This window comes from Microbacterium sp. P5_E9 (assembly GCF_054049175.1).
The window spans coordinates 1-114,377 of the sequence record NZ_JBFUMV010000008.1 but is presented as its reverse complement, the minus strand read 5'-3'; the positions used below and the strand labels follow the sequence as shown (position 1 = coordinate 114,377).

The window sequence follows — 114,377 nt, the reverse complement described above, 5'->3', positions numbered from 1 at the left end:
CGAGATGGTCGCGGAGGGCGGGAGGCCATCGGGCGCCCGGGGTGTGGCGCGAAGCATCGACCGGATCTTCGTCGCCCCCGCGCCCGCCCAGTACGCGGCCCTGCGGGAGGCGATCGAGGCGGAGCGGACCGACGCCGTCCTCACCGAGTTCACCGTGGTCGGCGCTGCCGCGCTGGTGTTCTCGAAGCAGCCGCGCCCGCCGGTGGTGGCCTGCGGCATCCTTCCCCTCGGTCTCTCCAGCGTCGACACCGCGCCGTGGGGACTGGGCATCCTGCCGCGCTCGGATGCGCTGGGCAGGGCTCGCAACCGTCTCCTGGCCTGGGCGGCGAAGAACTTCATCCTCCGCGCCCCGCAGCACCAGGTCGAGCAGATCGTCGAGCAGCTCACCGGGGCTCAGCTGGACGTGTTCTTCATGGATTGGGCCGTCCGCGCCGACCACTACGCGCAGTTCACCGTGCCCGGATTCGAGTACCCACGGCGGGACCTCCCCGCGAATGTGAGCTTCATCGGACCGGTGATCCGGGCCTCGTCGCGCGCCGCCGAGCTGCCGTCGTGGTGGCACGAGCTCGACCGCGACCTGCCGGTGGTGCACGTCTCGCAGGGCACTGTCGCCAACGAGGATTTCGAGGACCTTGTCCTCCCCACCATGCGCGCCCTCGAGTACCACCACGTGCTCGTGGTGGTATCCACCGGCGGAGCCCCGGTGGACGTGCTCGGGCCGCTGCCGCCGAACGTGCGGGCGGCCGAGTTCCTGCCATACGACCTGCTCATGCCGAAGGTCAGGGTCTTCGTCACGAACGGCGGCTACGGCGGTCTGCACTTCGCGCTCGGGCACGGGGTTCCGATCGTGGTCGCCGGTGACACCGAGGACAAGATGGAGACCACGCGTCGCGTGGAGTGGTCCGGCGTCGGCATCAATCTGCGTACGGGCACCCCCACCCAGGCCCAGATCGCCACCGCCGTTGAGAAGGTGCTCGCCGAGCGGCACTACCGCGAGCGCGCCCTGGCGCTGCAGGCGGAGATCGCGTCCGCGCCCGGTGTGGCGGACCTCGAGCGCATCGTCACCGAGCTGGTCGCGTCGGATCGATACGGTTCGGCGATCACCGGCCCGGTTCGCGCTGTGGATGTCCCGGCAGCGACAGGAGCTCCCCGGACGCCTCGGCGAGCCCGTCGGCGATGAGCGAGTCGATCGCCCGATCCCGCTGCAGCGGATCCGGCCAGTCCGCGACGACCTCGTCGAGGGCGACCGGCTCGGGTGCGGCATCCCGCAGCGCCTTGAGCACCGCGCCGCGTGCCTGCCGGTCGCTGCCCTCGTATCGCGCCTGACGGCGGCGTTCGTCGCCGGTGTCGGGGTAGCCTGCCGCGCGCCAGGCGCACAGGTCGGCCACCGGGCAGGCGAGGCACCTCGGGGCGCGGGCGGTGCAGGTCGTCGCGCCGAGCTCCATGGTGGCCGCGTTCATGATCCGCGCGGCCTCAGGGTCGGCGGGCAGCACCCCCGCCATCGCCGCCAGATCGCGTCGGGACGGCGGTCCCGGCTGCGAGCGGCCGTCGATCGCGCGGGCGAGCACGCGGCGGGTGTTCGTGTCGACGACCGGATGCCGGTCGCCGTAGGCGAACACCGCCACCGCTCGCGCTGTGTAATCGCCGACGCCGGACAGGGCGAGGAGCGCCTCCACATCCCGCGGCACAACCCCGTCGTGCCGGTCGCGGATCTCCACGGCCGCCCGGTGCAGCCACAGCGCCCGCCGCGGGTAGCCGAGATTCGCCCACTGCCTGACCGCCTCCGCCGGGGCGTCTGCCGCGAGCGCGGCCGGGGTCGGCCAGCGGTGCAGCCAGGCTTCCAGGTGGGGGATCACGCGGTTCACCGGCGTCTGCTGGAGCATGAACTCGCTCACCAGCACACCCCACGCATCGAAGCCCGGGCGGCGCCAGGGCAGATCGCGTGCGCTGCCGCGGTACCAGGCGACCAGCGGGGTCGCGAGATCGGGCATGCGGTTCAGCCTAGGCGGCCGCAGGCGGGGCCCCTCTGCTCCTGAGGAGATTCGCACTTCCGAGGATGCCGCGGCCATCAAGCGTCCTCAGCACTGCGAATCTCCTCGGGTGCCGAGCGAGCCACGCGTGCGCCGACCGTAGGCTGGAGGCATGCGCCTGCCGATCACGCCCGCCACGACCCTGTGGCGCAGCCTGCGCGACGAGGTGCGCCACGACTACCGGGCGGGCCGCGTCATCGTCGCGGTCGACGGCATCGACGGAGCGGGCAAGACGACCTTCGCCGAGGGCCTGGCGTCAGTGTTCGCCGAGGACGGCTCGGCGGTCTTCCGCGCGAGCATCGACGGATTCCACCGGCCGCGCGTCGAGCGGTACGCCCGCGGCCGCACGTCGCCGGAGGGCTTCTACCGCGACTCGTACGACTACGCCACGTTCCGCCGGGTCCTCATCGACCCGTTCCGCGATGGCGGGCAGACCGGCGCGTCGACGGGGTTCCAGCTCGAGGCGTTCGACGTGCACCGCGATGCGCCGGTCGGCTCCGAGTGGGTGACGGCGCCGCGCGACGCCGTGCTCGTCGTCGACGGGATCTTCCTGCACCGACCTGAGCTGCGCGGCATCTGGCACTGGTCGGTGTGGCTGGATGTGCCGCTCGATGTCGCCGCCCGCCGCGTCGCCGATCGTGATGGCACCGACCCCGACTTCCTGGCGCCCTCGAACACCCGCTATCGCGAAGGGCAGGAGCTCTACCTGCGCGAAGCCGGGCCGAGGACCGCGGCATCCGCCATCGTCGACAACACCGACCACGCGCACCCCTACCGCGTCTTCCAGGACTTCTGCTGATGGCCGCGCCGGGCATCCTCCTCGTCGACAAGCCGGGTGGGATCACGAGCCACGACGTCGTCGCCCGCGCGCGGAAGGCGCTCGGCACCCGCAAGATCGGGCACGCCGGCACCCTCGACCCGATGGCCACCGGCCTGCTCGTGCTGGGCGTCGAGGCCGCCACGCGCCTGCTCACCTTCATCGTGGGCCTCGACAAGACCTACGAGGCGACGATCCGCCTCGGCGCCGCGACCGACACCGATGATGCCGACGGCCAGATCATCGAGGCGACGGATGCCTCGGCCATCACCTCCGCACAGATCGAGCTGGGCATCGCCCCGCTGCGCGGCCCGATCTCGCAGGTGCCCAGCCGGGTCTCGGCCATCAAGGTGGACGGCCGGCGCGCCTACGATCTCGCCCGCGCGGGGGAGGAGGTCGTCCTCGCCGCGCGCGCCGTCACGGTGTCGCGTTTCGACGTCCTCGCCGAGCGCCGCGAGGAGGGGTTCATCGATCTCGATGTCGTCGTGGACTGCACCAGCGGCACGTACATCCGAGCGCTGGCCCGCGACCTCGGCGCGAGCCTCGGCGTGGGCGGGCACCTCACGGCGCTGCGGCGCACGCGCATCGGCCCCTTCGACGTTCGGGATGCGGCATCCGTCGATGACCTGGCGACCGCCGTGCTCCTCGAGCCGGCGCAGGCCGCCGAGGTCGTGCTCGGCAGACTGGATGTGACGGATGACGAGGCCCGGGACCTCCGCCATGGCAAGCGGCTCCCCGGCTCGGCGTCACGGATCGGCACGACGCCCACGGCGGCGATCGACCCGGCAGGCGTCCTGGTGGGGATCGTCGAACGCCGCGGCGACGACGTGAAGAGCGTCATGAATCTGCCGGAGGCCGCCCGTTGATCCTGTGGTTCACGCTTGCCCAGGTGGCCGTCGCGGTCGTCGCCGGCCTCCTGTGCGTCGTGCTCGGCCTCGCCGGCCGGCGACCGAGCGACCTGACCGTCGGCGCGCTCGCCTTGCTCGAACTGCTGCTGATCGCCCAAGTCGTGATCGCGATCGTCGCGCCGTTCCTGGGCAACCCCCCGACCGGATCGCTGCTCGAGTTCTGGGTGTACCTGGTGTCCGCGGTGATCCTGCCACCCGCGGCCGTCGTATGGGCGCTGCTCGAGCGCAGCCGCTGGAGCACGGTGATCATGGGCATCACCGCGCTGGCGGTGGCCGTGATGGTGTGGCGCATGCACGTCATCTGGACCGTCCAGCTCGCCTGAGCAATCCGGCATCACACCGCGTGACGCCCGCCGGGACCCTCGCCGAGCGCGCCGTAGGATGGATGACGATGACTTCCCCCACCCGTTCACGCCGGATCTCCGGCATCGGCCGCGTGCTCGTGATCGTGTACGCGATCATGGCCCTCGGGGCGACCGGTCGTTCGTTCGTGCAGATCGTCGAGAAGTTCGACGCCGCTCCGGTGGCCTACACACTGTCTGCGCTCTCCGCCGTCGTCTACATCGTCGCGACCCTCGCGCTCGTGTTCGCGGGCAGCAGACGGTGGTACATCGTCGCCTGGGTCGCGATCAGCTTCGAACTGGTCGGCGTGCTGGTGATCGGCACGCTGAGCGTCGTCCTGCCGGAGCTTTTCCAGCACCCGACCGTGTGGTCGCAATACGGGATCGGCTATCTGTTCATCCCCCTCGTGCTGCCCTTCTTCGGGATCTGGTGGCTTGTGAAGCACCCTCCGCTCACCGACGAAGAGGCGCGAGCGGAGGCCGCGACCGCCTCGGTGACGCCGTGATCGTCTTCCGCGATCCCGCTGAGGTGCCCGCAGGTTTCGGCCCCTCCGTGGTGGCCATCGGCAAGTTCGACGGCGTACACGCCGGCCATCGGGCCGTGCTCGAGCGTGCGCGGGTGGATGCCGCGATCGGCGACGCCCGCGTCGTCGCCGTCACCTTCGACCGCAACCCGCTGAGCGTGCTGCGCCCCGAGCTGTGCCCCGAGGATCTCATCGGGGTGACCCAGAAGGTGCAGCTGCTCGCCGAGACCGGCATCGACGCGGCCCTCGTGCTGCGTTTCGACGAGCAGCTCGCGAGCCTGCCTGCGCGCGACTTCGTGGAGCGGATCCTGGTGGACGCGCTCGGCGCGCGCACCGTGATGGTCGGCCTCGACTTCCGGTTCGGCAAGGGCGGCACCGGCAACCCGGACGTCCTGCGCGAACTGGGGGAGGAGCTGGGCTTCCGCGTCGACGTGGTCGACGATGTGCGTTCGATCGATACGGACCGCCGCGTCTCCTCGACGTGGATCCGGGAACTCCTCGCCGAGGGCGAGGTGGAGTCCGCCGCCAAGCTGCTCGGCCGTCCCGCCTCGGTGTGGGGCGAGGTCGTGCACGGACACAAGCGCGGACGCGAACTCGGATTCCCCACCGCCAACCTCTCTCCCGAACTCGAGGGATTCATCCCMGCGGACGGCATCTATGCCGGCTGGCTCGTCGACGAGGGGTCGCCGAGCCGGCTGCGGCCCGGCATCCGATTCCCCGCCGCGATCAGCGTGGGATCGAACCCGACGTTCGACGACGTGACGGAGCGCCTGGTCGAGGCGCACGTCCTCGATGAGACGGACATCGATCTGTACGGCCACCGTGTCGAGGTGCAGTTCGTGGCACGCGTGCGCGGGATGGTCGCCTTCGAGGGGGTGCCGGCTCTCGTCGAGCAGATCGCGGACGACGTCGTCACCGTGCGGCGCCTGCTGTCCTGACCGCCGCAATGCCCCGGCGCCGGTAGACCCTGCCGGGGCGCGGCTCTACGATCAAGGACGTGGATGCCGCACAGCTCGTGCTCGCCGCCGCGGATGCCGGGGCCGCTCCGTCGGTCAACCTCTGGGGCGCACTCGGCTGCGCGGTCGCGTACTCGGCGTCGCTGCTGGCGACCCTCGACGCCTTCGCCGATTTCATCCTGGCCAGGGCGGATTCCCCGGCCGGGCGGCTGACCCCGGCGGTAGGGTTGAAGTTCGGATCGAAGATCGCCGCGGCGGTGATCACCGTGGTGGCCGCGGCTATTGTGCTCGCGTTGGATGAGAACTGGTTCGCGTTCACCGCGCTGAGCATCGCGTTCGTCGTGGTCGTCGCGATCGGATTGGTCGTGCTGCTGAGGCACGCGAGCACGGTCGCCCGATCCGCCACCGAATGAGCCGGGCACGGATGCGGCTCGAAGCGATGCGACAGATCCCAGTCGATGGAGGAGTGCGATGAGCCGGACGGACCTGCAGACCCTGCCACAGCGAGCGGCCGAGCTGCTGGGCGGCGAGCCTGACGACACCACCCTGCGCCGCTATCTGCACGGGCTCCCCGGTGTGGAGGCGGTCGGTCTCGAGCAGCGCGCGGCCGACCTCGGCAGCCGCTCGATCAAGACGACCTCGAAGGCCTGGGCACTCGACAAGATCATCGAGCTCATCGACCTCACCACCCTCGAGGGCGCTGACACCCCCGGCAAGGTGCGCTCCCTCGTCGCGAAGGCGCTGAATCCGGATGCCTCAGACCCGACCTGCCCGCGGGTCGCCGCGGTCTGCGTCTACGGCGACATGGTGCCGTACGCCGTCGAGGCGCTCGGCGCCGCCCACGGTGATCCGGACGACGGGCTCGTCAGCGTCGCCGCCGTCGCGACCGCCTTCCCGAGCGGACGCGCCTCCCTCGCGATCAAGCTGGCCGACACCGCCGCCGCGGTCGCCGATGGCGCCGACGAGATCGACATGGTGATCGATCGGGGTGCGTTCCTCACCGGCCGTTATGGGCTGGTGTTCGATCAGATCGCCCAGGTCAAGCAGGCCTGCCGCCGTGCCGACGGCACCTCCGCGTCGCTGAAGGTCATCCTCGAGACCGGCGAGCTGAACACCTACGACAACATCAAGCGGGCGTCCTGGCTGGCGATCCTCGCCGGCGGCGACTTCATCAAGACCTCGACGGGCAAAGTGGCGCCTGCGGCGACCCTGCCGGTGACCCTCCTCATGCTGGAGGTCGTGCGCGACTGGCACCGCGCGACCGGCGAGAAGATCGGCGTGAAGCCGGCCGGCGGCATCCGCACGTCCAAAGACGCGATCAAGTACCTCGTCACGGTGGCCGAGACGACCGGCGAGGAGTGGCTGCAGCCGCACCTGTTCCGCTACGGCGCATCGAGCCTGCTCAACGACGTGCTGCTGCAGCGGCAGAAGCTGCGCACCGGACACTACTCCGGCGCCGACTACGTGACGATCGATTGATGCCCCGGAACGGATGGATGCAATGAGCTTCCTGGATTACGCCCCCGCCCCCGAGTCCCGGGCGGTGCTGCGACTGCGCGACGAGTATGGACTGTTCATCGACGGCGAGTTCCGCCCCGGCACGGGAGCGACCTTCGCGACGATCTCCCCTGCCGACGAGACGCACATCGCGACGATCGCGTCGGCGAGCGAGGCGGATGTCGATGCCGCCGTCGCCGCCGCGCGCCGCGCCTACGAGAAGACGTGGTCGAAGCTGAGCGGCCGGGAGCGCGGCAAGTACCTCTTCCGGATCGCCCGGCTCGTCCAGGAGCGGGCGCGCGAGCTCGCGGTCGCCGAGAGCCTCGACAACGGAAAGCCGATCAAGGAGAGCCGGGACGTCGACATCCCACTCGTGGCCGCGTGGTTCTTCTACTACGCCGGCTGGGCCGACAAGCTCGACCACGCCGGCCTCGGCGCGGACCCGAGGGCGCTCGGGGTCGCCGGTCAGATCATTCCGTGGAACTTCCCGCTGCTCATGCTCGCCTGGAAGATCGCCCCGGCGCTGGCGGCGGGCAACACGGTGGTGCTCAAGCCGGCCGAGACGACGCCTCTCTCCGCGCTCATCTTCGCCGAGATCCTGCAGCAGGCCGATCTGCCTCCGGGCGTCGTCAACATCGTGACGGGTGCCGGAGCGACCGGTGCGGCGCTCGTGCGGCATCCGGATGTCGACAAGGTGGCCTTCACCGGCTCGACCGCCGTCGGCCGTGAGATCGCCAAGGCGGTCGCGGGCACCGACAAGAAGGTGACGCTCGAACTCGGCGGCAAGGCCGCGAACATCATCTTCGAGGACGCCCCGATCGATCAGGCGATCGACGGCATCGTCACGGGCATCTTCTTCAACCAGGGCCAGGTGTGCTGCGCCGGCAGTCGCCTGATCGTGCAGGAGTCGATCCACGATGAKGTCGTCGAGCGGCTCAAGGTGCGCCTGTCCACGCTGCGCCTCGGCGACCCGCTCGACAAGAACACCGACATCGGCGCGATCAATTCGCTGGAGCAGCTGAACCGCGTCCGCGAGCTCAGCCGCATCGGCGAGGAGGAGGGCGCCGAGCGCTGGACGTCGGACTGCGTCATCCCCGACCGCGGCTTCTGGTTCGCCCCGACGATCTTCACGAATGTGCAGTCGAGCCACCGCATCGCCCGCGACGAGATCTTCGGACCGGTGCTGTCGGTGCTCACCTTCCGCACGCCCGCCGAGGCGATCGAGAAGGCGAACAACACGCCGTACGGACTCTCCGCCGGCATCTGGACCGAGAAGGGCTCGCGAATTCTCGCCGTCGCGGACAAGCTGCGCGCGGGCGTCATCTGGGCCAACACGTTCAACCGGTTCGACCCGTCGAGTCCGTTCGGCGGCTACAAGGAGTCCGGCTACGGCCGTGAGGGCGGCCGCCATGGCCTCCTCGCGTACCTGAAGGGCCCTTCGACAAGCTCAGGAACCGCGAAATGAATAAGAGACTGAGCGTGCCCAAGACCTACAAGCTCTTCATCGGCGGCGCGTTCCCGCGCAGCGAATCGGGGCGCACGTACGAAGTGCGCTCGGCCAAGGGGGACTTCCTCGCGAACGCCGCCATGGCCTCGCGCAAGGACGCCCGTGACGCGGTCGTCGCGGCACGCGGCGCGATCAAGGGCTGGTCGGGCGCCACAGCGTACAACCGCGGTCAGGTGCTCTATCGCGTCGCCGAGATCCTCGAGGGCCGGCGCTCCCAGTTCGTCGACGAAATCGTCGCGCAGACCGGGCTGTCGTCGGCTGCGGCCACCGCCGAGGTCGATGAGGCGATCGACCGCTGGGTCTGGTACGCCGGCTGGACCGACAAGTACAGCCAAGTCACCGGCAACGGCAACCCGGTCGCCGGCCCGTACTTCAACATCTCCGTCCCTGAGCCGACCGGCGTGGTCGGGATCATCGCCCCGCAGGACACATCGCTCCTCGGACTCGTGTCCGTGGTCGCCCCGGCGCTCGTCGCGGGCAACACCGTCGTGGTGGTGGCCGCCGAGCGCCTGCCGCTCTCGGCGATCAGCCTCGCCGAGGTGCTCGCGACCTCGGATGTGCCCGCCGGTGTGGTCAACGTGCTCACCGGATCGCCCGCCGAGATCGCGCCGTGGCTCGCCTCCCATCCGGAGGTGCATGGCCTCGATCTCGCCGGTGCCGGCGACCTCGAGTGGGTGGATCTGCAGATCGCGGCGGCCGATACCCTCACGCGCGTGCTTCCGCCGCAGGGCGGGACGGATGCCGTGATCCCGAGTCTGCATCGGATCACCGCATTCACCGAGATCAAGACCGTCTGGCACCCCAAGAGCCTGGTCTGAAGACTCGGTGAATTTCGTGTAACGAAAGGGTAACGGCGCATGTAGAGTGGGCTCTCACGTCGACGACGACGTGAGTTGAGAAGGACATGCCCGATGCCCGACCACCGGTATTTCGCGCGCTTCGGCGCGGGGAATCAAGCCCTGCTGATCGCCGTCGCCCTCATCAGCGCGGTCGTGACCGCCTGCGTCGGCGGAGCACGGGACACATCGATCGACCTGACCACGACCGCCCGCACGCCAGGCGAGCGGGCTGTCGTGGTCAGCCATCGCGGCGGGGGGATCTCGGCCCCCGAGAACACCCTGCCGGCGGTCACGGCGGCGCTGGCGGCTGGTTTCGACTACGTCGAGGTGGATGTCGCGCTCACCGCCGATCGGCAGCCCGTCCTCATGCACGATCCCGAAGTGGACCGCACGACCGACGGTCGCGGGGCGCTCGCCGACCTCACCCTCGCCGAGGTGCGCAAGCTCGACGCGGGCTCGTGGTTCGACCCGCACTTCGCCGGAACGCGCGTCCCCACTCTCGACGAGTTCCTCGATGTGCTCGAGGTGTCGGGGCAGCGCGCGCTGGTGGAGCTGAAGGGACCGTGGGACGAGGCATCCGTCGTGTCCTTCGCCGCCGAGGTGATGGCGCGCGGGCTCGACCGGAGACTCGCCGTGTCGAGCTTCGACGCGGCGACGCTGATGTTCGCCAAAGACGCGGCCGCCTCGATCCAGCGGTTCGCGATCATGAAGGCCTTCCCCGGCCATGTCGTACGCGTGGCCAAGGAGGTGGGAGCGCGCGGCATCATCGTCGGGCGCCGCGCCGTCATCAAGCACCCCGAGATCGTCGACAAACTGCAGGCCGCGGGCGTGCGGGTCGTCGTCTACACGCTGAACACCGACGCGCAGTGGGATGCGGTCACCGCGCTCGGCGTCGACGGGATCGTCACCGATGATCCCGGCACGCTGTCGCTGTGGCAGGCGGGCGCCCGCGGGTAGGATCGAGGCCAGACTCCGGGAGGAAATGTGCGTGCAAGAGCCCTCGTGGTCGCGGCAGGCGCGGTGCTCGTCGCCCTGAGTCTCGCGGGATGCGCGCCGGAGCCGTCGACGCCCTCGGCCACGGCATCCGCGTCTCCGTCCATGACGCACACCCCGTCGCCGAGCGCAGCAGAGCCCTCGCCCAGTGCGACAGCGGATTCCGAGAACATCGCCCTTCCCGCGACATGCGAGCAGATCTACTCACCCGAGATGCTCGCGGCGCTCACCGCGCAGGCGCCACCCCTCAACCACCCGGGGGTGACGATGCTGTCGACGCAGAACGCGGAGCTGCTGGAGATTCTGCACTCCGGCGTGCCGACGATCCGCTGCTCCTGGGGTTCGCCGAGCGAATTCGGGCTCGCGACGAATGTGTCGATCGTGGACGCAGCTCAGTCCGCCGCGATCGCGGCAGCCTTGCGCGACGCCGGCTTCGGCTGCGAGCAGCACGCGGAGGGCACGATCTGCCGCACCGACCAGACCGTCATCAGCCAGGACGACACGCAAGTGCACCTCGGCGAGACGCACTTCATCCGGGGCAACGGCTGGGTCTCCACCGCCTGGATCAATTTCGCCCCCACCGGCTACACCGAAGACATCGTGGCGACGCTCTGGGGCTGAATCGGCCCGGAACCGCTAGACTGAGCCCCAGGATGTCCTGAATTCGATGCCGCGGCTCGCCGAAGCGAGTGCCAGCGGCCGGAATCAGCCCACATCCTGTCCCGCGTCCGTGACGGCCCCGCCGCCCGCGGGAGCTGTGCACACCTCGCCCGGTCGCCCGACCGGGCACCGCCGGATCTCCGGCGTCCACTCTCAGGAGGAGCATGCCGACTACGGCATCCGCCGCGCGCAATGCGTCGCAGCGACGCAGAAAGCCGTCGCCTGCGCGACGCGACGACGAAGCGCCCATCATCCCGATCCTCGCCCGTAAGGTGCGCGAGGTCGAGGCGAAGGCGCAGCGCGGAAAGCTCGGACCCACGAACCGGGTCAAGTTCCAGGTCATCGCCTTCCTGGTGCGCGAAGAGCGCGCCAGGGTGAAGGGCGACGCCACGATCCCCGACGCCACGCGCGCCGAACTGCTCAAGCGCCTCGACKGCGTGGCCACGATCCTCGCCAAGACCGCGGCGCGGGACACCTCGCTCATCCAGCTGCTCGAGGTCGACCAGGCCGCATCGCCGGTTGCGCGCCGCATGCGCCGGGACTGGCTGCTCGAGTCGGGCGCCGACCTCGCCCCGGACGAGCTCATCATCACCGACGCCGCCCCTGTGGCGCCCACCGTCGTGCCCGCGGCTCTCGCCGAGCGGCAGGTCGTGCCGATGGCGATCGAGTCCCGCCAGCTCGCGAACCCGTTCCTCGCCCCCGACCTCGCCGTACGCGCGCCGACGTCGAACCCGCGCCGCCGGCTCGACGGCTGGGAGCTCATGGGGCCTCTGTACAAGGCGTTCGAGACGGGCGCCGGCGGCGGCGCCGCGTCGATGGACCTCCCCCCGGTGCCGGAGTTCGACCGGCTCTCGCCCAAGGGCCTGGAGATCATGCCCCACCAGTCCCGCTTCCTCGAGGCGGTGCGCGACGGTCACCGGACCTTCCTGCTCGCCGATGAGCCGGGCCTGGGCAAGACCGCGGAGTCGGTGCTCGCGGCATCCGTCGCGGGTGCGTACCCGCTCCTGGCCGTGGTGCCCAACGTCGTCAAGATGAACTGGGCCCGCGAGGTCGACCGCTGGACCCCGCAGCGGCGCGCGACGGTCATCACCGGCGACGGCGAGGATATCGACGCGTTCGCCGACATCTTCATCGTCAACTACGAGATCCTCGACCGGCACCTCTCCTGGCTGAGCTCGCTCGGCCTCAAGGGCATGGTCGTCGACGAGGCCCACTTCATCAAGAACCTCACGTCGCAGCGCTCGCAGAACGTGCTCGCGCTCGCCGCGCGCATCCGCGAGCAGGTGCGCGACCCGCTGCTGCTCGCGCTCACCGGCACCCCGCTGATCAACGACGTCGAGGACTTCGACGCGATTTGGCGGTTCCTGGGCTGGACCAAGGGCGACAAGCCCGGCCCCGAGCTCATGGCGCGGCTGGACGAGACCGGCCTCACGCCGGCCGACAAGGCGTTCTACCCCGAGGCGCGCGACGCCGTGATCTCGATGGGGATCGTCCGGCGCAAGAAGAAGGATGTCGCGGCCGACCTGCCCGACAAGCTCATCGCCGACCTGCCCGTGCAGCTCGACGACGAGTTCGGCCGCTCGATCCGGGCCGCCGAGCGAGAGCTGGGAGCACGGCTCGCGGCGCGGTACCGGCGCATCATCGAAGCCCGCAACCGCCTGGTCACCCCGGGCGAGGTGGACGAGGACATCGTACGACTGGTCGCGCAGGGCGAGCTCGACGAGGCGAAGAACGCCGGCGCCGGGGGAGACAACGTCTTCACGATGGTCCGCAAGATCGGCCAGGCCAAGGCCCTGCTCGCCGCGGACTATGCGGTGCAGCTGCAGCGCTCCGTCGGCAAGGTCGTGTTCTTCGCCAAGCACATCGACGTCATGGATGCCGCTGAGCGCCACTTCGCGGCATCCGGTCTGCGCACCGTATCGATCCGCGGCGACCAGACCACCCCGGCCCGCCAGATCGCGATCGACGCGTTCAACACCGACCCCACGGTCGGGATCGCGGTGTGCTCGCTGACGGCGGCCGGTGTCGGGCTGAACATGCAGGCGGCGTCGAACGTCGTGCTGGCCGAACTGTCGTGGACCGCGGCGGAGCAGACCCAGGCGATCGACCGCGTCCACCGCATCGGCCAGGACGAGCCGGTTACCGCGTGGCGCATCATCGCGGCGCACACGCTCGACACCAAGATCGCCGAGCTGATCGACTCGAAGCAGGGGCTCGCGCTGCGCGCCCTGGACGGCCAGGCCGTCGATCCGCAGTCCAGCGACTCGGTGCAGCTGTCGGCGCTCATGCATCTGCTGCGGCAGGCGCTCGGGGCCGAGTAGGCCCGCGTCCAGAACCTTGCGCCCGGGTGACCGGGCGGGTGTGGCAGGCCGCCGCGTCCGGGCGATAGTGTCAACTGAGGCAGCGTCGCCGCTTCGTCCACACCGAGCGCAAGGACCCACAGCATGAAGATCGGCATCCTCACCAGCGGCGGCGATTGCCCGGGGCTGAACGCGGTGATCCGCGGCGCCGTGCTCAAGGGCACGACGACCTACGACATCGAGTTCGTCGGCATCCGCGACGGGTGGCGTGGCGCTGTCGACGGCGACTTCTTCCCGTTGACGAGGCACGAGGTGAAGGGGCTGTCGAAGGTCGGCGGCACGATCCTCGGCACGAGCCGCACCAACCCGTACGAGGGGCCGCGCGGTGGCGCCGAGAACATCGCGAAGACCCTCTACGGGCACCACATCGACGGGATCATCGCGATCGGCGGTGAGGGCACACTCGCGGCCGCCAACCGCCTCGCCAACGACGGCATCAACGTCATCGGCGTCCCCAAGACGATCGACAACGACCTGGCTGCCACGGACTATTCATTCGGGTTCGACACCGCAGTCAACATCGCCACCGACGCGATGGATCGCCTGCGCACGACCGGAGACTCGCACCAGCGCTGCATGGTCGCCGAGGTCATGGGTCGGCACGTCGGCTGGATCGCGCTGCACGCGGGCATGGCGGCCGGCGCGCACGCCATCTGCATTCCCGAGGTGCCCCAGTCGATCACCGACATCACGAACCTGGTCTCGCGTGCGCACGACCGCGGCCGGGCGCCGCTCATCGTCGTGTCCGAGGGCTTCACGCTGACCGGCATGGACGAGGCTTTCAGCGACAAGGGGCTCGACGCGTTCAACCGTCCGCGCCTCGGTGGCATCAGCGAGGTCCTTGCGCCCGAGATCGAGCGCATCACGGGCATCGAGACCCGTGCCACCGTCCTCGGACACATCCAGCGCGGCGGGTCGCCGTCGGCCTTCGACCGCGTGCTCGCCACGCGCCTCGGACTCGCGGCAGCGGATGCCGTGATGAGCGAGGCCTGGGGTCAGATGGTCGCGCTGCGCGGCATCGACATCGTGCGGGTGCCCTTCGCCGATGCGCTCGGCGAGCTGAACACCGTGCCCCTCCACCGGTACGAAGAGGCCGCAGCCCTCTTCGGCTGATCCTGCGGGCCGCCGCCTGCCGTCAGGCGGCGCCGAGGATGTCGAGCAGCCAGGCGAGCTCGAACGCACGCTCGTGCCACGCGTTGTAGCGGCCGCTCACACCGCCATGGCCGGCGACCATCTCGCAGCGCAGCAGCGCGTCCGCGCCGACCTCGCGCAGTCGTGCGACCCATTTCGCCGGCTCCACGTACAGCACCCTCGTGTCGTTGAGCGAGGTGACGGCGAGGATCCGCGGGTACGCGACATCCGCCCGCACATTCTCGTAGGGCGAATACGCCTTCATGTAGGCGTACACGGCGGGATCATGCAGCGGATTGCCCCACTCGTCCCACTCGATCACCGTGAGGGGCAGCGACGGGTCGAGGATCGAGGTCAGCGCATCCACGAACGGCACGTCGGCGAGGATCCCCGCGAACAGCTCGGGCGCGAGGTTCGCGATGGCCCCCATCAGCAGGCCACCGGCCGAGCCGCCCTCGGCGACCATCCGGTCCGGCGCCGTGTAGCCGGCCTCGACGAGATGCCGCGCGCAGTCGACGAAGTCGGTGAACGTGTTCGTCTTGTGCAGGAGCTTGCCGTCCTCGTACCACTGGCGCCCCATCTCGCCGCCGCCACGCACGTGGGCGACGGCGAAGATCACGCCACGGTCGAGCTCCGACAGGCGGGCGACCGAGAATCCGGGTTCGATGGAGTGCTCGTAGGACCCATAGCCGTACAGGTGCAGAGGCCGCACCGAGGTTCCGGCCTCGCCGAAAGATCGCTTCCAGACGAGTGAGATCGGCACCTGCGTGCCGTCCTGCGCGGTCGCCCACACCCGGGCCTGCGCGTAGTCGGCGGGCTCATAGCCGCCCAGCACCGGGTGGCGCTTGCGCAGGAGCCGCTCGCCGGTGGCGATGACGTAGTCGTAGACCGTGCCCGGGGTCGTGAACGACCCGTAGCCGATGCGGAGGACCGGCGGCGCCCACTCCGGGTTGCCGCCGCCGCCGACGGCGTAGAGCGGCTCGTCGAACTCGAGCTCGTTCACGGAGCCCGACGCGTAGTCGAGCAGCCCCAGCCGGGCGAGGCCGCCGCGGCGGTAGGCGAGCACGGCCCAGTCGCGGAAAGTCGAGACTCCCAGCAGGCGGTGTCCCGGCTGGTGGGCGACGACGACCTCGCGTGCGCCTGCGGGATCGGATGCCGCGACCCGCACGAGCTCGAAGTCCAATGCCCCGTCGTTGTGGAGGATGTACAGCACATCCTCCCCGTCGATCACGGCGTGGCTGGATTCGTACTCGACGCCCTCCTGGCGCGGCCACACCACGCGCGGCTCGGCGCGCAGGTCGTCGGCATCCAGAATCCACTCCTCGGAGGTGATGGAGGAGCCGAGCTCGATGAAAAGGTAGCGGTCGCTGCGGGTGAACCCCGCCCCGACCCAGTACCGCTCGTCCGGCTCATGGAACAGCTTCGCATCGTCTTCGACCGGGGTGCCCAGCTCATGCAGCCAGACCGTGTCGGGGCGCCACGCGTCGTCGACCGTCGTATAGACGATGAACCGCCCGTCGGGGGAGAAGCCGGCTCCCGCGGACGTGTCGGGGATCTCATCCGCAAGCATCTCGCCGGTCGCGATGTCGCGCACGCGGATCGTGTAGCGTTCGGAGCCGTCCAGGTCCACGCCGTACAGCATCTGCGCCCCGTCATTGGAGACTTCGAAGCTGCCGAGAGAGAAGAAGTCGTGGCCCTCGGCTTCGACGTTGGCATCGAGGAGCACCTGTTCGCCGGCGACCTCGGCATCGGGCGACAGATCCGGCGGGGTCCAGTCCTCGGGCGAGGCGAGCGGCGCGCGGCATTGGATGCCGTACTGCCTCCCCTCGACAGTGCGCCCGTAGTACCACCAGTCGCCGCGCCGACTCGGGACGGACAGGTCGGTCTCGAGGGTGCGTCCCTTGATCTCCTGGAAGATCTGCTCCCGCAGCCCCTCCAGGTGCGCGGTGCGCGCCTCGGTGTACGCGTTCTCGGCCCGGAGATGCGCGAGGACTTCCGCGTCGTCTTTCGCGCGCAGCCACTCGTACGAGTCCTCGAACGCATCGCCGTGGAAGGTGCGTGCGAACGGGCGGCGGTCGGCGACGGGAGGGAGGGCGGATGCCGCGGCAGCGGCGTCGGATGCGGTCACATCACCACGCTAGCCGAGGCATTCGAGTGCGAGCCCGGAACGTTCTGCGATCTCGCCCGAATGTGCGAGGATACCTGGTGGCTCGGTTAACGGAGCATGAACCCCCGCAGAACTGTTCGTTCGCATCGCCGATTTCGTCGGCTCCCCCTCTCCTCTTCTCTAAGGAAAGCGAACGGTGGATACCGTAGCCCTGATGGTCGTGCTGGTGATTGCACTGGCACTGTTCTTCGATTTCACGAACGGGTTTCACGACACCGCCAATGCGATGGCGACCCCGATCGCGACCGGCGCGCTCAAGCCCAAAGTCGCGGTGCTGATCGCTGCGATCCTCAATCTGGTCGGTGCGTTCCTCTCAACCGAAGTCGCCCAGACGATCTCGGGCGGGATCATCAACGAGGACCAGATATCGCATTCAGCGTTTCCCGCGGTCATTTTCGCCGGCCTCATCGGCGCGATCACCTGGAACATGATCACGTGGTTGCTGGGACTTCCGTCGAGCTCGTCGCACGCGCTGTTCGGTGGGCTCATCGGCGCGACGATCGTCGGGGTGAGCGCATCCGCGATCAACTTCGGCGTCGTGCTGTCCAAAATCATCCTGCCGGCGGTCATCGCGCCGATCACGGCCGGCATCATCGCCTATTCGGCCACGAAGCTCGCCTACGCGCTGACGCGGCGCTACGACGCGAAAGCCGACGGCCGCACAGGGTTCCGCCCTGGCCAGATCTTCACCTCGTCGCTGGTCGCGCTCGCGCACGGCACGAACGATGCACAGAAGACGATGGGCATCATCACGCTCATGCTGATCACGGTCGGCTGGCAGTCATCGCCAGAGCCGCAGACCTGGGTCATCTTCGCCTGCGCGATCACGATCGCGCTCGGCACATACGTCGGCGGCTGGCGCATCATCCGCACGCTCGGCAAGGGCCTCACCGACGTCAAACCCGCGCAGGGGTTTTCGGCGGAGGCATCCACCGCATCCACGATCCTCGCGTCGAGTGCGCTGGGTTTCGCCCTGTCGACCACCCAGGTCGCGTCCGGCTCGGTCATCGGCTCTGGGCTGGGACGCCGTGGTTCGACGGTGCGGTGGCGCACGGCCGGCCGCATCGGCGTGGGCTGGATCCTCACTCTGCCCGCCGCGGGTGCGGTGGGTGCGCTCTGCGCCCTCATGGTCCGCTGGCTCGACGGCTGGGGCATCCTCATCGACACGGTGATCGCGGTCATCGTCATCGTGGGCCTGTTCCTGCGGTCGCGGGTGAACGCCGTCACCGCGGGCAACGCGATGAGCGAGGTCGCCGAGTCCGGAACGGCGGTCAACGTCAAGCGCAACCCGCCGCCCACCCGCCGCCAGCGCGCCGTCCAGCGTGAGCAGGCTCGGCGCACGAAGGAGTCGTCGAAGTGAACGTCACGATCGACTGGTGGGCCTTCGTCCAGGTGTTCGCCGCCTCGATCACCGCCGCGATCCTCGTCGTCGGGTTCTACTCGCTGGGGCTGCGCATGCTGGTACGGGCCGGCCGGATCCCGGTGGTGTCGCCGGCGGAGTTCACCGATGCGATCACGGTCGTCAGCGAGAAGGATCGTGCTCGCGCCGGCAAGGCGGCGGCGAAGGCGGCCCGCAAGAGCCCGCTGACCGCCGGCCAGAAGAAGGTCGCGCTCGTCTGCGCGTACGCCTCGTTCACGATGGCAGGTCTCGCCGTGCTCGGCGGGCTGCTGCTGATCATCTTCGGCTGACCCCACCCCCGCCTTCGCGGCGATATCGGCGGCGAGGGGGCCGGTATCAGGCCGATATCAGGGCCCTTGACGCATATCGGAATCGGTCTCACCATGGCGTCATGGACATGGGGGTTCTGGGGGTGCTGACGCTCGACGACGGGCGGGTCGAGCTCGCCCCGCGTGATCGCCTGGTCCTCGGTGCACTCGCCGCGCGCATCGGCACGTCGGTGAGGGTCGAGTCCCTCGCCGCGGCTCTCTGGGGGGACGACCTCCCCGCCTCGTGGTCGAAGGTGATCCCGGGATGCATCATGCGGCTGCGGCGCCTGATCGCGCCGGCGAGCATCGAGACCACGCCGCTGGGATATCGGCTCGCACCTGAAGGCGTTGTCCTCGATGCCGAACGCTTCGAGCGGCTCGTTGCCCGCGGGTCTCAGCTGCTCGAGCTCGGCGAGCCGGATCGTGCTGTGCACGCGCTCGCTGAGGCCCTCACGCTGTGGCGTGGACAGCCCTTCGCCGATCTGCCCGATTGGGAGCCCGCGCAGATCGCGTCCTACCGGCTGGAAGAGATCCGTCTCGCCGCGGAGGAGTCCCTCCTGGAGGCGCGGCTGCAGGCGGGGGACCTGCTCGATGTCGTTGCGCAGGCGCGCGCCCGCGTCGCGGAAGCACCGATGCGAGAGCGTCGCTGGGTCATCCTCGGCCTTGCGCAATACCGCCAGGGGTGCCAGGCCGATGCGCTGGCCACCGTGCGCCGAGGGCGCGGGCTGCTCGCCGCCGAGCTCGGCCTGGATCCGTGTGCCGAGCTCGCCGCGCTCGAGCAGGCGATCCTGCACCAGGACCCTGACCTGCAATCCGGGGTCGCGTTCCGTGTGGCGAGTGCGGAGTGTCCGTACTTCGGGCTCCCGCCCGCCGGGATGGACGACGGGGAGCGCTATTTCGGGCGTGAGGAAGAGCTCGACCGGGGACTCCAGGCACTCGAGCGTCAGGGCGTGCTGATCGTCTCCGGATCGTCCGGGGTCGGCAAGTCATCGTTCGTCCGGGCCGGGATTGCAGCGCATTTCGCCGCGCGCGGCAGGCGCGTGATCGTGGTCACACCGGGCGAGCGTCCGGTCGAGACCCTCCGCGAGGTCGATCACGACAGCGAGTCGCTGCTGATCGTCGACCAGTGCGAGCAGGCGATCGCGAACGACGACCCGGCCGAGAGGGGACTCTTCTTCGAAGAGCTCGCGCGCATGGTGTTCCGCGGCCCGATCGTGATGGCGATCCGTGCAGATCGGCTCGGGGATCTCGCCGACCACTTCGGCTTCGCCGGACTGATTCAGTCGAATCTGCTGATGCTGGGCCCGCTGTCGGCCGAAGGCCTCCGCGCCGTCATCGAGAAGCCGGCGCGACAGGCCGGACTCATCCTCGAACCGGGCCTGGTGGAGGTCCTCACCCGCGACGCGGATGGGCGAAATCTCCCGCTGCTGTCACACGCGCTCCACCAGGTGTGGGAGCGCCGCGAAGGGCGCGTGCTGAGCGTCGACGGATACCGCGCCTCGGGTGAGATCGAGGGCGCGGTGGCGCAAACGGCGGAAGAGGTGTTCGCAGAGCTCTCAGAGGAGGGCGGACGACAGGCTCGCGACATCCTCCTCCGGCTCGTCGAGCCTTCGCGGGGCGGGGGAGTGATCTGTCAGCGGGTCGATCGCCCATCTGTCGCCGTCGACGATGCCCACGTGGGCGTGGTCAACCGCCTCATCGACGCGCGCCTGGTCACGAGCGACGAGGATTCGTTCCAACTGGCGCACGAGGCCGTCGCGCGGGAGTGGCCACGGCTGCGGGAGTGGCTGGCGGACGACGTCGAGGGCCAGCGGATCATGCGTCATGTCACCGCGGCGGCGAATGCCTGGGCGGCGATGGAGCGACCCGACAGTGAGCTCTACCGGGGGGCGCGGCTGAGTGCGACGGCACAGTGGCGCGAGTCGGCGCGGCCGGTGCTGGCCGCCGTGGAGGCGGCGTTCCTGGATTCGTCCATCGATCGGGAAGCTGCGGACCTCGCCGCGACCAGGCATCAACTGCAGCAGGAGAGGCGCTCCGTGCGGCGCCTGCGCTGGCTGGCGGGCGCCGCGGCATCCCTCGCCGTGGTCGCCCTCGCTGCGGGTACCCTCGCAGCAGTCCAGACCGCCGCGGCGAACGCACAGGCGGTCGTCGAGGACGCACGTCGCGTCGCCGCGCTCGCCACTGCGGAGCCTGCGTACGAACGCGCGCTGCTGCTGGCGGTGGAGGCGATCCGTCTCTGGGACTCGCCGACAACACGCCGGACCCTCCTGGACGTCATGGGCGGGAGCCCTCGCATCGTGAGCGTGACGCGCACGATCGGTGACATCGGCGTGCAGCAGATGTCACTTGCCCCCGGCGGCTCAACCGCCGTCATCGTGGATGATCACGAGGACGCCAGAGTCATCGACCTCGAGAAGCACGCGCAGATCAGCGAGTTCGTGTTCGAGGGCGGCGGGAGTGACACCGAAGCACCCCTCGTCGACATCGTCCTCGACGCCGTCGAAGCGCCGGACGGACGGATCGTTCTGAGCGTGCTGGAGGATCCGTGCCAGCCKGATGGATCATGCGAAACCACCGGTGTCCGAGCAGTGGACCTCGACGACCCAGGTGGTGGCGCGACTTCCTTCACCGGGCTCGACAAGTACGGCATCGACATCGAGTTCTCGCCGGATCGGTCGCTCGCAGCCGTCATCTCAGCCCTTCCCTGGGAGGACGAACCGGGCAACGTCGGGATCTGGCGAATGGGGGCTCCCGATGCGCCGATGCTGCTCGACCTCCCGGACGCCGGGATCAACCCTGGGGCACCGAACTGGTCGAATGCCTTCGGACGAGTGAGGTTCTCTCCCGACGGCTCCCTTCTCTATGCGAGCGGGTTCGGTCCGACGGCCATCTTCGACACGCGGACCGGGGCGCTGGTCGGCGAGCTCCCCGGTCAGGGCATCCTCGCGGTCAGTCCGGACGGCGAATCGGTGCTCATCCGCGAGGGGCGCACCGCGGTCCGGATCGTCGACCTGGACGATCAGACCGAGATCCGCCTGCTCGAGACGAGGTCGGTCGTCATCGACGCGGCGTTCACCCCCGACGGACGCCAGGTGGTGACGACCGCGGGTAACCGCGTCTGGCTGTGGTGGGCGGAGACGGGGCAGCTCATGGAGACGCTCCAGGGGCACGTCGGCGACGTCGGGTCGGTGGCTTTCCGCCCGACCGGGGAACTTGTGACGGCCGGCGACGACGGCGCGCTGATCACCTGGGTGCTGGGTGATTGGAGCACTTCGTTCCGCGAGTCGATGAGGCAAGGGGAGGAGCAGCTGATGCCCCGCGATGACCGCACGCTCGTCTACGATCTGCCGGATGGCAGCTTCGTCGGCGTCTCGGCTGACCCGGATATCTGGCTCGACCGGGCCTGCGCCATCGCCGGGCGCGGCCTGAGCGAGCTGGAGTGGCAGACCGTCTTCGAGGGGCGACCATATGATCCCGCCTGCGTGACGGGCTCATTCGCGGCGCCGCAATAGACTCGGCGCATGGAGCCCGTGCAATTCGGCCAGTATCCGCCCGCGCGGCGCACCATCCTCCACCTGAGCGACACCCATCTGCTCGCGGGCAACCGCCCGCTCGGCGGGCGCTACGACACCGCGGCCAACCTCGCCCACACGCTCGAGGCCGTGGAACGACTCGACCTTCGCCCCGACGCCATCGTGTTCACCGGTGACCTCACCGATCTCGGCGAGCCCGAGGCCTATGCGGCCCTGCGCGCGGCGGTCGAGCCCGTCGCAGAACGGCTCGGCGCGCCTGTGGTCTGGGTCGCGGGCAACCACGACGAGCGTCCGGCACTGCGCCGCGACCTGCTCGGGCTCGCACCCACCCAGGAGCCCGTCACCGGCGTGTGGGATCTCGGCGGACTGCGCCTCATCGCGCTCGACACGTCAGTGCCCGGATGGCACCATGGCGACCTCGATGCGGCTCAGCTCGAATGGCTCCGCGACATCCTCTCCACACCGGCTCCTCTCGGCACGCTCCTCGCGCTGCACCATCCGCCGCTGCCGAGCCACGTGCCGCTGTTCGACATCCTCGAGCTGCGCGACCACGGCCGGCTCGCCGAGGCGATCGCCGGCAGCGACGTGCGGGGGATCCTCGCCGGGCACCTGCACTACTCCACCAGCGGCACCTTCGCCGGGGTGCCCGTCAGCGTCGCGGCCGCCACCTGCTACACGATGAACCTCGCGCGACCCGCGGCCTCGGTCAACGGCATGGACGCGGGGCAGTCCTTCCACCTCGTGCATGTCTACGACCACACGATCACGCACTCGGTGGTGCCCGTCGTCGACGCCGCCACCGGCGAGTACTTCTCGCCCGAGTGGGTTGCGCGGATGGCGCGGCTCACGCCACAGGAGCGGCTCGAGGCCTTCTCGCGCAAGCCGGGCGCCTGACGCCTGTACGCGGCGGCGGATGCCGGGAGTCGCGCTGTACGCGTCGGCGAGCCACGGCGCAGTGCGGCGTGGGTAGGCTCGGGACAACCCCTCACACCGCCGTGATCGACCCACAAGGACTTTCCCCATGGCTTTGGACGCGAAGACGCGCACCCGCACCGAGACTGACTCCCTGGGATCCCTCGAGATCCCCGCAGACGCCTATTGGGGCGTCCACACCGCCAGGGCCCTCGAGAATTTCCCGATCTCGAAGCGCCCGATCTCGGTCTACGCAGATCTCGTCAAGGCGCTCGCGATGGTCAAGCAGGCCTCGGCGCGGGCCAATCGCGAGATCGGTGCGCTGGATGCCGAGAAGGCCGATCTGATCGACCGGGCCGCGCAGCTCGTGATCGACGGCGAGTACCACGACCAGTTCGTCGTCGGCGTCGTCCAGGGAGGCGCCGGCACCTCGACGAACATGAACGCGAACGAGGTCATCACCAACATCGCGCTCGAGCTGGCCGGACGCGAGAAGGGCGACTACGCGTTCCTCTCGCCGATCGACCACACCAACCGGAGCCAGTCGACCAACGACGTCTACCCGACGGCCATCAAGGTCGGGCTGGGCCTGGATCTTCTGACGCTCCTGGAAGAGCTCGACCTGCTGCGTCGCGCGTTCCTGGCGAAATCGACGGAGTTCCACGACATCCTCAAGGTCGGCCGCACCCAGCTGCAGGATGCCGTGCCCATGACCCTCGGCCAGGAGTTCCACGGGTTCGCCACGACGCTCGGCGAGGACTACCACCGCCTCAAGGAGAACGCCTACCTCCTCTGTGAGATCAACATGGGCGCGACCGCGATCGGCACCGGGATCACCACGCACCCCGACTACGCGGCGGCCGTGTGCCGGCACCTCCGCGAGATCTCCGGGCTCGACCTCGAGACGGCGACGGACCTCGTCGAGTCGACGAGCGACACCGGTGCGTTCATGTCCTTCTCGGCATCGCTCAAGCGCAACGCGATCAAGCTCTCGAAGATCTGCAACGACCTTCGGCTGCTGTCGTCCGGGCCGCAGGCAGGATTCGGCGAGATCAATCTCCCTGCACGCCAAGCCGGCTCGAGCATCATGCCAGGCAAGGTCAACCCCGTGATCCCCGAGGTGGTCAACCAGGTCGCCTTCGCCGTCGCCGGCGCAGACCTCACCGTGACGATGGCGGTCGAGGGCGGGCAGCTTCAGCTCAACGCCTTCGAGCCGATCATCGCCCACTCGATCTTCCAGTCGATCACGTGGATGCGACGGGCGATGCGGACGCTGCGGATCAATTGCATCTACGGCATCACCGCGAACCGCGAGCGGCTCGGCGCGATGGTCGGGTCGTCGGTGGGTGTCGTCACCGCGCTCACCCCCTTCATCGGCTACGCGGCCTCCGCCGCGCTCGCCAAGACCGCCCTGCTGACCGGACAGAACGTCGCCGACCTCGTCGTCGAGGCCGGCCTCATGTCCCGCGAGGAAGTCGCCAAGCAGCTGTCTCCGGCGCGCCTCTCCGGGCTCGAGGTGATCACCGCGGCGATCCCGATCATGCAGGCGGCCGAGAATCTCGTCGCCGATCCTCCGCGTCCGGTCGCTGCCGACCCGGATCCGGATGACACAGCCGGGGGAGACGACGGCTCCTGACGATCGACGGATGCCGGTGCCCGCGGCCAAACTCAGCTCGGCGTTGACCGGCCCCCGTGGGTTCCTGCGGGCGACCGGTCCATTGTCGGCGCGAGCGGCGTACCGTCGGGGTAGGAGCAGTTCGCGATCAGGAGGCACCCCATGTCGATGAACCCGCCAGGACCAGAGCAGCCCCCGCAGCCGGGCTACCAGCCGCCGCCGAGCTACGGCGCACCCCCGCAGCATGGCTACGCCGGGCAGCCCGCGTATCCCGGGGCCTCCCCATACCCGCCACCCTCGGCCTACCCCTCCGCGCCGCCGCCGACCGGGCAGTACTCAGCGCCACCACCCGCGGCACCGGGCCGCACCCTCGGGATCGTCGCCTTGATCCTGTCTTTCTTCATGTCGCTGGTCGGGCTGATCCTGGGCATCATCGCCCTGGTGCAGAGTCGCAGGGCCGGTCAGAGGAACGGCTTCGCCCTCGCCGCCATCATCATCGGCGCAGTGCTCACCGTGGTGGGCATCATCGTGACCATCGCGATCGTGTCAGCGCTGGGAGCTGCCGCCGCGGAATATGCCCGCCTCTGCGCTGAGTACGGGTCGGGCACGCACACCATCGGCGGGGTCGACATGACGCTCATCTGCCCGTCCGAGTAGCCCGGCGAGCGAGGTCGACGTCGCGGTCAGCCGATGATGCGGCAGTGGGTGGTCAGCGCGCCGATCCCGTCGATCCCGACGGTGACCGTCGACCGGTCGCGCAGGAACACCTGAGGGTCGCGCGAGTAGCCCGCCCCTCCTGGGCTCCCGGTCGAGATGAGCGTGCCCGGCAGGAGGGTGACCGACTTCGACAGGTGCGAGATCAGCGCCGACACCGGACGCACCATCTGGGCGGTCGAGGCATCCTGCATCGTGTGCCCGTCGAGCACGGTCCAGATGTGCAGCTTCTGCGGATCGGGCACCTCGTCGGCGGTGACGACGTAGGGCCCGGTCGGGGTGAACCCGTCGAACGACTTGCAGCGTGACCACTGGGCTTCGGAGTACTGGATGTCGCGCGCGGTGATGTCGTTGACGACGGTGTAGCCCCAGACGTGGTCCAGCGCGTCCTCGGGGGCGACATCCTTCGCGGGCTTGCCGATGATGACGCCGAGCTCCGCCTCGTAGTCGATCGACTCGCTGAGCGAGCGCGGCCAGGTGGTGATCGCGTCGTGGCCGGAGAGCGAGTTCGGCCACAGCGCGAACACGGTCGGGGTCGAGTCGGTCCGAAGACCCAGCTCGCTGGAGTGGGCGGCGTAGTTCAGGCCGATCGCGAGGATCAATGGAGGCGTCAGCAGCACGGAGGCGAACGTGAGGGAGTCGACCGGATGCCGGGGACCTGCGCCGTCCGCGGCCTCCCGCACCCTCTCGAGCAGGGGATCGCCACCGGCGATGAGCTCCTCGAGAACCCGGGGCGCGCCGGGAAACAGGTCCTCGACGATGAGCGCTCCCTCGTCGACGATGAGCGCGAGGCGCGGGTCCTCCGTGCCCGCGGAGGTCACGTGGGCGAAGCGCATGGCTCCACGCTACCGTGGCGCAGATCCCTAGGCTGTGTCGCATGACGCTCCCTGGGTTCGACTCATCCGACCGAGATCGCACGAGTGGTGGGTTCCCCTCATCGCTGGCGCAGCCCTCGTTCGCGCCCACGACGTCGATCGACAGCGCACCGGTCTCGCCCGCCCCGCTTGCGGCGCCGGTGCCGGCGCGATCAGGCCGCAGCGCGCCGGTGTGGATCTTCGGCGTGCTCGTGCTGCTGCTGATCGCCCTCGTCGGCTATTTCCTCACGTTCGTCGGCACGGGCGCCTCGGCGGTCGGCGCGATCCTGGCTCTCGTGCCCCTCACGGTCGTGCTGCTCGCGATTCGGATCATCGATCGCTGGGAGCCCGAGCCGCGCAGCCTCGTGATCTTCGCGATCGCCTGGGGTGCGATCGCCGCGGTCGCGATCGCGCTCGGCGTCGATCTCCTGCTGACGGTGCTGCTCCGCCCGCCCGACACGCAGGCCAACGAGATCTTCGGGGCCGTCGTGCAGGCGCCCATCGTCGAGGAGCTGGGCAAGGGGCTCGGCGTGCTGATCATCTTCGCCGTCGGACGACGAGCGTTCGACGGGCCAATCGACGGCATCGTCTACGGCGCGCTCATCGGCGCCGGGTTCGCGTTCACCGAGAACATCCAGTACTTCGCGACGAGCTACATCGAAGGAGGCGTCGGACAGACCTCGGTGACGTTCTTCATGCGTGGCATCATGTCGCCGTTCGCGCATGTGATGTTCACGAGCGTCACGGGGTTCGCGGTCGGCCTGGCCGCGCGACGGGGGGCCACGACAGCGCAGGCCGTCGGGCCCTGGATGATCGGGCTCGCGGGAGCGATCGCCCTGCACGCCTTCTGGAACGCATCCGCCGTGTTCAGCGACTTCTTCACGCTGTATCTCCTCGCTCAGATCCCGCTCTTCATCGTGTTCATCCTGGGTGTGCTCGCATTGCGCCGCGAAGAGTCCAGGCTCACCCGCACGCGCCTCGGGGAGTTCGCCACCGCGGGGTGGTTCACCCCGCAGGAGGTGGACATGCTCGCCACTCCCGCAGGCCGCCGCACCGGCCTGCGCTGGGCGAAGACCCTCCGCGGCGACCGCACCGCGATCATGAAGGGGTTCATCCTCGATGCCACCGCCCTCGCGATGGCCCGACAGCGCGAGATCACCGGCCGCGACCCGGCCGCGATCCACGACGAGTCGGCGCTGCTCGAGCGCACGGCCGCCGCGCGGGCGGCGCTGCTCGCGCCGTGAGGAGGCTGCCGCATCAACGCGGGGCTTCGCTCCGCATTGATCCGACTCGCGGCAAAACTCAGCGCTCGGTGTCGCGGCGATGCCTGCGAAACTGCCGAGCGCTGAGTTGGTCTGACCCCAGCGTGTCAAACCCCCACTCCAGCGTCAACCCCTGGGGCAGGGAGGTGCTCGCGTTGCACCGATCCTTCTCGTCGGGTTGGATGGATGCATGACTGATGACCGCACCAAGCCCGAGATCGACGCCCCCGAGGGGCCCGCTCCCACCGACCTCGTCATCCGCGATCTCATCGTGGGCGACGGCGCCGAGGCGAAGCCCGGCGACACCGTGACCGTGCACTACGCCGGCGTCGAGTACGAGACAGGCGAGGAGTTCGACTCTTCGTGGAACCGCGGCGAGAGCATCCAGTTCCCGCTGCGCGGCCTCATCCAGGGCTGGCAGGACGGCATCCCCGGTATGAAGACCGGCGGTCGTCGCGAACTGACCATCCCGCCGAACCTCGCCTACGGCCCCGCCGGCGGCCACTTCCTCGGCGGCAAGACCCTGATCTTCGTGATCGACCTCATCTCGGTCGGCTGACCCACCTTCTTCTCGACGAGGGACGGATGCTGCGGCATCCGTCCCTCGTTCTCATTTGCGCGCGGGCCGGCGAACCCGACGAAGAAACTTTATATTCACCGGAATAGATCGGTTGGATGCCGCCTTACCCCTTTCAGAGAGTTCGTCGGCCCCGCGACGGATCGAGACGGAGGAAGACCATGACCGACACCACCACGATCGACGTTCCCGGCTACAAGGCGGGCACCTGGGTGCTCGACCCCGCCCACAGCGAGGTCCGCTTCAGCGTCCGCCACATGATGATCTCGAAGGTGCGCGGCACGTTCGGGATGAAGAGCGCGACACTGATCGCCCCGGAGAACCCGCTCGACGCGAAGGTGGAGGCGAGTGTCGACGTCACGTCGCTCGACTCGAAGGACGCCGGCCGCGACGCCCACCTGCTGTCGCCCGACTTCTTCGATGTCGAGAACCACCCGACGATCGAATTCGTCTCGACCGGTGCTCACGTCAAGGGCGACGAGTTCTTCGTGGATGGCGACCTCACGATCCGCGGCATCACCAAGCCGGTCTCGTTCGACTTCGAGTTCGGCGGCTTCGGCACCGACCCGTGGGGCAACTACAAGGCCGGTGCGACGGCGACGACGGTCATCAACCGCGAGGACTTCGGTCTGACGTGGAACGCCGCGCTCGAGACCGGCGGCGTGCTCGTCGGCAAGGACATCACGATCACGCTCGACCTGCAGGGCGCCCTGCAGCAGGACTAGTCGCGAACGGGGGCGGGTGCGTCGGAGCTCGGTTCGAGCGCCGGGGCACCCGCCCTTTCGCGATTGCGCCGAGGGAGTCGCAGCCGGTTCTGCGCGAGCAGGATGCCGAGGAAGACGACCAGCGCTCCCACCGGCTCGTTCCAGCTGACGGTCTCGCCCAGCACCACGACCCCGAGCACGACGCCCACGATAGGCGTGATGTAGGTGACGGTCGATGCTCGGGTGGGTCCCCAAGCGCGCACCGTGGTCTGGTTCCAGATGTAGGCGACGCCCGTGCCGAGGCATCCGAGCAGCAGCACGCTGCCGATGATCCAGGGGTCGAGGGTGACCGCGGATGCCGCGACCAGCGGCGTCAGCGCGAGCATGATGACTGCCCCGATGCCAATGTTCAGGAACGAGAACATGAGCGCCGTCATGCCCGTGTTCGAGACGAACTTGCGCATGTAGGCGAGGCTGAAGCCGTAGCAGGCGGTCGCGCCGAGGATCGCGAACTGGGCGACCAGGCTCTGGCTGAGGTCCAGTCCCTGCCAGGGCGCGATGATCACCACGACGCCGAGGATTCCCAGGACGATGCCGGCGATCTGCAGCGCCCTGAGGCGCTCGACGCGGAACAGGACGGCCGCCATCACCGCCGTCATGATCGGCGTGGTCGCGTTGAAGATGCTCGCGAGGCCCGAGGTGACGTGCTGCTGCGCCCACGAGAACAGCAGGAACGGTGCGACGCAGAACGACACCGCGAGGACCGTCATGTGCAGCCAGATCCTGATGTTCCGGGGCAGCCGGTCGCGTCGCACCGCGACGAAGAGTCCCAGCGTCAGCGCCCCGAGAACCAGGCGCGACCAGGCGACCTGGCCGGGGGTGAGGCCGACGAGAGCGACCTTCATGAACAGGAAGCTCGAGCCCCAGATGATGCCGGTGAGGACGAACTGGACGGTGACCGAAGCGCCGGACAGCCCGCGCGAGTTCGCCACCGACCCGCTCGAGGCGGTGGTCGCGGCGCTGGCGGAGGGGGCTTCGGTCGGCACCTGGCGACTCTAGCCCGGGCACAAGGCTGCGGGATCCGCCCGGGAATGCGTCGTCCGAAATCCGCCGATGCGCGGCGGTCCCGCTACGTCCGGGGCGGCTTCTCGGAGGCGGTGCTACGGAACCGGATGTTCGGCGTCGTACTCGCGGAAGCGCGGGCTTCGACGCACGAGCAGGGCCACGAGTCCGATGATCGCGAAGCCGCCGAGCAGCGGCGGGAACCACAGCGTCGTGACGGCGGCGAGAGCGCCCGCGTAGAGCGCGCCGATGCGCGGACCGCCTGTCACCACGACGACGAAGATGCCCTGGAGCCGGCCGCGGATCGCGTCGGGCACGGCCGCCTGCATCATGGTCGACCGGTAGATCGCGCTGACGTTGTCGGCGCCGCCCGCGACGACCAGGAAGAGTGACGCGATGACGATGAGCGCGAGGTTCGCGTGGGTCGCATCCACGGTCTCGGGGGCGAACACGCCGAACGCCGCCGCGAGCAGCACCAGGCCGAACCCGGCGATCGATCCGCCGTACACCTGGATCGCGCGCTCGATGCCGAGCCCCTGCTGACGCACCCGGCCGATCGGGCCCGAGAACAGGCTCGAGAAGAACGCGCCGATGGCGAAGGCTGCGGTGAGGGCGCCGGTGGTGATCGGCCCGCCGCCGAGCAGCAGCGCACCGATCGCGGGGAACAGCGCGATCGGCTGGCCGAAGGTCATCGCGGTGATGTCGAGGATGTACTGCAGGCGGATGTTCGACGCCCGCTTCAGGAACTGCCACCCGTCGCGCAGCGCCTCGAGCCCCGGGCGCACGAGTTCGCCCTCTGGGCGGATGCTCGGCAGCGTCCAGAGCCCGAGGAAGAGCGACAGCATGAGGACGACGTCGATCGTGTAGGTCCACGCGTAGCCGGTGAACGCCACGAGGACCCCCGCGAGGGCGGGGCCAGCCGTGACCATGATCCCCACCGTGATGCCGTGCAGGGCGGCGGCGGCGGGGAGGAGGTCGCGGGGGAGCAGGCGCGGCGTGATCGCCTCCTTCGTGGCCATCACGATCGAGTTGGCCGCCGAGATGACGACACTCAGGACGTAGAGCCACCACACCGTCTCGACGTGCGCCCAGGCGAGGAACGCCAGCGCCGTCGTCGCCGCGAAGGTCACGCTGGCGGCGAGCAGGGCGACGATCCGCCGGTCGAAGGCATCCGCCAGCATCCCGCCGTACAGACCCGCGACGATCATCGGCAAGAGCCCCGCCACCGCGATCATCGCGACGGCGAACGTGTCCTGGGTGAGGTCGTAGACGTGCAGCATGACCGCGACCGCGGTGAGCTGGCCGCCGAGCCCGGACAGGGTCGACCCGATCCAGAGGCGTGCGAACGGCGGGCTCGTGGTGAGGGGCCGCAGATCGATGAAGTGGTCGCGGCGCAGGCCTGGCCTTCTCGGCGGATCCCGTCGCTCGGTCACGACGCGGGCGGGTGGTGTCGAGGCATCCTCCGAGCCTATCCGCGGCGGGAACCGGGGCGATTCGTCCCTGAAGATCCCGCCTGGTAGACTCTTGAGGTTGCCGTTTGATCGGCCGCGGATAAACAGAGCTCACGCATCAGGCGTCGGGCGCCGCGCAATGACCAGGAAGGGGATCCCATCTATGCCACTCGAGTCTGACGCCAAGAAGGCGATCATCGAAGAGTACGCGACGCACCCCGGTGACACCGGATCCCCCGAGGTGCAGGTCGCGATGCTGACGCAGCGCATCAAGGACCTCACAGAGCACCTGAAGGAGCACAAGCACGACCACCACTCACGTCGTGGTCTGTTCCTCATGGTCGGTCAGCGCCGCCGTCTGCTCGGCTACCTCCAGGACATCGACATCGCGCGCTACCGCTCGCTGATCGAGCGCCTGGGGCTCCGCCGCTAGTCATCGACTAGTCGCAGCCAGCGCACAATCGCTTTCTTGAAAGGCCGTCCACGGTGTGGGCGGCCTTTCGCTTTGCAATCAGACGGATGATCTCGATACAGCCGCTTCGCGGCCACTCGAACCGGCGGCCGCTTCCGTCCGCGCCGCGACCAGGTCGGCGTGGTGGATCTCGGCGACATCGGGGTGCGCGCGCAGGCGTGACTTCAAGGCGTTCTCGCCATAGAGCGCGTGGATCGGGTTGGCTGGATCCTGGGTGACTCCGCGCGCCTCCGCTGCGAGCTCTGCGGGCAGCTCGATCAGCGGCAGCCGCTTGTCGAGCGCGGGGTTGAAGAAGAACGGCACCGAGATGCGGTCGTCGGGGTAGCGGGGCGAGATCACCCGGTGCTTCGTCGCGATGAGGTAGCCGCCCGTCGCGTACTCGAGCAACTCGCCGATGTTGACGACGAACGCGCCGGCCACCGAGGGAGCGTCGATCCATTCGCCGTCGTGCTCGACCTGCAGCCCGCCCTTGCCGGGCTCGACCCACAGGAGCGTCAGCACGCCGGAGTCCTTGTGGGCGCCGACGCCCTGCTGGGGTGTCGGGTCCTCCTTGCCGGGGTACCGGACGATCTTGATGAGGGTGGAGGGCTCGCCGAAGTGCTCGTCGAAGTAGCTCTCCGGCGCCCCGAGTGCGAGCGCCCACGCGCGCAGCAGCTTGCGCGCCACCCCGGAGAGGTGGTCGTGCCACTGCGAGACGACGTCGCGCAGTTCGGGCTGGGCCGCCGGCCACAGGTTCGGTCCGATCAGGCGCGAGAAGTCCGGTGCGTCCGGATCGACGATGGCCTCGCGCTCCGGGCCGATGTCGATCTGCTCGCGCCAGTCGACCTTGCCCTGGGTGCGCTCGCCGCCGACGCGCGTGTACCCGCGGAAGTGCGGGCTCTTGACGTTCTCGATCGCGAGCTTGTCTTCCTCGGGGAGGGCGAAGAAGTCGCGCGCCGCCTGGTGCAGGCGCGCCTCCAGCTCAGGCGTCACCCCGGTGCCGGTGAGGTAGAAGAATCCCACGTCGTGGGTCGCGGCGCGCAGGTCATCGCGGAAACGAGCGGCGTCCTCCGGCCCGGCGTCGAGCTGGGAGAGATCGAGGATCGGCAGGTTCAGATCGGCCATGAAGGCGACGATAAGCGGATGCCGCGGCATCCGCTCGAATATTGCCGACCGTTACCTCTTCGCGGAGGCTGCGTCCAAGGATTGGACAGGTCGCGAAGTGCTGGGTACCGTGTTCAGGTAAGCCTTACCTCACTACCTCGATAGGACCGACGTGCTCGCGACCTTTCTCATCGGCCTTCGCGAGGGTCTCGAAGCCGCACTGGTGGTCGGCATCCTGGTCGCGTATGTGACGCGCATGGGCCGGCGCGATGTGCTTCCCCGGCTGTGGATGGGGGTCGGCCTGGCCGTGGCCCTGTCGCTCGGCATCGGCGCCGTCCTGACCTTCGGCACCTACACGCTGACCTTCGAAGCGCAGGAGCTGATCGGCGGGATCCTGTCGCTCGTCACCGTCGCCCTCGTCACCTGGATGATCTTCTGGATGCAGAAGACCGCCCGCTCGATGAAGGCGACGCTCGAGAACGGCGTGGACCGCGCACTCGCCTCGAGCGGACTGTGGGCGGTCGTCTTCATCGGCTTCATCTCCGTCGCCCGGGAGGGCATCGAGACGACCCTGCTGCTGTGGTCGATGGTGCAGTCGTTCGGCACCACGCCCGCGACGCTGCTCGGCGCGCTCCTCGGCCTCGTCGCTGCGGTCGGCTTGGGCTGGCTCCTCGCGAAGGGCATGCTGCGCATCAACCTGCGGGTCTTCTTCGGGGCGACCGGCGCGTTCCTCGTCGTCGTCGCGGCAGGCGTCCTCGCGTACGCGATCCTCGATCTGCAGGAGGCCGGCGCGCTCCCAGGGCCGTTCACCGAGGCCGCGCCGATCGATCCCGTCACCGGCGCCGTCGCCGTCGGGCTGGGCGCCTTCCCGTTCGGCTGGGCGTTCGACGTGAGCGGGGCCATCGCGCCCGGCGGCCCGCTCGCCGTGATCCTGCAGTCGATCGTCGGCTTCATGCCCAAGATGTCCTGGCTGCAGGTGACCGCCTGGGTGCTCTACGTCGCGATCGTCGGATCGCTCTTCGTCCGTGGCTTGCGCGCCCCAGGCCGCGCCGCGCGCCGGGCCGCGGCATCCGCCCCCGTCGCGTCTCAGGCGGCCGCGTCTGGAACCCCAACCACCCCCGTTCTCGAATCGTCCGCTGCCGGTCGGCCCTCCGCGTCGCCCGCCACCACTCCCCGGCAAGGAGCCGCATGACCCTGCACCGCCCCCTCGGAATCCTCGTCGCGGTCGGAGCTGCAGCCCTCGTGCTGTCGGGCTGCGTCGCGAAGAGCGATGTCGCGGCCGCCGATGCCCTCCAGGTGACATCGACAGCCTCGGCCTGCGCGGTTTCGGCCGCGAGCGCGACCAGCGGCACGCTGACCTTCGACATCGAGAACGCGGGCCAGGAGGTGTCGGAGTTCTACCTCCTCGCCGAGGATGGCCTCCGCATCGTCGGCGAAGCGGAGAACATCGCACCCGGCGCGTCGCGCACCCTTTCGGTCGTGGCCCAGCCCGGCAGCTATTACACGGTCTGCAAGCCCGGCATGGTCGGCGAGGGAGTCGGCAGGACCGGCTTCACCGTGAGCGGAGAGCGCGTCGAGGCGACCGGAGATGCCGCTGAGCAGCACCAGCAGGCGGTCGACCTCTACGCGGCGTTCGTGAAGGAGCAGGTCGAGCAGCTCGTGCCCGCGGTCGACACGTTCACCGCCGCCTACGAGTCGGGCGATGACGAGTCCGCCCGCACCCAGTTCCCGAATGTGCGCGCCTACTACGAGCGCATCGAGCCCATCGCCGAGTCGCTCGGCGACCTCGACCCGAAGATCGACTTCCGCGAAGTCGACGCCGTCGCCGACGGACTCGACTGGACCGGCTTCCACCGGATCGAGAAGGATTTGTGGGTGCCGGCCGAAGCCGCGCTGAATGCAGACGGCGCGCCAGCCTGGCAGGACTGGGCGCCCTCGACTCCTGAGGAACGCGCCGCATACGGCGACCAGCTCGTCGCCGATGTCCAGGAGCTGAACGACTACGTGCATTCCGCCGAGTTCCAGGCGGCCCTCGAGTCGCAGGGTGCCGCGGGCCTCAGCAACGGCGCGATCGCCCTGCTCGACGAGGTCGCGACCGGAAAGATCAGCGGCGAAGAGGACTGGTGGTCGGGCACCGACCTCTGGGACTTCGCCGCCAACGTCGAAGGCTCGAAGATGGCGTTCTCGCTCGTGCGGGACCTCGCCGAGTCGAAGGGCGACGACGGAGCGGCGCTGGTCGACGACATCGACGCCGGCTACGCGGCACTGGAGGCCTCCCTCGCCACCCACGGAACGCTCGCGGAGGGATTCGTCTCCTACGGCGAACTCACCGAGGCGGACAAGCGCGAGCTCACCGACCTGATCAACGCGCTCGCCGAGCCGCTGTCGCAGCTGACCGCCACGGTGCTCGCCTAGCGTGTCCGACAGCCGCCAGCCCGCTGAGCTGCCGCCGGGGGGCGACCTCCCGGCGGTGCCTGTCGCGCCCGAGCCGGGGGTGAGTCGCCGCGGTCTGCTCGGCCTCGCTGTGGGCGCCGGTGCCGCAGGCCTCGTCGCCGGGGCTGCCGGCGGTTTCGCAGCGGGTGTCGGCGCCGGGCGGGCGGCGGAGCGGCAGACCGCGACATCCGCGTACGACTTCTTCGGCGCCCATCAGGCGGGGATCACGACGCCCGTCCAGGAGCATCTGCACTTCGCATCCTTCGACATGATGGCGCGCACGAATCGCGACGACCTGATCTCGCTCCTGCAGGACTGGTCGTATGCCGCGGCGCGCATGACTCAGGGACTGGAGGTCAGCGCGACCGGTGCGGTCGGCGGATCGCCCGAAGCGCCACCGGACGACACCGGTGAGGCGCAGGGCCTGACGGCCGCCGCGTTGACCATCACGATCGGATTCGGTCCCACCCTGTTCGTGTCCGAGTCCGGCGAAGACCGCTACGGCATCGCCGCCCGCCGGCCGCAGGGGCTCGAAGGACTCCCGCCCTTCCTGGGAGACGACCTCGACCCTGAGGCGAGCGGTGGCGATCTGTGCATCCAGGCCTGCGCCGACGATCCCCAGGTCGCTGTGCACGCCATCCGCAACCTCAGCCGCATCGCGTTCGGGCGGGCGAAGCTGCGCTGGTCGCAGCTCGGGTACGGCCGCACGTCCAAGACGACGTCCGACCAGCAGACCCCGCGCAACCTGTTCGGGTACAAGGACGGCACCGCCAACATCCTCGCCGACGACACCGCAGCCTTGAAGGCGCACGTCTGGGTCGCGGCATCCGACTCTCCCGACTGGATGGCGGGCGGGTCGTACCTCGTCGCCCGCAAGATCGCGATGCTCATCGAGACCTGGGACCGGGTGCGTCTCTCGGAGCAGGACCGCATCATCGGCCGGGCGAAGGGGACGGGCGCACCGCTGTCCGGCGGCGGCGAGTACACCGAACCCGATTTCGCGGAGAAGCATGCCGCGGGCGCGCCCAAGATCGACGTGGCCAGCCACGTCCGGCTCGCGCATCACGAGTTCAACGACGGCGTCCGCATCCTCCGGCGCGGCTACAACTTCGTCGACGGCAACAACGATCTCGGACGACTCGATGCCGGGCTCTTCTTCCTCTCCTACCAGCGTTCGCCCGAGCAGTTCGTCACGCTGCAGCGCTCGCTGTCGACCGACCTCATGCTCGAGTACGTGCGCCACGTCGGGTCCGGGATCTGGGCCGTGCCCCCGGGCGCCACGGCCGGCTCGTATCTCGGGGCGGCGCTGTTCGCCTGATCGGCCCACCACCGCCGCCGCGCGGAGTCAGCCGTTCTGCCGCGGATCAGGGTGCAGGGCCCGCGGCGCTTCGCGCGGCCTGCGCGACCCGGTGGGATCGCTGCGGTGCCCTTCGCGCCCGGCGAGCGTGGCATCGCCGAACAGCCACTTCGGTCGAGGCTCGACCAGCGGGCGGAACAGGCGGCGAACGGGCCTCGTGGCGAGCCCCAGCGCGATCAGCACTGCGGCGACCACCACGATCGGCAGCCACAGCCAGGTGGGCTCGAGGCGGCTGAGCACCCCCGACTCCCGGAACGGGTAGAGCACGAACGAGTGCAGCAGGTAGACGTACATCGTGTACTGGCCGAAGTGCGTCCACCAGTGCGTGCGGCGGGGGATGAGGGCGAAGAAGGCGGTGGACAGGATCACCGCGACGGCGATGAGCCCGAGTCGCACCCCGCCCGCCCACCACTGCGTGGCGCCGATGGACGAGTAGTTCTCGTCGTAGAAGAGCCATTCGCGCAGATTCAGGGCACGCCAGGTGTCGATGAAGAACCACGCCGCCCAGCCTGCGGCGACGAAGATGCCGACAGCCGCGACCGGCACCCACCAGCTGCGCCGCCGAAGGAGGGCGAGGCGATCGACGATGTCGTGCTCGCTGAGCCACCATCCGAAGGTGAAGAACGGCAGCAGCCCGAGGGTGCGCGACAGCGACAGCGTGGAATCGATGTTGGGCAGGTAGCCCACCCAGATCGAGATCACGATCGTCCACAGCAGCGGCCAGCGCAGCAGTGCGAGGTAGGGGAGCACGAGCCGGAACAGTCCGAGGGCGAGCAGGAACCACAGGGTCCACGACGGCTCGGTCAGGTTCGGGTTCGCCTGGCCCTCCACGAGCCATTTCGTCAGGGTCCACAGCGCCTCGAAGATCACGTAGGGCACGAGGATGTCGGTGATCACACGGGCCATCTGCCGCCGCGTCGGCGGACCGCCCTTCGAGAAATATCCCGAGATGATCGCGAACGCCGGCATGTGGAAGGCGTAGATCACGAGGTAGAGGCCGAGGGCGATGTCGGAATCGTGGGTCAGGCGCTGGAGCGAGTGCCCGAGGACGACCAGGACGATGCAGGCGAAGCGGGCGTTGTCCCAGAACGGCACCCGGCGGCGGACTCGCGGCGCGCCGGCGCCCCCGGCCGCAGGCGCGCCGGGAGCCGGGGATGCCGCAGCGGCGGCCGTGCTCGGTGGTTCGGTCATGACGCGAGGCCACCATATCCTGGGGTCTCGGCCGGTCGCTCCCCGGTTGACACGAGCATTGCGCGATGAGGCGTCCGCTCCCGAGCGGGTGGCGCGCCGGAAGAGGAGACTCCATGCCTGACGCCCCCCTTGCGGCGATCCCGACCACGATCTCGACCGGCGCACTGCGCGGAGCTCGCGAAGACGGCATCGACCGCTATCTCGGCATCCCGTACGCGGCGCCGCCGTTCGGTGACCAGCGGTTCCGGGCTCCCGCGCCGCCCACGGCGTGGACGGGGGTGCGCGACGCGACATCGTTCGGGCCGACCGCGCCGCAGACGCCGTACCAGGGCGGCATGGACAAGTACCTCGCGACGGTGGAGGTGCCCGGCGACGACATCCTGACCGTGAACGTGTGGGCGCCCGCGGACCGGAACCCGGATGCCGCGCTTCCGGTGCTCGTCTTCGTCCACGGCGGCGCGCTCACGCGCGGGTCGGCGGCGCTGCCGACATACGACGGCGCCACGTTCGCCCGGCACGGGATCGTGTTCGTCACCCTGCAGTACCGGCTCGGCCAGGAAGGATTCGYGGTGCTCGAGGACGTGCCGCAGAACCTCGGCGTCCTGGACCAGCAGGCGGCGCTGCGCTGGGTGCGGCGCGAGATCCACGCGTTCGGCGGCGACCCGGCCCGGGTGACGGTGATGGGGCAGTCGGCGGGCGCCAACACGCTCACCGCGCTGCTCGCGCTGCCGCACGCGGCCGAGCTGTTCGATCAGGCCATCCTGCAGAGCGGACCGCTGCAGGCTCAGCCCGCGAAGAAGGCCGGGCGCATGACGCGGGAGATCGCGAAGCGCCGGCGCGTCGCCGCCACGCGGTCCGGGTTCGAGGCAGTGACGCCGGCCGAGCTCGCCGCGACGCAGACGGCAGTCGGGGCGGGCGGGTCTCCGCTGGGCGGCGGCCCGGGCGTCGCGCTGGTCATCGGGGGAGAGGCGGTGCCCGAGGATCCACTCGGCGCACTGCTCGCCGGCGCGGGGCGCGGCATCCCTGTCCTCATCGGAACGACCAGCGAGGAGTACCGGCTGTGGCTCGCCCCGAACGGTGCGCTGGACCGGATCAGCTGGACGACGGTCGCGGTCGCCCGCATGTCGGCGCGGGTCCCGCGGCGGATCGTGCGCGCGCACCGCGCGCGCCGCCCGGAGGCGCTGCCGGGCGAGGTGCTCGGCGAGATCGTCTCGGACATGCTGCTGCGCGGTCCTGCCACGAGATTCGCGGACAGCCGTGCGGATGCCGCAGCCCCCACGTTCGTCTACGAGTTCCGCTGGCAGAGCCCGGTCGACGGCCTCGGTGCGGCACACGCGATGGAGCTCGGCTTCGTCTTCGATCGCCTCGAGACTCCGGATGCGGTCGCTCTCGGTGGAACCGATGCTCCGGTGGCGCTCGCCGAGGTGATGCACCGGGCATGGGTGTCGTTCGTCGTCGACGGCGATCCGGGGTGGGAGCGATGGTCGGCGCGCCGACCCGTGCAGGTCTTCGACGCCGACGGCGGCCACATCGAGGACGCCCCGCGTGCGGATGAGCTCGCCGGGCTCCCCACCCGATAGTCTCAGGCGCGCTATGACTGCGCTCGACGATGCCTCCCAGCGAGATCGCGCGATCGTCGACATCGACTGGCACGTCTTTCCCCCCGGGACCCACCACGACGTGTTCGCGGCGCGCAGCGGCGGGCTGGCCCGGGTCCGTCTCGGCGACCCGGATGCGCCGCGCGTCGTACTGGTCTCGGGCGTCGCAGGCTCGAAGGAGGACTTCATCCTCCTCTTCCCGCTGTTCGCCGCCGCGGGCTACCTCGTCGAGTCGTATGACATCGCCGGGCACTGGGAATCCGTCGCGGCGGGCCCCCAGCACCTCGATCCACCGCGCGAGCAGTACGACTATCGCCTGTTCATCGACGATCTCATCGCGATCCTCGAGGACGGGCGCGGCCCCGCCCATGTCCTCGGCTACAGCTTCGCGGGGCTCGTCGCCGAGTTGGCGATGGTCGAGCGCCCAGACCTGTTCGCCAGCCTGACCCTCATGGCCGCTCCGCCGGCGACGGGCCAGGTGTTCCGCGGGGTGAAGCACATCGGGCCGATCTCCGACATGCCGCCGCATCGTGCCGCGGGGCTCATCCTGTGGGGGATCCGGTACAACCTCAACCGCACGCCGCCGATGCGGATCGCGTTCGTGCGGGAGCGCATGGCCGTCACCGGGCGCCCGGTGATCGACGACATCGTGGAGCTCATGATGACGATGCCCGACATCGCCGATGCGGTCGCCGCGATCGACATCCCGAAGTTCATCGCCGTGGGCGAGCAGGATCTGTGGCCGGAGGAGCAGCACCGCTCGTGGGCCGAGCGCATCGGCGCGAGCGTCGCGGTGTACCCGACGGGTCACGCACCGTGCGAGACGGCGCCGCACCAGCTCGTGCGGGACATGCTCGCGGTGTTCGCCGAGTCCTGAGCGCTGACCTGGGCGCACCCGATGCGCATGACGAATGACTGCCTGCCCTCTTGTATCTGAGAGTCGCTTCGCGGCTCCTCCGGGTTGCGAGCACCGTGCTCGCATCTTTCTGTGAGGAGACCGCACCATGAGAGTTCCGTTCGCTCGAAACGCGATCATGATCGCCTGTGCCGCTGCCGTCACCGGAGCGCTGACCGTGCTGCCCGCCGCGGCATTCGCGGAGGAGATCGCGCCTCCGCCCGATGCGGCCGTGGCATCCGCACCGACCGCGGAGCCGGTCGCTCCGGAGCCGGCCGCTCCGGCGCCGGCTGCGCCCGCGCCGGCTGCGCCCGCGCCGGCCGCCGTCACGGATCCGCCGACCCCTGTCGCGGATCCGCCGACCCCCGTCACGGATCCGCCGACCCCCGTCACGGATCCGCCGACCCCCGTCACGGATCCGCCGACCCCCGTTGCGGACTCGCCCGCGGCCGTCACGGATCCGCCGGCCGCCGTCGCCGACCCCGTAGAGCCGGCCGATGTGGTGGTTGCTCCCGCGGGCGCGACGCCGGAGGAGGTCTTCGCCGAGTCGCCCGATGGGCCGACGGTCACCTTGTTCGCGGCCGAAGAACCTGCGGCGACGCTGCCCGAGCCGGGTGACCCGTGCTACCCCGCCGTGTGCATCGACAACGGCACCGTGCTGCTCGCGGTGAACCCGACCGGCGAGCTCAACACCGATGACGCGACCGGTTCGCCCGCTGGGCCCGGCGACGCGGGGCTGGGCTACCTCCCGACCAACAACGATTCGACATCGCCCGGCTGCCTCTGCGAGGGCTGGGGTGTCGCCGACCCGGCAACGGGAGTCTGGGGCGGCGCGAACCTCGCCGAACTCGGCACCGGCGGCGAGAATCTGGTTCTGGAGTCGTTCGAGTGGACCGGTTCGACCGCGAAGTCGGTGGTGCTCGTGACCGATGAGGCGGAGGCGCCGTACTTCCGGGTGACCCACGAGTACATCCCGTCCGCCGACACGCCCAACCTCTACCAGGTGAACGTCACGATCGAGAACCTGTCGGGCGAGCCCATCGCCACGGTGCAGTATCGCCGCGTGATGGACTGGGACGTGGAGCCGACCGCGTTCGACGAGTTCGTGACGATCGATGGTGGCACCGCCAGCGCCCTCACGTACACGAGTGACGACGGCTTCGCCTCGCCGAACCCGCTGGAGGGTCCGTCGGAGATCCTCTTCCACGGAAACGCGGTCGACTCCGGGCCGGACGATCACGGTGCGCTGTTCGACTTCTCGTTCGGCGGGCTCGCGCCCGGCGCATCATTGTCGTTCATCATCTTCTACGGGGCGGCCGAATCCGAGGCCGGAGCACAGGCCGCGCTCGCCGCGGTCGGAGCCGAGGCGTATTCCTTCGGGGAGACATCGGACGACCCGGAGCACGGGACGCCGAACACGTTCATCTTCGCCTTCGGTCATGTCGGCGGGTCGGCGATCTTCCCGTCGCCGACCGCGGCGCCCGCAGTGCCGGCCGTGTCCGCTGTGGTGGCGCCGGCTGTTGTCACCGCGGTCGTGGCGCCCCCGGCCGCTGCCACGCTCGCGGCGACGGGCATGTCGTCGTCGGAGCATGACGGGCTGGGCTCGCTCGGTCTCGCTGGACTGCTGATCGCGGGCTTCGGGGGTGTGCTGATCGCGGTTCGCGTCGTCGTCGCGCGCGCACACCGATAGCCGCTCGGAGAGGTCCACGGGGCGGGGCGTCGCATCGGCGCCCTGCCCCTTCCGTGCTCGCGCGCAGAACCGAGGTGTAGCGTCGAGACTCCGGGGGAGGCTTCTGCCCCGGGCATGGAACGAGGCCGGACGATGACCGCTGCTGGACTGACTCTCGGTGTGATCGGCACCTCGCGCAAGCCCGAAGAACGGCGGGTTCCAATCCACCCCGGCCACTTCGAACGGCTCCCGGAACGCCTGCGCGGGCGGGTGATCGTCGAGGAAGGGTACGCCGAGCGCTTCGGCATCGAGGATGCCGACATCCTTCCGTTCGTCGGGCGTTTCGCGCCCCGCGACGAGGTGATCGCGGCATCCGATGTGGTGCTCCTGCCCAAGCCTCAGCTCGAAGACCTGCAGGACCTCCGTGACGGCCAGGTGCTGTGGGGCTGGCCGCACCTGGTGCAGGACGAGCGGATGACGCAGCTCGCGATCGACAAGCGGCTCACGGTCATCGCGTTCGAGGCGATGAACCACTGGGCCAAGGACGGCGGGTTCGGCCTGCACGTGTTCCACAAGAACAACGAGTTGGCGGGGTACTGCTCGGTGCTGCACGCCCTCGAGCTCTGCGGCTCGACGGGGGACTACGGCCGCCGGCTCACGGCGGTCGTGATCGGATTCGGCGCGACTGCGCGCGGCGCGGTGACCGCGCTCCGCGCGCACGGCGTGCACGATGTGCGGGTGCTGACCAACCGGCGGACCGCGTCGGTGGCCGCGCCGATCCACGCGGCGCGCATCATCCAGTTCGACCACGACGATGAGCCGTATCTCAGCGAAGTCATCACCGACGAGGGCAGGGTGCCGCTCGCACCGTTCCTCGCCGAGAGCGACATCGTCGTGAACTGCACGCTGCAGGATCCGAACAGTCCGCTGCTCTACCTCCGCGAGACCGATCTCGACGCCTTCCGTCCCGGCAGCCTCATCGTCGACGTCTCGTGCGACGAGGGTATGGGCTTCGAGTGGGCTCGGCCCACCTCCTTCGCGGAGCCCATGTTCACCGTCGGACGGACGATCAACTACTACGGCGTGGACCACAGCCCCTCGTACCTGTGGAACTCGGCGAGCTGGGAGATCAGCGAAGCGCTGCTCGGCTTCATCCCGACCGTGATGGGCGGACCGGGCGCATGGGCGAAGGACGAGACGATCCGGCGGGCGACCGAGATCGCGGACGGCGTGATCCTGAACCCCGCGATCCTGGAGTTCCAATCCCGCGATTCGGCCTTTCCGCATCTGGCCGGAATATCCTGACAGGCGCCGCGTTACACGATATACATTCACTTGCATGGAAATCGGATGCCGCGGCATCCGGAGAGCGAGAAGAGATCGTGAGCGAGAACACCACCTGGTCCGGGATGCAGTTCGGCGTGATGAGCGTCAGCGACATCACCGAGGATCCCACCACCGGCAGGACACCCAGCGAAGCGGAGAAGATCCGCAACGCTGTCATCATCGCCAAGCACGTCGAGGACGTGGGCATGGATGTCTACGCGCTCGGAGAGCACCACAATCCGCCGTTCTGGTCGTCATCGCCCACGACCACGCTCGCCTACATCGCGGCCCAGACCGAGCGCCTCGTGCTCTCTACCGCCACGACGCTCATCACGACGAACGACCCGGTCAAGATCGCCGAGGACTTCGCGATGCTCCAGCACCTCGCCGGCGGCCGGGCGGACCTCATGCTCGGCCGCGGCAACACCGGCCCGGTCTACCCGTGGTTCGGCCAGGACATCCGTCAGGGCCTGCCGCTCGCCATCGAGCACTACAACCTGCTGCACCGACTGTGGCGCGAGGACGTCGTCGACTGGGAGGGTCAGTTCCGCACGCCGCTGCAGGGATTCACGTCCACGCCTCGTCCGCTGGACGGCGTCGCACCGTTCGTCTGGCACGGCTCGATCCGCACCCCCGAGGTGGCCGAGCAGGCCGCGTACTACGGTGACGGCTTCTTCGCGAACAACATCTTCTGGCCCAAGGAGCACTACCAGCGCCTCATCGCCCTCTATCGCCAGCGCTACGCGCACTACGGGCACGGCACGCCCGAGCAGGCGATCGTCGGCCTGGGCGGTCAGGTGTTCATGGCGGCCAAGTCGCAGGACGCGGTCACCCAGTTCCGGCCCTACTTCGACAACGCTCCGGTCTACGGCCATGGCCCGTCGCTCGAGGACTTCACCGAGATGACCCCGCTCACCGTCGGCTCGCCGCAGCAGGTCATCGACCGCTACGCCGGCATGCGCGAGCACTTCGGCGACTACCAGCGGCAGCTGTTCCTCATCGATCACGCCGGACTTCCGCTGAAGACGGTGCTCGAACAGCTCGACATCCTGGGTGGCGAAGTGGTTCCGGTGCTCCGCAAGGAGCTGGCGAAGAACCGTCCCGCAGAGGTGCCGGATGCGCCGACCCACGCGGGTCTCGTGCGTGCCGCCTACGGCGACGAGGCCCCGCGGGTCGCCGTCCCGAACGCGAACCGTGGTGACAATCTCGCCGGCGACACGCCCTACCGCGACACTCCGGCCAAGGCCGGCGTCGCGTTCGGTGCCGCCGCAACCCGGACAGGAGCTTGAGATGACCTCGCAGCGCCGCATCGCCGTGATCTCGGCGGGGCTCTCCAACCCCTCTTCGACACGGATGCTCGCCGATCGGCTCGCGGCCTCCGCCGTCAAACAGCTCGCCGAGCGCGGGATCGAGACCGAGGTCGACGTGTTCGAGCTGCGCGACTACGCGCACGACATCACCAACAACCTCCTCACCGGCTTCGCGCCGCCGGCGCTGGAGTCGATGATCGACGCGGTCGTCTCGGCTGACGCGATCATCGCGGTGACGCCGATCTTCTCGACGAGCTATTCGGGGCTGTTCAAGTCGTTCATCGACGTGCTCGACCCCGACGCGCTCACCGGCAAGCCCGTCCTCATCGGGGCGAATGCGGGCACGGCCCGCCACTCGCTGGCGATCGACTACGCGATCCGGCCGCTGTTCGCCTACCTGCACGCCGAGGCCGTCGCCACGGGTGTGTTCGCAGCCTCGAGCGACTGGGGCGGCTCGGCCGACCGCGTCGCCCCGCTCAGCGAACGCGTCGACCGCGGTGCCCGCGAACTCGCCGAAGCGGTGGCGCGGCGCGAGCCCGTCGCCGGCAGCGATCCGTTCGACCCCGCGAACTACCTCGGCGAGGGCCGCTCGTTCGGCCACCTCCTCGGCGGTCTCGCCGGGGAGTAGTCGTCGTCCGCTCCTCGTCTCGGGTGCATGGGCCCGAGGCGAGGAGGGACGCGAATAGGGTTCAAGAGTGACCGCTGACGAAGCATCCTTGGACCGTCTTCCCGAGCGCCGCGGCATCCCGGGCGCTGATCTCCCCGACGCCCGCGGCCGCACGGGGCTCGACCGGACGGGCCTGGATCTCGACCGCAACCCGCGCGTGCGGGTGCGCGACGTGGAGCTGCTCGCGAGCGGGTGGCACGTCCTGCGCCGCACGACCCTCGACTACCAGGACGACGCCGGCGCGTGGTCCACGCAGCAGCGCGAGACCTACGATCGCGGCAATGGGGCGACCGTGCTGCTCTACGACGCGGCCAGGCGCRTGGTGCTGCTCACCCGGCAGTTCCGCTTCCCGGTCTATGTGAACGACCATCCCGACGGCATGCTGATCGAGACGGCGGCCGGCCTTCTCGACGACGACGACCCGGAGACCGCGATCCGCCGGGAGGCCGCCGAGGAGACCGGCGTGCAGGTCGGCGAGCTGCAGCACGTCTTCGACGTGTACATGAGTCCCGGGTCGGTCACCGAGCGGCTGCACTTCTATGCCGCGCCCTACACGCCGGCGGAGCGCACGGCCGCGGGCGGCGGACTCGCCGATGAGGGCGAGGAGATCGACGTGCTCGAACTCGACATCGACACTGCGCTCGCCATGATCCGCGACGGCCGCATCGCCGACGCGAAGACGATCATGCTGCTGCAATGGGTCGTTCTCGATGGCCCGTTCGCGCGCTGACTGTTAGCATCCGGGAAAGTTCGGGCGAACGATTCCTGGGGGTAGCCGTGGCCCTGATCGACGTTGCGCGCCGTCGTGGTGCATGGGCGGCGCTCATCGTCGGCGTGGTCGCAGCGCTCGCGCTGGCCGCGTGCTCGAACGGGCAGCCGGTCGCAGCCCCTGCCGAGAGCGCGTCCCCTCCGCCCGCTGAAGCGGTGCCCGGCTGGCCATCCGCGATCGCCGCAATCGGCCACTCGGGGCTCACCGGCTACGACAGCGCAGCCCCTGGCGTGGATGCCCGGAGCAATTCCTGGGCGACCGGAGACAGTCCCGATGTGAACAGCGTTTACCTGCGTATCCTCGCGGAGAACCCCGCGGTCGAAGGTCACGCGGTGAACGTCGCCGTGGACGGCTCCAACGTCAACGGATTGCTGGGCCAGGCGAAGCTGATCGTGGGGGAGGATCCGAAGCCGGAACTCGTCCTCATCCAATCGATCGACAACGACATGCAGTGCGATGGGACCGACGAACAGCACCTGCCCGTCTACCGGGATGGCCTTGTGAAGGTCATGGACGTGCTCTCGGCGGGGCTGCCGGACGCGACGATCCTCTTCGTGTCGCAATGGGCATCGGTCGAGGAGTACACCGCGGCGGCGATGGCGGTCGACCCCGCGCGCATCGCGGGAACCGGCCTGTGCGATGTCGTCGACCCCGCCACCCTCGAAGTCGTGCCCGAGAAGGTCGCGGGTTTGCAGCAGCTCGTCGATTCGTACTTCAACACGGTCGTCGGGGTGTGCAGCGCGTACGCGCACTGCATCACCGATGAGGGGGCGATGCAGGCGATGCAGCTCGATCCCGTAGACCTGACGCCGGATTTCAGCCACCTAAGGCCGAGCGGACACGCCAAGATGGCCGAGATCGCGTGGGATGCGCTCTACCCGAACTGAGTCGGCGGAGTCAGCTCAGGTCTGCGCCTCACAGGCGGATCAGCGACGGGTCGGTCAGCTCCACCCACGCCGAGCCGGCGACTGACACCGTTTCACTGAGCACGTCGGCCGCGACCAGCGGACCCAAGTCGATGCCGGCCAGCTCGCCGATGTCGGCGATCGGCACTTGGAATGTGCGGAAGCCCCCGAGCGGCGCGACCCCGACGACTCCCTCGGTGGTGTCGATGAGCTCGCTCTGGTCCAGGAGGAAACCTGCCGCGGCGAGCTCACCGGCATCGTCGGTCCACGCCGCGACCTTCCAGAATCGCAGGGGGATCCGGATGCCGCGATACGGCGGGTCGTCCGCTGCGAGCACCGGAGCGGTGAAGACCGAGACGCGCAGGTCGGCGGCATCCGCCCACTGCAGGACGTGGTTCTCCAGGCCCACCCAGAGCTCCTCGGACTGATTGTACACCGCCGCCTGCGGCGCGGCGTTCGGGTACACGAACGTCGCCTCGGTCGCGGCCTTCGCCTCGGCGATGGTGCCCCAGCCGGGATCGCGGCGACGGACGAGGTGCCCGCGGTCGAAGTCGTTGGCGGCGTAGACGGCCGGGCCGGTCTGCGCGCTCGGCGGCACGCGCGGGTCGAGCTCCCAGTCTCCGGTGCGCTCGAGATCGTGGAGCCGGGCGCCGTCGATGTTGACGCCGGTCACCGCGGCGAGGCGTCTGGCCGTGTCCAGACTGACCGAGAAGTGCGGGTAGGCGAGGGCGACGGTCTCGGTGTCGGCGAGGGCCACCGGCAGCGGCACCGGCACCGTCAGGAACGCCGGGTCGTAGCCGATGGCGACGGATGCTGCGTCCAGGGGATTCATGCCCCCATCATGTCGCGGCATCCGATCCATCTCGGCCGCTCAGGATCAGCCGCTCTTGCGGCGGAACTCGCGCTTCTGCGACGCCGGACCGTGCGAGCTGTGCACGACCGAGTCGCCATCGAGGTGCGCCTCGCCGTCCCGGCTCTGCGCGTTCTTCTTGTCGAGCGCCTCTTTGAACTTGCGCTTCATGTCGTCGCTTGCGGCGCCGGTCGGCTTGTCATCGGTGCTCATGCCTCCACCCTACGCAGAGCGCGCGCCACTGTCATGCGGGCATCGGCGCCCGCGCGGCCGCAGAGGGGTGCCCTCACAGGGGTTCAGGGGCGCCTCACTGGTAGGCTTGGTCAGGTTGCCTCTCGGCATCCGCTCAATTCAACATGAGCTCATGGAGCAGGCCGGCAGAAAGCTGGTCCCCTGTGGTGGGTTCCCCGGACGAATCGCGTCGGGTGATCTTCTACTGGTGGCCAGCGCAGGCGGCACACGCGGTTTCGTTCGCGCGCCCATATCTGCCTGTTCCTGCTCCTTCGTGAATGCTCGCGCGCCATACGGGCGGGCGAGCTAAAACAAAGAAGGAGAGACCTCTTGGAAGGTCCTGAAATCACCGCCACGGAAGCCGTCCTCGACAACGGACGCTTCGGCACCCGCACCATCCGGTTCGAAACCGGTCGTCTCGCGCAGCAGGCACAGGGTGCCGTCGCCGCGTACCTCGACGAGGAGACGATGCTCCTCTCGGCCACCAGCGCCGGAAAGTCCCCGCGAGAAGGCTTCGACTTCTTCCCGCTGACCGTCGACGTCGAAGAGCGTTCGTACGCCGCCGGCAAGATCCCCGGCTCGTTCTTCCGCCGCGAAGGTCGCCCGTCGACCGAGGCGATCCTCGTCTGCCGTCTGATCGACCGGCCGCTGCGCCCGTCGTTCGTCGACGGCCTCCGCAACGAGGTCCAGATCGTCGTCACCGTCCTCTCGATCGCTCCCGGCGAGTTCTACGACGCGCTGGCCATCAACGCGGCGTCGCTGTCGACCCAGATCTCGGGTCTGCCCTTCTCGGGTCCGATCGCCGGCGTCCGCCTGGCACTCGTGCCCGGACACGGCGAGCACGCCGACCAGTGGGTCGCGTTCCCGACCGCGAAGGTCCTCGAAGACGCCGTGTTCGACCTCATCGTCGCCGGCCGCGTCGTCACCGACGCGAACGGCAACCAGGATGTCGCGATCATGATGGTCGAGGCTGAGGCCACCGAGGGTTCGTGGAACCTCATCAAGTCGGGCGCCGTCAAGCCCAGCGAGGCCGTCGTCGCGCAGGGTCTCGAGGCCTCGAAGCCCTTCCTCAAGCAGCTCGTCGAGGCGCAGGCTCAGCTTGCAAGCACCGCTGCCAAGGAGATCAAGTCCTTCCCCGTCTTCCTGCCGTACAGCCAGGAGACCTACGACTTCGTCGCGGGCCGCGCCTACGACGAGCTCAAGGGCATCTACCAGATCGCCGAGAAGGTCGCGCGCAACGACGCTGATGACGCACTGAAGGACCGCGTCAAGGGCGAGCTGCTCGCCGCAGTCGAGTCGGGCGAGCTCCCCGCGGTTGCGACCACGGAGTTCTCGGCCGCCTACAAGTCGGTCACCAAGAAGATCGTCCGCGGACGCATCCTGACGGAGGGCGTCCGTATGGACGGCCGCGGCCTGGCCGACATCCGTCCGCTCGACGCCGAGGTGCAGGTCATCCCGCGCGTTCACGGTTCGGCGATCTTCCAGCGCGGTGAGACCCAGATCCTGGGCGTCACGACGCTGAACATGCTCAAGATGGAGCAGCAGATCGACTCGCTGTCGCCGATCACGAAGAAGCGGTACCTGCACCACTACAACTTCCCGCCCTACTCGACCGGTGAGACCGGTCGTGTCGGCAGCCCGAAGCGTCGCGAGATCGGGCACGGCTTCCTCGCCGAGCGCGCCCTCGCGCCGGTGCTTCCGTCTCGCGAGGAGTTCCCGTACGCCATCCGCCAGGTCTCCGAGGCGCTGAGCTCCAATGGCTCGACGTCGATGGGCTCGGTCTGCGCGTCCACCCTCTCGCTGCTCAACGCCGGCGTGCCGCTGCGCGCACCGGTCGCCGGCATCGCGATGGGTCTCGTCTCCGACGAGGTCGACGGCCAGACCCGCTACGCGGCCCTCACCGACATCCTCGGTGCAGAAGACGCACTCGGCGACATGGACTTCAAGGTCGCCGGCACCAGCGAGTTCGTCACTGCGATCCAGCTCGACACGAAGCTCGACGGCATTCCGTCGTCGGTGCTGACCGCCGCGCTGCAGCAGGCCTACGACGCCCGCATCACGATCCTCGGTGTGCTGAACGCCGCGATCGACGGTCCGGACGAGATGGCCCCGACCGCACCGCGCGTGATCAGCGTGCAGATCCCGGTCGACAAGATCGGCGAGCTCATCGGGCCCAAGGGCAAGACGATCAACGCGATCCAGGACGAGACCGGCGCCGACATCTCCATCGAGGAGGACGGCACCGTCTACATCGGCGCCGTCGACGGACCGTCGGCCGAGGCCGCTCGTGCCCAGGTCAACGCGATCGCCAACCCCACCAACCCGGAGGTCGGCGAGCAGTTCCTCGGCACCGTGGTGAAGATCGCGACGTTCGGCGCGTTCATCTCGCTGCTCCCCGGCAAGGACGGACTGCTGCACGTCAGCGAGGTCCGCAAGCTCGCCGGCGGCAAGCGCGTGGAGAACGTCGAAGACGTGCTCAACGTCGGCCAGAAGATCCTCGTGAAGATCACGAAGATCGACGACCGCGGCAAGCTGTCGCTCGAGCCCGTCACCGACGAGCCGGCCGACCAGGAAGGTCGCGCAGCGGCCAACCCCGGCCCCGAGGCGCCGGCCGAAGGCTGATCCGCCGAGTCCGACCGTTGTCCGGATGCCCGTTTCCTCCTCGGAGGGAGCGGGCATCCGCTTTTCTGCCGGATGTCGGCTGATCGGGGGACAGATTGCGCAAACACGGCCCGCCGTGATGAAAGCGTTATGCAATGTTTACCGACAGGACGCCTCAATGACCGGTGGGTTGTCCGGACTGTCTTACCCTTCTAAGTACCGCGCCGGGGGGTGCGGACGGATCGCGAGGCACTCCGAGGGAGTCGCCGTCGCGGGGGGTGACACATGGCTTTCTTCGGCGTTGGCTCACAGGTGTCTTCGACGAGCCATCCCGTCACGCCCCGAAACCCCGCTCCCGCGCACCCGTCGGCGCCGATTCCGATCCAAGGCGCGCCGATCGGTTCCCACGTGAGGGTGTCGCTGGGCGAGGGCGGTCCCGAGGTCTTCCCGCTGATCCTCGGCGGCGCGGAATTCGGCTGGAACGTCGATCTCGAGTCGAGCCACGACATCCTCGATGCGTACGTCGAGCTCGGCGGCAACGCCGTGCACACGGCGGACAGCTTCGCGGGCGGCCGCAGCGAGCACATCATCGGGCAATGGCTGCGCTCACGCGGGCTGCGTGACGAGATCGTCCTCGGCGTCCGGGTCGGCGGCCACCCTGACAACCCCGGCCTCGGCCCGGTCAACCTGGTGCGCGCGGTCGAGGCATCCCTCACGCGCCTGGGCACCGATCGCATCGACGTGCTCTACCTCGACGCCACCACCGATTCGGCCGCGGCGCTCGAAGACACCCTCGCGACTGCGGAGTGGCTCGTCGAGGCCGGCAAGGCGCAGACCCTCGGTGCGGTGGGCTACACCGCCGCGCAGCTCGTCGAGRCGCGGATCTTCGCGTCCGCCGGGTACCCCCGGATCACCGTGCTCGACGTGCCGTTCAACGTGCTTCGCCGCCACGAGTTCGACCCCGACCTCCGCCTCGTCGCCGGGGCGCAGGGCATGGCGGTCACGCCTTCGCACGCGCTCGAGCACGGCTTCCTGGCCGGGCGGCACCGCACGCGGCTGAGGGGGAGCCTCTCGGTGCGCGGCGCGCAGCTCGCCGCGAGCCTGAATCGCCGCGGCACCCGCACGCTGCGCGCGCTCGATGCCGTCGGTGCCGAACTGGGTGTGCCGGATGCCGCGATCGCCGTCGCCTGGCTGCTCGCACAGCGACTGGTGAGCGCACCGATCGTCAACGCATTCGCACCGCAGCACATCGAGGAGCTCATCCAGGGTGTCGGCGTGCGGCTGAGCCGGGCTCAGCTCGCGGACATCGCTCGGGCCGCCGAGTAGCACCGCTGCGCGGGGCCCCGCTCGGGGCGCGCACCCCGTGACGTAGGGTGGATGAGTGCCCTCGGGCATCCGACCCTCCCCGACGAAGCGAGCTGGATTGACGCATTACATCTATCTCGTGCGGCATGGCGAGCATCAGGACGCGGAGTACGGCCTGGTCGATGGGCCGCTTTCTCCGCGGGGTCGGCGTCAGGCGTCGCTGCTCGCGGATCGGCTGTCGGGCGTACCCCTCGACGCGGTCTGGCACTCGCCGCTCGAGCGAGCCGCGCAGACGGCGCGGGCCGTCGCCGATCGCCTCCCCTCGGTGAATCCCGAGCCGACGGCGCTGCTCTTCGACTGCGTGCCCAGCGGCATGACCGCGGCCACTCCGGCGGCGTTCGAGCCCTTCTTCGGCTCCGTGACCGAGGCCGAGATCGAGGCGGGCGCCGCCCAGATGGCGGACGCCGTCAGCGAGTTCCTGGTGCGCAAGCCCGGCGACGTGCATGAGCTGCTCATCACCCACAACTTCGTGATCGGATGGTTCGTCCGTGAGGTGCTGCAGGCGCCGGAGTGGCGCTGGATGACCCTCAATCAGGCGCACTGCGGCCTCACCGTCATCGCCCAGAAGCAGGGCCGCCCGTGGACGCTCGTGTCGCACAACGACCTCGCGCATCTCCCGGTCGAGCTGCGCACCGGCCTGCCCGACAGCTACCCGGTCTAGAGTCGCAGCCCGTACCAGCGCGTGGCGTTGGGGTTGTCGTTGTACGGGGCGATCGGGGCGAACCCCCCTCCGGCGTACAGCCCCGCCGCCGCTTCGAGACTGTGGTGGGTGTCGAGCACGACCTCGGCACCTCCCGCATCGCGGGCATGCCGGATGAGCTCCGCGAGCAGCAGCCTTCCCCAGCCGCGTCCGCGCGTGACCGGGGCCAGGTAGAGGTGCTTCACCTCGAATCGCGGCCCGTGCGGTCCGTCGGCGATCGGTCGGATGCCGCCGCAGCCGACGGCTGCCTGCCCGTCGTACGCGACCAGGAACGCACCGGGAGGATCGAAGGTCCCGGATGCCGGGAACGCGGTCGTGTAGGTGCCGCCCGGGAACGCCTCGCGGCGCATCGCGAAGTAATCGGCGAGAAGGTTCTGGGACACCGGGTCGTCGACGGGAAGCTCACGGAGTTCGGGCATCGCCTCGAGCGTAGCGGGCGGGCGCGGGCGTCTACGCTGGATCCATGACGACGCGCGTTGCCATTGTGGGCGGAACAGGCAAGCTCGGCGGGATCCTCCGTGAGGTGGTCCAGGCGGAAGATGGCTACGAGGTCGTGGCAGTGCTCTCGTCCCGGTCTCCGCTCTCCGATCTCGACGGTGCCGACCTCGTCATCGACGCGTCGACTCCGGCGATCTCGATCGACGTCGTCCGGGCGGCGATCGAACGCGGGCAGAACATCCTCGTCGGCACGTCCGGCTGGTCGGCCGAGCGGATCGCACTGGTGCGTCCCCTCGTCGCGGCGGCCGGCACGGGCGCGGTGTTCATCCCGAACTTCTCGATCGGCTCGGTGATCGGCAGCGCCCTCGCCGCCGCGGCGGCGAGGTTCTTCCCCTCGATCGAGATCGTCGAGGCCCACCGTGAGACCAAGGTCGATTCGCCGAGCGGCACGGCGGTGCGCACCGCAGAGCTGATCGCCGCTGCCCGCCTCGATGCGGGCCCGGTCGAGTCGCCGCACGTCGACCAGCGCGCCCGGGGGCAGCAGGTCGCGAGCGTCCCCATCCACTCCCTGCGCCGACCGGGTGTCGTCGCCCGTCAGGACGCGATCCTGTCCGGGCCGGGGGAGTCGCTCACCATCACCCATGACACCGTGGAGCCCGCGCTCGCGTACGGTCCAGGCATCCGGATCGCCCTCCCTGCCGCGCGCGACGCTCGCGGCGTGATCGTGGGCCTCGACAGCTTCCTCGACATCGGACTGCGCGTGCCGGGAGCAGGCGCGCTCAGCGACAGCCCCGTCGAGGAGCAGGGCGTGCCGGGCCAGGTGGCCCGCGTCACCGGCGCATGAGCGCACGCATCGGCGTCGCGGTCATGGCCGCGCTGCTCGCGCTCTACATCGTGCTCGTGGCCGAGCGCGCATGGCTGTTGCTGTCGAGCGGCAACCCGGTCGGCGTCGCGATGGGCGCCGCCCTCGTCGTGCTGCCCGTGATCGCGGTCTGGGCGCTCGGGCGGGAGCTGTGGTTCGGCGTCCGCGCCGACAGTCTCGGTCGTCGGCTCGGCGCCGAGGGTGGGCTCCCCGCGGAGGAGGTCGGGCTCCGGCCCAGCGGGCGCGTGCTGCGCGACGACGCGGATGCCGCGTTCCCCGCGTACCGCGCCGCCGTCGAGGCCGCGCCTGACGATTGGCGGGCCTGGTACCGGCTCGGCATGGCTTACGACGCCGCCGGTGACCGCCGCCGCGCGCGTGCCGCGGTCCGCACCGCCATCAAGCTCGAGTCCGCGGCGCCCCCCGCCGCCTGAACCTAGTCCGCCGCCGGGACGGCGGCGCGGACGGCATCCTCCACCGTGGGGTGGGTGAAGGTGAAGCCGGAGTCCGCCAGCACGGTCGGGGCGACATCCATGTCCGCGGTGAGGAGCGCCTCGGTCGCGTCCGAGCCGAGGACGAGTCGCATGCCCCAGACCGGCGCGCGCAGGAGGAACGGCCGGTTCATGCGGACGGCCAGGGCGAAGCCGAGATCGTTGGCGGTCGCGCGCGTCGGACCGGTCAGATTCACCGGGCCCGCGACATCCGTCTCGATCACATGCCGGATCGCCCTGACCTCGTCGTCGAGCGAGATCCAGGGCCACACCTGGGTGCCGCGGCCGATCGGGCCGCTCAGCCCGAAGCGGGTCAGCAGCATGAGCGGCTTGAGCACCCCCTGCGCGTGCACGATCGGAGCGGTGCGCAGCAGGGCGACTCGGGCGTGCGGGCCCGCCGCGAGTGCCGCGGACTCCCATTCGCCGCACAGGTCGGCGAGGAAGGTCCCGCCGCGCGGGGAGTCCTCGGTCAGCCGCACTCCGGGGCTCGAGCCGTAGTAGCCGACTGCGGATGCCGAGACGAGTGCGGGCGCCGCGGTCCCGAGTGCCTTGACGGCCGCAGCGAGCTCCTGGGTGGGCGTCAGGCGCGACCAGAGCAGGGTGCGCTGGTAGCTCGACGTCCAGGGGAAGCGCCCGATGCTCGCCCCGTTCAGGCCGACGACCGCGTCGGCCCCCTCCAGGAGCTTCGGATCGAGCGGTGCCGCCCCGGTCAGCCACTCGATCTCATCCGGCGTCTGCGGGGCTCGCCGCACGAGCGTCGACACGCGCACGCCGTCGTCGCGCAGGCTTTCTGTGAGCGCCGATCCGATCAGGCCCGAAGCCCCGGCGACCACGACGTGTCGTAGTCGCCGGGATTCGGAGGCTTCAGGCAAGCGTCGCCTCGAGGGTGATCTCGATCGCGAGCGCCTGCGAGACCGGGCAGCCGGACTTCGCCTCGGCGGCGATCCGGTCGAAGTCGGCGGCCTCGAGGCCCGGGACGACGGCGTTCACGTTCAGGTGGCTGCCGGTGATGCCCGTGCCGGGGATGAAGGTGACGGATGCCGTGGTCTCGATGCTCGTCGGGGGAGTGCCGTTCTGCGCCAGGGCGAGCGAAAGCGCCATGCTGAAGCAGGACGAGTGGGCCGCGGCGAGGAGCTCCTCCGGAGTGGTGACCGAGGTCGAGCCTTCGCTGCGTGCCTTCCAGTCGACCGCGAACGGTCCCTGGTTGGAGCTCTCCAGGGCGACGCTGCCGCCGCCTTCGAACAGCCCGCCGCTCCACGTGGTGGTGGCTTCGCTCGTCACGCTCATCTTGATCTCCTGTCGACGTCCGACGCCGGCACGGCGCCCGCGGTCAGCCTAACCGCGCCGCCGTTCCGATGGAACGCGGACGGCCCGGAGATGTGCGGCGGTCAGGCGGTGACGGCGGTCTTGCGGCCGATGAGACCGAACCGCTGCAGCACCAGGTAGAGCTGGCAGCCGAGGCAGAGGCCGAAGACCGCGTTCAGGAACGCAGCCATGAAGGCGAGGGCCGCAGCGATCGGCAGCGCCCACGGCACTCCCGCGAGCTGCAGGATGAGGCCCAGGGCGGCGACGAACAGGCCGACGCCCTGCGCGAAGCGGGGCGGGCGCGGGTCTTCGAGTTCGGTCGGCTTGGCCAGTCGGGGCTGCACGAGCTTGCGGTAGAGCACACCCCACGGTGCGGTGCGCGGCGAGAGCACGCCCCACAGGAACAGCAGCGCGGTGACGAGCAGGAGGAGGAACGCCGGATCGAGGATCCGCTCGGCGAGCGTCGCCGCCGGCAGCGCCCAGGCACCGGACGCGTCCTGGGCGGTCGACAGACCCGTCAGCCCCAGGAGGACGTCGATCAGCAGGAGCAGGGAGGTGATTCCGGCGGCGAAGCGCGGTCCGCGCGGATCGATTCCCTGCGGCGCCTTGTGCGCGACGGCCTGCTCAGACATTGGCGGTCTCTCCGGTGAGTCGGGTCAGTTCGAGTTCGAGGACTTCACGGTTCGGCACGCCGCCGAACCGGGTCTGGACGATGCCGTCGCTGTCGAGGATCAGGGTCGTGGGGGTCTGCATCACGTGGAAGTGCTTCGCGATATCCGGGCGATGCGTCAGGTCGATGTCGAGGTGCCGAACGCCGGGGCGGGCGTCCGCGACCGCGGCGAGGGTGCGGTGCACCCCGGGACAGCGCGCGCACAGCTCGGTGCTGAACTGCAGCAGCGTCGCCTCCTCGCCGAGCGAATCGGCGCCCAGACGCTCGGGCTCCACGACCTCGTGGGGGATGTCGCGCTGGGGTCGGCTCTGCCGCCATTTGAGGGTCACGCCGAGCCCCACCGTCGCCACGAGCAGCACGGTGAGCACGAGGAGCGCTCCCACAACAGTCACAGCAGATCAGCGTATCGGGTTTCACCTGGGCAAAACCCGGGCGGAGTCACTGTGACGGCTCGACGTAACAATCGAACTGGGTAGGGTGGCAGTCGTGAGCGCCGCAGCAGCCCCAKAGATCGAGTTCCGCAGCGACATGACGGTCGAGCTGGTGCGGGCCAGTGCCGCCGACGCCGACGTCCTGTTCGCGGCGCGTGTGTCCACCCAGGGCGAGCAGACGCTCGGCGAGGCGATCGGTGCAGGCACCGCGTCCGAGGGGCGCGACCGCGGGCTCATCAACTATCTGATGCGCGACCGCCACGGCTCGCCGTTCGAGCACAACTCGATGACGTTCTACGTCCAGGCGCCGATCTTCGTGTTCCGCGAGTTCATGCGCCATCGCATCGCCTCGTACAACGAAGAATCGGGCCGCTACCGCGAGCTGCGTCCGGTGTTCTATGTGCCCGCCCGCGAGCGCAATCTCCTCCAGGTCGGCAAGCCAGGCGCGTACGACTTCCTGCCAGGCACCGACGAGCAGTTCGAGCTCGTCGACAGCGCGACCCGCGAGGCATCCGTCCACGCCTTCGAGGCGTATCAGCGGATGCTGGCAGCCGGCGTCGCCCGTGAAGTCGCTCGCATCGTGCTCCCGCTGAACATCTACTCCTCGATGTACGTCACGCTCAATGCGCGGTCGCTGATGAACTTCCTCTCGCTGCGCACGAAGGTCGAGGGCACGCACTTCCCCTCCTTCCCGCAGCGCGAGATCGAGATGTGCGCCGAGAAGATGGAGACCTTCTGGCGCGAGCGGATGCCGCTCACCCACGCCGCCTTCAACGCAAACGGCCGCGTCGCCCCCTGAGCCGACCCGAGCGGAACCGGCTCCGTCGGTCGCGCCGTGAGCCGATAGCCTGAGAACATGACGCACACGGGCAATCCCTTCGGGCAGGTGCTCGTCGCGCTCGTCACTCCGATGACGGCCGACGGCGAAGTCGACTGGCCCGCGGTGGAGAAGCACATCGACGGTGTCATCGCCGCGGGTGCCGATGGCATCGTCGTKACCGGCACGACCGGCGAGACCAGCACGCTGACCGACGCCGAGAAGATCCGCCTCGTCGAGGTCGGGAAGGATGTCGCGGCCGGCCGCGCCCGGATCATCACCGGAGGCGGATCCAACGAGACCGCCCACGCGATCGCGCTGTACAAGGCCAGCGAGAAGGCCGGGGCGGACGGCATCATGATCGTCACCCCGTACTACAACAAGCCCACGCAGGCGGGGGTGCTCACGCACTTCCGGCTCGTCGCCGATGCCACCGATCTGCCCGTGATCCTCTACGACATCCCCGGGCGCACCGGTGTGCCGATCAAGTACGAGACGATCCTGCGTATCGCGAAGCATCCGAACGTCCTTGCCATCAAGGACGCCAAGGGCGACTTCAGCGAGGTCAGCCGGGTGCTCAATCAGACCGACCTGATGTACTTCTCCGGCGACGACGCCAACGTGCTGCCGCACCTGTCCATCGGCGCGACCGGGCTCATCGGCGTCACCGCGAACATCGCTGCGGCGCCCTATCGCGCGATCGTCGACGCGGTCAACCGCGGAGACCTGGCAGCGGCGACCGCCGAGCACCAGCGGCTCGAGCCGCTCGTCCGGGCTGTCATGACCCACGTGCCAGGAACCGTCTCCGCGAAGTACATCCTGCACGGCCTCGGCCGTATCAGCAGCCCCCGGGTGCGCCTGCCCCTGGTAGGTCCAGAGGAGTGGGAGGCCGCGATGATCGAGGACGAGCTCGCGCTCGTCAGCGGTGTTCCAGGGGCCGACTTCTCGAATTTCCGCCCCGACCGCAATGCGGCTGCTGGGGGCGCTCTGCCGAAGGTCTCGGGCACGACGAGATGAGATCGGTGGATGCAGCCGCGTCCGCCAGCACACGCGCGAGGCTTCGGCCTCGGCATCCGGAAGAAGGCTGACATGCCCCGTACCGTCTACGATCCGCCCGCGCTCGAGCCCGGCACCCTTCGGGTGTTCCCGCTCGGCGGCCTCGGCGAGATCGGCCGCAACATGACAGTCTTCGAGTTCGGCGGCAAGCTGCTGATCGTCGACTGCGGGGTGCTGTTCCCCGAGGAGCACCAGCCTGGGGTCGACCTGATCCTGCCCGACTTCGAGCCCATCAAGAAGMGACTGGACGACGTCGTCGGCGTGGTCCTCACGCACGGCCACGAAGACCACATCGGCGCGGTTCCGTACCTGCTGAAGCTCAAGCCCGATATCCCGCTGATCGGGTCGGGGCTCACGCTCGCCCTGATCGAGGCGAAGCTCAAAGAGCACCGCATCAAGCCGTACAGCCTGACCGTCAAAGAGGGTCAGCGCGAGCGCCTGGACCCGTTCGACCTCGAGTTCGTCGCGGTCAACCACTCGATCCCCGACGCGCTCGCCGTCGCGATCCGCACCCCCGCGGGGCTCGTGCTGGTCACCGGTGACTTCAAGATGGACCAGCTGCCCCTCGACGGCCGGCTCACCGACCTGCGCGCGTTCGCGCGCCTCGGCGAAGAAGGCGTCGACCTGTTCCTGGTCGACTCGACGAACGCCGACGTGCCGGGCTTCACCGCCTTGGAGCGATCCATCGGACCGGTGCTCGACCAGGTCATCGGCAAGGCGCCTCGGCGCGTGATCGTCGCGAGCTTCTCGAGTCACGTGCACCGGGTGCAGCAGGTGCTGGATGCCGCGGCCCTGCATGGCCGCCGCGTCGCGCTCCTCGGCCGCAGCATGCTGCGGAACATGACCATCGCCGAGGACCTCGGCTACCTGCACGTGCCCGAGGGCATCCTGATCGACTACAAGAAGGCTCGGGACCTTCCCGAAGACCAGATCGTGTACATGTCCACCGGCTCGCAGGGCGAGCCGATGGCGGTGCTCAGCCGGATGGCGAACAACGACCACGAGATCGAGCCGGGGCCGGGCGACACCGTCATCCTCGCCTCCAGCCTCATTCCGGGCAACGAGAACGCCGTCTACCGCGTGATCGACGGACTCACCAAGCTCGGCGCCAACGTCGTGCACAAGGGCAACGCCAAGGTGCACGTCTCGGGCCACGCTGCGGCCGGCGAACTGCTGTACTGCTACAACATCCTCAAGCCCCGCAATGTGCTGCCCGTGCACGGCGAGTACCGGCACCTGATGGCGAACGCGCGGCTCGCGCAGGACACCGGCATACCAGAGGACCGCACGATCCTCGGCGAGAACGGCACCGTGATCGACCTGCGCGACGGCGTGGCCCGCGTCGTCGGACAGCTCGACATCGGCTTCGTGTACGTCGACGGCTCGACCGTCGGAGAGATCACGGATGCCGACCTCAAGGACCGCAGGATCCTCGGGGAAGAGGGCTTCATCTCCGTCATCGTCGTCGTCGACGCCTCCACCGGCAAGGTCATCTCGGGGCCCGAGATCCACGCCCGCGGATTCGCCGAGGACGATGCGGTGTTCGACAGCGTGAAGCCGAAGATCGCCGCGGCGCTCGCCGAAGCGGCCCAGTCCGGCGTGCGCGACCAGCACGCCCTTGCCCAGGTCGTGCGGCGCGTGATCGGACGCTGGGTCAATCAGTCTCTGCGCCGGCGACCCATGATCATTCCGCTCGTCATCGAGGCGTGACGCGCGAGCCATAGAATCGCCGCATGCCTCCGACCTTCCGACTGCGCCCTGCCGGCCAGCCTGACGGCGCCTTCCTCGGCGACATGGTCGTCGAGGCGGCGAACTGGCGGCAGGGCGGCATCCGGCCGCGCCACGAGATCCTGACGAGCGCCGAGCACTCCCGCTACCTCAGCGGGTGGAAGCGTCCGACCGACGCGGGGTTCATCGCCCTCGATGCGAACGATGAGCCGATCGGCGCCGCGTGGTACCGGATCATGCCGCGCAGCGACCCCGGGTTCGGCTACGTCGGAACCGGGGTGCCCGAGCTCATCATCGGCGTGCGTCCGATCTGGCGCGCGCACGGTGTCGGACGGGCGCTGCTGCAGCAGTTGTGCGACCACGCCCGCACGCAGGGCTTCGCCCGGCTCAGCCTCAGCGTGGAGCGCGGGAACTTCGCGGTGACGCTGTATCGCAGCGAAGGATTCGCGGTCACCCAGAGCGGAATCGGGCGCGACACGATGGTCAAGCGCCTGCACTGACGCGGCCCGACCGGGGGTGTGCAGCCGCTCTCTGCCGGTCCCGGCGAGGTTACGATCCGCGTCGCTGCGCCCAAACGGCGCCGCGGCGCTTTACCTTTGAGGACATGGCCAGGAGCTCAAGCCCGACCGCGCGTGGTGGCGCGCCTTCGAAGGGCGCCTCCTCACCAGCCCGCAAACCCGCCCCGGCGCCCAAGCGCTACGTGGGTGAACCCGAGAAGCCGCCGCTCATCGCGCGGGCCTGGCTCGGGCTCGCGCACGGCGTCGGCGGGCTCTTCCGCGCCTTCGGGCCTGAGACCCTCGAAAAGGACCAGCGCCGCGACGGTTTCCCCTTCCTCCTGGTGCTCCTGGCCGTGGTGGGCGCCGTCGTCGAGTGGTTCTTCATCGGCTCGCCGGTCGCCGTCACCATCAGCGCGTACACCGCGGGCGCCCTCGTCGGTCGCGTCGCCTTCGTGCTCCCCGTGCTGCTCATGCTCCTTGCCGGCTGGCTGTTCCGGCATCCGTCGTCCGTGCACGACAACGGGCGCATCGGGATCGGATTCGGTCTCTTCGTCGTCACGGTGGCGGGGTTCTGCCACGTCCTCGGCGGGCGACCGCAGCCGCGTGAGGGTCTCCCCGCGCTGAGCGCGGCGGGCGGCGTGCTGGGCTGGCTGATCGGCGAGCCACTCGCGCTGGTGCTGACCGAGGTCGGCGCCGGCATCGTCCTCGGCGTGCTCACGATCCTCAGCATCCTGATCCTCACCAAGACGCCGCCCAACCGCATCGGCCGGCGGCTCGGGGAGCTCTACGCGTGGATGTTCGGCGATGAGCGGTCGACCGAGCCGACGGAGCCACGGTTCGCACCGGCCGACGCGGACGACACCGGCAACGACTCGACGCCGTGGTGGCGACGCAACAAGACCGGTCGCGAAGAGGACCCTACCGGGGCCATCGGGTCGCAGGACCTGACGGTCCTGCTGCCGCCGGGGTCGTCGCAGGGCGGGTTCGAGAAGGCCGTCGTGGTCCCCGCAGCGGGGCCCGAACCGGTCGCTACGGATGCGCTCACCGAGATCTTCGACGCCGCGGCGCTTGCCGGTGCGGCCACCGGTGCGTCGCACGGTGAGACTTCGATCCGCGACGACGATGCGCTCGACGCGGACGGCGTGCTTCCCGGCCTCAGCGGCCTCGGAGCAGCAGACCACCCCCGGACGCCCCCGGCCATGCCGTACCGACTCCCGTCCGTGAACGCGCTCGCGGCGGGCAGTCCGCACAAAGCCAGGTCCGCGGCGAACGACGACGTGGTGCGGGCGCTCACGAGCGTCCTGCAGCAGTTCCAGGTCGACGCACGGGTCACCGGCTTCTCGCGCGGTCCGACCGTCACGCAGTACGAGATCGAGGTGGGGCACGGCGTGAAGGTCGAGCGCATCACGGCGCTCACCAACAACATCGCGTACGCCGTCGCCTCGAACGAGGTGCGCATCCTCGCCCCGATTCCGGGCAAGAGCGCGATCGGCGTGGAGATCCCGAACGTCGACCGCGAGATCGTGACCCTGGGCGACGTGCTGCGCTCGCCTACGGCGCAGCAGTCGACGCATCCCATGACGATCGGCGTCGGAAAGGATGTCGGCGGCGGCTACGTCGTCGCGAACCTCGCGAAGATGCCGCACCTCCTGGTGGCGGGCTCGACGGGCTCCGGCAAGTCCAGCTTCGTCAACTCGATGATCACGAGCCTGCTGATGCGCTCCAAGCCATCCGAGGTGCGCATGGTGCTCATCGACCCGAAGCGGGTGGAGCTCACGTCCTACGCCGGCGTTCCGCACCTCATCACGCCCATCATCACGAACCCGAAGAAGGCCGCCGAAGCCCTCCAGTGGGTCGTCAAGGAGATGGACATGCGGTACGACGATCTCGCGTCGTTCGGCTACCGCCACATCGACGACTTCAACCGCGCCGTCGTCGCGGGCGAGGTCAAGCTCCCGCCGGGCAGTGAGCGCGTCCTCAAGCCCTACCCCTACCTCCTCGTGGTGGTCGACGAGCTCGCGGACCTGATGATGGTCGCCCCGCGCGACGTCGAGGACTCGATCGTCCGCATCACCCAGCTCGCCCGGGCGAGCGGCATCCACCTCGTCCTGGCGACGCAGCGCCCGTCGGTCGATGTCGTCACCGGCCTGATCAAGGCGAACGTGCCTTCGCGGCTCGCCTTCGCGGTCACGAGCGTCACCGATTCGCGCGTCATCCTCGATCAGCCGGGCGCCGACCGCCTCATCGGCCAGGGCGACGCCCTGTTCCTTCCGATGGGCGCGTCGAAGGCGGTCCGCGTGCAGGGCGCGTGGGTCAGCGAAGTCGAGATCGAGAAGGTCGTCAAGCACGTCACCCAGCAGGCTCGCCCCGACTACCGCGACGACGTGGCCGTCGTCGCGGAGAAGAAGGACGTGGATGCCGATATCGGCGACGACCTCGAGCTCCTGCTCGCCGCGGCCGAGCTCATCGTGTCGACTCAGTTCGGCTCGACCTCGATGCTGCAGCGCAAGCTCCGCGTCGGCTTCGCGAAGGCCGGTCGGCTGATGGACCTCCTCGAATCGCGCGAGATCGTCGGACCCTCCGAGGGATCCAAGGCTCGCGATGTCCTGGTCACCGTCGAGCAGCTGCCCGGCGTGCTGGCGAAGCTGCGGGGCGGGGATTCGCCCGCCGCAGGGGATCCGGCCGACCCCGCTGACCGCTACGTCGCCAACGCCGTAGAGTCGCAGTACGAGGGCTATCCGATCGTCGAGAGTGAAGGCGATGAGGATGCCTGGGGCCTGACCGGACGGGACTGATATGGCGATTCCGCGCCAGCTGCCGAACACCATCACGATCGTCCGCATCCTGTGTGCGCCGATCTTCCTCTGGATGCTGCTCGCCGATGGGGGAGCGGACGGCGCGCTGCGCTGGTGGGCTGCTGCCCTGTTCATCGTGGCCATCGCCACGGACGGGATCGACGGCTGGCTAGCGCGCAAGTACGAGATCGTCACCGACCTCGGCAAGCTGCTGGACCCCATAGCGGACAAGGTGCTCACCGGCTTCGCCTTCATCGGTCTGTCGATCCTCGGCGAGCTGCCGTGGTGGGTGACCGTGGTAGTCCTGATCCGGGAGATCGGCATCACCGTCTACCGCTTGATGGTCGTCAGCGACCACGTCCTGGCCGCGGCCTGGATGGGCAAGCTCAAGACCGTCGCGCAGGCGCTCGCGCTGTCGCTGGCCCTGCTTCCGCTGTGGACGCTCGTCGGCGAATGGATCTGGTGGGTCAACGGCATCCTGATGACGATCGCGGTGGTCCTTACGATCGCAAGCGGGGTCGACTACGTGGTGAGTGAGGTGCGCGCCGCCCGGGCCAAGCCCAGGGGGAGCGCGCAGTGACCATGCGCGAACGGCCCGATGCGGATCTTCCGGACGGGCTCGAGGACACCCTGGCGCGCGCGACCGGCACAGAGGCGGAGCGGCTGCTCGCCCGGCTCGACGAGCTCGGCTGGACGGTCGCCATCGCAGAGTCCCTCACCGGGGGACTCGTCGTCTCTTCGCTCGTCGAGGTTCCCGGGGCCTCGCGGGTGCTGCGCGGCGCTGTCGTGGCCTACGCGACGGAGGTGAAGCACTCTGTGCTCGGCGTCGACTCGGTGCTGCTGAGCGACCACGGGCCGGTGCACCCGCGCGTCGCCCGCCAGATGGCCGAGGGTGTGCGCGTGCGTCTCGGCACCGAGGACGAGCCCTGTCACGTGGGCATCTCGACGACCGGAATCGCCGGGCCGGATTCGCCGGACGGCCAGCCGGTGGGTACGGTTCACATCGGCGTCGCGACGCCGCTCGGCACGCGGGTGGCGTCGTTCGAGCTCAGCGGCACCAGGAACGAGATCCGCGCGATGGCGGCTCGCCAGGCTGTGCGCGCGGCGCTCGACGCGCTCTGAGATTGCCCGTTTCCGGCGGGAATGCGGGACGTTTCGAGTCGGTTACATTCCGCGATTCCCACCCGTTACCCAGCGCGTGGGATTAGATTGGCCTCATCCGGTGTTGTAATGTTTTCCACCCGGACGGCGGCGGAAAGAGGAGGGGGCGCACAATGATCCTGGTTCGTCATGAGATCGGTGAAGTGCTACGCGACTTCCGTCTGCAGAAGGGTCGCACCCTCCGTCAGGTCGCCAGTCGCGCCAGTGTCGCGCTCGGCTACCTGAGCGAGGTCGAGCGTGGGCAGAAGGAAGCATCGAGCGAGATCCTCGCCTCGGTGGCCGAAGCCCTCGACGTCCCCATCTCCATCATCATGCGCGAAGTCGGCGATCGCATCGCGGTGCTCGAGGGCATCCACGGCTTCCCCGACGTCGTCCCCGACGACCTCGTCGCCTCGGTAGAGCCTCAGCTCTCGCTGCGTTGACACCGGCCCCTGGCCCGCTTCATGCGACGCAGTGAGTTCGACCGCGCCGTGCAGGATGAGTTCGGCGCCCGCGGAGACGCGCTGGTCGCCGATCTCTTCCTGCCCGAACTGGGTGACCGCACGGCGGCGCAGGCGCTGACGGCCGGCCTGGACCCGCGCGAGATCTGGCTTGCGCTGTGCGATGCGACGGATGTCCCGCCCGAACGGCGCTACGGCACCGGGCGCCTGGAGTCCCGTCGACGCTGACGAATCCGTCGGCGCGCTTTTCGGCGTGTCGTCGAAGATCTGTTCGATGGCTCCGTAGGCTCCTGCACAGCAGGTGTCGATGCGTGTGCACTCACGGGTCGGGAGGAGCGAAGACGAATGTCGGAGCCCCTCCCTAACGTGAACCACGTCGCACGACACCCCACGCCTTGTCGCAGCATCGGCTCCATCCGGAGCGGAGCGCGACAGCCTACAGGCGACGGAACGCGAGCATAAGGAGCACGCCATGCCATCACCCGCTGACCGCGAGAAGGCCCTCGAATCGGCCCTCGCCCAGATCGACCGGCAGTTCGGAAAGGGCTCGGTCATGCGATTGGGCAGCGACGAGCGCGCCCCGGTCGAGGTCATCCCCACCGGCTCGATCGCGCTGGATGTCGCCCTCGGCGTCGGCGGACTCCCGCGCGGTCGCATCATCGAGATCTACGGCCCGGAGTCCTCGGGAAAGACCACGCTCACGCTCCACGCGATCGCCAACGCGCAGCGCGCCGGCGGAATCGCCGCGTTCATCGACGCCGAGCACGCGCTCGACCCCGACTACGCGCAGAAGCTCGGCGTCGACATCGACCAGCTCCTCGTGTCGCAGCCCGACACGGGGGAGCAGGCGCTTGAGATCGCCGACATGCTGATCCGCTCCGGCTCGATCGACCTCATCGTGATCGACTCGGTCGCAGCTCTCGTGCCCAAGGCCGAGATCGAGGGTGAGATGGGCGACACGCATGTGGGTCTGCAGGCCCGTCTGATGTCGCAGGCACTGCGCAAGCTGACCGGCGGCCTGAACACCACCAACACCACGATGATCTTCATCAACCAGCTGCGCGAGAAGATCGGCGTGTTCTTCGGCTCACCCGAGACCACCGCCGGTGGCAAGGCGCTGAAGTTCTACGCGTCGGTGCGCCTCGACATCCGTCGCATCGAGACGCTCAAGGACGGCACCGACGCGGTCGGCAACCGCACCCGCGTCAAGGTGGTCAAGAACAAGATGGCCCCGCCCTTCAAGCAGGCGGAGTTCGACATCATCTACGGGATCGGCATCTCGCGCGAAGGCAGCCTGATCGACTTCGGCGTCGAGCACGGGATCGTCAAGAAGTCCGGTGCCTGGTACACGTACGACGGCGAGCAGCTGGGCCAGGGCAAGGAGAACGCCCGCAACTTCCTCATCAAGAACGYGGATGTCGCGAACGACATCGAGCAGAAGATCAAGGCGAAGCTCGGCATCGGTCAGCCCAAGGCCGAGGTTGCGGCCTCAGACGAACTGGCCGCGCGCCGCCCGGCCTGATGTTTCGACGTCGCTCAACAACCGGGGTGAGGTATGCATGAGGACGAGGATGGGGAGTCCCCGGACCCCCCATCCTCGGGCCCCGAACTCGCCCCCGTCATCCCGCTGTTCGGCGGCGCTCCGGCGCGCGCTGAATACGTCCCGGCCGCCTACAGCGCGGCAGAGGGCGACGATGGGGAGGATGACGAGGCGAACGTCGCGATCGACCGCGAGAACGCCGAGAACATCCTGCTGAAGCGGCTGCGCACCCGGCAGCTGTCGGTCGCCGAGGCACGCACCCTCGTCGCTCAGCGGGGACTCGGTGCCGACGAGGTCGACTCCGTGCTGGAGGACTTCCTACGGCGCGGCTATCTCGACGACGCCGGTCTCGCGGAGCAGCTGATCCACGTCGGCACAGACCGCAAGGGCCAGGGGCGGCAGGTGATCGCCCAGACCCTCGCCAAGCGCGGGATTCCGCGCGATGTCGCCGACGCTGCGCTCGCCACTCTTCCCGACGACGACTTCGAGCGAGCACTGGAGTACGCCCGCTCGAAAGCGCGGTCGCTCGCGTCCGTCGATCGCGAGACCGCGGTGCGCCGACTGGCCGGGCAGCTCGCACGCCGGGGCTATCGCGGGTCGGTCGCGCTGACGGCGGCGCAGACCGCACTCGACGAGTCGTCGAGCGGGCTGCGCGGTGTGGCCTTCCGTTAGCCGGCTCCCCGATCCTGGGGGCAGCGGTCCAGCCCCTGCTCCCAGGTGCGGCTCGTAGAATGACACCCATCATGACTTCTGCGTCCTCGTCCCCGACGATCATCGCGCCATCGAGCGCGGCGCTCGCTTCGGATGGCCACGCCCGCACCTACGAGGTGCGCACGTTCGGCTGCCAGATGAACGTGCACGACTCCGAGCGGCTCTCCGGTTCGCTCGAGAGCGCCGGCTACGTTCCCGCAGGCGCAGGGCAGGATGCCGACGTCATCGTCATCAACACCTGCGCGGTGCGCGATAACGCGGCCGGCAAGCTGTACGGCACCCTCGGTTACCTGAAGTCGCGCAAGGATAAGCACGACGGCATGCAGATCGCCGTCGGCGGCTGCCTCGCGCAGATGGACAAGCAGACCGTGCTGCAGAAGGCGCCCTGGGTCGACGTGGTGTTCGGCACGCACAACATGGGCTCGCTCCCGGCACTCCTGGAGCGCGCACGGCACAACGGCGAGGCGGAGCTCGAGATCCTCGAGTCCCTCGAGATCTTCCCGAGCACACTCCCGACCAAGCGCGACGCCCTGCACAGCGGCTGGGTGTCGATCTCGGTCGGCTGCAACAACACCTGCACCTTCTGCATCGTGCCGAGCCTGCGTGGCAAAGAGAAGGACCGCCGCCCCGGCGACATCCTGAACGAGATTCGATTGCTCGTCGACGACGGCGCCATCGAGGTCACCCTGCTCGGCCAGAACGTGAACTCCTACGGCGTCGAGTTCGGCGACCGTCAGGCGTTCGGCAAGCTGCTGCGCGCCGCCGGCGAGATCGACGGGCTCGAGCGCATCCGCTTCACGAGCCCGCACCCCGCCGCGTTCACCGACGACGTGATCGATGCGATGGCCGAGACGCCTGCGGTCATGCCGCAGCTGCACATGCCGCTGCAATCGGGCAGCGACCGCATCCTCAAGGCGATGCGCCGGTCGTACCGCAGCGACAAGTTCCTCGGCATCCTCGATCGCGTCCGGGCCAAGATGCCACACGCCGCCATCTCGACGGACATCATCGTGGGCTTCCCCGGCGAGACCGAGGAAGACTTCGAAGACACCCTGCGCGTGGTGGAGCAGGCGCGCTTCGCGAGCGCTTTCACGTTCCAGTACTCGATCCGCGAGGGCACACCGGCCGCGACCATGCCCGACCAGGTGCCCAAGCACATCGTGCAGCAGCGCTACGAACGGCTTGCCGCGCTGCAGGACCGCATCTCGCTGGAAGAGAACCAGAAGCAGGTGGGGCGCGAGCTTCAGGTGCTGGTCTCGACCGGAGAAGGCAAGAAGGACGCCGCCACCCACCGGCTGACCGGTCGTGCGGAAGACAATCGTCTCGTCCACTTCGAGCTACCCGCCGGTTCGGCGGTGCCGCGACCGGGCGATGTCGTGACGGTCACCGTCACCCATGCCGCGCCGTTCCACCTCCTCGCCGACCTGCCGGACGGCGATGCCCTGCGCATCCGTCGCACCAGCGCGGGCGACGCCTGGGACCGCGCGCAGGCGGAATCCTGCGCGATCCCCTCAGCGGCGAGCGACCCGGGCGCACCGCGCGCGATCTCGCTCGGTCTGCCCACCCTCCGCATCGGCGTGTGAGCGCGCCGGGCTCGTCCGCGCCTCGCGTCTGGGCGGTCGTCGGGGCCACCGGCACCGGCAAGTCGGCACTGTCGCTCGATCTCGCTCAGGCGCTTGTGGCGCGCGGGCGATCCGCCGAGGTCGTCAATGCCGATGCCATGCAGCTGTACCGGGGCATGGATATCGGCACAGCGAAGCTTCCGATCTCCGAGCGGCGCGGCATCCCGCATCACCTCCTCGATGTCCTCGACGTCACCGAGGATGCCGCCGTCGCGTGGTACCAGGAGGCCGCACGCGACGCGATCCGGCAGATCCTCGGTGCCGGCGCCGATGCGATCCTGGTCGGCGGCTCCGGCCTTTACGTCTCGAGCGTGCTGTTCGACTTCCGCTTCCCGCCGCGCGACGCCGATGTGCGTGCCCGTCTCGAGGAGGAGCTCGACCGGCTCGGGCCCGGGGCGCTGTTCGCCCGGCTCCGCGACGTCGACCCGGTCACCGCAGAGCGCGTCGACCCCCGCAACGGGCGACGGGTCGTGCGCGCGCTCGAGGTGCTCGAACAGGGCGCTGCCACCCACGGTGCCGCCCTGCCGGAAGCGCCCGTCCTCTGGCACGCCGATACCGTCATCGTCGGGATTGCGGTCCCGCGTGAGGAGCTGGTGCCGCGCTTGGATGTGCGCGTCGAGGCGATGTGGCGGGACGGTCTGCTCGACGAGGTCGCGCGGTTGCGCGAGCGAGGGCTCGAAGCGGGCGTGACCGCACGACGGGCGATCGGCTACGCCCAGGCCCTCGCGCAGCTGACCGGCGAACTCAGCGAGGCCGAGGCCATCGGCCTGACCCAGCAGCTCACCCGGCGCTACGCCAGACGGCAGGTGTCGTGGTTCAAGCGATATGCCGGAGTGCAGTGGGTGGAGCCCGGCCATCCGGCGCCGACGCTGCTGGCGGCKGAGCACTGACGCGGCGGCATCCGTAGAATCGGAGGATGCCGCAGACCATCCCTTTCACGAAAGGTCATGGCACGGGCAACGACTTCGTCATCGTCGCCGACCCTGACGGAGCACTCGACCTCAGCGACGATCAGATCGCGGTCCTGTGCGACAGACGCTTCGGCATCGGCGGCGACGGCGTGCTGCGGGTGGTCCGCTCCACCGCGATCGACGAAGGAGCTTCCGCCGCGGCAGCCGGCGCCGAGTGGTTCATGGACTACCGGAACGCCGACGGCTCCAAGGCGGAGATGTGCGGCAACGGCATCCGCGTCTACCTGCACTATCTGCTCGAGGCGGGTCTTCTGCAGCTCGCTGAGGGCGGCTCGGTGCTGATCGGCACCAGGAACGGTCCGCTTCCTCTATCGCGCAGCGCGCTGGGGTACGAGGTGGATCTCGGGCGGTTCCGGATCGAGAGCGGCGAGATGCTCGTGCGCGCCCGCGGAAACGCGGTGCCCCGACCAGGGCTGGGGATCGACGTCGGCAACCCACACGTCGTCGTCGCGCTCCCGTCCATCGAAGAGCTCGACGCGCTCGATCTCGGAGGACGCCCCCAGCTGCACCCTGAGCCGGCCAAGGGCGCGAACGTCGAGTTCGTCGTTCCCGCGGATCCGCTCGTCCACGAGGGTGTGGGCGCGATCCGTATGCGCGTCTTCGAGCGCGGCGTGGGTGAGACGCTCAGCTGCGGAACGGGGGTCGCCGCCTCGGCTCTCGCGGTCCGGCACTGGGCCGGACGTGCTGCCCCCGATCGCTGGACCGTCGAGGTGCCGGGCGGAACGCTCGGTGTCCGGATCGTCGAGGTCGCCGGTGACCCGCACGTGTTCCTGTCGGGTCCTGCCACCCTGGTGTTCTCCGGCGAGGTCGCACTCGCCTGAGGACGAGCCTGTCTACGGCAGCGTCAGCGGCTCCGTCGGGGGAGAACCGTGGCGCCGCGCCTTCAGCACGCGGAATCCGCGGCCGGTGGCCGCCCGGTGCACGCTGAATCCGTCGGCGAACGTCGCAGCGAGCCACCGCTGCAGCGAATCCGACCCGAGGTTGCGCTGCACGACGAGCCAGGCATCCGATCGCTCGTCCAGACGCGGGATCCACTGCTCGAGCAGACCATGCAGCTCGTTCTTGCCCACCCGGATCGGCGGGTTCGAGCGGATGGTGCGGAAGGTCACGTCTGCGGGAACATCCTCGGGCAGGACGGCGTTGATGTTCTCGACGCCGAGGGAGGCCGCATTGCGGCGCACGAGGTCGAGTGCTCGCTCATTGACGTCGACCGCCCAGACGGTCGCGTGTGGGGCCTCCAGCGCGAGCGACAGCGCGATCGGTCCCCAGCCCGACCCGAGGTCGAGCAGATGCCCTCCTGGTGGGGGCGGGGGAGTGTTGGCGAGCAGCACTGCAGTGCCGGAGTCGACATGATCCGGACTGAAAACGCCGCCCGCCGTCGTCAGATCGAGGTCGTGGCCGGCCAGTCGCACACGAATCCGCCGAAGGTTCTCGGCACTGGCTGGCGACGCGCTGAAGTAATGGTCGCTCCCCATGGCTGTCGAGCGTAGCGGAGGACCTCCCGAACCGGGGAGGCTAGAGTTTACGATGCTTCATCTTGCATCACGAAGGAACCCATGACGGACACCACCACACCTGCCGGCACCGACGAGACGCCGGTCGACCCGGTGGATCGCGTACTGGCTCGCGCCGAGGCGCACTCGGGTGTGCGGGTCTTCGGCGCGGCCCAGGCGCTTCAGGACGAGACGACCGTTTCGCGCGGCGACACCGACGGCGAGCAGTGGGATCGCGAAGAGCGCGCCGCCCTGCGCCGCGTCCCCGGGCTGTCGACTGAGCTCGAAGACGTCACCGAGGTCGAGTACCGGCAGCTGCGTCTCGAGAACGTCGTCCTCGTGGGTGTGCACCCGCAGGGGTCGCAGGAGGATGCCGAGAACTCGCTGCGCGAGCTCTCCGCCCTCGCCGAGACCGCCGGCGCGGTCGTGCTGGACGCCATCCTGCAGCGCCGCCCGCATCCCGACCCCGCGACGTACATCGGCCGCGGCAAGGCCGCAGAGCTGCGCGACATCGTCGCCGCGGTCGGTGCGGACACCGTCATCGTCGACACCGAGCTCGCCCCCAGCCAGCGTCGCGCGCTCGAGGATGTCGTCAAGGTCAAGGTCATCGACCGCACGACCGTGATCCTCGACATCTTCAGCCAGCACGCGAAGAGCCGGGAGGGCAAGGCGCAGGTCGAGCTCGCCCAGCTCGAGTACCTCCTTCCGCGCCTGCGCGGCTGGGGTGACTCGATGAGCCGACAGGCCGGTGGTCAGGTCGGTGCCGGCGGGGCGGGCATGGGCTCGCGTGGACCCGGTGAGACCAAGATCGAACTCGACCGCCGCCGCATCCGCACGAAGATGGCGCAGCTGCGCCGTCAGATCCGCGACTTCGCACCGGCCCGCGATGCCAAGCGATCCGAGCGCAAGCGCAACACGATCCCCTCGGTAGCGATCGCGGGCTACACGAACGCCGGCAAATCGAGCCTGCTCAACCGCCTGACGAGCGCGGGCGTGCTGGTCGAGAATGCCCTGTTCGCGACGCTGGATGCCACGGTCCGCCGCTCCGAGACGACCGACGGCCGCGTCTACACGCTGACCGACACCGTCGGGTTCGTACGCAATCTGCCGCACCAGCTGGTGGAGGCGTTCCGCTCGACACTCGAAGAGGTCGGCGACGCCGACGTCATCGTGCACGTCGTCGACGCCTCGCATCCTGATCCGGCGGCGCAGCTGAAGACGGTCCGCGACGTCATCGGGGATGTCGGCGCTCGCGACACCCGCGAACTCGTCGTCTTCAACAAGGCCGACCTGGTCGACGACGACACCCGGATGCTGCTGCGCGGCCTCGAGCCGCACGCGCTGTTCGTCTCCTCTCGCACGGGCGAGGGCGTGGACGCGCTGCGCGCGGCCGTCGAGGCGGCGCTGCCGCTGCCGGCGGTCGAGGTGAAGGCGCTCGTGCCCTACGGCCGCGGCGACCTCGTCTCCGCCGCGCACGAGACCGGCTACATCGTGACGCAGTCGCACGAGGCGGAGGGCACGGCGCTCCACGCGTTCGTGTCGCCTCGGCTCGCCGCCGACCTCGAGCCCTTCCGGGTCGGCGACCGCTAGTCCAGTTCGAGCCGTGGCACGCCAGGGGTGTCGAAGCCGTACACCCCGCCGAGGAACGCGAGTTCCTTCTCCAGGGCGTCTACGAGCGTCTCAGCGCGGCGGAAGCCGTGTCCCTCGCCGGTGTAGAGCACATACGCGTGCGGCACGCCGCCGGTCCGCAGCGCGTCGCGGATCGCCTCCGACTGCGACGGCGGCACCACGAGGTCGTCGGCCCCCTGCAGGAGCAGGATCGGCACCCGGAAGCGCTCGGAGTGGCTCAGCGGCGACCGTTCGAGGTAGACGGCCTCGGCGTCGGGCAGCGGACCGATGAGCCCGTCCAGATAGTGCGACTCGAAGTCGTGCGTGTCGGCCGCCAGCGCCCGCGCGTCGCCGACGCCGTAGCGGGAGATCCCCGCCGCGAACACATCGGTCTGCACAAGGGCGGCGAGCACCGTCCAGCCCCCTGCGGAGCCGCCGGCGATGGTCAGGCGTGCGGGATCGACCCGGCCTTCCGCGATGAGACCTGCGGCGGAGGCCGCGACATCGTCGACGTCGACGACGCCCCACTGGCCGCGCAGCCGCTCCCGGTACTCGCGTCCGTACCCGGATGACCCGCCGTAGTTGACGTCCAGCACGCCGATTCCGCGGCTCGTGAAGAACGCGACTCGTCCGGATGCCGCGCCCGCGACGTGCGACGTCGGTCCTCCGTGCACCAGCAGCACGTACGGCGGGAGTTCGCCGTCCGGCGCGCTGACGTGCGGGTTGCGCGGCGCGTAGTCGAAGGCGTGCACGGGTCCGTGCGGCCCGTCGTAGACCACCGCACGGGGCTGCGGCATCCATTCCGGTCCTGCCGGCGGTGCGCCCCCGGCGACGCGCTCCGCCTCGGCGGGCCGGTCGACGTCCACCAGCCACAGGGCAGCGGGGGCTTCGTGCGAGGCTCCGGTGAGGAGAACCCGCGTGCCCGACACATCCTCGATGGTGACGCCCGCGCACACGTCGAGCGCGAGTGGGCTCACCACACCGGTCGCCGGGTCGATCACGACGATCTCGTCGCGGCCGTCGGTGCGGATCGCCACGATGCGTCCGTCATCCAGCCTGCCGTACCACCGGGCGCCCAGCACCCACAGCGGTCCACCGGTATCGGCGTCCGCGGGCGCGAGATCCTCGTGGTCGAGCCCGGCATCCAGGCGCATGCGCCAGAGGTTCCACCGGCCCGTCGAGTCGTCGGCATAGAGCAGGTCGTCGTCGTCCAGCCACACCGGCTGCAGCGGCGCGGAGTCGCCGCCCGCGACGGTGGCCCACTCGACGACGATGCCGTCTTCGAGGCGGCCGATGCGCAGCTCGGTGCGATCCCACGGCATGTCGGGGTGGTTCCAGGCCACCCAGGCGAGATGCCGTCCGCCCGGAGACAGGGCGGGCTGGGCGAGGAAATCGGAATCCGCGGTCAGCTCGATCAAGTCCCACATCCGATCGGTGCTGATCTCGACGATCGCACGGCGGATGTCGGATGCCTCGGTCTGGTGCTCCCGGATGGCCAGCAGCCGCCCGGCCTGCCAGGTGAGGCCGCCATAGGCGGCACCCTCGGCGGGGGGAGTGAGTGCCCGGGGCTGGCCGCCGGCGGTGAGCTCCCACACGCGCTGGTCGGTCTTCTCGACGAAGTAGAGCGTCCCGTCGGGGGCGGTCGTCCACGCGCCGCCGCCGTACTCGTRCACACGCGAGCGCGCGTTCCAGGGTGACGGGAGCACCGTCTCGACCGTGCCATCCCCGGTGCGCCGCTTGATCGCGGTGCGCCCGCCCTCTTCGGGAATCCCCTCGCCCCACCACAGCTCATCGCCGACGAACCGGGCTCCTTCGAGCCGCGGGGAGGCCGCAGCGACCTCGGGTGCAGTGATCGGGGAACTCCACGTCCCGTACGGCTGAACGCGCTCCATGGCCCAACGCTACGCCGAAACAGTGCGTCACACTGATCGACGCGGGTGGGTGGCCTCGCATATCGTTGTCGAATCGTCGTCCGATGCCCTCACGGGTGCGGACTGGAGCGACAGCCGAGCCCGGCACCCGCCCGCGAACATGCCGTGCCCCGACAGTCGGGCGCGGTCCGCGGCCGTCCGGCCACACTGTCCCTCCGACCTGAGAGCACCCGATGGCTGACGACCCGACCGCCCCTGCGGGCGCGGTGCCGTTCTCGTTCGAGCTGTATCCGCCGCGCTCAGACGCGTCGATCCCGGCGCTCCATGAGACGATCCGCCTGCTGGCAGCCGAAGAACCCCGGTTCATCTCCGTGACGTACGGCGCGGGTGGGTCGAGTGGCGGCCGCTCGCTCGAGCTGGTCCGCTACATCCACGAGCGCACCTCCGTCCCGGCGCTCGCGCACCTGACGTGCGTCGGGACGTCCTACGAGGGCGCCACTCGGCTCATCAGGGAGTTCCTGGATGCCGGGATCACGAACTTCCTCGCCCTTCGGGGTGATCCGCCCGCCGGCGCCGTCGAGGGCGAAGAGTTCCTGGGCGATCTCGAGAGCGCCGCGCAGCTCGTCCAGCTGATCCAGCGCGTGCACGCCGAGCAGGCGCCGTACACGGAGGCCCTCCTTCCCGGGGTGCCGGGTGCTGCGCGCGTGGAGCGTCGCTGCAAGATCAATGTCTCTGTGGCGGCCTTCCCCAACGGGCACCCCCGGGCGCCGCACGCCTATGCCGACATCGATGCCCTGCTCGCCAAGCAGGCCGCCGGGGCGACCCAGGCCATCACGCAGGTCTTCTTCCACTCCGACGACTACCTCAGCTTCGTCGAGCGCGCCCGCCGAGCCGGCGTGACCATCCCGATCCTGCCCGGGGTGATGCCGATCACATCGCCCGCACGCCTGCGGCGCGTCCTCGAGCTGTCCGGCGAGGCGCTGCCGTCCGAACTGGCGATCCGGCTCGAGATCGAGCCGACCGCCCAGGGCCAGCGCGACGTCGGCGTCACGTATGCCGCCGATCTCGCCCGCGAGGTCCTCGCGGGCGGGGCTCCCGGCATCCATCTGTACGCGTTCAACCATCACGACGCGGTTCTCGCGGTGCTCCGCGAGGGCGGCATCCTCACCACCCGACCCGAAGACCTGGAGGCCACCTCATGACCGCATCCCACTCAGCCTTTCCGGCCGGCACGATCCTGGGCTATCCCCGGATCGGCCGCCGCCGCGAGCTCAAGCGCGCCGTCGAGGCGTTCTGGGCCGGCACCATCGACGAGGCCGAGCTGGAGGCGACGGCGGCAGGACTTCGCCGCTCGACGCGCGCGCGCCTCGTCGAACTCGGTCTCGGCCGGGAGGACTCGGCGATTCCCGAGTCGTTCTCTTACTACGACCAGGTGCTCGACGCCGCGGTGACCGCGGGCATCCTGCCGGAGCGGTTCGCGCACCTGCGCGCGGCGGACGGCTCGATCGGCCTCGGCGCGCTGTTCACCGCCGCGCGCGGCGCGGGCGAAGCAGGCCCGCTCGAGATGACCAAGTGGTTCGACACGAACTACCACTACCTCGTCCCCGAGATCGGGCCCGAGACGGCGTTCGCCCTGTCGAGCGACCGCTTCGCCCGTCAGGTGGCCGAGGCGCGTGCCGACGGCTACACGACCCGTCCGGTCATCGTCGGTCCCGTCACACTGCTCGCCCTGGCGAAGGCGACGGATGCCGCGCCCTCCGACTTCAGCCCGCTCAGCCGCCTGGATGACCTGCTGCCCGTGTACGCCGAACTGCTCGCCGCCCTCCGTGCCGCCGGCGCGGAGTGGGTGCAGCTCGACGAGCCCGCCCTGGTGAGCGAGAGCCTGCCGATCCCGGCATCCGACCTCGCGGCCGCGGCGGAGCGCGCGTACGCCTACCTCGGCGCCGCAGCCGACCGCCCCGCGATCCTGGTCGCCGCCCCGTACGCCCAGCTCTCCGCGGAGGCCTGGACCGTGCTCGCCGCCGCCCCCGTCGAGGCGCTCGCCGTCGACCTCACCCGGGGCGCGGTTCCGGCCGCGGCCCCTGGTCTTGCCGGCAAGACCCTGGTCGGCGGTGTCATCGACGGCCGCAACATCTGGCGCGGCGATCTCTCGACGGCCGCCGCGAAGCTCGAGAACCTCCGTGCGCTCGGCGCCGCCGTCTCGGCGGGCACGTCGACCTCGCTGCAGCACGTGCCGCACGACGTCGCCGACGAGACCGAGCTGGGTGCCCGGCTCGTGTCGTGGCTCGCCTTCGCCGACCAGAAGGTCGGTCAGGTCGCGATCCTCGCGCGTGGCCTGGAGGAAGGGCTCGCCGCGATCGAGCAGGATCTTGCCACGGCATCCGTCGCCCTCGAGGATCGGCGCAGCGCGCCCGGCGTCCGCGACGGCGATGTCCGCGCGCGCACGGCAGCGCTGACACCCGTGGACTTCGACCGCGGCGACCACGAGACGCGGGTGGCCGCGCAGGACGCCGCACTCGACCTCCCGATCCTCCCGACCACGACGATCGGCTCGTTCCCGCAGACCGGCGACATCCGTCGGCTCCGCGCCCGGCACGACCGCGGCGAGATCTCGACGGCGGAGTACGAGGAGCAGCTGCGCCTGGAGATCACCACCGTGATCGGCCTGCAGGAGGAGCTGGGCCTGGATGTCCTCGTGCACGGCGAAGCCGAGCGCAACGACATGGTGCAGTACTTCGCCGAGAACCTCGCGGGGTTCGCCGTGACGCGCAACGGCTGGGTGCAGTCCTACGGCTCGCGGGCGACGCGCCCATCGATCCTCTGGGGCGACGTGTCGCGCCCTGCACCCATCACAGTGCGCTGGGCGGAGTTCGCGCAGTCGCTCAGCGCCCGCCCGGTGAAGGGCATGCTGACCGGCCCTGTGACGATCCTCGCCTGGTCGTTCGTGCGCGACGACCAGCCGCTGGGCGAGACCGCCGACCAGGTCGCCCTCGCCCTCCGCGACGAGATCGGCGATCTCGAGGCCGCGGGCATCGGCATCATCCAGGTCGACGAGCCCGCGCTGCGCGAGCTGCTGCCGCTCAAGCAGGGCGACCAGCAGGAGTACCTCGACTGGTCGGTCGGATCGTTCCGGCTCGCGACGGCAGGGGCCGCCGCGGCGACCCAGGTGCACACCCACCTCTGCTACTCGGAGTTCGCCGTCGTCATCGACGCGATCGCCGCCCTCGACGCCGACGTGACCTCGATCGAGGCTGCCCGCAGCCGCGGCGAGGTCATCGACGACATCGCGGCGTCAGGGTTCTCGCACGGGGTCGGCCCGGGTGTCTACGACATCCACTCGCCGCGCGTGCCCTCCGTCGCGGAGGTGGCCGAGCTGCTGCAGCGCGCCGTCGACGAGCTGCCGCTGCGCCAGGTGTGGGTGAACCCGGACTGCGGGCTCAAGACCCGCGCCTACCCCGAGACCGTGGCCTCGCTGCGGAACATCATCGCGGCCACCCGCCTGGTGCGCGAGGGACGGCTGGTGACGGCCGACTAGGACGCAGTCCGCTTCGGACGCGGGGGCTTGGGAGGGGCGGATGCTTCGACCGGCCCCCCGGCGGAGGCCGCTGCCGGGGCATCCGACGTCGAAACCTCGACGTCGCTCTGGTCGACCTCGGCGTCGGCCTCGGCGTCGGCCTCGGTCGCAGCGTCGGTCTCGGAGGCTGTCCAGACGGCTGCCGCCTCGGCGCGTGCCGCCGCGATCTCGGCGTCGGCCGCGGCCTCCTCCGCATCGAGCGCGGCCTCTTCGGCGACGAGCGCAGAGTCCTCAGTGCTCGGTGCGACCAGCTCATCCGGTCGCTTCTGCAGCAGTTCGAGCAGCCACGCGACGACGAACGCGACGATGATGACGAGGAAGACATCCCCTGTCGACAGCGGACGCAGTGCGAAGAGCCAGAGCACGGCGAGCACGGCGATGACGACGCGGATGAGCACTCGGTAGCGGGCGAGCGCGATCCCGAACGCTCCCGTGTTCAGCCCGCGCGCCGCGAACCAGCGGCGTGCCGACGAGTTGACTCCCCGGATGAAGCTGCGCGAGCGGGCTGCCGCGGACGAGCGGCCCATGAACCACCCGAGGACTCCGATGAAGACACCCAGCAGCGCGATGATCGCCGCGGTCTGGTGCATCGACCCGATCAGCTGGCTGTAGATGACGTCGAGCCCGGCCACTGATAGATCGAGCTGCACGGCGACTTGGCCCATCACCGGGTATCCGGCCGCGAACCCGAGCGCCAGCGCGCCACCGCCGATCAGGAAGCCGACACCGGTTCCGATGATGGCGACGCTCCGTCGGCGGGCGATGAGGATGCCGAGCGCGAAGAGGGCGAGTGTGATGATCGGGAGCCAGTATCCGAGCGTGGAGGCGATCGCGTAGGTCGTGCGAATCGCGAGGAGCGTCTCACCCGTGCCGATGATGACGACCTTGTCGATCGCTGGGATCATCTGGGCCACCCCGACACCACGGTCTTCGAGGTTCTGCTTGACGCGCTCCACGATCGCGCCGAGCTGGATGCCGATGCCGTCGTCGGTCATGACGACGATCCCGCCGCCGTCCGATGTCGCAGCGGCGGTGAGGGCGCGGTGCGCGGCACGCGTCGTCGTCGCCCAGACATCGGCGAAGGCATCCGACTCGATGACCCGCGTGACTGTCGTGTTCACGAGATTCTCGAGACCGTCTGCTGCGGGGGCCTTCAACAGATCGAGTGCCTGGGCGGCACGCGGCGGCAGGCCGAGGTCGGCGATGCCGTCGAAGACGTTCGACGTCAGCTCGCTGAAGTCGACCTGGGCCGTGATGGCGTCCATCGTCTCGTCGATGATCATGCCCTGGACGGCGGGGTCCTCGGCGAGGGGCGCGAGAGTGCTGACGAACGCATCCTCGTCAACGAGCTGCACGCGTGCCCACGCGCTCACGATCGCGATGGGAACCAGAAGCGTGGCGATCACGATGATCAGCGCCGAGACGAAGGCGCGCCAGCGGCCGGGTTCTCGCTGCCGCTTCGCCGCTGCCGGCGGGATGGGCGTCGTCGGCGCGGTGACGTCGCGGAGAGCGGTGTTCTCCGCCTCGAGCCGTGCCAGTTGTTCGCGGAGTTCGTCGATCTCGGTTGCGGCCACGACGGCCCCCTCTCGTCTGGCGCACCCCCGCGCCTTCGGCCATTCTGCCGGTCGTTGCAGTCCGAGTGCCATGCCGCGCGGGGAATCATCGCCCGTCATGGGCGAGAATTCACCGATCAGACGGCTCGGAGGACCGCGACGATCTTGCCGAGGACTACCGCGTCGTCGCCGAGGATCGGTTCGAAGGCGGAGTTGCGGGGGAGCAGCCAGGTGTGCCCGTCGCGCCTCCGGAATGTCTTCACCGTGGCTTCGCCGTCGAGCATCGCAGCGACGATGTCGCCGTTCTCGGCGGTGGGCTGCGATCGGACGACCACCCAGTCGCCATCGCAGATCGCCGCGTCGATCATGGACTCGCCGACGATCTTCAACATGAACAGATCGCCCTTGCCGACCAGCTGACGGGGCAGCGGGAAGATCTCCTCGACCTGCTGGTCGGCCGTGATGGGGACGCCGGCGGCGATCCGCCCGACGAGGGGCACCATGGCGGCGTCGCCGACCACAGGACCGGAGTCGGCGGGATTCTCGGTGGCGCTGCCCGGGAGATCGATGAGCACCTCCATCGCGCGGGTCTTGCCCGGGTCGCGGCGCAGATAGCCGCTGAGCTCGAGCTGATTCAGCTGGTGGGTCACGCTCGAGAGGGACTTGAGGCCGACCGCGTCACCGATCTCGCGCATGCTCGGCGGATAGCCGTGCCGGGCGATCGATCGCTGGATCACCTCCAGGATGGCGAGCTGCTTGTCGCTCAGGCTCTTGCGTCGCCGGGTCTGCGGCTTCTCGCGGCCGGTTGCCTCGGTCATCGTCCCAGCTCCTGTCTCGCGCCCCTGAGGTGCATCGTTCTTCGAATGTCGGAGGTCCCTGATGGGCTGTTCCTGTCGAAACCGTATCCGGTCAGGCAGGTGGAGCGAAGCAGACTCGCCGCGTTTCGTGTTCGAGGAACTGCTGTGTTCCACCGCACTTGACAGGATATTGCATCGAAGATAACTTCGGAAGAGAGATTCGCATCCGGCGCTCCCGGCCGAGTTCCGGATGCGAACCTCTCCCCACTCTCAGGAGGACCTCATGACCGCCATCGGATTCTCGGGCGCTGCGACACACCGCATCTCCGCCGTCGGTGCGACCGCTGTGGGCGGCACGCGACTTCGTCTCACGACACGCGGTCGCCGCGTGCTGGCGACCATGGCGGCGTTCCCCGCGGTGGTGGCACTGAGCATCGCGGTGATCAGCGGCGGGGCGGCACTCGCGTCGCGCGATGCCGGGGCTCCGGCGGGCTCCTTCACGACGATCACGGTCGCCGCGGGCGACTCGCTCTGGTCGATCGCCGAAGAGGTCGCGCCGACTGCTGACCCGCGCGATGTCGTGGATGCCATCGTCCGGCTGAACGCTCTCGAGGGCGTCACAGTGGCGGCAGGACAGCGCATCGCCATTCCCGCCGAGTACGCGCCCGCCCACTGATCCCGTCGCCTCTACGATGGGAGGGGTGAGCCTCGATCGACTGCCCCTTCGTGACGATCTGCGCGGTATGACGCCTTATGGCGCACCGCAGGCGCCGCTCCCCGTCGCACTCAACGTCAACGAGAACACGCATCCTGTCCCGCAGGAAGTGGCCGACGACATCCTCGACTCGATCGCACTGGCGCTGCGCGACATCAATCGCTACCCCGACCGTGAGTTCACCGCTCTCCGCGAAGGCTTCGCGGAGTACCTGGGGCATGGCCTCACGGCGGATCAGCTCTGGGCGGCGAACGGATCCAACGAGGTCCTGCAGCATGTCCTGCAGGCTTTCGCCGGTCCTGGCCGCACCGCCTTCGGGTTCGCGCCGACGTACTCGATGTACCCGCTGCTGGCCCGCGCCACCGGCGCATCATGGATCGCGGGGGAGCGCCGGCACGATTTCACCGTCGACGCCGAGAGCGCGGCAGCCCAGGTCGAACAGGCCGCACCCGATGTGGTCTTCCTGTGCGCGCCGAACAACCCGACCGGCACGCCCATGACGCTCGACGTCATCGAGGCGGTCTATGACGCCACCCAGGGGATCGTGGTGGTCGACGAGGCGTACCAGGAGTTCGCCCCGCGCGACGAGCGGTCCGCCCTCACACTGCTGCCCGGCCGCGAGCGGCTCGTGGTTTCGCGGACGATGAGCAAGGCCTTCGCGTTCGCGGGTGCCCGCGTGGGCTACCTCGCCGCCGATCCCGCGGTCGTGGACGCGCTTCGCCTCGTGCGGCTGCCGTACCACTTGAGTGCGCTGACCCAGGCTGCGGCGACGGCGGCCCTGCGCCACGCGCAGACGATGCTGCGGATGGTCGACGAGATCGTCGCGCAGCGCGACCGCACGTCCGCGACGCTCGAGGCGCTCGGCTACGAACCGCACGAGTCGTGGACGAACTTCGTCCTCTTCGGCGGCGTCGACGATCCTGCCGCCACCTGGCAGGCCCTCTACGACCGTGGCGTGCTCATCCGGGATGTCGGCATCGCGCGCCATCTTCGCGTGACCGCCGGGACCGAGGACGAGACGACGGCGTTCCTGGAGGCGCTGGCCTCGATAGACTCGGCGGCATGACCGGACGCACCGCTTCACTGCGCCGCGCGACGAGCGAATCGACCGTCGAGCTCGAAGTCAACCTCGACGGCACCGGCCGAAGCCACATCGACACGACAGTCCCGTTCTTCGACCACCTGCTGACCGCGTTCGCGAAGCACTCGCTCACCGACCTCACCGTGCGTGCGTCGGGCGACACGGAGATCGACGCGCACCACACCGTCGAAGACGTCGCGATCGTGCTCGGTCAGAGCATCCGCGAGGCGCTTGGTGACAAGACCGGCATCTCGCGCTACGGCGACGCGCTCGTGCCCCTCGACGAGGCCCTCGCCCAGGCGGTCGTGGACATCTCGGGCCGGCCCTATCTCGTCCACACCGGCGAGCCGGCCGGTTTCGAGCACCACCTCATCGGCGGCCACTTCACCGGTTCGCTGGTGCGGCACACGTTCGAGGCCATCTCGTTCAACGCCGCGCTCACCGTGCACGTGCGCGTGCTGTCCGGGCGCGATCCGCACCACATCGCGGAGGCCGAGTACAAGGCCTTCGCCCGCGCGTTCCGCCAGGCGAAAGCGCTCGACCCGCTCGTCGACGGCGTGCCCTCGACGAAGGGCGCCCTGTGAGCCGACCGCTCGTCGCGGTGCTCGACTACGGCTCGGGGAATGTGCACTCCGCGGTCAAGGCTCTCGCTGCGGCCGGGGCCGACGCACGCCTGACCGCGGATCGCGGCCTCATCCGCGACGCCGACGGACTCGTCGTGCCCGGGGTCGGCGCGTTCCGCGCCGTCATGGACGCGCTGAACGCGGTGCGCGCGGGCGAGCTCATCGAACGGCGACTCGCGGGCGGACGACACGTCCTGGGCATCTGCGTCGGCATGCAGGTCATGTTCGAACTCGGGGTCGAGCGCGGAGTCGACACCGAGGGGTTCGGCGAGTGGCCAGGCGTCGTGACCGAACTCGACGCACCGGTGCTGCCGCACATGGGCTGGAACACCGTCGACCCGGGGGAGGGCTCGCGCCTGTTCCGCGGCATCGAGGACGAGCGGTTCTACTTCGTCCACTCGTTCGGCGCCCAGAAGTGGCTCCTGGACGTGCAGCCCCCATTCCCGAAGCCCGCGGTCACCTGGTCCACCCACGGGGCTCCGTTCATCGCCGCTGTCGAGAACGGCCCGCTGTCTGCCACCCAGTTCCATCCCGAGAAGTCCGGCTCTGCCGGCATCCGACTCCTGTCCAATTGGATCGGCGTGCTCGGCGGGGCTACTCTCTGAATTCGTGCCTTCCCCGCGGCGCCGAGGCGCCGCCACGACATCTTCCTGAGGATCCATGAACGACTTCGCGTCCACTCCCGAACTGATCCTCCTTCCCGCCGTGGATGTCGCCGGCGGCAAGGCGGTTCGCCTGACGCAGGGTGAGGCGGGCACCGAGACGAACTACGGCGACCCCGTCGACGCTGCGCTCGACTTCGCGCGTCAGGGCGCGCGGTGGATCCACCTCGTCGACCTCGACGCCGCCTTCGGGCGGGGCAGCAACGCGAGCGTGATCCGCAAGGTGATCAAGCACGTGCGCGGCGTGCAGGTCGAGGTCTCCGGTGGCATCCGCGACGACGAGTCGCTGGAGGCGGCACTGGAGTCCGGCGCCGCACGGATCAACCTCGGCACCGCGGCTCTGGAGAACCCGGAGTGGGCAGCCGACGTGATCAGCCGTTACGGCGACGTCATCGCGGTCGGGCTCGACGTGCGTGGCACCACCCTCGCGGCGCGCGGCTGGACCCGCGAAGGCGGCGACCTGTGGACGGTGCTCGACCGCCTCGAGGTCGCGGGATGCAGCCGCTACGTGCTCACCGACGTGACGAAGGACGGCACCCTCCGGGGCCCGAACCTCGAACTGCTCCGGGAGATCACCGCGCGCACGCCGAAGCCCGTCGTCGCCTCGGGTGGCGTCTCGAGCCTCGATGACATCGCGGCGCTGCGCGAACTCGTTCCGCTCGGCGTCGAAGGCGCGATCGTCGGCAAGGCGCTGTATGCCGGGGCGTTCACGCTCGCCGAGGCGCTCGATGTCGCCGGAGCCTGACCCGCACCACTCGCACGCCGGGGGCGACTCGGCAGGCACCCCCTGGGCGGGCCGCAGCTTCGAGCCGAACGCGCACGCTTCCGATAACGGCTCAGCCGATCCGGCGCTGCAGGCCGCGCTCGAGGCGTTCCGGAGCGGCGCCGGTGACCAGTCCGCGGTCGTCGAGGCCTACCGGTCGGCGCGGCTCCTGATCCCGCTGCTGGCGGAGAAGGGCGACGAAGGCGTCGGGCCGACCGGCTTGACGGTCGACAAGACGCAGGAGCTCTCGATCGTCACGGTCGCCGCCCCCGACGGCCGGCGTGTGCTGCCCGTGTTCACGTCGGTGGAGACGCTGACGCGGTGGGATGCCGCGGCCCGGCCGGTGCCGGCGGACGGCGTGCGCACGGCCCTGGCCGCGGCCGACGACGACACCGATCTCATCGTCATCGATCCGGGGTCCCCGACCGAGTTCATCCTGCGCCGCCCGGCGGTCTGGGCGATCGCGCAGGGGCATGGCTGGGAGCCGTCCTACGTGTCGCCCGAGGTGTTCGCCGGGCTGCAGGAGAGCATCGGCGGCGAACTCGCGATCCTCGACCTCGCGGTCTCGGCCGGCGACCCCGACGCGCGGCTCCGCGGGCCGGAACTCGTCGTCGCGCTCGACCTGATGCCGGGACTGGATAAGGGCGAGCTCGACACGGTTCTGGCGCGCCTCGCCGCCCGCTGGGCCGCGGACGACCGCATCGCCGTGCTCGTCGACTCCCTCACGGTGAAGCTGATCCGCCGCGACTGAGCGCGGCTCGCCTCGGCTTCAGGCCGTCAGTTGACCGGACCGGTCCACTTCTCGCCCGGTCCCTTGCCGATCGGGTCGGGGATGACGGATGCCTCGCGGAACGCGAGCTGAAGTGACCGAAGGCCGTCGCGGAGCGACCGGGCGTGCATGTCGCTGATCTCCGGGGCGCCCGCGGTGATGAGTCCGGCGAGGGCGTTGATGAGCTTGCGTGCCTCGTCGAGATCGGTCTGCGCCTCGGGGGAGTCGGCGAGGCCGACCTTCACCGCTGCGGCGCTCATCAGGTGCACCGCGGCGGTCGTGATGACTTCGACAGCCGGCACATCCGCGATGTCCCGAGTGGCGGATGCCGCGGCGCGCTCCTGTTCCTCCCAGCGGGCGCGGCGCGCAGCGTCACGCGCCTCGTCCTGGTCGGTCCGGTCGCCGTCGGTGCCTCGAATCGTGTCCACGCCGTTCTCTCTGCTAGACTTCAGCGGGCTCCGGAGCGTTCTGCTCCGGAATCGAAAGAGGATCACATCCCACCCGCGCTTGCCGTTCCAGGCTACCGGGTCACGCACTCCGCCTCGTCCGCTTGCGGCCGAGGTAGCAAGGGTGCAAGAGCCGGCGCTCCCGCGTCGTGCCGGGTGGACTGTGCCTCTTCCGCCCGTGACACACCCTGTGTCGCGGTGGCTGACATCCCGCACGAAAGAGGAGTTCCGCATCAGCGATCCCCGCACCAATGACCGCATCCGCGTTCCCGAGGTCCGCCTCGTGGGCCCCGCGGGTGAACAGGTCGGCGTCGTCCGCATCGAGGTGGCGCTGCGCCTGGCTCAGGAAGCCGATCTCGATCTGGTCGAGGTGGCCCCCGACGCGAAGCCTCCCGTTGTCAAGATCATGGACTACGGGAAGTTCAAGTACGAGGCTGCCCAGAAGGCCAAGGAAGTGCGGCGCAACCAGGCGAACACGGTCCTCAAAGAGGTCCGCTTCCGTCTGAAGATCGAAGCTCACGACTACACCACCAAGCTCAAGCGCGCCGAGGGCTTCCTCCAGTCCGGCGACAAGGTGAAGGCCATGATCCTGTTCCGAGGCCGCGAGCAGTCGCGTCCCGAGCAGGGTGTGCGACTCCTTCGCAAGTTCGCCGAAGACGTCGCCGAGTTCGGCACGGTCGAGTCGAACCCCATGATCGACGGTCGCAACATGGTGATGGTGATCGCCCCGCACAAGAACAAGTCCGAGGTGAAGACCGAGCAGAACGCGCAGCGCGCTGCGAACAAGGAAGCTGCCCGATCTGCTCGCACCGGCACCGCCGGCGCTGAGACCGTCGCCGCCGCCGCTGAACCCGGCGAATAGCCCCACTTACTCCCGCACCGCGGGACCACAGACTCCCGCTCAGGCGGGACCCGACTCCCGCCTGGGCGGGAAGTGAAACGAAGGAAGAAGAGATGCCGAAGCAGAAGACCCACTCCGGTGCCAAGAAGCGCTTCAAGGTCACCGGCAGCGGAAAGCTCATGAAGCAGCAGGCCGGCATGCGCCACAACCTCGAGGGCAAGTCGAGCCGCCGCACGCGCCGCCTCAACCAGGAGCAGGTCCTGGCACCGGGCGACGCCAAGGTCGCCAAGAAGCTCCTCGGCCTCTGAGCCCGACGCACGAATAGGAAACATGAGAAATGGCTAGAGTCAAGCGGGCTGTAAACGCCCACAAGAAGCGTCGCGTCATCCTCGAGCGCGCCTCCGGTTACCGGGGTCAGCGTTCGCGTCTGTACCGCAAGGCGAAGGAGCAGGTCACCCACTCCCTCGTCTACGCGTACCGCGACCGTCGCAAGCGCAAGGGCGACTTCCGTCGTCTGTGGATCCAGCGCATCAACGCTGCGAGCCGTCAGAACGGCCTCACCTACAACCGCCTCATCCAGGGCCTCGGCCTTGCCGGCGTGCAGGTCGATCGCCGCATCCTGGCAGACCTCGCGGTCAACAACCCGGCTACGTTCGCGTCGCTGGTCGAGACCGCCAAGAAGGCGCTGCCCGAGAACGTCAACGCACCGAAGTCGGCCTGACCGACTCGCGCGTAAGAAGGGCGTCCTCCGTTTCGGAGGGCGCCCTTCGGCGTTTCCGGCATCCGTCGAGCGGTCAGATCCTGATCGGAAACGTGAGCATGACGACGAGGCCGGTCACGGTGAACGCCAGAGCGAGGATCATGAGCGCACGCCTCGACCAGGAGGGACCGTCGCGCTGCGCGAGGGCGGAGAGGAACAGGACGAGCGCGAACAGCACTGTCAGCAGCGTGTAGTTGTCGCCGCGCTGGTTGTTCTCGAGGGCGCGGTCGAACGCGGCGTCGGCCTTCGCGTTCAGCTCGTCGACCTCCTCCTCACCGGCCACCACGTACTCGGGCAGGGCGAACGGAGTTCCCGTCGTCTGGTCCCACGCGTCGAAGGCCGTCGCGAGCGACGGCGGGAACCGCTCCTCGATGAAGCCGGCGAGTTCGGCATTGCCGGCGTCGTCGGCCGTCAGCCATTCGGCGAACACGGTGAGATCGATCTGGCGCTGATCGCGCACCGCGCTGGCCGCATCGCTGGCCTGCACCCGTGCAGCACCGGCCTGGCTGAACGCGATCGACATCTCGCCGCCCCACTTCGATGACTGGAACCCGCACCAGGCGGTCACCACCGCGACCGCCGACAGCACGACCAGGGCCACGATGTCGAGCCACGGAGGGCGGGCGGGCGGCGACGGCGCCGATGCTTGGGTCACGGACGGATCGTAGTATGCGACCGCGCGTCGCCCCGGCGGCGACGCGGAGAATCGGCCTCGAGCCCTAAGCTGAGCGAGTGCTCGAGAACCCGCGTTCGCCGCGCGTACGTGCTGTGGCGAAGCTCACCAAGCGCAATGCGCGCCAGGAGACCGGACTGTTCCTCCTCGAAGGACCTCAGGCGGCGCGGGAGGCACTCGCGCACCGACCCGAAACCTTCATCGAGATCTTCGCCACGCCGACCGCGATGGAGCGTCACAGCGACGTGAGCGATCTGGCCCGCGCGGCCGGGATCGAGGTCGTCTTCACCACGGAGGCGGTCCTCGACGCGATGGCCGACACGGTGACGCCCCAGGGAATCGTCGCGGTGGCACGACAGTCGCCGACGTCGCTGAAGGACGTGTTCGCGGCATCCCCTCGTCTCATCGCGATCTGCGAAGAGGTGCGGGACCCAGGCAACCTCGGCACGATCATCCGCGCGGCGGACGCCGCCGGAGCGGATGCCGTCATCCTGACCGGCCGCACGGTCGACCTGTACAACCCCAAGGTGGTCCGTGCGACGACTGGTTCGCTCTTTCACCTGCCGGTCGCGATCGGCGCCGACCTCGCCGTCGTCGTCGAGCGCGCGCATGCCGCAGGGCTGCGGGTCATCGCCGCGGATGTCGGGGGAGAGGACTTCCTCGCGTCGCGTGGCACGCTCGCCGAACCCACGGCCTGGCTGTTCGGCAACGAGGCCAGGGGTCTCGACGAAGAGGCCCTCAAGTACGCCGACCTCGCGCTGCGACTGCCGATCTACGGCTCCGCTGAGTCGCTGAATCTCGCCACTGCTGCCAGCGTGTGCCTGTACGAGAGCGCCTTCGCCCAGCGGGCCGTCGCCGCGGACTGAGCGCCCGCCGCCTGTTACATCTCGGTAAAGCCTCACGGCAAGGCCTGGCAGAGGCATCCGCATCGCCCATAGGGTGCGGGTATGGCGCCAGAAGACGGCAGTGCCCCCAAAACGTCCAACATCACGGTCCGGCGTGGAGACCCGCTGGTCGTGGTCTCGAATGTCCAGAAGCACTATGGCGACTTCCAGGCGCTGAAGGACATCGACCTGACGGTCAACCGTGGCGAAGTCGTGGTCGTGATCGGACCCTCCGGGTCGGGCAAGTCCACGCTGTGCCGCACGATCAACCGCCTCGAGACCATCACGAGCGGCACCATCTCGATCGATGGCAAGGAGCTGCCGAAAGAGGGCAGGGGCCTGGCTGAGCTGCGCGCGGACGTCGGGATGGTCTTCCAGTCGTTCAACCTGTTCGCGCACCTCACGATCCTCGACAACGTGACGCTGGGGCCGATCAAGGTCCGCAAGATGAAGAAGGCGGATGCCGAGCGGCAGGCCAAGACGCTGCTCGACCGCGTCGGTGTCGGGCAGCAGGCAGGCAAGCTGCCTGCGCAGCTGTCGGGTGGCCAGCAGCAGCGCGTCGCSATCGCCCGGKCGCTSGCGATGMACCCCAAGGTCATGCTCTTCGACGAGCCGACCAGTGCTCTCGACCCCGAGATGATCAACGAGGTGCTCGACGTCATGGTCAGCCTCGCCCTCGAGGGCATGACGATGATCGTCGTAACCCACGAGATGGGCTTCGCCCGCAAAGCGGCCGACCGCGTCGTCTTCATGGCCGACGGCCAGATCGTCGAGGAGGCCATTCCCGAGGAGTTCTTCACGCACCCGAAGAGCGAGCGGGCGAAGGATTTCCTCTCGAAGCTCCTCACCCACTGAACCCTGTCGCCGCGAGAAAGGACCACCGCCCACACACGAGTTACATCCGGACGGACCCGAACGTCGGATACGGAACCAGCAGGAACATGCGCACCCAAGGAGCAGTCACATGCGAAAGTCACGGATCATCACAGGCCTCGGCCTGGCCGCAGCAGCGGTTCTGACACTCACGGCGTGCAACAGCGGCACGCCAGGCACGACCCCGGATGGCGAGGCGTCGCCCAGCGAGTCTGCGGGCCCCTGGTTCGAGGTCGCCACCGATGTCACGATCGACGGCAGTCCCACCTTCGACGCCATCAGCGAGCGCGGCACCGTCAAGGTCGGTGTCAAGGAGGATCAGCCGGGCCTCGGCTACCTCGACCCGACCACGGGCGACCGCACCGGTTTCGACGTCGACATCGCGCGGTGGATCGCCGCATCGCTCGGCTACGACGAGGACAAGATCGAGTTCACCGCGATCCCGTCCGCCAACCGCGAGCAGGCGCTCGTCAACGGGGACGTCGACTACTACGTCGGCACGTACTCGATCACGGACAAGCGCAAGGAGCTGATCTCGTTCGCCGGCCCCTACTTCCTCACCGGCCAGGGTCTGCTCGTCGCAGCCGACAACTCGGACATCACCGGACCCGATGACCTCGCCGGCAAGAACGTGTGCTCGGCCACCGGGTCGACCTCGATCCAGCGGATCAAGGACGAGTATCCGGATGCCACGACCACGGAGTTCGACACCTACTCGCAGTGCGTCGAGCAGCTCAAGAACGGGCAGGTCGACGCTGTCACGACCGACGAGTCCATCCTGATCGGCTTCGCCGCGCAGGACCCGGACGCGCTCAAGGTCGTCGGCGAGCCCTTCAGTGAGGAGCGCTACGGCATCGGCCTCACCAAGGACGACGCCGCGATGCAGGAGTTCATCAACTCGATGCTCACCGACGGGCCGGACATCTGGCAGGCCATCTTCGACAAGAACCTCGGCCCGGCCGGGGTCGAGGGTACGCAGCCCGCGGTCGATCCCATCAATTGACCGGCWGGTGGCGGCGCCCGTCCGCGGGCGCCGCCACCTCTGACCAGCGGAGGAGCCGGTCGTGAACCAGATCATCGACTATCCAGACATCTGGGTGGCCGCACTGTGGGGCACCGTGGTGCTCTTCTTCGGCGGCGCCGTGATCGCGATCATCCTCGGCATCATCGTCGGGGCGATGCGGGTCTCGCCTATTCCGGTCGCCCGTGCGGTCGGGACCGTGTATGTGAACTGGATCCGCAACACGCCCCTGACGCTCGTGATGTTCTTCTTCGCGTTCTGCATGCCCCTCCTGCTTCCGGGGCGGGCGAACTTCCTCGTCCTGGCGGTCTGGGCGCTCGGGATCTACACGGCGACGTACGTCGCCGAGACCATCCGCTCCGGCATCAACACCGTGCCGGTGGGTCAGGCCGAAGCCGCACGCGCCATCGGCTTGACGTTCGGCCAGGTCATGACCCTCGTCATCCTCCCGCAGGCGACGCGGTCGGTGATCCCCCCGATGATGAGCGTGTTCATCGCGCTGCTCAAGAACACGACGGTCGCCGCCGGATTCGCGGTCGTCAATCTCGGCAACATCCGCGCCGAGATGAGTGAGAAGGGTGAAAACCAGCTGGTCACCATCCTCTGGGTCATGCTCATCTTCGTCGTTCTGGTGCTGCTGCTGGCCTGGCTGCAGCGATCGCTCGAGAACCGCTGGAGGATCGCGCGATGAGTTCCGTCCTGTACGACGTGCCCGGACCTCGGGCGATTCTCCGCAACCGGATCCTCGGCATCCTCACCATCCTCGTGGTGCTGGCGCTGCTCGCCTGGGTCGTCTGGCGGTTCTGGGTGACCGGCCAGTTCTCGGCCGAGAAGTGGTACGCCTTCACCTTCACCCGCATCTGGGAGCAGTTCGCGCTCGCGACCCTGCGCACCCTCGCCGCGTTCGCCGTCGCGGCGGTCGGCGCGCTCGCGCTCGGCTTCGTCCTGGCGATCGGGCGCCTGTCGGATCACGCCTGGATCCGGATCCCGGTCACCTGGATCACCGAGGTCTTCCGCGCCGTTCCGGTGCTGGTCTTCATGATCCTGCTCTACTACGGGCTGCCGGTCATCGGCATCAAGATGACGTCGTACTGGGCAGTCGTCATCGCCCTGGTCGCTTACAACGGGTCGGTGCTCGCCGAGGTAGTCCGCGCCGGCGTCGAGTCGCTGCCGCGCGGCCAGGGCGAAGCGGGTTATGCGATCGGCCTTCGCAAGGCCGGCGTCATGCGCCTTGTGCTGCTGCCGCAGGCGATCCGGGCGATGCTGCCGGTGATCATCGCGCAGCTCGTGGTGACCCTGAAGGACACCGCGCTCGGCTTCATCATCACGTATCCCGAGCTGCTCTACTTCGCGAAGCTCCTCGGCTCGAATGCGGTCCTCGGGTCGCCGCTCATCCCCGCGGCCATTGTCGCGGGCACGATCTACGTATCGCTCTGCCTCGCGCTCTCGTACGTCGCGCGCCTCGTGGAGCGGCGCCTCCGGCGCTCGCCGAAGGTCATCGCGGGTCCCGCTCCCGCCAACGCCCCGACGACCGCCACCGAGACGATCGCCGCGCAGGAGGCGGTGCGCCGCATCGAGCACGACGACGCCGGCGGCTCCTGATCGCCTCGAGCCCGCCACCGCAGGCACGACAGGCTGACCGGCGGGTCGTCGGTAGACTCGACTCTCGTGTCTGACGCTCCCGAAATCACCCCTGAGGCGGTGGATGCCGCGGTCCAGGACGCCCTGGACGCCATCGGCGCCGCCGCCGACACCGCGGCCCTCAAGTCCGCGCGTGCCGCGCACACCGCCGAGGGCTCGCCGCTCGCCCGGCTGAACTCCCGGCTGCGCGATGTCGCACCCGAGCGCAAGGCGGAGTTCGGCAAGCTCATCGGTCAGGCCCGGGGCCGCGTGACCCAGTCGCTGGTCGCCCGCGAGGAGGAGCTGGCCGCGGCCGAGAGCGCCGCCCGGCTCGAGGCGGAGCGCCTCGACATCACGGCACTCGCGCAGCGCGCGCGCGTCGGGGCGCGGCATCCGCTCACCCTCCTCCAGGAGCAGGTCGGCGACATCTTCGTGGGCATGGGCTGGGAGGTCGCAGAGGGGCCCGAGCTCGAGCACGAGTGGTTCAACTTCGACGCGCTGAACTTCGACGTCGACCATCCCGCGCGGCAGATGCAGGACACCTTCTTCGTCGACCCCGTCGACCGCCACCTCGTGATGCGCACCCACACGAGTCCCGTCCAGGTGCGGTCGGCACTCGAGCGCGAGCTGCCGATCTACGTGATCTGCCCCGGGCGGGTCTACCGCACCGACGAGTTCGACGCGACGCATCTTCCGGTCTTCTCGCAGTTCGAGGGGCTCGTGATCGACAAGGGCATCACGATGGCGCACCTCAAGGGCACGCTCGACCACGTCGCCCGAGCTCTGTTCGGCGCCGAGGCCAAGACCCGGTTCCGGGCCAACTTCTTCCCCTTCACCGAGCCGTCGGCCGAGCTCGACCTCTGGCACCCGACGTTCAAGGGCGGCGCGCGGTGGATCGAGTGGGGCGGGTGCGGCATGGTCAATCAGAACGTGCTGCGTGCGGCCGGGATCGACCCTGAGGTGTACTCGGGCTTCGCGTTCGGGATGGGAATCGAGCGGACCCTCATGTTCCGCTCGGATGTGCAGGACATGCGCGACATGGCCGAGGGCGATGTCCGCTTCAGCGAGCAGTTCGGGATGGTGGTCTGATGCGCGTCCCGCTTTCGTGGCTGCGTGAGTACGTCGATCTGGCAGCGGATGCCTCGCCCGAGGACGTCCTCGCGGCACTGGTGTCGGTCGGGTTCGAAGAGGAGGACGTCTTCCGCTTCGACCTGCAGGGTCCCATCGTCGTGGGCGAAGTGCTCGAGTTCGTCGAGGAGCCCCAGTCCAACGGCAAGACCATCCGCTGGTGCCAGGTGCAGGTCGCGCCCGATGGCCAGCTCGCAGCGGATGGTGGCCCGGCCGTGCACGGCGTCGTGTGCGGTGCAGGCAACTTCTTCGCCGGCGACAAGGTCGTCGTGACACTGCCGGGGGCAGTGCTCCCCGGCCCGTTCCCGATCGCGGCGCGCAAGACGTATGGCCATGTCTCCGACGGCATGATCGCCTCGGCGAAGGAGCTCGGCCTCGGCGAAGAGCACAGCGGCATCCTGCGGCTCGTCGAGCTCGGCCTCGACGCCCCGGTGGGCACCGACGCCATCGCCCTGCTCGGCCTCGACGATGTCGCGGTCGATGTCAACGTCACCCCTGACCGCGGCTACGCCCTGTCGATCCGCGGGATCGCCCGCGAGTACTCGCACGCGACGGGCGCGGCCTACCGCGACCCGGGCGACCGGGAGTGGGGCGAGCTCGAGCAACCGGTCGCCGGCTTCGCGATCGCCGTCGACGACCAGAATCCGATCCGCGGCCGGGTCGGGGCATCCGAATTCGTCGTCCGCATCGTGCGCGACGTCGACGCCACGAAGCCGACGCCCTCGTGGATGGTCGCCCGCCTGACGCTGGCCGGCATCCGATCGCTCGGCATCCTGATCGACATCACAAACTACGTGATGATCGAGCTCGGGCAGCCGATCCACGGGTACGACCTCGACCAGCTCCAGGGCGGCATCACGGTCCGCCGCGCTGCCGCAGGCGAGCAGCTCGAGACGCTCGACGGCAAGGTGCGCACGCTCGACGTCGAAGACCTCCTCATCACCGACGAGTCCGGCCCGATCGGCCTCGCCGGCGTGATGGGCGGCGGAGCGACCGAGATGAGCGGCACCACCCGCAACGTCCTCATCGAAGCGGCGACCTTCGACACCGTCTCGATCGCACGCACCGCACGCCGGCACAAGCTGCCGAGCGAAGCCTCGCGCCGCTTCGAGCGCGGCGTCGACCCGCTCGTGCCGTTCGTCGCCGCTCGCCGGGTCGCCGACCTCATGGTGGAGCACGCCGGCGGCACCCTCGACACCGAGGTGGGCGGTGCGCTGTTCGCGACCGTCGAGATCGCGGGCATCGATCTGCCCCGCGGCTTCGTCGAGGGCCTCATCGGCGTCGACTACACGACGGACGAGATCGTCGCCGCGCTCGAGATGATCGGCTGCGAGGTCCACGACGCCGGCGACCACTGGTCGGTGCACCCGCCGTCGTGGCGGCCCGACCTGACCGACAAGTGGACCCTGGCCGAAGAGGTCGCCCGCATCGAGGGCTACGACCGCATCCCGTCGATCCTGCCCACACCGCCGTCCGGCCGCGGGTTCACGCCCGCGCAGCACGGTCGTCGTCGCGTGGCGAACGCGCTCGCCGCCGCCGGCTTCGTCGAGGTGCCCTCCTTCGGCTTCACGACCGAAGAGCAGAACGACCTGCATGGTTCGGCAACGGGGGAGCACCTCCCGTCGATCCGGCTCGCGAACCCGCTCGACGGCCAGGCGCCGTTCCTGCGCCGCTCGCTGATCCCTGGGCTGCTTCAGACCGCCCACCGCAACCTGTCGCGCGGCTTCACCGATCTCGCGCTCTTCGAGACCGGCTCGGTCTTCCTCCCCGAGCCTGCGGTTCAGTACGGCACCTCGTTCGTCCCGCCCCTCGCGGTGCGACCGGATGCCGCGACCCTCGCCGAGCTCGATGCTTCGATCCCGCCGCAGCACAAGCATGTCGCCGTGCTGCTGACCGGCAGCCGCATCGCGAAGCAGCCCGGCCAGCCGGGCGTCGCCGCGGACCTGGTCGATGCGCTCGACGCGGTGCGGACGATAGCCGGCGCCGCCGGCGTGTCCATCGACGTCGCCCAGACCGAACGGGCGGCCCTGCACCCGGGCCGCACCGGTGTGCTGTGCGTGGGCGCGACCGAGGTCGGGTATGTCGGCGAGCTGCTGCCCGCTGTCAGCGAGGCATCCGATCTTCCCGGTCGCGTCGTCGTCGCCGAACTCGATCTCGACCTCGTGCTCTCGCTCGCGGGGGAGCGGGTCACGGCCGCGACGCTCTCGACGTTCCCGGCCGCGACGCAGGACGTCTCGCTGGTGGTCGGCGCGGCGGTGCCCGCAGCCGCGGTCAAGGCCGCGCTCACCGAAGGCGCCGGCGAACTGCTCGAGTCCGTCCGGATCGTCGATGACTACCGCGGCGCCGGGGTGCCGTCAGGCTCGAAGAGCCTGACGTTCGCCCTGCGCTTCCGCGCGCCCGACCGCACCCTGACGGCGGCCGAGGCGACCGAGGCGAAGCTCGCCGGAGTCGCCGTGACGCAGGAGCGCTTCGGCGCGACTCTCCGCGAGTAGCCCGGCGGCGAGCCCAACTGCGGGGATGCGCGGCGAAACGCCGTGCCGAGGCATCCATCGTCCGGCGTGTCGCATGACTGCCCCGCAGTTGGGTCCGCCCCCGGCCCGTGGGGTCAGCGGCGTAGGGTGAGAAACCCGACCCCGAGGAGAGCCGTGTCGCAGACGATCGCCCTGACCGCCCCCGATGGCACCGCGTTCGACGCGTATATCGCCCGGCCCGACGGCGAGCCCGTCGGCGGGCTCATCGTGATCCACGAGATCTGGGGTCTGGTCGACCACATCCGCGATGTGGCCGATCGCTTCGCGGAGCAGGGCTGGCTCGTCGTCGCGCCTGACATCCTCAGCACGGCCGGGGTCGAACCACACCTCGGCGCAGAGCTGTTCGCGCTCGTGAACGACCCTGACGAGGAGGTCCGCACCGCGGCGCAGCCGAAGTTGCGCGATGCCATGACCGGCCTGCGGGCGCCGGAATACGCGGGGTGGGCGGTCGGCGCCCTGCGCGGGGTCGTCGACTGGCTCGAGGCACAGCCGGGCATCGGCCAGAGCATCGCGGTCACCGGGTTCTGCTTCGGGGGCACCTACTCCTTCGCGCTCGCCGCCGCTGACCCTCGCGTCCGTGCCGCGGTGCCCTTCTACGGCACGGCACCGGCACCCGCTGAGATCGCGAAGATCCACGCACCCGTCCTCGCGCTGTACGGGTCCGAGGATCCCGCGCTCATGGATGCGCTCCCCGCCGTGCGCACGGCCATGACCGATGCCGGCGTCGACTTCGAGGCCGTCGTCTACCCCGGCGCGCAGCACGCCTTCTTCAACGACACCGGCAGCCGCTTCAGCGCCGCCCACGCGGCCGAGGCCTGGCCGCGCGTCCTGGCGTTCCTCGACGATCGGGTCGCGCACCGCTAGCCGGTCCGCCCGCCGTACCCAACTGCGGGGATCATCGCCGACACGCCGTGCCGCGGCATCCGTCTCCCGGCGTGTCGGACGATAGCCCCGCAGTTGGGCCCGCCGCCCCCGGCGGATGGCGCGTTCCGCCGGCGGCGGAACAGGATGCGCCCGGCGGAGTGGTCTGGTGTCATGGGGTCATGACGGACGTTCTCATCCTCGGCGGCACCGGCTGGCTCAGCGGGCGCGTCGCACGCGGCTGGGTCGAGCATGGCGCCGATGTGACGTGCCTCGCGCGCGGCGGACGGTCGGCTCCCGACGGTGCGCGGCTCGTCACGGCGGACCGCGACCTGCCCGGCGCGTACGACGCGGTCGCAGCCCGCGGCTGGGACGAGGTCGTCGACATCTCGTCGGACGCCGCCCACGCGGCATCCGCCGTCGCCGCACTGACCGATCGCGCCGCGCATTGGACGTACATCTCGACGATCTCGGTCTACGCCGACAGTGACACCCCCAACGCGGATGAGACCGCGGCACTCCTCGAGCCCGCCCGGCCCGGCGACGAGTACGACTACGGCCGCGCGAAAGTCGCTGCCGAGGCATCCGTTCGCTCCGCGCTCGGGTTTCGCGCGGCCATCGTGCGACCGGGCCTGATCGTCGGTCCCGGCGACCAGAGCGATCGATTCGGCTACTGGGTGGCGCGCTTCACGCTGGCCGGCGATGAACCTGTGCTCACGCCCGAACCGCAGGGCATCGGCGTCTCGGTCATCGACGTCGACGATCTCGCTGACTTCATCGTCGCCATGGGACGCGAGCGGTGGACGGGAATCGCGAATGCCGTCGGAAGCGGGATGCCGCTGGCCACGGTGCTCGCCGATGCCCGTGCCGTCGCCGGTCACACCGGAACCGTGGTCGCGGCGCCCGACGCATGGCTCGCGGCTCGCGGCGTGTCGCATTGGGCAGGGCCGCGCTCGCTGCCCCTCTGGCTCCCGCGCGAGCTCGTCGGCCATTGGTCGCGCTCGAACGCGGCCTACCGGATCCTCGGGGGCCGGCTTCGCCCGCTGCGCGAGACCCTCGTGCGCACGCTCGCGGACGAGCGCTCGCGGGGGCTCGATCGGGAGCGCCGCTCGGGCCTGTCCCGGTCCGAAGAGCTGGCGCTGCTGGCCGAGCTCACCTGACCACGATCGAGTGCGGATGCCGCGGCACGGTCGTTCGGCACCACTCCGAGCCGCCCTCGGCGGCGGCGGTCCGTCGCGTCCGATTTGGCAACGCTCCTCCGCGGGCGCTATCGTCGGCGCATGCCTTCGGCCGCGACGCCTCTCGCCACGCTCCTCGTGAGCGTCGCTCCCGCGCGCCGACGTCTGGGCGGACGCCGACTCTAGGCGACCCTGCGCGGCACCCCTCCGGGTGCGCCTGCGGGTGTCGCCGTCTCCGGCCCCTGCTGAGCTTCTTCGAAGCAACCCAGACCGTAAGGTGGAATCCATGACATATTCGGTCGCCGTCTCCGGCGCATCCGGCTATGCGGGCGGTGAGATCCTCCGGATCCTCGCCGCACATCCCGACGTCGAGATCCGCACCGTCACGGCGCACTCCAACGCCGGGCAGCCCCTCAGCCAGCACCAGCCGCACCTCCGTTCGCTCGCGCACCTGACCCTGGGCGACACGACGCCGGAGGTCCTCGCGGGGCACGACATCGTCTTCCTGGCGCTGCCCCACGGGCAGTCCGGGCAGTACACGGATGCCTTGGCCGGGGCCCCGCTCGTCATCGATGCGGGCGCGGACCACCGGCTCGAGTCGGCGGACGACTGGGACCGCTTCTACGGCGGGCACTTCCATGAGCCGTGGGCGTACGGCGTCCCGGAGCTGCTGGTCGGCGGTGCGAAGCAGCGCGAACGGCTGGTCGGGGCATCCCGCATCGCAGCTCCCGGCTGCAACGCCAGCACCGTCAGCCTGAGCCTCGCGCCGGGTGTCGCGGCCGGGGTCATCGACCCGTCCGACATCGTCACCGTGCTCGCGGTCGGACCCTCTGGTGCCGGCAAGAGCCTGAAGACGAACCTGCTGGCCAGCGAGATCCTCGGCTCGGCGAACCCGTATGCCGTGGGCGGCTCGCACCGGCACATCCCCGAGATCCGCCAGGCGCTCGCTGCGGCTAGCCCGTCAACGCCCGCTGACGGCATCCGGATCTCCTTCACGCCCGTCCTCGTGCCGATGGCGCGGGGAATCCTCGCCACCTCGACAGCGCCGATCGCGCCGGGGGTGTCCGACGCCGAGATCCGCGATGCGTGGGACGCGGCGTACGCCGACGAGCCCTTCGTACATCTCCTGCCGGCCGGCGACTTCCCGCGCACGGCCGATGTGGTCGGTGCGAACACCGCGTTGATCGGGCTCGCGATCGATCGCGACGCGAACCGCGTGGTCGTCGTCACCGCGCTCGACAACCTCGTCAAGGGCACGGCCGGCGCCGCCGTGCAGTCCATGAACATCGCGCTGGGCCTTCCAGAAGGCCGCGCCCTCACCGTGAACGGAGTCGCGCCGTGACCGTCACCGCGCCCCATGGTTTCGAAGCGGCCGGCGTCGCCGTCGGCCTGAAGTCGAGCGGCAAGCCCGATGTCGCCGTGGTGGTGAACCGCGGTCCGCTCAAGGTGGGCGCGGCGGTCTTCACGAGCAACCGCGCCAAGGCGAACCCGATCATCTGGTCGCAGCAGGTGATCCAGGACGGCGTGGTCGAGGCGATCGTGCTCAACTCCGGCGGTGCGAACTGCTTCACCGGGTCGTTCGGCTTCCAGACCACGCATCAGACCGCCGAGAAGGCCGCCGAACTGCTCGACGTGAGCGCCGGCGACATCCTGGTCTGCTCGACCGGCCTCATCGGCACTGGTGACGAGGTCTTCCGCGCGAAGGTGCTCGCCGGTGTCGAGCAGGGCATCGGGGCGCTCAGCGCCGATGCCGGCGACGACGCGGCGCGGGCGATCATGACCACCGACTCGGTGTCGAAGACCTCGGTGCATCACGGCGACGGCTGGACCATCGGCGGCATGGCGAAGGGAGCCGGGATGCTGGCGCCCGGCCTCGCGACGATGCTCGTGGTGATTACGACCGACGCCGTGATCGACTCCGCCCAGGCGGACGTCCACCTGCGCGCCGCGACGACCGTGAGCTTCGACCGGCTCGACTCGGACGGCTGCATGTCGACGAACGACCAGGTCTCCCTCCTCGTCAGCGGCGCATCGGGCGTCACCCCGAGCGCGGAGGACTTCCGAGCCGGCCTCACAGCCGTCTGCGCGGATCTCGCCCGCAAGCTCCAGGGCGACGCCGAGGGTGCAAGCCACGACATCACGATCGAGGTCGTGCACGCGGCATCCGAATCCGACGCGGTCGATGTGGGTCGCAGCGTCGCCCGCAACAACCTCTTCAAGGCGGCGATCTTCGGCAACGATGCGAACTGGGGCCGGGTGCTCGCGGCGATCGGCACGACCGACGCCGCATTCGACCCGTACGACGTCGACGTGTGGATGAACGGCGTGCGCGTGTGCAGCGCGGGCGGGCCCGACCGTCCCCGCGAAGACGTCGACCTGACCCCGCGTGCCACCCATCTCGTGATCGACCTCAAGGTCGGCGATGCTGTGGCCACGATCCTCACCAACGACCTCACCCACGACTACGTCCACGAGAACAGCGCCTACTCTTCATGACCGAGATCCAAGAGACCGATCCGAACGAGGCCAGCGGCAAGGCGGCGACTCTCATCGAGTCCCTCCCGTGGCTGCGCCGCTTCCGCGACCAGATCGTCGTGATCAAATACGGCGGCAACGCGATGGTCTCGGAAGAGCTGCAGGATGCCTTCGCCGCCGACATCGCCTACCTCCGGTACGTCGGGGTGAAGCCCGTCGTGGTGCACGGCGGCGGCCCGCAGATCTCGTCGATGCTCGACCGGCTCGCGATCCCGAGCGAGTTCAAGGGCGGGTATCGCGTCACCAGCACCGAGGCGATCTCGGTCGTGCGGATGGTGCTGACCGGGCAGATCAACCCGCAGCTGGTCGGCAAAATCAATGCACACGGACCGCTGGCGGCCGGCCTCTCGGGTGAGGACGCCGGCCTCTTCGGCGGCCGTCGCCGCGGGGTCACCGTCGACGGCGTCGAGCACGATCTCGGCCGCGTCGGCGATGTCGTCGAGGTCGACCCGCAGCCCGTCCTCGACCAGATCGCCGCTGGGCGGATCCCGGTGGTTTCGAGCATCGCCCCCGACCTCGATCACCCTGGCCACTCGCTGAATGTGAACGCGGATGCCGCGGCCGCGGCCCTCGCGACCGCGCTCGGCGCCGCGAAGCTCGTGGTGCTCACCGATGTGCCCGGGCTCTACGCCGACTGGCCGAACCGCGACTCGCTCGTCTCGCACCTCACCTCGACCGAGCTGCGCGCGATGCTGCCGTCGCTCGAGTCGGGCATGATCCCGAAGATGCAGGCCTGCCTCGACGCCGTCGAAGGCGGGGTCCCGACGGCGGCGATCATCGACGGACGCGTGCCCCACTCGGTGCTCGTGGAGATCTTCACAAGTCAAGGAATCGGAACGGAGGTGGTGGTCGGATGACGACGACATGGAGGGATTCCGCGTCGCGCGATCTCGTGCGGAGCTTCGGCGACCGGATGGCGCTGTTCACGCGCGGCGAGGGCGCCTATCTCTGGGATGACGCCGGCCGGCGCTACCTCGACTTCCTGGCGGGGATCGCCGTGAACTCGCTCGGGCACGCACACCCGGTCTTCGTGAACGCGATCGCGAAGCAGGCTGCGACGCTCGCGCACGTCTCGAACTACTTCGCGACCGAGCCGCAGCTCGAGCTGGCGGCGCGGCTCAAGCGCCTCGCCGGCACGGGMGATTCCGGCCGCGTCTACTTCGGCAACTCCGGCGCCGAGGCGAACGAAGCCGCCTTCAAGCTCGCCCGCCTGCACGGCGGCACCGAGCGCCCGCGCATCCTCGCCCTCACCGACGCCTTCCACGGCCGCACGATGGGGACGCTCGCCCTCACCGGCAAGCCGTACATGCAGGAGCCGTTCCTGCCGATGACCCCGGGCGTCGAGTTCATCGACTCCACGATCGAGGCGCTCGAAGCTGCCCTCGACGATCGCGTCGCCGCGCTGTTCGTCGAGCCGATCAAGGGTGAGGCGGGCGTCGTCGAGCTGCCTGAGGGCTACCTCGCGGCTGCGCGCGCGCTCACCGAGCAGCACGGCGCGCTGCTGATCGTCGACGAGATCCAGACCGGCGCGGGGCGCACGGGGGAGTGGTTCGCCTTCCAGCACGCCGGCATCACCCCCGATGCGATCACGGTCGCCAAGGGCATCGGCGGCGGGTTCCCGATCGGCGCGCTCATCACGTACGGCCACGCCAGCGAGCTGTTCTACCCCGGCACGCACGGGTCGACGTTCGGCGGCAACGCGCTCGGCACCGCCGTCGCCTCGGCGGTCCTCGCCGAGATCGAGCAGTCCGCCCTGGTCGCCAACGCCGCAACCCGCGGTGCGCAGCTGCGCACCGCGATCGCCGGCATCGAATCGCCGTTGGTGAGCGGATGCCGCGGTCAGGGGCTGCTCATCGGCGTGGCGCTGCGGCATCCGGTCGCCAAGGCCATCGTCGCGGCGGCCCAGGAGCACGGCCTGATCATCAACGCCCCGAACGACGAGACCCTGCGGCTGGTCCCGGCACTCACGATCGGCGATGCGGAGATCGACGAGTTCGTCCAGCTGTTCGGCGCGGCCCTCAACACCGTCGAGCACGCGCTGCTGCTCGACGCCGACTCGGAGGTGACGGCATGACCCGGCACCTGCTGCGCGACGACGATCTGACCCAAGCCGAGCAGTCCGAGATCCTCGAGCTCGCACTCGAGGTGAAGAAGGATCGGTGGAAGGTCAAGGCCCTCGAGGGGCCGCAGACCGTCGCGGTGATCTTCGACAAGTCATCCACCCGCACCCGGGTGTCGTTCGCGGTCGGCATCGCCGACCTCGGGGGCGTCCCGCTGATCATCTCGACGGCGAACAGCCAGCTCGGCGGCAAGGAGACGCCCGCCGACACGGCACGGGTGCTCGAGCGCCAGGTCGCCGCGATCGTCTGGCGCACCTACGCGCAGGCGGGCCTCGAGGAGATGGCGCGCGGCACCCGCGTGCCGGTCGTCAACGCGCTGAGCGACGACTTCCACCCCTGCCAGCTGCTGGCCGATCTGCTCACGATCCGCGAGCACATGGGCGAGCTCAAGGGCCTCACGCTGGCGTTCTTCGGTGATGGGCGCTCGAACATGGCCCACTCGTACATCCTCGCGTGCGTCACGGCGGGCATGCACGTGCGGGTCGCCTCGCCGGAGGCGTACGCGCCGCGTGACGACGTCGTGGCGGATGCCGACCGGCGGGCGGCGGACACCGGGGGATCGGTCACGCTCTACACCGACGCGAACGAGGCGGCCGCCGGTGCGGACGTCATCGTCACGGACACCTGGGTGTCGATGGGCAAGGAAGAGGAGAAGCTCGCCCGCCTGCGCGACCTCGGCGAGTACAAGGTCACGCAGGACCTCATGGCGCTTGCCGCGCCCGAGGCGATCTTCATCCACTGCCTGCCCGCCGACCGTGGGTACGAGGTCGACGCCGCGGTGATCGACGGACCCCGCAGCGTCGTCTGGGACGAGGCGGAGAACCGCCTGCACGCGCAGAAGGCCCTCCTGGTCTGGCTGCTCCGCCAGAACTGAGCGACCCACGATGAGCGACGGCGCCCCGTCCCGGTCACCGGAGGGGGGCGCCCCGCCGTCGCCGGGCGGCCCGCCGTCGCGCCGCGCGGCCGCGTGGCAGCGTTTGAACGGACCGACGCGGATCGCCGGGATCGACCTCGCGCGCGGCTTCGCGATCATCGGCATGTTCACCGCGCACCTGATCGCGCGCCCCGCGCTGCGGGCGGATCCCGCCACGTGGATCGCGATCGTCGACGGTCGCTCCTCGATCCTCTTCGCCACTCTGGCGGGAGTGTCCATCGGGCTCGTCACCGGCGGCGCGAAAGTCCTCGACGCGCCCGCTCTGCGAGTCATGCGGCAGCGGCTCGCTGTCCGAGGCTGTCTGCTGTGGATCCTGGGCGTCGCGCTCATCGCGACCGGGGTGCCGGTCTTCGTCATCCTGCCGGCGTACGGCATCCTCTTCCTGCTCGCGGTGCCCTTCACCGGTCTCGGCGCCCGACCGCTCCTCATCGGCGCCGCGCTGACCGCAGTGGTCACGCCCTTCGTGCAGGTGTGGCTGGACGCGACGCCGTATTGGCAGACACTCGCCGGCGACGCGATCTCCCGGGCGATCGGCTGGCACTATCCGTTCCCCGTGTGGATCGCATTCCTGCTGGCGGGCATGGGCGTCGCGCGCGCCGGCATCCGTCGTCTGCAGGTGCAGCTGCGGATGCTGGCAGCCGGCGCAGCCCTGATGCTGGTCGGCTACGGGCTCCACGTCGTGACCGGCGCAAGTGAAGCGGCGGAGGCGCAGACCTTCTGGGGTGCGGTCTGGACCGCGCGTCCGCACTCGAGCGGTGTGCTCGAGGTGATCGGCACCGGCGGGTTCGCCGTGGCGGCGATCGCGGTCTGCCTGCTGCTCTGCCGGACGTTCCTGGTGTGGCTCAGCCTCCCGCTGCGGGCACTCGGCGGGATGCCGCTCACCGCCTACACCGCACAGCTGCTCAGCTGGGCGGTCTGGGCGACGGCGGCGCTGGGCGGCACGGGCGACCTGTCCGCGTTTCGCGCCCTGATGCCGCTCTGGCCGCTGACGCTCGGCATCCTCATCGGCTGCACCGCGTGGGCGCTCCTGGTCGGACGTGGGCCGCTCGAGTCGGCGACCGACCGGATCTCGCGGCTGGTGGTGCCGGGGTCCTAAGCGACCCGCAGACTCGGATCCGGGTCATCCCACTTCTGCGCCGTCTGCAGCAGCCAGAAGATCAGGAACAGCCCCAGTGCGAACGCTTCGCCGATCAGCACGCCCCACGCCGCGCCGCCGCCGAAGACGGTCGACGGGATGAGCACGCCGAGGTCGAGCACCATCAGCACGGCGAGCACGATGTACGAGACCCGGAAAGCGCGGGTGGGCGGGAACTCGTCCTCGCGCCGGCCCACCGCGTTGACCACCGACACGGCCGCGACGAGGCCGAAGAACACGACGGTTGCGACGAGGTGACCGTAGGCGACGAACGCGTCGAAGAAGAATCCCCAGGTGACCGCGACGACCGCGAGCACGGCGATCGCGATCAGCCCTCCCGGAATGATCCGGCGGAAGCCAGGGAGCGCGATCGCGACGATCACCGCGAGCGTCCCGACGATGAGGTAGGTCGCGATCCCGTTGTTGATCGAGGGCCAGAACGCCCCTGGTACACACGCGTCGGTACAACCATCGGCGAGGCCTGGCACCGACCCAGGGGCGATCTCGGTGGGGATGATCGCGATGAGGGGTGCGACCAAGGCCGCGGCATCCAGCAGCACCGGCTCGGCGTGCCGGCCCGAGAGCGCGAGCAGCGCGAGGGAGCCGGCGAAGAGGGCGCCCACGAACCCATTGCGCGCGGGCGTGTAGAAGTAGTGGCTGATCGAGGGCAGCAGCCCCACGACCGGGATGGCGACGGCGACCGACACGAAGATGACGACGACGGTGCCGGCGAGGCCGATGCGGAGGTAGCGGTAGGTGCGCTGGAGCGAGGTCGTCTCTCCGGTGGGGCTGCTCATGATCACATCATGGCCGACGAGGGTGCCGCGGTACGTGTGCACCGCACGGGCCTGCCGAATCGGCTAGGTAGGGTGGTCGGTGTGAGCGATGCGAAGGCCGATGGCACCAACGAAGGCGCACTGTGGGGGGCGCGGTTCACCTCCGGGCCCTCGCCGGAACTCGCGGCGCTGAGCCGTTCGACCCACTTCGACTGGGATCTCGCCCTCTACGACATCGCCGGCTCCCACGCCCACGCCAAGGCGCTCGCCGCCGCGGGGTACCTCACCGCCGACGAGGCGAAGGGCATGCACGCGGGGCTGGATGCCTTGACCCGCGGCATCCAGGACGGCACGCTGCATCCCGCTCCCAGTGACGAAGACGTCCATGGGGCACTCGAGGCCGCGCTCATCCGCGAAGTCGGGCCGGAGCTCGGCGGCAAGCTGCGCGCCGGCCGCAGCCGCAACGACCAGATCGCGACCCTCGTGCGGATGTACCTGCTGGATCACTCCCGCACGATCACCCGCGATGTGCTGCGGCTCATCGACGCGATCGTCGCGCAGGCCGAAGCCCACCCCGGGGCGATCATGCCCGGGCGCACCCACCTGCAGCATGCCCAGCCGGTCCTCCTCGCCCATCATCTGCAGGCGCACGCGTGGCCGCTCGTGCGCGACCTGGAGCGGCTGCGCGACTGGTCGGTGCGAGCGTCGGTGTCGCCTTACGGCGGCGGTGCGCTCGCCGGCTCGACCCTTGGGCTCGATCCACAGCTCGTCGCCGACGAGCTCGGCCTGGCGCGCCCGGCCGAGAACTCCATCGACGGCACGTCCGCACGAGATGTGGTCGCCGAGTTCGCGTTCGTCGCGGCGATGATCGGCATCGATCTCTCCCGGTTCGCCGAGGAGATCATCATCTGGAACACCCGTGAGTTCGGGTTCGTCAGGCTGGATGACGGCTACTCGACGGGCTCGAGCATCATGCCGCAGAAGAAGAACCCTGACATCGCCGAACTCGCCCGCGGCAAGTCTGGACGACTGATCGGCAACCTCGCCGGACTGCTCGCGACCCTGAAGGGGCTCCCGCTCGCGTACAACCGCGATCTGCAGGAGGACAAGGAGCCCGTCTTCGACTCCATCCGCACCCTCGAGACCGTGCTTCCCGCTTTCGCGGGTATGGTCGCGACGCTGCGGTTCGACACGGAGCGGATGGCGCAGCTCGCGCCCCTCGGCTTCTCACTCGCGACCGACGTCGCCGAGTGGCTCGTGAAGCGCGGCGTGCCCTTCCGCGATGCGCACGAGATCTCCGGGTCGCTGGTCCGGCTGTGCGAAGAGCAGGGCCTGGAGCTGCACGAGGTGACCGACGCGATGCTCGCCTCGGTATCCCCGGAGCTGTCCCCGGAGGTCCGCGAGGTGCTGACCATCGAGGGCTCGGTCGCCTCCCGCCTCGGCGTCGGGGGCACCGCACCGGTGCGGGTGGCCGAGCAGCGGGCCGAGCTCATCTCCCGCACCCAGGCCGCCGCCCACGTGCTCGGGCTCTAGCCGTCGGCGATGCTTCCCCCACTGATAATCTCGGAATATCAGTCATAGAGTTATATTATGGCAATATCAGCGCTAGGCTGATGTTATGACCATCGCCGTGACTGCGGACATCGTCGGCTCCCGTCGGCTGCCTGACCGGGAGGCCGCCCAGCGTGTGCTGGACGCGGCGATCGCTCGCGTGGAGCACGACCTGCCTCTGGCCGAGCAGCCCCTGCGACCCACGGTCGGCGATGAGCAGCAGGGAATCTATCCGACGCTCGATGCGGCCCTCGGCTCGCTGCTGCTGCTGCAGTTGACCCTGTCCGACGGCATCGAGTGCCGGTTCGGCGTCGGGGTCGGGAAAGTCGCCGACATCCCCTCGGCCGCAGGCGACATCCCGGAGGGCCCGGCGTGGTGGGCGGCGCGCGAGGCGATCGACAAGGTGCACGCGCTGCAGCAGCGGACCGTCCCGACCGCGCGCACCTGGGTCGTCGCCGCACCGGAAGAGGGTGCGACCGCCGAGCGCGAGGCGCGGATGGCGAACTCGTACCTGCTCGCGCGCGACCAGCTCGTCGCGGCGATGAGCGAGCGCACCCGGCGACTGACCTACGGCCGCTGCCTCGGCATCACGCAGCGCGAGCTCGCGAGCTCCGAGGGGATCACCCAGTCCGCCGTATCTCAGGCGCTCGCGACCTCGGGAGCGTCGGCGGTCATCGAGGGCTTCCGGCTCCTGCGACTCGAGAGCGCACCGGCGCCGACCCGGTGACTCACGCCGCGGTCACCAGATCGCGAGCCGCACGAGCGCTCCCGCCGCGCATGCCCAGAGCAGGCTCGCGAGCGTTCCGATGATGAATCGCTCGCGCGCCTCGGCCGAGGCGAGCTCCGAGAACCGGCCGATGCCCTTGATCGCGACGATCACCGCGAGCGCCTCGGGAAACCCGGCCACGATCGCGACGACTGCGCCGAGCCGTTCGAGATAGCCGATGACAGTCCCGCCCCGCAGGATCACCGGTCCATCGCCCGTCGAGCCCGAAGGGGCACCCGCGGCATCCCCGACCGCCGGGATTCCGCGGACGACGATCCCGCCGTCGTCGGTCTCGCGCACGCGTCCGTGCGTCGCGATCTCGAGCACGCGGCGGGTCACCGGATTGCCGCCGACGACGCCGATCGCGACCCCGAGGAGCGCGACGATCAGGCCCAGGATCGTGGGCACGTTCACGGTGGATACCGCGACGACCACGAGAGCGAGCACCAGAAGGCTGGTGGCGATCACGAGCGGAATCGTCGTCGGCTTTCGCAGGCTCACCGTGATGAGCACGAGCACACCRCACAGCGTGAGGAACAGAAAGATCGACAGAATGCCGGTGACCAGCGCGTCGGTCGTCAGGAGCATGCCGCCAGTGTGGCACGAGCCGGCTACGCGGCTCGCGCGGCCGCCCGAGTGTCGGGCCTCGGCATCCCGCGCGTCCCGCGGTACACGACGGGCCAAGGCATCCGTCGCCCCGCTGGTAGCCTGAAGCGCGTGTCTACGCCCGCTCTGACCGCGACCGCGCCCGCCAACGATCCGACGTTCGAGAACGTGTGGGACGAGATCGTGTGGCGCGGCCTCGTGCACGTCTCCACCGATCAGACCGCACTGCGCGACCTGCTGTCGGGCGGTCCGATCACGTACTACTGCGGCTTCGACCCCACCGCACCGAGCCTGCACCTGGGCAACCTCGTCCAGCTCCTGCTGATGCGCCGGCTGCAGCTCGCCGGGCACCGCCCGCTCGGACTCGTCGGTGGATCGACCGGCCTCATCGGCGATCCGCGCCCTTCCGCCGAACGCACGCTCAACACCAAGGAGACCGTCGCCGAGTGGGTCGGCTACCTCCGTGGTCAGGTCGAGCGCTTCCTGAGCTTCGACGGCGAGAACGCCGCCCGGATGGTCAACAACCTCGACTGGACCGCGCCGCTCAGCGCCATCGACTTCCTGCGCGAAATCGGCAAGCACTACCGCGTCGGCACGATGCTCAAGAAGGACGCGGTGTCGGCGCGCCTGAACTCCGAGGCCGGCATCAGCTACACGGAATTCAGCTACCAGATCCTGCAGGGACTCGACTACCTCGAGCTGCACCGCAGCTACGGCTGCGTCCTTCAGACGGGCGGCTCCGATCAGTGGGGCAACCTCACGAGCGGCGTCGATCTCATCCATCGGGTAGAGGGCGCCTCGGTGCACGCGATCGGCACCCCGCTCATCACGAACAGCGACGGCACCAAGTTCGGCAAGAGCGAGGGCAACGCGATCTGGCTCGACCCCGAGATGTGCAGCCCCTACCGGATGTACCAGTTCTGGCTCAACTCCGACGACGCCGATGTGGTCCCGCGCCTCAAGATCTTCACGTTCCTCACGCGCGCGCAGATCGAGGAGTACGAGCAGCTCGTGGCCACCGAGCCCTTCCGTCGCGCCGCGCAGAAGCGGCTCGCGTTCGAGATCACAAGCTTCGTGCACGGTCCGGATGCCGCGGCAGCCGTGATCGCGGCATCCGAGGCTCTCTTCGGCCAGGGAGATCTGACCGCGCTCGACCCGGTCACGCTGCGTCACGCCCTCGACGAACTGCCGAATGCCGACGTGGCGACCGGAACGACGGTGGTCCAGGCGCTCGTGGACACGGGGCTGGTGTCGAGTCTGAGTGAGGGGCGCCGCGCGATCGCGCAGGGCGGAGTCTCGCTGGACGGTGTCCGGGTCGCCGACGAGTCGGCGGTGGTGTCCGGTTCGCTGCCCGGTTCGGTGTCGGTGCTGCGGCGCGGCAAGAAGACCCTTGCGGGCGTGTTCGTCACCCCTGCTCCCTGAGCGGCCCCGGCCCCTGAGCTTGCCGAAGGGCACGGATGCCGTTCACCCCCAGCCACGCGGTCGTCGCGCTTCCGTTCGTCCGGACGCCGCTCGTGCCGGCCGCGATCGCGGTGGGCGCGATGGCACCAGACCTGCCGCTGTTCGTCCGGTTCTCACCGCTCGGGTACGGCCGCACGCATGATCTGGCGTGGCTGCCGGCGACGGTGCTGCTCGCCCTCGCGCTGCTGATCGCCTGGCGTTGCATCCTGCGTCCGGCTGCCCGTGAGCTGAGCCCTCGCTGGCTCGCCGGCCGGCTGCCCGCGGAGTGGGATCGCGGCGCGGCCGGCGCCCTGCGCGACACGCTCGGCGTGCGCACCGATCGTGAGCCCGGCAAGCCGCAGCGGCGATCTGTGTCGTGGCGGGCGGTCGTGCTCCTCGTCGTGTCGCTCGCCCTCGGTGTGGTGAGCCATATCGCGTGGGACCTGTTCACGCACGAGGGTCGCGGCGGCGTCGACCTGTTCCCCGCACTCGCCGAGCAGTGGGGTGCGCTCCCCGGCTACAAGTGGCTGCAGCACGGCTCGAGCATCGCCGGGCTGGCGATTCTCGCGGTGTCGGCGGTCGTGTGGCTGCGGCGACGGCGGGTCGAGGCATCCGTTCCGTGCCTGCTGCCCGCGTGGGTGCGGTGGACGTGGTGGCTGTCACTGCCGATGCTCCTCGCGCTGGCGTGGATCATCGGACTTGCCGTCTACGGCCCGCTGGATGCCGAGTTCACGATCCAGCACCTGGCGTACCGGGTGCTTCCGCAGGCGTGCGCCGCGTGGGGACTGGTCACGGTGGGACTGGCGGTCGTGGTGCAGGTGCTGCGCACGCGGGTGCGCGCCTCTGTCAGGTAGTCCGGTCAGGTTGCCCGCAGCTCCCTGGAGATCGACCGCCCGATCGCGCGGGCGTCGAGGCCGATCTGGAACAGCTGACCCTTGAGCGGGTTTGTCATGCCGAGGAACCGCAGTCCGGGCGCTCTTGAGATGTAGCGACGGCCTGTGACCAGAGGCCTCCCGCTCCGGTCCAGCACACCGAGGTGTCCGACCACGGGTTCGAGGCCTGTCGTGTAGCCGGTCGCGGCGATGACGGCGTCGGGAGAGACTCTGCTGCCGTCCGCGAGTACGACCTCGCCCCCGACGAACCGCTCGACCGCCGCGACGGGAGTGACCCGGCCCGCGCGCAGCTGCTTCACGAGGCCGACGTCGATCGTCGGGGTGGTCCCGGTCTCGCGCGCCTGGGCGACGAGGCCCGTGCGAGCCGCCGGCATGCCGTAGCGGGTCAGGTCGCCGAGCACCGCGCGCTGCAAGAGGCGGTTCACCGGGTCGACCAGCCACGCGGGGGAGTACTCCATCGGGATCGACATCAGTGTGGTCGGAATGGGGCCGAGCTGGCGCGGGACGATGTTGGGCGGCGTGCGGACAGCGAGCCACACGTGCGCCGCTCCGCCCTCGGCGAGGTCCGCAGCGATCTCGGCGCCCGAGTTGCCGGCGCCGACGACGAGCACATTCCGCCCGGCATAGGCCGTGGGGGCTTGGTAGTCCGAGGCGTGCAGGATCTCGCCGTCGAAGCCCTCCTGCCCCGGCCAGCGCGGGGCGACCGGCGAGCTGTTGTACCCCGTGGCGACGACGACCTGCTTCGCGGTCCAGCGCTCGCTGCCATCGAGCACCGCCCAGCCGGCTCCGTCGCGCTCGATCCGGCGCACCTCCGTGCCGAATCGCGGCTCGATCCCGTGGTGCTGGGCGTAGCGGGCGACGTAGTCGGCCATGTCGTCCTTCGGCACCCACCGACCGGACCCGCCGGGGATCCGCAGCCCCGGCAGCGCGGACTGAACCCGCGGCGTGTGCAGATGCAGTCGCTCATAGCGGCTGCGCCACGAGTCCCCGGCAGCGGTTCCCCGATCGAGGACCAGCGTGTCGATCCCGCGTCCACGCAGACACGCCGCCACCGACATCCCGGCTGGTCCGGCTCCCACAACAATCACATCGGTGTCCACGGCGGCACCACCTCCGCGGTCACGCTAGCGGCCTTGCGGGCGGTCGATCACTCGGCGCGCCAGACCGGTTCGTCCGAACCCCACGGGTGCGGGGCGATGAACTGCGTCGGGCCGCCTTCGTAGTCGATCGCGGGCGCGGTGGTCGTGACGAGGGTGCCGGCGACATCGAAGGTCTGCAGGTGCGGCTCGGCATCGATCGGCGCGAACTGCTCGGGTTCGGCGGTGCGCGGCATCCCGAGCAGTTCGGCGGCGACGCGCCGCAGCGACGTCTCGGCGAACCAGGAGCCCCCCTCGTCCGCGCGCTTCGCGAGGAGCTCCATCACCGCCGCCGCGAGAAGGTAGCCGGCGCTGTGGTCGAGTGCCTGGGCGGGGAGAGCGCCCGGTGCGCCGTCCGCGCGCGCCTCGATCATCGCGATGCCGGTCGCGGCCTGCACCAGACTGTCGAACCCACGCCGATCCGGTTCGCCCCACGCCGACAGCCGCGCGACGATGAGACCCGGATGCCGCTGCACCAGCGCACCGGGCGACAGCCCGAGCCGATCGAGCCCGGCGGGACGATAGCCCAGCACGATCGCGTCCGCCGACGACAGCAGCGCTTCGAATCGAACGCGATCGGTGTCGTCCTCGAGGTCGAGCAGGGCCGATCGCTTGCCGTGGCCGGTGTCCAGGTGCTGCCAGGGGAGCTCGGGCAGCCGGGGCGAGTCGATGCGCAGGACGTCCGCGCCGAGGAGGGCGAGCGTGCGCGTGCACACCGGACCCGCGATCACGCGGGTCAGATCGAGGATCCGGATGCCGCGCAGCGGCGCCGACGTGTCGCCCTCGGTCAGCGCGCGCAGCGGGGCCGCCCCCAGCTGCGTCGTCCCGACGAGGGGCGTGCTCCGTCGAAGGGTCACATCGACATCGCGCGCCTCGCCTCGCACTGCGACGCACAGGCCACCCGCTGCCGTGATGCGCGCCGCGGCCGCATCGGCCGCGAGCTCGGACAGCGCCGCAGCGGCCGCGGCCTTGTCGGCATCCGGATCAAGGGCGAGCGCCTGCCGCAGCGCAGCCGCATGGTGCGGGTAGTTGCCGTGGGTGCGCACCCAGCCATCCGCGGTCCGGAAGAAGCCCGAAAGGGGTGCGAACGCCTCGGGGGAGTGACCGCCCACGCGCAGGTGCCGCTCGCTCGAGTACGCGACCGCTATGCGCTCGGCGCTGAGCGTCGTCGTGCTCGCGCCGGCGAGCAGCGCCGCGCTGCGGGACGCCGCCCGCACCGCCCTGAGGGCCAGACCCGCGACCGCCGTGCGCGCCGGCAGGGGAACGACGACGCCGGCCGAGTTGTCCATGTCCGCGAACCTACGCGCGCCAAAGGGTGGTGCCAAGCGCCTGTGCGCCCGCAGAACCGCGGAATTCCGCCAACCTAAGCAGGCGACACGCCCGGGCTGCGGCCAGGATTTGCCCGTTCCCCAGAACCCACGTAACTTATTACTTGTTCGCCCCACAGGGAAGCGGAGAGGCCGAGAGCCTCACCCCCCTCAAGTGGAGAACCACCCCCATCTGAAGCTCTCTTGAGAGTGTCGACCTTCGGGTCTACGATGGAGGTTCCCACTCCTCGAAGCTGTCGAAGAGTGCTGCCGGAGACGCTAAACAGTCCCGGACAGCCGATTTGACAAGCTGACGGAGAGGGATAAGATAGAGAAGTTGCCCCGCGACTGGCTGAGAGCCGGAACGCAGGGCACCGGATCTCTCTTCGTGAGACGCTGTCCGGCTGCTTCGATTCCGATCGAAAAGCGCCGATTCGACATGCGACAGCGAAGAACAATATTGGAGTTGCCCTGCGTAGGCGGTCGAGAGACCTGAAAGCAGGAGCATCCGATCCTTGAGAACTCAACAGCGTGCACTTGTCAAATTGCCAAAAAACCTCGCGGTCAGCTTCGGTTGATCGGTGAGATTCTTTTGAGATTAAACGAGATGTCAGCAATGGCATCCGATCGTCAGATCAAACTCGCTCGGTAAGACCTATTCCGGTCTTGTCGCAGCACATTTCTTTCACGGAGAGTTTGATCCTGGCTCAGGATGAACGCTGGCGGCGTGCTTAACACATGCAAGTCGAACGGTGAAGGAGAGCTTGCTCTTTGGATC

Annotated in this window: 109 protein-coding genes and 1 rRNA gene (1 of these 110 running past the window's edge); 86 read left to right on the top strand and 24 right to left on the bottom strand. The window is 69.6% G+C overall.

The window, feature by feature from the left end; genetic code table 11:
- Window positions 1–1,180, top strand: partial view of a glycosyltransferase gene (locus tag ACXJ3V_RS12155; RefSeq protein WP_457100568.1) — the 3' portion only. Its footprint begins 200 nt before the window's first position; 1,180 of the gene's 1,380 nt are visible here — the last part of the coding sequence; its start codon lies off the left edge, out of view; the stop codon is at window positions 1,178–1,180.
- On the opposite strand, the gene ACXJ3V_RS12150 is transcribed toward ACXJ3V_RS12155, so the two are convergent.
- Window positions 1,101–1,991, bottom strand: coding sequence for an A/G-specific adenine glycosylase (locus tag ACXJ3V_RS12150; protein WP_457100567.1), 891 nt, complete (start codon window positions 1,989–1,991; stop codon window positions 1,101–1,103). The genes ACXJ3V_RS12155 and ACXJ3V_RS12150 overlap by 80 nt on opposite strands.
- Before the next feature lie 151 nt (window positions 1,992–2,142).
- On the opposite strand from ACXJ3V_RS12150, the gene ACXJ3V_RS12145 reads away from it, so the two are divergent.
- The 13 genes from ACXJ3V_RS12145 (at window position 2,143) to ACXJ3V_RS12085 (ending at window position 14,545) form a co-directional block, all read left to right on the top strand.
- Window positions 2,143–2,829, top strand: a complete 687-nt coding sequence (locus ACXJ3V_RS12145) for a uridine kinase (RefSeq protein WP_457100566.1) — start codon at window positions 2,143–2,145, stop codon at window positions 2,827–2,829.
- Window positions 2,829–3,713, top strand: a complete 885-nt coding sequence (gene truB, locus ACXJ3V_RS12140) for a tRNA pseudouridine(55) synthase TruB (protein ID WP_457100565.1) — start codon at window positions 2,829–2,831, stop codon at window positions 3,711–3,713. The genes ACXJ3V_RS12145 and truB overlap by 1 nt, the downstream gene beginning before the upstream one ends.
- Window positions 3,710–4,078 (top strand): hypothetical protein, encoded by a 369-nt coding sequence (locus ACXJ3V_RS12135; RefSeq protein WP_457100564.1) that lies wholly within the window; start codon window positions 3,710–3,712, stop codon window positions 4,076–4,078. Before truB ends, ACXJ3V_RS12135 begins: the two co-directional genes overlap by 4 nt.
- Window positions 4,079–4,140: 62 nt before the next feature.
- Complete coding sequence (locus ACXJ3V_RS12130; protein WP_457100563.1) at window positions 4,141–4,602, top strand: hypothetical protein; 462 nt, start codon at window positions 4,141–4,143, stop codon at window positions 4,600–4,602.
- Complete coding sequence (locus tag ACXJ3V_RS12125; protein ID WP_457100562.1) at window positions 4,599–5,558, top strand: bifunctional riboflavin kinase/FAD synthetase; 960 nt, start codon at window positions 4,599–4,601, stop codon at window positions 5,556–5,558. The genes ACXJ3V_RS12130 and ACXJ3V_RS12125 overlap by 4 nt, the downstream gene beginning before the upstream one ends.
- 59 nt (window positions 5,559–5,617) lie before the next feature.
- Complete coding sequence (locus ACXJ3V_RS12120; RefSeq protein WP_457100561.1) at window positions 5,618–5,989, top strand: hypothetical protein; 372 nt, start codon at window positions 5,618–5,620, stop codon at window positions 5,987–5,989.
- Between the two features lie 58 nt (window positions 5,990–6,047).
- Window positions 6,048–7,055, top strand: a complete 1,008-nt coding sequence (deoC, locus tag ACXJ3V_RS12115; protein WP_457100560.1) for a deoxyribose-phosphate aldolase — start codon at window positions 6,048–6,050, stop codon at window positions 7,053–7,055.
- A gap of 22 nt (window positions 7,056–7,077) precedes the next feature.
- Complete coding sequence (locus ACXJ3V_RS12110) at window positions 7,078–8,538, top strand: aldehyde dehydrogenase family protein (RefSeq protein WP_457100559.1); 1,461 nt, start codon at window positions 7,078–7,080, stop codon at window positions 8,536–8,538.
- Window positions 8,535–9,398 (top strand): aldehyde dehydrogenase family protein, encoded by an 864-nt coding sequence (locus ACXJ3V_RS12105; RefSeq protein ID WP_457100558.1) that lies wholly within the window; start codon window positions 8,535–8,537, stop codon window positions 9,396–9,398. Before ACXJ3V_RS12110 ends, ACXJ3V_RS12105 begins: the two co-directional genes overlap by 4 nt.
- A 93-nt stretch (window positions 9,399–9,491) precedes the next feature.
- On the top strand, window positions 9,492–10,376 hold the full coding sequence (locus tag ACXJ3V_RS12100) for a glycerophosphodiester phosphodiesterase (protein WP_457100557.1): 885 nt from the start codon (window positions 9,492–9,494) through the stop codon (window positions 10,374–10,376).
- A gap of 27 nt (window positions 10,377–10,403) precedes the next feature.
- Window positions 10,404–11,033 carry a hypothetical protein gene (locus tag ACXJ3V_RS12095; RefSeq protein WP_457100556.1) on the top strand — a complete coding sequence of 210 codons (630 nt, stop codon included), beginning with the start codon at window positions 10,404–10,406 and terminating at the stop codon, window positions 11,031–11,033.
- Window positions 11,034–11,236: 203 nt separating this feature from the next.
- A complete protein-coding gene (locus ACXJ3V_RS12090; RefSeq protein WP_457100555.1) occupies window positions 11,237–13,393 on the top strand; it encodes a DEAD/DEAH box helicase in 2,157 nt (718 codons plus the stop codon).
- A gap of 123 nt (window positions 13,394–13,516) precedes the next feature.
- Window positions 13,517–14,545, top strand: coding sequence for an ATP-dependent 6-phosphofructokinase (locus ACXJ3V_RS12085; protein WP_457100554.1), 1,029 nt, complete (start codon window positions 13,517–13,519; stop codon window positions 14,543–14,545).
- 22 nt (window positions 14,546–14,567) lie between these two features.
- Here ACXJ3V_RS12085 and ACXJ3V_RS12080 read toward each other — a convergent pair whose 3' ends face one another.
- A complete protein-coding gene (locus tag ACXJ3V_RS12080) occupies window positions 14,568–16,691 on the bottom strand; it encodes a S9 family peptidase (protein ID WP_457100553.1) in 2,124 nt (707 codons plus the stop codon).
- Window positions 16,692–16,866: 175 nt separating this feature from the next.
- Here ACXJ3V_RS12080 and ACXJ3V_RS12075 point away from each other — a divergent pair, with 175 nt between their 5' ends.
- The 6 genes from ACXJ3V_RS12075 (at window position 16,867) to ACXJ3V_RS12050 (ending at window position 25,154) form a co-directional block, all read left to right on the top strand.
- Window positions 16,867–18,090, top strand: coding sequence for an anion permease (locus ACXJ3V_RS12075; RefSeq protein WP_457100552.1), 1,224 nt, complete (start codon window positions 16,867–16,869; stop codon window positions 18,088–18,090).
- Window positions 18,087–18,419: a peptidase gene (locus ACXJ3V_RS12070; protein ID WP_457100551.1), complete on the top strand. Its 333-nt coding sequence runs from the start codon at window positions 18,087–18,089 to the stop codon at window positions 18,417–18,419. The genes ACXJ3V_RS12075 and ACXJ3V_RS12070 overlap by 4 nt, the downstream gene beginning before the upstream one ends.
- Before the next feature lie 101 nt (window positions 18,420–18,520).
- Window positions 18,521–21,949 carry an nSTAND1 domain-containing NTPase gene (locus ACXJ3V_RS12065; RefSeq protein ID WP_457100550.1) on the top strand — a complete coding sequence of 1,143 codons (3,429 nt, stop codon included), beginning with the start codon at window positions 18,521–18,523 and terminating at the stop codon, window positions 21,947–21,949.
- A 9-nt stretch (window positions 21,950–21,958) separates the two neighbouring features.
- Window positions 21,959–22,864, top strand: coding sequence for a phosphodiesterase (locus tag ACXJ3V_RS12060; protein WP_457100549.1), 906 nt, complete (start codon window positions 21,959–21,961; stop codon window positions 22,862–22,864).
- 127 nt (window positions 22,865–22,991) lie between these two features.
- Window positions 22,992–24,518 (top strand): aspartate ammonia-lyase, encoded by a 1,527-nt coding sequence (locus tag ACXJ3V_RS12055; RefSeq protein ID WP_457100548.1) that lies wholly within the window; start codon window positions 22,992–22,994, stop codon window positions 24,516–24,518.
- Window positions 24,519–24,659: 141 nt separating this feature from the next.
- On the top strand, window positions 24,660–25,154 hold the full coding sequence (locus ACXJ3V_RS12050; RefSeq protein ID WP_457100547.1) for a DUF4190 domain-containing protein: 495 nt from the start codon (window positions 24,660–24,662) through the stop codon (window positions 25,152–25,154).
- A gap of 26 nt (window positions 25,155–25,180) precedes the next feature.
- On the opposite strand, the gene ACXJ3V_RS12045 is transcribed toward ACXJ3V_RS12050, so the two are convergent.
- A complete protein-coding gene (locus ACXJ3V_RS12045) occupies window positions 25,181–26,047 on the bottom strand; it encodes a fumarylacetoacetate hydrolase family protein (protein ID WP_457100546.1) in 867 nt (288 codons plus the stop codon).
- A 41-nt stretch (window positions 26,048–26,088) separates the two neighbouring features.
- Between ACXJ3V_RS12045 and ACXJ3V_RS12040 the strand changes: the two genes are divergently transcribed.
- The 3 genes from ACXJ3V_RS12040 to ACXJ3V_RS12030 all read left to right on the top strand — a co-directional run bounded on the left by ACXJ3V_RS12040 (window position 26,089) and on the right by ACXJ3V_RS12030 (window position 28,629).
- The gene (locus ACXJ3V_RS12040) at window positions 26,089–27,309 is read left to right on the top strand and encodes a PrsW family intramembrane metalloprotease (protein WP_457100545.1); all 1,221 of its coding nucleotides are present in this window, start codon (window positions 26,089–26,091) and stop codon (window positions 27,307–27,309) included.
- Between the two features lie 208 nt (window positions 27,310–27,517).
- Complete coding sequence (locus tag ACXJ3V_RS12035) at window positions 27,518–27,886, top strand: FKBP-type peptidyl-prolyl cis-trans isomerase (protein WP_457100544.1); 369 nt, start codon at window positions 27,518–27,520, stop codon at window positions 27,884–27,886.
- 179 nt (window positions 27,887–28,065) lie between these two features.
- Window positions 28,066–28,629 (top strand): YceI family protein, encoded by a 564-nt coding sequence (locus tag ACXJ3V_RS12030; protein WP_457100543.1) that lies wholly within the window; start codon window positions 28,066–28,068, stop codon window positions 28,627–28,629.
- Here ACXJ3V_RS12030 and ACXJ3V_RS12025 read toward each other — a convergent pair.
- Together ACXJ3V_RS12025 and ACXJ3V_RS12020 are read right to left on the bottom strand one after the other, a co-directional pair.
- Complete coding sequence (locus tag ACXJ3V_RS12025) at window positions 28,626–29,654, bottom strand: DMT family transporter (RefSeq protein ID WP_457100542.1); 1,029 nt, start codon at window positions 29,652–29,654, stop codon at window positions 28,626–28,628. The genes ACXJ3V_RS12030 and ACXJ3V_RS12025 overlap by 4 nt on opposite strands.
- A gap of 114 nt (window positions 29,655–29,768) precedes the next feature.
- Window positions 29,769–31,103: an MFS transporter gene (locus ACXJ3V_RS12020; protein WP_457100541.1), complete on the bottom strand. Its 1,335-nt coding sequence runs from the start codon at window positions 31,101–31,103 to the stop codon at window positions 29,769–29,771.
- A gap of 181 nt (window positions 31,104–31,284) precedes the next feature.
- Between ACXJ3V_RS12020 and rpsO the strand changes: the two genes are divergently transcribed.
- Window positions 31,285–31,554 (top strand): 30S ribosomal protein S15, encoded by a 270-nt coding sequence (gene rpsO / locus ACXJ3V_RS12015; RefSeq protein ID WP_019180606.1) that lies wholly within the window; start codon window positions 31,285–31,287, stop codon window positions 31,552–31,554.
- A gap of 78 nt (window positions 31,555–31,632) precedes the next feature.
- Here the strand turns inward: rpsO and ACXJ3V_RS12010 are convergent, their stop codons facing one another.
- Window positions 31,633–32,697, bottom strand: coding sequence for an isopenicillin N synthase family dioxygenase (locus tag ACXJ3V_RS12010; RefSeq protein ID WP_457100540.1), 1,065 nt, complete (start codon window positions 32,695–32,697; stop codon window positions 31,633–31,635).
- 151 nt (window positions 32,698–32,848) lie between these two features.
- Here ACXJ3V_RS12010 and efeU point away from each other — a divergent pair, with 151 nt between their 5' ends.
- Genes efeU through efeB form a run of 3 tightly spaced genes read left to right on the top strand, consistent with a single transcriptional unit; the run spans window position 32,849 to window position 36,427 of the window.
- A complete protein-coding gene (efeU, locus tag ACXJ3V_RS12005) occupies window positions 32,849–33,868 on the top strand; it encodes an iron uptake transporter permease EfeU (RefSeq protein WP_457100539.1) in 1,020 nt (339 codons plus the stop codon).
- Complete coding sequence (gene efeO / locus ACXJ3V_RS12000) at window positions 33,865–35,091, top strand: iron uptake system protein EfeO (RefSeq protein WP_457100538.1); 1,227 nt, start codon at window positions 33,865–33,867, stop codon at window positions 35,089–35,091. Before efeU ends, efeO begins: the two co-directional genes overlap by 4 nt.
- A 1-nt stretch (window position 35,092) precedes the next feature.
- A complete protein-coding gene (gene efeB / locus ACXJ3V_RS11995) occupies window positions 35,093–36,427 on the top strand; it encodes an iron uptake transporter deferrochelatase/peroxidase subunit (protein ID WP_457100537.1) in 1,335 nt (444 codons plus the stop codon).
- 27 nt (window positions 36,428–36,454) lie between these two features.
- Here efeB and ACXJ3V_RS11990 read toward each other — a convergent pair whose 3' ends face one another.
- Window positions 36,455–37,657 carry an acyltransferase family protein gene (locus tag ACXJ3V_RS11990; RefSeq protein WP_457100536.1) on the bottom strand — a complete coding sequence of 401 codons (1,203 nt, stop codon included), beginning with the start codon at window positions 37,655–37,657 and terminating at the stop codon, window positions 36,455–36,457.
- A gap of 113 nt (window positions 37,658–37,770) precedes the next feature.
- Between ACXJ3V_RS11990 and ACXJ3V_RS11985 the strand changes: the two genes are divergently transcribed.
- The 8 genes from ACXJ3V_RS11985 (at window position 37,771) to ACXJ3V_RS11950 (ending at window position 46,778) form a co-directional block, all read left to right on the top strand.
- Entirely contained in the window at window positions 37,771–39,237 is a 1,467-nt protein-coding gene (locus ACXJ3V_RS11985) for a carboxylesterase/lipase family protein (protein WP_457100535.1), read from the top strand.
- 13 nt (window positions 39,238–39,250) lie between these two features.
- Window positions 39,251–40,132: an alpha/beta fold hydrolase gene (locus ACXJ3V_RS11980; RefSeq protein WP_457100534.1), complete on the top strand. Its 882-nt coding sequence runs from the start codon at window positions 39,251–39,253 to the stop codon at window positions 40,130–40,132.
- 127 nt (window positions 40,133–40,259) lie between these two features.
- Window positions 40,260–41,840: a hypothetical protein gene (locus ACXJ3V_RS11975; RefSeq protein WP_457100533.1), complete on the top strand. Its 1,581-nt coding sequence runs from the start codon at window positions 40,260–40,262 to the stop codon at window positions 41,838–41,840.
- A 132-nt stretch (window positions 41,841–41,972) separates the two neighbouring features.
- Window positions 41,973–43,124 carry a N(5)-(carboxyethyl)ornithine synthase gene (locus ACXJ3V_RS11970; protein WP_457100532.1) on the top strand — a complete coding sequence of 384 codons (1,152 nt, stop codon included), beginning with the start codon at window positions 41,973–41,975 and terminating at the stop codon, window positions 43,122–43,124.
- A 104-nt stretch (window positions 43,125–43,228) separates the two neighbouring features.
- The gene (locus ACXJ3V_RS11965; RefSeq protein WP_457100600.1) at window positions 43,229–44,434 is read left to right on the top strand and encodes an LLM class flavin-dependent oxidoreductase; all 1,206 of its coding nucleotides are present in this window, start codon (window positions 43,229–43,231) and stop codon (window positions 44,432–44,434) included.
- Window position 44,435: 1 nt separating this feature from the next.
- Window positions 44,436–45,083 (top strand): FMN reductase, encoded by a 648-nt coding sequence (locus ACXJ3V_RS11960; RefSeq protein ID WP_457100531.1) that lies wholly within the window; start codon window positions 44,436–44,438, stop codon window positions 45,081–45,083.
- A gap of 67 nt (window positions 45,084–45,150) precedes the next feature.
- Entirely contained in the window at window positions 45,151–45,852 is a 702-nt protein-coding gene (locus ACXJ3V_RS11955; RefSeq protein WP_457100530.1) for an NUDIX domain-containing protein, read from the top strand.
- Window positions 45,853–45,899: 47 nt separating this feature from the next.
- On the top strand, window positions 45,900–46,778 hold the full coding sequence (locus tag ACXJ3V_RS11950; protein ID WP_457100529.1) for a hypothetical protein: 879 nt from the start codon (window positions 45,900–45,902) through the stop codon (window positions 46,776–46,778).
- Between the two features lie 28 nt (window positions 46,779–46,806).
- On the opposite strand, the gene ACXJ3V_RS11945 is transcribed toward ACXJ3V_RS11950, so the two are convergent.
- Window positions 46,807–47,628: a DNA/RNA non-specific endonuclease gene (locus ACXJ3V_RS11945; protein ID WP_457100528.1), complete on the bottom strand. Its 822-nt coding sequence runs from the start codon at window positions 47,626–47,628 to the stop codon at window positions 46,807–46,809.
- Between the two features lie 45 nt (window positions 47,629–47,673).
- Window positions 47,674–47,859: a DUF5302 domain-containing protein gene (locus tag ACXJ3V_RS11940; RefSeq protein ID WP_457100527.1), complete on the bottom strand. Its 186-nt coding sequence runs from the start codon at window positions 47,857–47,859 to the stop codon at window positions 47,674–47,676.
- 348 nt (window positions 47,860–48,207) lie between these two features.
- Here ACXJ3V_RS11940 and ACXJ3V_RS11935 point away from each other — a divergent pair, with 348 nt between their 5' ends.
- The 3 genes from ACXJ3V_RS11935 (at window position 48,208) to ACXJ3V_RS11925 (ending at window position 52,504) form a co-directional block, all read left to right on the top strand.
- The gene (locus tag ACXJ3V_RS11935) at window positions 48,208–50,499 is read left to right on the top strand and encodes a polyribonucleotide nucleotidyltransferase (protein ID WP_457100526.1); all 2,292 of its coding nucleotides are present in this window, start codon (window positions 48,208–48,210) and stop codon (window positions 50,497–50,499) included.
- Window positions 50,500–50,763: 264 nt separating this feature from the next.
- On the top strand, window positions 50,764–51,804 hold the full coding sequence (locus ACXJ3V_RS11930; RefSeq protein ID WP_457100525.1) for an aldo/keto reductase: 1,041 nt from the start codon (window positions 50,764–50,766) through the stop codon (window positions 51,802–51,804).
- Between the two features lie 97 nt (window positions 51,805–51,901).
- Entirely contained in the window at window positions 51,902–52,504 is a 603-nt protein-coding gene (locus ACXJ3V_RS11925) for a histidine phosphatase family protein (protein WP_457100524.1), read from the top strand.
- Here ACXJ3V_RS11925 and ACXJ3V_RS11920 read toward each other — a convergent pair.
- Entirely contained in the window at window positions 52,501–52,962 is a 462-nt protein-coding gene (locus ACXJ3V_RS11920; protein WP_457100523.1) for a GNAT family N-acetyltransferase, read from the bottom strand. The two genes, ACXJ3V_RS11925 and ACXJ3V_RS11920, sit on opposite strands and share 4 nt — an antisense overlap.
- Before the next feature lie 44 nt (window positions 52,963–53,006).
- Between ACXJ3V_RS11920 and ACXJ3V_RS11915 the strand changes: the two genes are divergently transcribed.
- Entirely contained in the window at window positions 53,007–53,825 is an 819-nt protein-coding gene (locus ACXJ3V_RS11915) for a 4-hydroxy-tetrahydrodipicolinate reductase (RefSeq protein WP_457100522.1), read from the top strand.
- The gene (locus ACXJ3V_RS11910; protein ID WP_457100521.1) at window positions 53,822–54,274 is read left to right on the top strand and encodes a tetratricopeptide repeat protein; all 453 of its coding nucleotides are present in this window, start codon (window positions 53,822–53,824) and stop codon (window positions 54,272–54,274) included. Before ACXJ3V_RS11915 ends, ACXJ3V_RS11910 begins: the two co-directional genes overlap by 4 nt.
- Before the next feature lie 2 nt (window positions 54,275–54,276).
- On the opposite strand, the gene ACXJ3V_RS11905 is transcribed toward ACXJ3V_RS11910, so the two are convergent.
- From ACXJ3V_RS11905 to ACXJ3V_RS11890, 4 genes are all read right to left on the bottom strand, one after another.
- Entirely contained in the window at window positions 54,277–55,203 is a 927-nt protein-coding gene (locus ACXJ3V_RS11905) for a TIGR01777 family oxidoreductase (protein WP_457100520.1), read from the bottom strand.
- The gene (locus tag ACXJ3V_RS11900; RefSeq protein ID WP_457100519.1) at window positions 55,196–55,618 is read right to left on the bottom strand and encodes an OsmC family peroxiredoxin; all 423 of its coding nucleotides are present in this window, start codon (window positions 55,616–55,618) and stop codon (window positions 55,196–55,198) included. Before ACXJ3V_RS11900 ends, ACXJ3V_RS11905 begins: the two co-directional genes overlap by 8 nt.
- Window positions 55,619–55,719: 101 nt before the next feature.
- The gene (locus ACXJ3V_RS11895) at window positions 55,720–56,268 is read right to left on the bottom strand and encodes a DUF4395 domain-containing protein (protein ID WP_457100518.1); all 549 of its coding nucleotides are present in this window, start codon (window positions 56,266–56,268) and stop codon (window positions 55,720–55,722) included.
- Complete coding sequence (locus ACXJ3V_RS11890; RefSeq protein WP_457100517.1) at window positions 56,261–56,698, bottom strand: TlpA family protein disulfide reductase; 438 nt, start codon at window positions 56,696–56,698, stop codon at window positions 56,261–56,263. Before ACXJ3V_RS11890 ends, ACXJ3V_RS11895 begins: the two co-directional genes overlap by 8 nt.
- A 136-nt stretch (window positions 56,699–56,834) precedes the next feature.
- Between ACXJ3V_RS11890 and thyX the strand changes: the two genes are divergently transcribed.
- From thyX to dapF, 14 genes are all read left to right on the top strand, one after another.
- Window positions 56,835–57,536: an FAD-dependent thymidylate synthase gene (thyX, locus tag ACXJ3V_RS11885; RefSeq protein ID WP_457100599.1), complete on the top strand. Its 702-nt coding sequence runs from the start codon at window positions 56,835–56,837 to the stop codon at window positions 57,534–57,536.
- Window positions 57,537–57,593: 57 nt separating this feature from the next.
- On the top strand, window positions 57,594–58,571 hold the full coding sequence (dapA, locus tag ACXJ3V_RS11880; protein ID WP_457100516.1) for a 4-hydroxy-tetrahydrodipicolinate synthase: 978 nt from the start codon (window positions 57,594–57,596) through the stop codon (window positions 58,569–58,571).
- Window positions 58,572–58,643: 72 nt separating this feature from the next.
- A complete protein-coding gene (locus ACXJ3V_RS11875) occupies window positions 58,644–60,320 on the top strand; it encodes a ribonuclease J (protein ID WP_457100515.1) in 1,677 nt (558 codons plus the stop codon).
- Window positions 60,321–60,343: 23 nt separating this feature from the next.
- Complete coding sequence (locus tag ACXJ3V_RS11870) at window positions 60,344–60,838, top strand: N-acetyltransferase family protein (RefSeq protein ID WP_457100514.1); 495 nt, start codon at window positions 60,344–60,346, stop codon at window positions 60,836–60,838.
- Between the two features lie 104 nt (window positions 60,839–60,942).
- Window positions 60,943–63,630 (top strand): DNA translocase FtsK 4TM domain-containing protein, encoded by a 2,688-nt coding sequence (locus ACXJ3V_RS11865; RefSeq protein WP_457100513.1) that lies wholly within the window; start codon window positions 60,943–60,945, stop codon window positions 63,628–63,630.
- A 1-nt stretch (window position 63,631) separates the two neighbouring features.
- Entirely contained in the window at window positions 63,632–64,210 is a 579-nt protein-coding gene (gene pgsA, locus ACXJ3V_RS11860; RefSeq protein WP_457100512.1) for a CDP-diacylglycerol--glycerol-3-phosphate 3-phosphatidyltransferase, read from the top strand.
- A gap of 2 nt (window positions 64,211–64,212) precedes the next feature.
- Window positions 64,213–64,752 carry a CinA family protein gene (locus tag ACXJ3V_RS11855; RefSeq protein ID WP_457100598.1) on the top strand — a complete coding sequence of 180 codons (540 nt, stop codon included), beginning with the start codon at window positions 64,213–64,215 and terminating at the stop codon, window positions 64,750–64,752.
- Window positions 64,753–64,904: 152 nt separating this feature from the next.
- Window positions 64,905–65,213, top strand: coding sequence for a helix-turn-helix domain-containing protein (locus ACXJ3V_RS11850; protein WP_457100511.1), 309 nt, complete (start codon window positions 64,905–64,907; stop codon window positions 65,211–65,213).
- Window positions 65,214–65,234: 21 nt separating this feature from the next.
- Entirely contained in the window at window positions 65,235–65,459 is a 225-nt protein-coding gene (locus ACXJ3V_RS11845; RefSeq protein ID WP_457100510.1) for a DUF3046 domain-containing protein, read from the top strand.
- Window positions 65,460–65,703: 244 nt separating this feature from the next.
- On the top strand, window positions 65,704–66,753 hold the full coding sequence (gene recA, locus ACXJ3V_RS11840) for a recombinase RecA (protein WP_457100509.1): 1,050 nt from the start codon (window positions 65,704–65,706) through the stop codon (window positions 66,751–66,753).
- A 33-nt stretch (window positions 66,754–66,786) separates the two neighbouring features.
- Window positions 66,787–67,443 carry a regulatory protein RecX gene (locus tag ACXJ3V_RS11835; RefSeq protein ID WP_457100508.1) on the top strand — a complete coding sequence of 219 codons (657 nt, stop codon included), beginning with the start codon at window positions 66,787–66,789 and terminating at the stop codon, window positions 67,441–67,443.
- Window positions 67,444–67,514: 71 nt separating this feature from the next.
- Complete coding sequence (gene miaB, locus ACXJ3V_RS11830) at window positions 67,515–69,065, top strand: tRNA (N6-isopentenyl adenosine(37)-C2)-methylthiotransferase MiaB (RefSeq protein WP_457100507.1); 1,551 nt, start codon at window positions 67,515–67,517, stop codon at window positions 69,063–69,065.
- A complete protein-coding gene (gene miaA / locus ACXJ3V_RS11825; RefSeq protein ID WP_457100506.1) occupies window positions 69,062–69,994 on the top strand; it encodes a tRNA (adenosine(37)-N6)-dimethylallyltransferase MiaA in 933 nt (310 codons plus the stop codon). Before miaB ends, miaA begins: the two co-directional genes overlap by 4 nt.
- Window positions 69,995–70,020: 26 nt before the next feature.
- Window positions 70,021–70,896, top strand: a complete 876-nt coding sequence (gene dapF / locus ACXJ3V_RS11820; RefSeq protein ID WP_457100505.1) for a diaminopimelate epimerase — start codon at window positions 70,021–70,023, stop codon at window positions 70,894–70,896.
- A gap of 12 nt (window positions 70,897–70,908) precedes the next feature.
- Here dapF and ACXJ3V_RS11815 read toward each other — a convergent pair whose 3' ends face one another.
- Complete coding sequence (locus ACXJ3V_RS11815) at window positions 70,909–71,550, bottom strand: class I SAM-dependent methyltransferase (RefSeq protein ID WP_457100504.1); 642 nt, start codon at window positions 71,548–71,550, stop codon at window positions 70,909–70,911.
- Window positions 71,551–71,631: 81 nt separating this feature from the next.
- Between ACXJ3V_RS11815 and hflX the strand changes: the two genes are divergently transcribed.
- On the top strand, window positions 71,632–73,158 hold the full coding sequence (hflX, locus tag ACXJ3V_RS11810; protein ID WP_457100503.1) for a GTPase HflX: 1,527 nt from the start codon (window positions 71,632–71,634) through the stop codon (window positions 73,156–73,158).
- Here the strand turns inward: hflX and ACXJ3V_RS11805 are convergent.
- Window positions 73,155–75,068, bottom strand: a complete 1,914-nt coding sequence (locus ACXJ3V_RS11805) for a S9 family peptidase (protein WP_457100502.1) — start codon at window positions 75,066–75,068, stop codon at window positions 73,155–73,157. The genes hflX and ACXJ3V_RS11805 overlap by 4 nt on opposite strands.
- Before the next feature lie 212 nt (window positions 75,069–75,280).
- On the opposite strand from ACXJ3V_RS11805, the gene ACXJ3V_RS11800 reads away from it, so the two are divergent.
- Window positions 75,281–76,249: a methylenetetrahydrofolate reductase gene (locus tag ACXJ3V_RS11800; RefSeq protein ID WP_457100501.1), complete on the top strand. Its 969-nt coding sequence runs from the start codon at window positions 75,281–75,283 to the stop codon at window positions 76,247–76,249.
- Window positions 76,246–78,582: a 5-methyltetrahydropteroyltriglutamate--homocysteine S-methyltransferase gene (gene metE / locus ACXJ3V_RS11795; RefSeq protein ID WP_457100500.1), complete on the top strand. Its 2,337-nt coding sequence runs from the start codon at window positions 76,246–76,248 to the stop codon at window positions 78,580–78,582. The genes ACXJ3V_RS11800 and metE overlap by 4 nt, the downstream gene beginning before the upstream one ends.
- Here metE and ACXJ3V_RS11790 read toward each other — a convergent pair.
- Both ACXJ3V_RS11790 and lexA read right to left on the bottom strand, forming a co-directional pair.
- A complete protein-coding gene (locus ACXJ3V_RS11790) occupies window positions 78,579–80,195 on the bottom strand; it encodes a hypothetical protein (RefSeq protein WP_457100499.1) in 1,617 nt (538 codons plus the stop codon). The two genes, metE and ACXJ3V_RS11790, sit on opposite strands and share 4 nt — an antisense overlap.
- A gap of 116 nt (window positions 80,196–80,311) precedes the next feature.
- A complete protein-coding gene (gene lexA, locus ACXJ3V_RS11785) occupies window positions 80,312–80,992 on the bottom strand; it encodes a transcriptional repressor LexA (protein WP_457100498.1) in 681 nt (226 codons plus the stop codon).
- A gap of 262 nt (window positions 80,993–81,254) precedes the next feature.
- On the opposite strand from lexA, the gene ACXJ3V_RS11780 reads away from it, so the two are divergent.
- From ACXJ3V_RS11780 to ACXJ3V_RS11755, 6 genes are all read left to right on the top strand, one after another.
- A complete protein-coding gene (locus ACXJ3V_RS11780; protein ID WP_457100497.1) occupies window positions 81,255–81,647 on the top strand; it encodes a LysM peptidoglycan-binding domain-containing protein in 393 nt (130 codons plus the stop codon).
- Between the two features lie 67 nt (window positions 81,648–81,714).
- On the top strand, window positions 81,715–82,752 hold the full coding sequence (locus ACXJ3V_RS11775) for a histidinol-phosphate transaminase (RefSeq protein WP_457100597.1): 1,038 nt from the start codon (window positions 81,715–81,717) through the stop codon (window positions 82,750–82,752).
- Window positions 82,749–83,351: an imidazoleglycerol-phosphate dehydratase HisB gene (gene hisB, locus ACXJ3V_RS11770; RefSeq protein WP_457100496.1), complete on the top strand. Its 603-nt coding sequence runs from the start codon at window positions 82,749–82,751 to the stop codon at window positions 83,349–83,351. Before ACXJ3V_RS11775 ends, hisB begins: the two co-directional genes overlap by 4 nt.
- Complete coding sequence (gene hisH, locus ACXJ3V_RS11765; protein ID WP_457100495.1) at window positions 83,348–83,995, top strand: imidazole glycerol phosphate synthase subunit HisH; 648 nt, start codon at window positions 83,348–83,350, stop codon at window positions 83,993–83,995. The genes hisB and hisH overlap by 4 nt, the downstream gene beginning before the upstream one ends.
- A gap of 55 nt (window positions 83,996–84,050) precedes the next feature.
- Window positions 84,051–84,797: a bifunctional 1-(5-phosphoribosyl)-5-((5-phosphoribosylamino)methylideneamino)imidazole-4-carboxamide isomerase/phosphoribosylanthranilate isomerase PriA gene (gene priA / locus ACXJ3V_RS11760; protein WP_457100494.1), complete on the top strand. Its 747-nt coding sequence runs from the start codon at window positions 84,051–84,053 to the stop codon at window positions 84,795–84,797.
- The gene (locus tag ACXJ3V_RS11755) at window positions 84,781–85,566 is read left to right on the top strand and encodes an SseB family protein (RefSeq protein ID WP_457100493.1); all 786 of its coding nucleotides are present in this window, start codon (window positions 84,781–84,783) and stop codon (window positions 85,564–85,566) included. The genes priA and ACXJ3V_RS11755 overlap by 17 nt, the downstream gene beginning before the upstream one ends.
- Window positions 85,567–85,592: 26 nt before the next feature.
- Here the strand turns inward: ACXJ3V_RS11755 and ACXJ3V_RS11750 are convergent, their stop codons facing one another.
- Window positions 85,593–86,003 carry a DUF1844 domain-containing protein gene (locus tag ACXJ3V_RS11750; RefSeq protein ID WP_457100596.1) on the bottom strand — a complete coding sequence of 137 codons (411 nt, stop codon included), beginning with the start codon at window positions 86,001–86,003 and terminating at the stop codon, window positions 85,593–85,595.
- Between the two features lie 205 nt (window positions 86,004–86,208).
- On the opposite strand from ACXJ3V_RS11750, the gene infC reads away from it, so the two are divergent.
- The 3 genes from infC (at window position 86,209) to rplT (ending at window position 87,592) form a co-directional block, all read left to right on the top strand.
- Window positions 86,209–86,892, top strand: a complete 684-nt coding sequence (gene infC / locus ACXJ3V_RS11745; protein WP_457100492.1) for a translation initiation factor IF-3 — start codon at window positions 86,209–86,211, stop codon at window positions 86,890–86,892.
- A gap of 92 nt (window positions 86,893–86,984) precedes the next feature.
- Window positions 86,985–87,179, top strand: a complete 195-nt coding sequence (rpmI, locus tag ACXJ3V_RS11740; protein WP_056121027.1) for a 50S ribosomal protein L35 — start codon at window positions 86,985–86,987, stop codon at window positions 87,177–87,179.
- Between the two features lie 29 nt (window positions 87,180–87,208).
- The gene (gene rplT, locus ACXJ3V_RS11735; protein WP_457100491.1) at window positions 87,209–87,592 is read left to right on the top strand and encodes a 50S ribosomal protein L20; all 384 of its coding nucleotides are present in this window, start codon (window positions 87,209–87,211) and stop codon (window positions 87,590–87,592) included.
- A 73-nt stretch (window positions 87,593–87,665) separates the two neighbouring features.
- On the opposite strand, the gene ACXJ3V_RS11730 is transcribed toward rplT, so the two are convergent.
- Entirely contained in the window at window positions 87,666–88,286 is a 621-nt protein-coding gene (locus ACXJ3V_RS11730) for a hypothetical protein (protein WP_457100490.1), read from the bottom strand.
- A gap of 77 nt (window positions 88,287–88,363) precedes the next feature.
- Between ACXJ3V_RS11730 and ACXJ3V_RS11725 the strand changes: the two genes are divergently transcribed.
- The 15 genes from ACXJ3V_RS11725 (at window position 88,364) to ACXJ3V_RS11655 (ending at window position 105,085) form a co-directional block, all read left to right on the top strand.
- Window positions 88,364–89,170 carry a TrmH family RNA methyltransferase gene (locus ACXJ3V_RS11725; protein ID WP_457100489.1) on the top strand — a complete coding sequence of 269 codons (807 nt, stop codon included), beginning with the start codon at window positions 88,364–88,366 and terminating at the stop codon, window positions 89,168–89,170.
- Between the two features lie 81 nt (window positions 89,171–89,251).
- Window positions 89,252–90,043, top strand: a complete 792-nt coding sequence (locus ACXJ3V_RS11720) for an amino acid ABC transporter ATP-binding protein (RefSeq protein WP_457100488.1) — start codon at window positions 89,252–89,254, stop codon at window positions 90,041–90,043.
- A gap of 109 nt (window positions 90,044–90,152) precedes the next feature.
- Window positions 90,153–91,064 carry a glutamate ABC transporter substrate-binding protein gene (locus tag ACXJ3V_RS11715; RefSeq protein WP_457100487.1) on the top strand — a complete coding sequence of 304 codons (912 nt, stop codon included), beginning with the start codon at window positions 90,153–90,155 and terminating at the stop codon, window positions 91,062–91,064.
- Window positions 91,065–91,125: 61 nt separating this feature from the next.
- Entirely contained in the window at window positions 91,126–91,773 is a 648-nt protein-coding gene (locus ACXJ3V_RS11710) for an amino acid ABC transporter permease (protein ID WP_457100486.1), read from the top strand.
- Entirely contained in the window at window positions 91,770–92,684 is a 915-nt protein-coding gene (locus ACXJ3V_RS11705; RefSeq protein ID WP_457100485.1) for an amino acid ABC transporter permease, read from the top strand. Before ACXJ3V_RS11710 ends, ACXJ3V_RS11705 begins: the two co-directional genes overlap by 4 nt.
- 66 nt (window positions 92,685–92,750) lie before the next feature.
- Window positions 92,751–93,791 carry a phenylalanine--tRNA ligase subunit alpha gene (gene pheS / locus ACXJ3V_RS11700; protein ID WP_457100484.1) on the top strand — a complete coding sequence of 347 codons (1,041 nt, stop codon included), beginning with the start codon at window positions 92,751–92,753 and terminating at the stop codon, window positions 93,789–93,791.
- Window positions 93,791–96,322, top strand: coding sequence for a phenylalanine--tRNA ligase subunit beta (gene pheT / locus ACXJ3V_RS11695; protein ID WP_457100483.1), 2,532 nt, complete (start codon window positions 93,791–93,793; stop codon window positions 96,320–96,322). The genes pheS and pheT overlap by 1 nt, the downstream gene beginning before the upstream one ends.
- Before the next feature lie 153 nt (window positions 96,323–96,475).
- A complete protein-coding gene (locus tag ACXJ3V_RS11690) occupies window positions 96,476–97,225 on the top strand; it encodes a dienelactone hydrolase family protein (RefSeq protein WP_457100482.1) in 750 nt (249 codons plus the stop codon).
- A gap of 179 nt (window positions 97,226–97,404) precedes the next feature.
- On the top strand, window positions 97,405–98,382 hold the full coding sequence (locus ACXJ3V_RS11685) for an NAD-dependent epimerase/dehydratase family protein (protein ID WP_457100481.1): 978 nt from the start codon (window positions 97,405–97,407) through the stop codon (window positions 98,380–98,382).
- Window positions 98,383–98,686: 304 nt separating this feature from the next.
- Window positions 98,687–99,742, top strand: a complete 1,056-nt coding sequence (gene argC / locus ACXJ3V_RS11680) for an N-acetyl-gamma-glutamyl-phosphate reductase (protein ID WP_457100480.1) — start codon at window positions 98,687–98,689, stop codon at window positions 99,740–99,742.
- A complete protein-coding gene (gene argJ, locus ACXJ3V_RS11675; RefSeq protein WP_457100479.1) occupies window positions 99,739–100,896 on the top strand; it encodes a bifunctional glutamate N-acetyltransferase/amino-acid acetyltransferase ArgJ in 1,158 nt (385 codons plus the stop codon). Before argC ends, argJ begins: the two co-directional genes overlap by 4 nt.
- A complete protein-coding gene (gene argB, locus ACXJ3V_RS11670; protein WP_457100478.1) occupies window positions 100,893–101,792 on the top strand; it encodes an acetylglutamate kinase in 900 nt (299 codons plus the stop codon). Before argJ ends, argB begins: the two co-directional genes overlap by 4 nt.
- Window positions 101,789–103,009, top strand: coding sequence for an acetylornithine transaminase (locus tag ACXJ3V_RS11665; protein WP_457100477.1), 1,221 nt, complete (start codon window positions 101,789–101,791; stop codon window positions 103,007–103,009). Before argB ends, ACXJ3V_RS11665 begins: the two co-directional genes overlap by 4 nt.
- Window positions 103,006–103,929 (top strand): ornithine carbamoyltransferase, encoded by a 924-nt coding sequence (gene argF, locus ACXJ3V_RS11660; protein WP_457100476.1) that lies wholly within the window; start codon window positions 103,006–103,008, stop codon window positions 103,927–103,929. Before ACXJ3V_RS11665 ends, argF begins: the two co-directional genes overlap by 4 nt.
- 10 nt (window positions 103,930–103,939) lie before the next feature.
- Complete coding sequence (locus ACXJ3V_RS11655) at window positions 103,940–105,085, top strand: heparan-alpha-glucosaminide N-acetyltransferase domain-containing protein (RefSeq protein WP_457100475.1); 1,146 nt, start codon at window positions 103,940–103,942, stop codon at window positions 105,083–105,085.
- On the opposite strand, the gene ACXJ3V_RS11650 is transcribed toward ACXJ3V_RS11655, so the two are convergent.
- The gene (locus tag ACXJ3V_RS11650; protein WP_457100474.1) at window positions 105,082–105,921 is read right to left on the bottom strand and encodes a hypothetical protein; all 840 of its coding nucleotides are present in this window, start codon (window positions 105,919–105,921) and stop codon (window positions 105,082–105,084) included. The two genes, ACXJ3V_RS11655 and ACXJ3V_RS11650, sit on opposite strands and share 4 nt — an antisense overlap.
- A gap of 81 nt (window positions 105,922–106,002) precedes the next feature.
- On the opposite strand from ACXJ3V_RS11650, the gene argH reads away from it, so the two are divergent.
- Both argH and ACXJ3V_RS11640 read left to right on the top strand, forming a co-directional pair.
- The gene (gene argH / locus ACXJ3V_RS11645; protein WP_457100473.1) at window positions 106,003–107,433 is read left to right on the top strand and encodes an argininosuccinate lyase; all 1,431 of its coding nucleotides are present in this window, start codon (window positions 106,003–106,005) and stop codon (window positions 107,431–107,433) included.
- 85 nt (window positions 107,434–107,518) lie between these two features.
- Window positions 107,519–108,178 (top strand): SatD family protein, encoded by a 660-nt coding sequence (locus ACXJ3V_RS11640; RefSeq protein WP_457100472.1) that lies wholly within the window; start codon window positions 107,519–107,521, stop codon window positions 108,176–108,178.
- A 12-nt stretch (window positions 108,179–108,190) separates the two neighbouring features.
- Here ACXJ3V_RS11640 and ACXJ3V_RS11635 read toward each other — a convergent pair whose 3' ends face one another.
- The gene (locus tag ACXJ3V_RS11635; RefSeq protein WP_457100471.1) at window positions 108,191–108,805 is read right to left on the bottom strand and encodes a hypothetical protein; all 615 of its coding nucleotides are present in this window, start codon (window positions 108,803–108,805) and stop codon (window positions 108,191–108,193) included.
- Between the two features lie 129 nt (window positions 108,806–108,934).
- Here ACXJ3V_RS11635 and tyrS point away from each other — a divergent pair, with 129 nt between their 5' ends.
- Both tyrS and ACXJ3V_RS11625 read left to right on the top strand, forming a co-directional pair.
- Entirely contained in the window at window positions 108,935–110,245 is a 1,311-nt protein-coding gene (tyrS, locus tag ACXJ3V_RS11630) for a tyrosine--tRNA ligase (protein WP_457100470.1), read from the top strand.
- A gap of 35 nt (window positions 110,246–110,280) precedes the next feature.
- A complete protein-coding gene (locus tag ACXJ3V_RS11625; RefSeq protein ID WP_457100469.1) occupies window positions 110,281–111,117 on the top strand; it encodes a DUF4184 family protein in 837 nt (278 codons plus the stop codon).
- A 5-nt stretch (window positions 111,118–111,122) separates the two neighbouring features.
- Here the strand turns inward: ACXJ3V_RS11625 and ACXJ3V_RS11620 are convergent, their stop codons facing one another.
- Entirely contained in the window at window positions 111,123–112,256 is a 1,134-nt protein-coding gene (locus tag ACXJ3V_RS11620) for a flavin-containing monooxygenase (protein WP_457100468.1), read from the bottom strand.
- Between the two features lie 47 nt (window positions 112,257–112,303).
- A complete protein-coding gene (locus ACXJ3V_RS11615; protein WP_457100467.1) occupies window positions 112,304–113,581 on the bottom strand; it encodes a CoA transferase in 1,278 nt (425 codons plus the stop codon).
- 702 nt (window positions 113,582–114,283) lie between these two features.
- On the opposite strand from ACXJ3V_RS11615, the gene ACXJ3V_RS11610 reads away from it, so the two are divergent.
- Window positions 114,284–114,377: ribosomal RNA gene (locus ACXJ3V_RS11610) — 16S ribosomal RNA — on the top strand; the annotation flags it as partial.

Bases quoted from the DNA above. Each gene is read 5' to 3' on its own strand.
- ACXJ3V_RS11975 (WP_457100533.1), top strand. From the start codon at position 40,260: ATGAGAGTTCCGTTCGCTCGAAACGCGATCATGATCGCCTGTGCCGCT.
- ACXJ3V_RS11920 (WP_457100523.1), bottom strand. From the start codon at position 52,962: ATGCCCGAACTCCGTGAGCTTCCCGTCGACGACCCGGTGTCCCAGAAC.
- ACXJ3V_RS11980 (WP_457100534.1), top strand. From the start codon at position 39,251: ATGACTGCGCTCGACGATGCCTCCCAGCGAGATCGCGCGATCGTCGAC.
- ACXJ3V_RS11940 (WP_457100527.1), bottom strand. From the start codon at position 47,859: ATGAGCACCGATGACAAGCCGACCGGCGCCGCAAGCGACGACATGAAG.
- ACXJ3V_RS11895 (WP_457100518.1), bottom strand. From the start codon at position 56,268: ATGTCTGAGCAGGCCGTCGCGCACAAGGCGCCGCAGGGAATCGATCCG.
- ACXJ3V_RS12105 (WP_457100558.1), top strand. From the start codon at position 8,535: ATGAATAAGAGACTGAGCGTGCCCAAGACCTACAAGCTCTTCATCGGC.
- argB (WP_457100478.1), top strand. From the start codon at position 100,893: ATGACCGAGATCCAAGAGACCGATCCGAACGAGGCCAGCGGCAAGGCG.
- miaB (WP_457100507.1), top strand. From the start codon at position 67,515: ATGACTTCTGCGTCCTCGTCCCCGACGATCATCGCGCCATCGAGCGCG.
- argF (WP_457100476.1), top strand. From the start codon at position 103,006: ATGACCCGGCACCTGCTGCGCGACGACGATCTGACCCAAGCCGAGCAG.
- rpsO (WP_019180606.1), top strand. From the start codon at position 31,285: ATGCCACTCGAGTCTGACGCCAAGAAGGCGATCATCGAAGAGTACGCG.
- ACXJ3V_RS11800 (WP_457100501.1), top strand. From the start codon at position 75,281: ATGGCTGACGACCCGACCGCCCCTGCGGGCGCGGTGCCGTTCTCGTTC.
- rplT (WP_457100491.1), top strand. From the start codon at position 87,209: ATGGCTAGAGTCAAGCGGGCTGTAAACGCCCACAAGAAGCGTCGCGTC.
- ACXJ3V_RS11870 (WP_457100514.1), top strand. From the start codon at position 60,344: ATGCCTCCGACCTTCCGACTGCGCCCTGCCGGCCAGCCTGACGGCGCC.
- ACXJ3V_RS11965 (WP_457100600.1), top strand. From the start codon at position 43,229: ATGCAGTTCGGCGTGATGAGCGTCAGCGACATCACCGAGGATCCCACC.
- ACXJ3V_RS11640 (WP_457100472.1), top strand. From the start codon at position 107,519: ATGACCATCGCCGTGACTGCGGACATCGTCGGCTCCCGTCGGCTGCCT.
- ACXJ3V_RS11755 (WP_457100493.1), top strand. From the start codon at position 84,781: ATGTCGCCGGAGCCTGACCCGCACCACTCGCACGCCGGGGGCGACTCG.
- deoC (WP_457100560.1), top strand. From the start codon at position 6,048: ATGAGCCGGACGGACCTGCAGACCCTGCCACAGCGAGCGGCCGAGCTG.
- ACXJ3V_RS12130 (WP_457100563.1), top strand. From the start codon at position 4,141: ATGACGATGACTTCCCCCACCCGTTCACGCCGGATCTCCGGCATCGGC.
- argC (WP_457100480.1), top strand. From the start codon at position 98,687: ATGACATATTCGGTCGCCGTCTCCGGCGCATCCGGCTATGCGGGCGGT.
- hisB (WP_457100496.1), top strand. From the start codon at position 82,749: ATGACCGGACGCACCGCTTCACTGCGCCGCGCGACGAGCGAATCGACC.
- hflX (WP_457100503.1), top strand. From the start codon at position 71,632: ATGACGGACACCACCACACCTGCCGGCACCGACGAGACGCCGGTCGAC.
- ACXJ3V_RS11685 (WP_457100481.1), top strand. From the start codon at position 97,405: ATGACGGACGTTCTCATCCTCGGCGGCACCGGCTGGCTCAGCGGGCGC.
- truB (WP_457100565.1), top strand. From the start codon at position 2,829: ATGGCCGCGCCGGGCATCCTCCTCGTCGACAAGCCGGGTGGGATCACG.
- ACXJ3V_RS12085 (WP_457100554.1), top strand. From the start codon at position 13,517: ATGAAGATCGGCATCCTCACCAGCGGCGGCGATTGCCCGGGGCTGAAC.
- pheT (WP_457100483.1), top strand. From the start codon at position 93,791: ATGCGCGTCCCGCTTTCGTGGCTGCGTGAGTACGTCGATCTGGCAGCG.
- rpmI (WP_056121027.1), top strand. From the start codon at position 86,985: ATGCCGAAGCAGAAGACCCACTCCGGTGCCAAGAAGCGCTTCAAGGTC.
- ACXJ3V_RS12030 (WP_457100543.1), top strand. From the start codon at position 28,066: ATGACCGACACCACCACGATCGACGTTCCCGGCTACAAGGCGGGCACC.
- ACXJ3V_RS11850 (WP_457100511.1), top strand. From the start codon at position 64,905: ATGATCCTGGTTCGTCATGAGATCGGTGAAGTGCTACGCGACTTCCGT.
- ACXJ3V_RS12100 (WP_457100557.1), top strand. From the start codon at position 9,492: ATGCCCGACCACCGGTATTTCGCGCGCTTCGGCGCGGGGAATCAAGCC.
- ACXJ3V_RS11715 (WP_457100487.1), top strand. From the start codon at position 90,153: ATGCGAAAGTCACGGATCATCACAGGCCTCGGCCTGGCCGCAGCAGCG.
- ACXJ3V_RS12050 (WP_457100547.1), top strand. From the start codon at position 24,660: ATGTCGATGAACCCGCCAGGACCAGAGCAGCCCCCGCAGCCGGGCTAC.
- ACXJ3V_RS12035 (WP_457100544.1), top strand. From the start codon at position 27,518: ATGACTGATGACCGCACCAAGCCCGAGATCGACGCCCCCGAGGGGCCC.
- dapF (WP_457100505.1), top strand. From the start codon at position 70,021: ATGCCGCAGACCATCCCTTTCACGAAAGGTCATGGCACGGGCAACGAC.
- ACXJ3V_RS11835 (WP_457100508.1), top strand. From the start codon at position 66,787: ATGCATGAGGACGAGGATGGGGAGTCCCCGGACCCCCCATCCTCGGGC.
- ACXJ3V_RS11615 (WP_457100467.1), bottom strand. From the start codon at position 113,581: ATGGACAACTCGGCCGGCGTCGTCGTTCCCCTGCCGGCGCGCACGGCG.
- metE (WP_457100500.1), top strand. From the start codon at position 76,246: ATGACCGCATCCCACTCAGCCTTTCCGGCCGGCACGATCCTGGGCTAT.
- ACXJ3V_RS11990 (WP_457100536.1), bottom strand. From the start codon at position 37,657: ATGACCGAACCACCGAGCACGGCCGCCGCTGCGGCATCCCCGGCTCCC.
- ACXJ3V_RS11650 (WP_457100474.1), bottom strand. From the start codon at position 105,921: ATGAGCAGCCCCACCGGAGAGACGACCTCGCTCCAGCGCACCTACCGC.
- ACXJ3V_RS11705 (WP_457100485.1), top strand. From the start codon at position 91,770: ATGAGTTCCGTCCTGTACGACGTGCCCGGACCTCGGGCGATTCTCCGC.
- ACXJ3V_RS11970 (WP_457100532.1), top strand. From the start codon at position 41,973: ATGACCGCTGCTGGACTGACTCTCGGTGTGATCGGCACCTCGCGCAAG.
- ACXJ3V_RS11625 (WP_457100469.1), top strand. From the start codon at position 110,281: ATGCCGTTCACCCCCAGCCACGCGGTCGTCGCGCTTCCGTTCGTCCGG.
- ACXJ3V_RS11775 (WP_457100597.1), top strand. From the start codon at position 81,715: ATGACGCCTTATGGCGCACCGCAGGCGCCGCTCCCCGTCGCACTCAAC.
- ACXJ3V_RS11960 (WP_457100531.1), top strand. From the start codon at position 44,436: ATGACCTCGCAGCGCCGCATCGCCGTGATCTCGGCGGGGCTCTCCAAC.
- lexA (WP_457100498.1), bottom strand. From the start codon at position 80,992: ATGACCGAGGCAACCGGCCGCGAGAAGCCGCAGACCCGGCGACGCAAG.
- ACXJ3V_RS12010 (WP_457100540.1), bottom strand. From the start codon at position 32,697: ATGGCCGATCTGAACCTGCCGATCCTCGATCTCTCCCAGCTCGACGCC.
- ACXJ3V_RS12060 (WP_457100549.1), top strand. From the start codon at position 21,959: ATGGAGCCCGTGCAATTCGGCCAGTATCCGCCCGCGCGGCGCACCATC.
- ACXJ3V_RS11945 (WP_457100528.1), bottom strand. From the start codon at position 47,628: ATGAATCCCCTGGACGCAGCATCCGTCGCCATCGGCTACGACCCGGCG.
- ACXJ3V_RS11915 (WP_457100522.1), top strand. From the start codon at position 53,007: ATGACGACGCGCGTTGCCATTGTGGGCGGAACAGGCAAGCTCGGCGGG.
- ACXJ3V_RS11900 (WP_457100519.1), bottom strand. From the start codon at position 55,618: ATGAGCGTGACGAGCGAAGCCACCACCACGTGGAGCGGCGGGCTGTTC.
- efeO (WP_457100538.1), top strand. From the start codon at position 33,865: ATGACCCTGCACCGCCCCCTCGGAATCCTCGTCGCGGTCGGAGCTGCA.
- ACXJ3V_RS11865 (WP_457100513.1), top strand. From the start codon at position 60,943: ATGGCCAGGAGCTCAAGCCCGACCGCGCGTGGTGGCGCGCCTTCGAAG.
- pgsA (WP_457100512.1), top strand. From the start codon at position 63,632: ATGGCGATTCCGCGCCAGCTGCCGAACACCATCACGATCGTCCGCATC.
- ACXJ3V_RS12045 (WP_457100546.1), bottom strand. From the start codon at position 26,047: ATGCGCTTCGCCCACGTGACCTCCGCGGGCACGGAGGACCCGCGCCTC.
- ACXJ3V_RS11655 (WP_457100475.1), top strand. From the start codon at position 103,940: ATGAGCGACGGCGCCCCGTCCCGGTCACCGGAGGGGGGCGCCCCGCCG.
- thyX (WP_457100599.1), top strand. From the start codon at position 56,835: ATGACGGTCGAGCTGGTGCGGGCCAGTGCCGCCGACGCCGACGTCCTG.
- ACXJ3V_RS11815 (WP_457100504.1), bottom strand. From the start codon at position 71,550: ATGGGGAGCGACCATTACTTCAGCGCGTCGCCAGCCAGTGCCGAGAAC.
- ACXJ3V_RS12150 (WP_457100567.1), bottom strand. From the start codon at position 1,991: ATGCCCGATCTCGCGACCCCGCTGGTCGCCTGGTACCGCGGCAGCGCA.
- ACXJ3V_RS11845 (WP_457100510.1), top strand. From the start codon at position 65,235: ATGCGACGCAGTGAGTTCGACCGCGCCGTGCAGGATGAGTTCGGCGCC.
- ACXJ3V_RS12145 (WP_457100566.1), top strand. From the start codon at position 2,143: ATGCGCCTGCCGATCACGCCCGCCACGACCCTGTGGCGCAGCCTGCGC.
- ACXJ3V_RS11780 (WP_457100497.1), top strand. From the start codon at position 81,255: ATGACCGCCATCGGATTCTCGGGCGCTGCGACACACCGCATCTCCGCC.
- ACXJ3V_RS11855 (WP_457100598.1), top strand. From the start codon at position 64,213: ATGCGCGAACGGCCCGATGCGGATCTTCCGGACGGGCTCGAGGACACC.
- ACXJ3V_RS11910 (WP_457100521.1), top strand. From the start codon at position 53,822: ATGAGCGCACGCATCGGCGTCGCGGTCATGGCCGCGCTGCTCGCGCTC.
- ACXJ3V_RS12040 (WP_457100545.1), top strand. From the start codon at position 26,089: ATGACGCTCCCTGGGTTCGACTCATCCGACCGAGATCGCACGAGTGGT.
- ACXJ3V_RS12055 (WP_457100548.1), top strand. From the start codon at position 22,992: ATGGCTTTGGACGCGAAGACGCGCACCCGCACCGAGACTGACTCCCTG.
- priA (WP_457100494.1), top strand. From the start codon at position 84,051: ATGAACGACTTCGCGTCCACTCCCGAACTGATCCTCCTTCCCGCCGTG.